The organism is Candidatus Pelagibacter sp. HIMB1623 (assembly GCF_052047695.1).
Taxonomy (GTDB): Bacteria; Pseudomonadota; Alphaproteobacteria; order Pelagibacterales; family Pelagibacteraceae; genus Pelagibacter.
Genome location: NZ_JBNAJN010000013.1, coordinates 346029 through 459846, shown reverse-complemented (window position 1 = coordinate 459846; position 113818 = coordinate 346029). Strand labels below are relative to the sequence as shown.

127 protein-coding genes and 1 tRNA gene (2 of these 128 only partly in view) are annotated in these 113818 nt (G+C 27.7%); 64 read left to right on the top strand and 64 right to left on the bottom strand.

What is annotated here, in order from left to right:
• Window positions 1–258: the 5' portion of a ubiquinol-cytochrome c reductase iron-sulfur subunit gene (gene petA / locus ACTTBN_RS06895; protein ID WP_440681667.1), read on the bottom strand. Its footprint begins 255 nt before the window's first position; the window shows 258 of its 513 coding nt (coding positions 1–258); it begins with the start codon at window positions 256–258; its stop codon lies off the left edge, out of view.
• A gap of 91 nt (window positions 259–349) precedes the next feature.
• Between petA and ACTTBN_RS06890 the strand changes: the two genes are divergently transcribed.
• From ACTTBN_RS06890 to greA, 3 genes are read left to right on the top strand one after another with little or no spacing between them, the layout of a single operon-like run.
• Entirely contained in the window at window positions 350–808 is a 459-nt protein-coding gene (locus ACTTBN_RS06890; protein ID WP_075506394.1) for a tRNA (cytidine(34)-2'-O)-methyltransferase, read from the top strand.
• A gap of 1 nt (window position 809) precedes the next feature.
• On the top strand, window positions 810–1637 hold the full coding sequence (gene hemF, locus ACTTBN_RS06885; RefSeq protein WP_440681666.1) for an oxygen-dependent coproporphyrinogen oxidase: 828 nt from the start codon (window positions 810–812) through the stop codon (window positions 1635–1637).
• 4 nt (window positions 1638–1641) lie between these two features.
• On the top strand, window positions 1642–2118 hold the full coding sequence (gene greA / locus ACTTBN_RS06880; protein ID WP_075506396.1) for a transcription elongation factor GreA: 477 nt from the start codon (window positions 1642–1644) through the stop codon (window positions 2116–2118).
• Here the strand turns inward: greA and ACTTBN_RS06875 are convergent.
• The 4 genes from ACTTBN_RS06875 to ACTTBN_RS06860 form a co-directional block, all read right to left on the bottom strand.
• The gene (locus ACTTBN_RS06875) at window positions 2115–3389 is read right to left on the bottom strand and encodes a CCA tRNA nucleotidyltransferase (protein ID WP_440681665.1); all 1275 of its coding nucleotides are present in this window, start codon (window positions 3387–3389) and stop codon (window positions 2115–2117) included. The genes greA and ACTTBN_RS06875 overlap by 4 nt on opposite strands.
• 5 nt (window positions 3390–3394) lie before the next feature.
• Window positions 3395–3468: transfer RNA gene (locus ACTTBN_RS06870), tRNA-Gln, on the bottom strand.
• A gap of 34 nt (window positions 3469–3502) precedes the next feature.
• Window positions 3503–4345, bottom strand: a complete 843-nt coding sequence (locus tag ACTTBN_RS06865; RefSeq protein WP_440681664.1) for a 4-(cytidine 5'-diphospho)-2-C-methyl-D-erythritol kinase — start codon at window positions 4343–4345, stop codon at window positions 3503–3505.
• The gene (locus ACTTBN_RS06860; RefSeq protein WP_440681663.1) at window positions 4342–6030 is read right to left on the bottom strand and encodes a tetratricopeptide repeat protein; all 1689 of its coding nucleotides are present in this window, start codon (window positions 6028–6030) and stop codon (window positions 4342–4344) included. Before ACTTBN_RS06860 ends, ACTTBN_RS06865 begins: the two co-directional genes overlap by 4 nt.
• Before the next feature lie 14 nt (window positions 6031–6044).
• Between ACTTBN_RS06860 and ACTTBN_RS06855 the strand changes: the two genes are divergently transcribed.
• From ACTTBN_RS06855 to ACTTBN_RS06845, 3 genes are all read left to right on the top strand, one after another.
• Window positions 6045–6761: a uracil-DNA glycosylase gene (locus ACTTBN_RS06855; RefSeq protein ID WP_440681662.1), complete on the top strand. Its 717-nt coding sequence runs from the start codon at window positions 6045–6047 to the stop codon at window positions 6759–6761.
• Window positions 6761–7321, top strand: a complete 561-nt coding sequence (locus ACTTBN_RS06850; protein ID WP_428080935.1) for a ribonuclease HII — start codon at window positions 6761–6763, stop codon at window positions 7319–7321. The genes ACTTBN_RS06855 and ACTTBN_RS06850 overlap by 1 nt, the downstream gene beginning before the upstream one ends.
• A 104-nt stretch (window positions 7322–7425) precedes the next feature.
• Window positions 7426–8496, top strand: coding sequence for a site-specific DNA-methyltransferase (locus ACTTBN_RS06845; protein ID WP_428080937.1), 1071 nt, complete (start codon window positions 7426–7428; stop codon window positions 8494–8496).
• Here the strand turns inward: ACTTBN_RS06845 and ACTTBN_RS06840 are convergent.
• Entirely contained in the window at window positions 8493–9638 is a 1146-nt protein-coding gene (locus tag ACTTBN_RS06840) for a salicylate 1-monooxygenase (protein WP_440681661.1), read from the bottom strand. The genes ACTTBN_RS06845 and ACTTBN_RS06840 overlap by 4 nt on opposite strands.
• Window positions 9635–10621 (bottom strand): A/G-specific adenine glycosylase, encoded by a 987-nt coding sequence (locus ACTTBN_RS06835; protein WP_440681660.1) that lies wholly within the window; start codon window positions 10619–10621, stop codon window positions 9635–9637. The genes ACTTBN_RS06840 and ACTTBN_RS06835 overlap by 4 nt, the downstream gene beginning before the upstream one ends.
• Between ACTTBN_RS06835 and ACTTBN_RS06830 the strand changes: the two genes are divergently transcribed.
• The 15 genes from ACTTBN_RS06830 to rnhA are packed head-to-tail and all read left to right on the top strand — an operon-like array spanning window position 10622 to window position 23291.
• A complete protein-coding gene (locus tag ACTTBN_RS06830) occupies window positions 10622–11110 on the top strand; it encodes a DUF721 domain-containing protein (protein WP_440681659.1) in 489 nt (162 codons plus the stop codon).
• Window positions 11107–11685 carry a thioredoxin domain-containing protein gene (locus tag ACTTBN_RS06825; RefSeq protein WP_428080944.1) on the top strand — a complete coding sequence of 193 codons (579 nt, stop codon included), beginning with the start codon at window positions 11107–11109 and terminating at the stop codon, window positions 11683–11685. Before ACTTBN_RS06830 ends, ACTTBN_RS06825 begins: the two co-directional genes overlap by 4 nt.
• Before the next feature lie 8 nt (window positions 11686–11693).
• Window positions 11694–14267 (top strand): chromosome segregation SMC family protein, encoded by a 2574-nt coding sequence (locus tag ACTTBN_RS06820; protein ID WP_440681657.1) that lies wholly within the window; start codon window positions 11694–11696, stop codon window positions 14265–14267.
• Between the two features lie 9 nt (window positions 14268–14276).
• Window positions 14277–14552: an AtpZ/AtpI family protein gene (locus ACTTBN_RS06815; RefSeq protein ID WP_075506407.1), complete on the top strand. Its 276-nt coding sequence runs from the start codon at window positions 14277–14279 to the stop codon at window positions 14550–14552.
• Between the two features lie 9 nt (window positions 14553–14561).
• Window positions 14562–15296 carry a F0F1 ATP synthase subunit A gene (locus tag ACTTBN_RS06810; RefSeq protein ID WP_075506408.1) on the top strand — a complete coding sequence of 245 codons (735 nt, stop codon included), beginning with the start codon at window positions 14562–14564 and terminating at the stop codon, window positions 15294–15296.
• Window positions 15297–15313: 17 nt separating this feature from the next.
• On the top strand, window positions 15314–15541 hold the full coding sequence (locus ACTTBN_RS06805; protein ID WP_006997791.1) for a F0F1 ATP synthase subunit C: 228 nt from the start codon (window positions 15314–15316) through the stop codon (window positions 15539–15541).
• 4 nt (window positions 15542–15545) lie between these two features.
• Window positions 15546–16136, top strand: coding sequence for a F0F1 ATP synthase subunit B family protein (locus ACTTBN_RS06800; protein ID WP_440681656.1), 591 nt, complete (start codon window positions 15546–15548; stop codon window positions 16134–16136).
• On the top strand, window positions 16111–16623 hold the full coding sequence (locus tag ACTTBN_RS06795; protein WP_440681655.1) for a F0F1 ATP synthase subunit B family protein: 513 nt from the start codon (window positions 16111–16113) through the stop codon (window positions 16621–16623). The genes ACTTBN_RS06800 and ACTTBN_RS06795 overlap by 26 nt, the downstream gene beginning before the upstream one ends.
• A gap of 39 nt (window positions 16624–16662) precedes the next feature.
• On the top strand, window positions 16663–18123 hold the full coding sequence (gene crtI, locus ACTTBN_RS06790; RefSeq protein ID WP_440681654.1) for a phytoene desaturase family protein: 1461 nt from the start codon (window positions 16663–16665) through the stop codon (window positions 18121–18123).
• 1 nt (window position 18124) lies between these two features.
• Window positions 18125–18976, top strand: coding sequence for a phytoene/squalene synthase family protein (locus ACTTBN_RS06785; RefSeq protein WP_440681653.1), 852 nt, complete (start codon window positions 18125–18127; stop codon window positions 18974–18976).
• Window positions 18963–20027 (top strand): lycopene cyclase family protein, encoded by a 1065-nt coding sequence (locus ACTTBN_RS06780; RefSeq protein ID WP_440681652.1) that lies wholly within the window; start codon window positions 18963–18965, stop codon window positions 20025–20027. The genes ACTTBN_RS06785 and ACTTBN_RS06780 overlap by 14 nt, the downstream gene beginning before the upstream one ends.
• Window positions 20028–20975, top strand: a complete 948-nt coding sequence (locus ACTTBN_RS06775; RefSeq protein ID WP_440681650.1) for a Brp/Blh family beta-carotene 15,15'-dioxygenase — start codon at window positions 20028–20030, stop codon at window positions 20973–20975.
• The gene (gene ispH, locus ACTTBN_RS06770) at window positions 20956–21900 is read left to right on the top strand and encodes a 4-hydroxy-3-methylbut-2-enyl diphosphate reductase (RefSeq protein WP_440681648.1); all 945 of its coding nucleotides are present in this window, start codon (window positions 20956–20958) and stop codon (window positions 21898–21900) included. Before ACTTBN_RS06775 ends, ispH begins: the two co-directional genes overlap by 20 nt.
• Window positions 21901–22866: a homoserine kinase gene (locus ACTTBN_RS06765; protein ID WP_440681647.1), complete on the top strand. Its 966-nt coding sequence runs from the start codon at window positions 21901–21903 to the stop codon at window positions 22864–22866. It abuts the gene before it with no gap.
• Window positions 22866–23291: a ribonuclease HI gene (gene rnhA / locus ACTTBN_RS06760; protein ID WP_440681646.1), complete on the top strand. Its 426-nt coding sequence runs from the start codon at window positions 22866–22868 to the stop codon at window positions 23289–23291. Before ACTTBN_RS06765 ends, rnhA begins: the two co-directional genes overlap by 1 nt.
• Here rnhA and ACTTBN_RS06755 read toward each other — a convergent pair.
• The 9 genes from ACTTBN_RS06755 to ACTTBN_RS06715 all read right to left on the bottom strand — a co-directional run bounded on the left by ACTTBN_RS06755 (window position 23283) and on the right by ACTTBN_RS06715 (window position 31419).
• Window positions 23283–23768, bottom strand: coding sequence for a peroxiredoxin (locus tag ACTTBN_RS06755; protein WP_440681644.1), 486 nt, complete (start codon window positions 23766–23768; stop codon window positions 23283–23285). The genes rnhA and ACTTBN_RS06755 overlap by 9 nt on opposite strands.
• On the bottom strand, window positions 23765–25147 hold the full coding sequence (gene thrC, locus ACTTBN_RS06750) for a threonine synthase (protein WP_440681643.1): 1383 nt from the start codon (window positions 25145–25147) through the stop codon (window positions 23765–23767). Before thrC ends, ACTTBN_RS06755 begins: the two co-directional genes overlap by 4 nt.
• A complete protein-coding gene (locus tag ACTTBN_RS06745) occupies window positions 25148–25750 on the bottom strand; it encodes an SURF1 family protein (protein ID WP_440681723.1) in 603 nt (200 codons plus the stop codon).
• Between the two features lie 61 nt (window positions 25751–25811).
• Window positions 25812–26600, bottom strand: coding sequence for a cytochrome c oxidase subunit 3 (locus ACTTBN_RS06740; RefSeq protein WP_075506420.1), 789 nt, complete (start codon window positions 26598–26600; stop codon window positions 25812–25814).
• A gap of 10 nt (window positions 26601–26610) precedes the next feature.
• Window positions 26611–27144 carry a cytochrome c oxidase assembly protein gene (locus ACTTBN_RS06735; protein WP_256998103.1) on the bottom strand — a complete coding sequence of 178 codons (534 nt, stop codon included), beginning with the start codon at window positions 27142–27144 and terminating at the stop codon, window positions 26611–26613.
• 118 nt (window positions 27145–27262) lie between these two features.
• Window positions 27263–28174, bottom strand: coding sequence for a heme o synthase (cyoE, locus tag ACTTBN_RS06730; protein ID WP_440681642.1), 912 nt, complete (start codon window positions 28172–28174; stop codon window positions 27263–27265).
• A 31-nt stretch (window positions 28175–28205) separates the two neighbouring features.
• Complete coding sequence (gene ctaD, locus ACTTBN_RS06725; RefSeq protein WP_075506423.1) at window positions 28206–29840, bottom strand: cytochrome c oxidase subunit I; 1635 nt, start codon at window positions 29838–29840, stop codon at window positions 28206–28208.
• 1 nt (window position 29841) lies between these two features.
• Entirely contained in the window at window positions 29842–30657 is an 816-nt protein-coding gene (coxB, locus tag ACTTBN_RS06720; RefSeq protein WP_440681641.1) for a cytochrome c oxidase subunit II, read from the bottom strand.
• 60 nt (window positions 30658–30717) lie between these two features.
• A complete protein-coding gene (locus tag ACTTBN_RS06715; protein ID WP_440681640.1) occupies window positions 30718–31419 on the bottom strand; it encodes an RsmE family RNA methyltransferase in 702 nt (233 codons plus the stop codon).
• Between the two features lie 16 nt (window positions 31420–31435).
• On the opposite strand from ACTTBN_RS06715, the gene ACTTBN_RS06710 reads away from it, so the two are divergent.
• Entirely contained in the window at window positions 31436–32098 is a 663-nt protein-coding gene (locus ACTTBN_RS06710) for a haloacid dehalogenase type II (protein ID WP_440681638.1), read from the top strand.
• Here the strand turns inward: ACTTBN_RS06710 and ACTTBN_RS06705 are convergent.
• Window positions 32091–32450, bottom strand: a complete 360-nt coding sequence (locus ACTTBN_RS06705; protein ID WP_440681637.1) for a winged helix-turn-helix transcriptional regulator — start codon at window positions 32448–32450, stop codon at window positions 32091–32093. The genes ACTTBN_RS06710 and ACTTBN_RS06705 overlap by 8 nt on opposite strands.
• A 129-nt stretch (window positions 32451–32579) precedes the next feature.
• Here ACTTBN_RS06705 and ACTTBN_RS06700 point away from each other — a divergent pair, with 129 nt between their 5' ends.
• The 5 genes from ACTTBN_RS06700 to ACTTBN_RS06680 all read left to right on the top strand — a co-directional run bounded on the left by ACTTBN_RS06700 (window position 32580) and on the right by ACTTBN_RS06680 (window position 36683).
• Window positions 32580–32816, top strand: coding sequence for a CDGSH iron-sulfur domain-containing protein (locus ACTTBN_RS06700; protein WP_440681636.1), 237 nt, complete (start codon window positions 32580–32582; stop codon window positions 32814–32816).
• Window positions 32816–33226, top strand: a complete 411-nt coding sequence (locus tag ACTTBN_RS06695; protein ID WP_440681635.1) for a DoxX family protein — start codon at window positions 32816–32818, stop codon at window positions 33224–33226. The genes ACTTBN_RS06700 and ACTTBN_RS06695 overlap by 1 nt, the downstream gene beginning before the upstream one ends.
• Window positions 33227–33323: 97 nt before the next feature.
• On the top strand, window positions 33324–34862 hold the full coding sequence (locus tag ACTTBN_RS06690) for a glutamate synthase-related protein (RefSeq protein WP_440681634.1): 1539 nt from the start codon (window positions 33324–33326) through the stop codon (window positions 34860–34862).
• Window positions 34863–34871: 9 nt separating this feature from the next.
• On the top strand, window positions 34872–35708 hold the full coding sequence (locus ACTTBN_RS06685; protein ID WP_440681633.1) for a pirin family protein: 837 nt from the start codon (window positions 34872–34874) through the stop codon (window positions 35706–35708).
• Window positions 35709–35711: 3 nt separating this feature from the next.
• Complete coding sequence (locus ACTTBN_RS06680) at window positions 35712–36683, top strand: quinone oxidoreductase family protein (protein WP_440681632.1); 972 nt, start codon at window positions 35712–35714, stop codon at window positions 36681–36683.
• Here ACTTBN_RS06680 and ACTTBN_RS06675 read toward each other — a convergent pair.
• A complete protein-coding gene (locus ACTTBN_RS06675; protein ID WP_075506429.1) occupies window positions 36680–37084 on the bottom strand; it encodes a DUF2721 domain-containing protein in 405 nt (134 codons plus the stop codon). The genes ACTTBN_RS06680 and ACTTBN_RS06675 overlap by 4 nt on opposite strands.
• A gap of 49 nt (window positions 37085–37133) precedes the next feature.
• Here ACTTBN_RS06675 and ubiA point away from each other — a divergent pair, with 49 nt between their 5' ends.
• Genes ubiA through ACTTBN_RS06650 form a run of 5 tightly spaced genes read left to right on the top strand, consistent with a single transcriptional unit; the run spans window position 37134 to window position 42752 of the window.
• Window positions 37134–38000 carry a 4-hydroxybenzoate octaprenyltransferase gene (ubiA, locus tag ACTTBN_RS06670; protein ID WP_440681631.1) on the top strand — a complete coding sequence of 289 codons (867 nt, stop codon included), beginning with the start codon at window positions 37134–37136 and terminating at the stop codon, window positions 37998–38000.
• Between the two features lies 1 nt (window position 38001).
• Window positions 38002–39741: an ABC transporter ATP-binding protein gene (locus ACTTBN_RS06665; protein WP_440681629.1), complete on the top strand. Its 1740-nt coding sequence runs from the start codon at window positions 38002–38004 to the stop codon at window positions 39739–39741.
• 2 nt (window positions 39742–39743) lie between these two features.
• Complete coding sequence (locus ACTTBN_RS06660; protein WP_440681628.1) at window positions 39744–40982, top strand: 3-deoxy-D-manno-octulosonic acid transferase; 1239 nt, start codon at window positions 39744–39746, stop codon at window positions 40980–40982.
• Window positions 40979–41911 (top strand): tetraacyldisaccharide 4'-kinase, encoded by a 933-nt coding sequence (lpxK, locus tag ACTTBN_RS06655; protein WP_440681627.1) that lies wholly within the window; start codon window positions 40979–40981, stop codon window positions 41909–41911. The genes ACTTBN_RS06660 and lpxK overlap by 4 nt, the downstream gene beginning before the upstream one ends.
• On the top strand, window positions 41898–42752 hold the full coding sequence (locus ACTTBN_RS06650) for a lysophospholipid acyltransferase family protein (RefSeq protein WP_440681626.1): 855 nt from the start codon (window positions 41898–41900) through the stop codon (window positions 42750–42752). Before lpxK ends, ACTTBN_RS06650 begins: the two co-directional genes overlap by 14 nt.
• 3 nt (window positions 42753–42755) lie before the next feature.
• On the opposite strand, the gene ACTTBN_RS06645 is transcribed toward ACTTBN_RS06650, so the two are convergent.
• Window positions 42756–42953 (bottom strand): DUF2093 domain-containing protein, encoded by a 198-nt coding sequence (locus ACTTBN_RS06645; protein ID WP_440681625.1) that lies wholly within the window; start codon window positions 42951–42953, stop codon window positions 42756–42758.
• A 23-nt stretch (window positions 42954–42976) separates the two neighbouring features.
• Between ACTTBN_RS06645 and purD the strand changes: the two genes are divergently transcribed.
• Window positions 42977–44242, top strand: a complete 1266-nt coding sequence (gene purD, locus ACTTBN_RS06640; protein WP_440681624.1) for a phosphoribosylamine--glycine ligase — start codon at window positions 42977–42979, stop codon at window positions 44240–44242.
• Window positions 44239–44802 (top strand): 16S rRNA (guanine(966)-N(2))-methyltransferase RsmD, encoded by a 564-nt coding sequence (rsmD, locus tag ACTTBN_RS06635; RefSeq protein ID WP_440681623.1) that lies wholly within the window; start codon window positions 44239–44241, stop codon window positions 44800–44802. Before purD ends, rsmD begins: the two co-directional genes overlap by 4 nt.
• Here rsmD and ACTTBN_RS06630 read toward each other — a convergent pair.
• The 6 genes from ACTTBN_RS06630 to ACTTBN_RS06605 are packed head-to-tail and all read right to left on the bottom strand — an operon-like array spanning window position 44799 to window position 51246.
• Window positions 44799–45965: a glucose-6-phosphate isomerase gene (locus tag ACTTBN_RS06630; protein WP_440681622.1), complete on the bottom strand. Its 1167-nt coding sequence runs from the start codon at window positions 45963–45965 to the stop codon at window positions 44799–44801. The genes rsmD and ACTTBN_RS06630 overlap by 4 nt on opposite strands.
• Window positions 45965–46294, bottom strand: a complete 330-nt coding sequence (locus ACTTBN_RS06625; RefSeq protein WP_440681621.1) for a DUF3035 domain-containing protein — start codon at window positions 46292–46294, stop codon at window positions 45965–45967. The genes ACTTBN_RS06630 and ACTTBN_RS06625 overlap by 1 nt, the downstream gene beginning before the upstream one ends.
• Window positions 46294–46785: a signal peptidase II gene (gene lspA, locus ACTTBN_RS06620; protein ID WP_440681620.1), complete on the bottom strand. Its 492-nt coding sequence runs from the start codon at window positions 46783–46785 to the stop codon at window positions 46294–46296. The genes ACTTBN_RS06625 and lspA overlap by 1 nt, the downstream gene beginning before the upstream one ends.
• Window positions 46785–49514, bottom strand: a complete 2730-nt coding sequence (gene ileS, locus ACTTBN_RS06615) for an isoleucine--tRNA ligase (protein WP_440681619.1) — start codon at window positions 49512–49514, stop codon at window positions 46785–46787. The genes lspA and ileS overlap by 1 nt, the downstream gene beginning before the upstream one ends.
• Window positions 49514–50434 (bottom strand): bifunctional riboflavin kinase/FAD synthetase, encoded by a 921-nt coding sequence (locus ACTTBN_RS06610; protein WP_440681618.1) that lies wholly within the window; start codon window positions 50432–50434, stop codon window positions 49514–49516. The genes ileS and ACTTBN_RS06610 overlap by 1 nt, the downstream gene beginning before the upstream one ends.
• Window positions 50428–51246, bottom strand: a complete 819-nt coding sequence (locus ACTTBN_RS06605; RefSeq protein WP_440681617.1) for a TIGR01459 family HAD-type hydrolase — start codon at window positions 51244–51246, stop codon at window positions 50428–50430. Before ACTTBN_RS06605 ends, ACTTBN_RS06610 begins: the two co-directional genes overlap by 7 nt.
• A 130-nt stretch (window positions 51247–51376) precedes the next feature.
• On the opposite strand from ACTTBN_RS06605, the gene groES reads away from it, so the two are divergent.
• The 3 genes from groES (at window position 51377) to ACTTBN_RS06590 (ending at window position 54609) form a co-directional block, all read left to right on the top strand.
• Window positions 51377–51667, top strand: coding sequence for a co-chaperone GroES (gene groES / locus ACTTBN_RS06600; protein ID WP_440681615.1), 291 nt, complete (start codon window positions 51377–51379; stop codon window positions 51665–51667).
• 23 nt (window positions 51668–51690) lie between these two features.
• On the top strand, window positions 51691–53355 hold the full coding sequence (gene groL / locus ACTTBN_RS06595) for a chaperonin GroEL (RefSeq protein ID WP_075506444.1): 1665 nt from the start codon (window positions 51691–51693) through the stop codon (window positions 53353–53355).
• Between the two features lie 135 nt (window positions 53356–53490).
• Entirely contained in the window at window positions 53491–54609 is a 1119-nt protein-coding gene (locus ACTTBN_RS06590) for a class I SAM-dependent methyltransferase (protein ID WP_440681614.1), read from the top strand.
• Window positions 54610–54654: 45 nt separating this feature from the next.
• Here ACTTBN_RS06590 and ACTTBN_RS06585 read toward each other — a convergent pair whose 3' ends face one another.
• On the bottom strand, window positions 54655–55194 hold the full coding sequence (locus ACTTBN_RS06585; RefSeq protein WP_440681613.1) for a hypothetical protein: 540 nt from the start codon (window positions 55192–55194) through the stop codon (window positions 54655–54657).
• Between the two features lie 5 nt (window positions 55195–55199).
• On the bottom strand, window positions 55200–55394 hold the full coding sequence (locus tag ACTTBN_RS06580; RefSeq protein ID WP_440681612.1) for a hypothetical protein: 195 nt from the start codon (window positions 55392–55394) through the stop codon (window positions 55200–55202).
• A gap of 73 nt (window positions 55395–55467) precedes the next feature.
• On the opposite strand from ACTTBN_RS06580, the gene ACTTBN_RS06575 reads away from it, so the two are divergent.
• The 3 genes from ACTTBN_RS06575 to ACTTBN_RS06565 all read left to right on the top strand — a co-directional run bounded on the left by ACTTBN_RS06575 (window position 55468) and on the right by ACTTBN_RS06565 (window position 57895).
• The gene (locus ACTTBN_RS06575) at window positions 55468–55845 is read left to right on the top strand and encodes a hypothetical protein (RefSeq protein WP_440681611.1); all 378 of its coding nucleotides are present in this window, start codon (window positions 55468–55470) and stop codon (window positions 55843–55845) included.
• Window positions 55846–55968: 123 nt separating this feature from the next.
• Window positions 55969–56760 carry a DNA-methyltransferase gene (locus tag ACTTBN_RS06570; RefSeq protein WP_440681610.1) on the top strand — a complete coding sequence of 264 codons (792 nt, stop codon included), beginning with the start codon at window positions 55969–55971 and terminating at the stop codon, window positions 56758–56760.
• Window positions 56747–57895, top strand: coding sequence for a DNA methyltransferase (locus ACTTBN_RS06565; RefSeq protein WP_440681609.1), 1149 nt, complete (start codon window positions 56747–56749; stop codon window positions 57893–57895). The genes ACTTBN_RS06570 and ACTTBN_RS06565 overlap by 14 nt, the downstream gene beginning before the upstream one ends.
• On the opposite strand, the gene ACTTBN_RS06560 is transcribed toward ACTTBN_RS06565, so the two are convergent.
• The 4 genes from ACTTBN_RS06560 to ACTTBN_RS06545 form a co-directional block, all read right to left on the bottom strand.
• Window positions 57885–59351, bottom strand: a complete 1467-nt coding sequence (locus tag ACTTBN_RS06560; RefSeq protein ID WP_440681608.1) for a hypothetical protein — start codon at window positions 59349–59351, stop codon at window positions 57885–57887. The two genes, ACTTBN_RS06565 and ACTTBN_RS06560, sit on opposite strands and share 11 nt — an antisense overlap.
• Complete coding sequence (locus ACTTBN_RS06555) at window positions 59351–60166, bottom strand: hypothetical protein (RefSeq protein WP_440681607.1); 816 nt, start codon at window positions 60164–60166, stop codon at window positions 59351–59353. The genes ACTTBN_RS06560 and ACTTBN_RS06555 overlap by 1 nt, the downstream gene beginning before the upstream one ends.
• Window positions 60147–60782: a hypothetical protein gene (locus ACTTBN_RS06550; RefSeq protein WP_440681606.1), complete on the bottom strand. Its 636-nt coding sequence runs from the start codon at window positions 60780–60782 to the stop codon at window positions 60147–60149. The genes ACTTBN_RS06555 and ACTTBN_RS06550 overlap by 20 nt, the downstream gene beginning before the upstream one ends.
• Window positions 60783–60850: 68 nt before the next feature.
• Window positions 60851–64216, bottom strand: a complete 3366-nt coding sequence (locus ACTTBN_RS06545) for a TM0106 family RecB-like putative nuclease (RefSeq protein WP_440681605.1) — start codon at window positions 64214–64216, stop codon at window positions 60851–60853.
• 870 nt (window positions 64217–65086) lie between these two features.
• On the opposite strand from ACTTBN_RS06545, the gene ACTTBN_RS06540 reads away from it, so the two are divergent.
• On the top strand, window positions 65087–65341 hold the full coding sequence (locus ACTTBN_RS06540; protein WP_440681603.1) for a hypothetical protein: 255 nt from the start codon (window positions 65087–65089) through the stop codon (window positions 65339–65341).
• Between the two features lie 254 nt (window positions 65342–65595).
• On the opposite strand, the gene ACTTBN_RS06535 is transcribed toward ACTTBN_RS06540, so the two are convergent.
• From ACTTBN_RS06535 to ACTTBN_RS06510, 6 genes are all read right to left on the bottom strand, one after another.
• Window positions 65596–65964 carry a hypothetical protein gene (locus ACTTBN_RS06535; RefSeq protein ID WP_440681602.1) on the bottom strand — a complete coding sequence of 123 codons (369 nt, stop codon included), beginning with the start codon at window positions 65962–65964 and terminating at the stop codon, window positions 65596–65598.
• A complete protein-coding gene (locus ACTTBN_RS06530; RefSeq protein ID WP_440681601.1) occupies window positions 65964–66230 on the bottom strand; it encodes a hypothetical protein in 267 nt (88 codons plus the stop codon). Before ACTTBN_RS06530 ends, ACTTBN_RS06535 begins: the two co-directional genes overlap by 1 nt.
• 8 nt (window positions 66231–66238) lie before the next feature.
• A complete protein-coding gene (locus ACTTBN_RS06525; RefSeq protein WP_440681600.1) occupies window positions 66239–66949 on the bottom strand; it encodes a hypothetical protein in 711 nt (236 codons plus the stop codon).
• Window positions 66950–67015: 66 nt separating this feature from the next.
• On the bottom strand, window positions 67016–67420 hold the full coding sequence (locus tag ACTTBN_RS06520) for a hypothetical protein (protein WP_440681599.1): 405 nt from the start codon (window positions 67418–67420) through the stop codon (window positions 67016–67018).
• A gap of 37 nt (window positions 67421–67457) precedes the next feature.
• Window positions 67458–67643, bottom strand: coding sequence for a hypothetical protein (locus tag ACTTBN_RS06515; protein WP_440681598.1), 186 nt, complete (start codon window positions 67641–67643; stop codon window positions 67458–67460).
• Window positions 67643–68326 carry a recombinase family protein gene (locus tag ACTTBN_RS06510; protein ID WP_440681597.1) on the bottom strand — a complete coding sequence of 228 codons (684 nt, stop codon included), beginning with the start codon at window positions 68324–68326 and terminating at the stop codon, window positions 67643–67645. Before ACTTBN_RS06510 ends, ACTTBN_RS06515 begins: the two co-directional genes overlap by 1 nt.
• A 103-nt stretch (window positions 68327–68429) precedes the next feature.
• On the opposite strand from ACTTBN_RS06510, the gene ACTTBN_RS06505 reads away from it, so the two are divergent.
• The 7 genes from ACTTBN_RS06505 (at window position 68430) to ACTTBN_RS06475 (ending at window position 72508) form a co-directional block, all read left to right on the top strand.
• Window positions 68430–69107 carry a hypothetical protein gene (locus ACTTBN_RS06505; protein WP_440681596.1) on the top strand — a complete coding sequence of 226 codons (678 nt, stop codon included), beginning with the start codon at window positions 68430–68432 and terminating at the stop codon, window positions 69105–69107.
• A gap of 96 nt (window positions 69108–69203) precedes the next feature.
• Window positions 69204–69596: a hypothetical protein gene (locus ACTTBN_RS06500; RefSeq protein ID WP_440681595.1), complete on the top strand. Its 393-nt coding sequence runs from the start codon at window positions 69204–69206 to the stop codon at window positions 69594–69596.
• Window positions 69596–69889 carry a hypothetical protein gene (locus ACTTBN_RS06495; RefSeq protein ID WP_440681594.1) on the top strand — a complete coding sequence of 98 codons (294 nt, stop codon included), beginning with the start codon at window positions 69596–69598 and terminating at the stop codon, window positions 69887–69889. Before ACTTBN_RS06500 ends, ACTTBN_RS06495 begins: the two co-directional genes overlap by 1 nt.
• Complete coding sequence (locus tag ACTTBN_RS06490; protein ID WP_440681593.1) at window positions 69889–70071, top strand: hypothetical protein; 183 nt, start codon at window positions 69889–69891, stop codon at window positions 70069–70071. Before ACTTBN_RS06495 ends, ACTTBN_RS06490 begins: the two co-directional genes overlap by 1 nt.
• Window positions 70072–70240: 169 nt before the next feature.
• On the top strand, window positions 70241–71338 hold the full coding sequence (locus tag ACTTBN_RS06485) for a phage integrase SAM-like domain-containing protein (protein WP_440681592.1): 1098 nt from the start codon (window positions 70241–70243) through the stop codon (window positions 71336–71338).
• Between the two features lie 38 nt (window positions 71339–71376).
• On the top strand, window positions 71377–71982 hold the full coding sequence (locus ACTTBN_RS06480) for a GIY-YIG nuclease family protein (protein ID WP_440681591.1): 606 nt from the start codon (window positions 71377–71379) through the stop codon (window positions 71980–71982).
• A gap of 4 nt (window positions 71983–71986) precedes the next feature.
• The gene (locus ACTTBN_RS06475) at window positions 71987–72508 is read left to right on the top strand and encodes a hypothetical protein (protein ID WP_440681590.1); all 522 of its coding nucleotides are present in this window, start codon (window positions 71987–71989) and stop codon (window positions 72506–72508) included.
• Between the two features lie 295 nt (window positions 72509–72803).
• Here ACTTBN_RS06475 and ACTTBN_RS06470 read toward each other — a convergent pair whose 3' ends face one another.
• A complete protein-coding gene (locus ACTTBN_RS06470; protein ID WP_440681589.1) occupies window positions 72804–73574 on the bottom strand; it encodes an FkbM family methyltransferase in 771 nt (256 codons plus the stop codon).
• A gap of 413 nt (window positions 73575–73987) precedes the next feature.
• On the opposite strand from ACTTBN_RS06470, the gene typA reads away from it, so the two are divergent.
• Entirely contained in the window at window positions 73988–75814 is a 1827-nt protein-coding gene (gene typA, locus ACTTBN_RS06465; RefSeq protein WP_440681588.1) for a translational GTPase TypA, read from the top strand.
• Here the strand turns inward: typA and yczE are convergent.
• A complete protein-coding gene (gene yczE / locus ACTTBN_RS06460; protein ID WP_440681587.1) occupies window positions 75811–76458 on the bottom strand; it encodes a membrane protein YczE in 648 nt (215 codons plus the stop codon). The genes typA and yczE overlap by 4 nt on opposite strands.
• 44 nt (window positions 76459–76502) lie before the next feature.
• Here yczE and ACTTBN_RS06455 point away from each other — a divergent pair, with 44 nt between their 5' ends.
• Window positions 76503–77183, top strand: a complete 681-nt coding sequence (locus ACTTBN_RS06455; RefSeq protein ID WP_440681586.1) for a DUF6134 family protein — start codon at window positions 76503–76505, stop codon at window positions 77181–77183.
• A 2-nt stretch (window positions 77184–77185) separates the two neighbouring features.
• Here the strand turns inward: ACTTBN_RS06455 and ACTTBN_RS06450 are convergent, their stop codons facing one another.
• From ACTTBN_RS06450 to tldD, 3 genes are read right to left on the bottom strand one after another with little or no spacing between them, the layout of a single operon-like run.
• Window positions 77186–78157, bottom strand: coding sequence for an NAD(P)-binding protein (locus ACTTBN_RS06450; RefSeq protein ID WP_440681585.1), 972 nt, complete (start codon window positions 78155–78157; stop codon window positions 77186–77188).
• Window positions 78154–79470, bottom strand: a complete 1317-nt coding sequence (locus ACTTBN_RS06445) for a TldD/PmbA family protein (RefSeq protein ID WP_075506449.1) — start codon at window positions 79468–79470, stop codon at window positions 78154–78156. The genes ACTTBN_RS06450 and ACTTBN_RS06445 overlap by 4 nt, the downstream gene beginning before the upstream one ends.
• 3 nt (window positions 79471–79473) lie before the next feature.
• The gene (tldD, locus tag ACTTBN_RS06440; RefSeq protein WP_440681584.1) at window positions 79474–80886 is read right to left on the bottom strand and encodes a metalloprotease TldD; all 1413 of its coding nucleotides are present in this window, start codon (window positions 80884–80886) and stop codon (window positions 79474–79476) included.
• A gap of 85 nt (window positions 80887–80971) precedes the next feature.
• Here tldD and ACTTBN_RS06435 point away from each other — a divergent pair, with 85 nt between their 5' ends.
• A complete protein-coding gene (locus ACTTBN_RS06435) occupies window positions 80972–81319 on the top strand; it encodes a DCC1-like thiol-disulfide oxidoreductase family protein (protein ID WP_440677667.1) in 348 nt (115 codons plus the stop codon).
• Here the strand turns inward: ACTTBN_RS06435 and ACTTBN_RS06430 are convergent.
• Genes ACTTBN_RS06430 through ACTTBN_RS06410 form a run of 5 tightly spaced genes read right to left on the bottom strand, consistent with a single transcriptional unit; the run spans window position 81316 to window position 85487 of the window.
• Window positions 81316–81609 (bottom strand): hypothetical protein, encoded by a 294-nt coding sequence (locus ACTTBN_RS06430; RefSeq protein ID WP_440681583.1) that lies wholly within the window; start codon window positions 81607–81609, stop codon window positions 81316–81318. The two genes, ACTTBN_RS06435 and ACTTBN_RS06430, sit on opposite strands and share 4 nt — an antisense overlap.
• Before the next feature lie 30 nt (window positions 81610–81639).
• Window positions 81640–82836: a hypothetical protein gene (locus ACTTBN_RS06425; RefSeq protein WP_440681582.1), complete on the bottom strand. Its 1197-nt coding sequence runs from the start codon at window positions 82834–82836 to the stop codon at window positions 81640–81642.
• 28 nt (window positions 82837–82864) lie between these two features.
• Window positions 82865–84055 (bottom strand): class I SAM-dependent methyltransferase, encoded by a 1191-nt coding sequence (locus ACTTBN_RS06420; protein WP_440681581.1) that lies wholly within the window; start codon window positions 84053–84055, stop codon window positions 82865–82867.
• A gap of 1 nt (window position 84056) precedes the next feature.
• Window positions 84057–84941: a dihydrodipicolinate synthase family protein gene (locus ACTTBN_RS06415; RefSeq protein WP_440681580.1), complete on the bottom strand. Its 885-nt coding sequence runs from the start codon at window positions 84939–84941 to the stop codon at window positions 84057–84059.
• A 45-nt stretch (window positions 84942–84986) separates the two neighbouring features.
• Entirely contained in the window at window positions 84987–85487 is a 501-nt protein-coding gene (locus ACTTBN_RS06410) for a J domain-containing protein (protein ID WP_440681579.1), read from the bottom strand.
• A gap of 16 nt (window positions 85488–85503) precedes the next feature.
• On the opposite strand from ACTTBN_RS06410, the gene ACTTBN_RS06405 reads away from it, so the two are divergent.
• Window positions 85504–87579 (top strand): S9 family peptidase, encoded by a 2076-nt coding sequence (locus ACTTBN_RS06405; protein WP_440681578.1) that lies wholly within the window; start codon window positions 85504–85506, stop codon window positions 87577–87579.
• A gap of 101 nt (window positions 87580–87680) precedes the next feature.
• Window positions 87681–88127 carry an Hsp20 family protein gene (locus ACTTBN_RS06400; RefSeq protein WP_440653084.1) on the top strand — a complete coding sequence of 149 codons (447 nt, stop codon included), beginning with the start codon at window positions 87681–87683 and terminating at the stop codon, window positions 88125–88127.
• A gap of 41 nt (window positions 88128–88168) precedes the next feature.
• On the opposite strand, the gene ACTTBN_RS06395 is transcribed toward ACTTBN_RS06400, so the two are convergent.
• Window positions 88169–88474, bottom strand: coding sequence for a hypothetical protein (locus ACTTBN_RS06395; RefSeq protein ID WP_440681577.1), 306 nt, complete (start codon window positions 88472–88474; stop codon window positions 88169–88171).
• Window positions 88475–88600: 126 nt separating this feature from the next.
• On the opposite strand from ACTTBN_RS06395, the gene ACTTBN_RS06390 reads away from it, so the two are divergent.
• Window positions 88601–89911, top strand: a complete 1311-nt coding sequence (locus ACTTBN_RS06390; RefSeq protein WP_440681576.1) for an NCS2 family permease — start codon at window positions 88601–88603, stop codon at window positions 89909–89911.
• A gap of 38 nt (window positions 89912–89949) precedes the next feature.
• On the opposite strand, the gene ACTTBN_RS06385 is transcribed toward ACTTBN_RS06390, so the two are convergent.
• Window positions 89950–90468, bottom strand: a complete 519-nt coding sequence (locus ACTTBN_RS06385) for a phosphoribosyltransferase (RefSeq protein WP_440681575.1) — start codon at window positions 90466–90468, stop codon at window positions 89950–89952.
• Window positions 90469–90511: 43 nt separating this feature from the next.
• On the opposite strand from ACTTBN_RS06385, the gene ACTTBN_RS06380 reads away from it, so the two are divergent.
• A complete protein-coding gene (locus tag ACTTBN_RS06380; protein ID WP_440681721.1) occupies window positions 90512–90808 on the top strand; it encodes a DUF1330 domain-containing protein in 297 nt (98 codons plus the stop codon).
• Here ACTTBN_RS06380 and ACTTBN_RS06375 read toward each other — a convergent pair.
• Together ACTTBN_RS06375 and ACTTBN_RS06370 are read right to left on the bottom strand one after the other, a co-directional pair.
• A complete protein-coding gene (locus tag ACTTBN_RS06375) occupies window positions 90795–91430 on the bottom strand; it encodes a DNA-3-methyladenine glycosylase family protein (RefSeq protein WP_440681574.1) in 636 nt (211 codons plus the stop codon). The genes ACTTBN_RS06380 and ACTTBN_RS06375 overlap by 14 nt on opposite strands.
• Entirely contained in the window at window positions 91423–92304 is an 882-nt protein-coding gene (locus ACTTBN_RS06370) for a DMT family transporter (protein ID WP_440681573.1), read from the bottom strand. Before ACTTBN_RS06370 ends, ACTTBN_RS06375 begins: the two co-directional genes overlap by 8 nt.
• Before the next feature lie 34 nt (window positions 92305–92338).
• Between ACTTBN_RS06370 and msrA the strand changes: the two genes are divergently transcribed.
• The 4 genes from msrA to ACTTBN_RS06350 are packed head-to-tail and all read left to right on the top strand — an operon-like array spanning window position 92339 to window position 97722.
• Entirely contained in the window at window positions 92339–92782 is a 444-nt protein-coding gene (gene msrA / locus ACTTBN_RS06365; protein WP_440681572.1) for a peptide-methionine (S)-S-oxide reductase MsrA, read from the top strand.
• 1 nt (window position 92783) lies between these two features.
• The gene (locus ACTTBN_RS06360) at window positions 92784–93596 is read left to right on the top strand and encodes a rhodanese-like domain-containing protein (RefSeq protein WP_440681571.1); all 813 of its coding nucleotides are present in this window, start codon (window positions 92784–92786) and stop codon (window positions 93594–93596) included.
• Window positions 93597–93599: 3 nt separating this feature from the next.
• A complete protein-coding gene (locus tag ACTTBN_RS06355; protein ID WP_440681570.1) occupies window positions 93600–94595 on the top strand; it encodes an efflux RND transporter periplasmic adaptor subunit in 996 nt (331 codons plus the stop codon).
• Between the two features lie 4 nt (window positions 94596–94599).
• Window positions 94600–97722, top strand: coding sequence for an efflux RND transporter permease subunit (locus tag ACTTBN_RS06350; RefSeq protein ID WP_440681568.1), 3123 nt, complete (start codon window positions 94600–94602; stop codon window positions 97720–97722).
• Here the strand turns inward: ACTTBN_RS06350 and ACTTBN_RS06345 are convergent.
• On the bottom strand, window positions 97719–98315 hold the full coding sequence (locus ACTTBN_RS06345; protein WP_440681567.1) for a transglycosylase SLT domain-containing protein: 597 nt from the start codon (window positions 98313–98315) through the stop codon (window positions 97719–97721). The two genes, ACTTBN_RS06350 and ACTTBN_RS06345, sit on opposite strands and share 4 nt — an antisense overlap.
• Entirely contained in the window at window positions 98315–98695 is a 381-nt protein-coding gene (locus ACTTBN_RS06340) for a hypothetical protein (RefSeq protein WP_440681566.1), read from the bottom strand. The genes ACTTBN_RS06345 and ACTTBN_RS06340 overlap by 1 nt, the downstream gene beginning before the upstream one ends.
• A gap of 45 nt (window positions 98696–98740) precedes the next feature.
• Here ACTTBN_RS06340 and ACTTBN_RS06335 point away from each other — a divergent pair, with 45 nt between their 5' ends.
• Window positions 98741–99451 (top strand): 2,3-bisphosphoglycerate-dependent phosphoglycerate mutase, encoded by a 711-nt coding sequence (locus ACTTBN_RS06335; protein WP_440681565.1) that lies wholly within the window; start codon window positions 98741–98743, stop codon window positions 99449–99451.
• On the opposite strand, the gene ACTTBN_RS06330 is transcribed toward ACTTBN_RS06335, so the two are convergent.
• From ACTTBN_RS06330 to polA, 7 genes are read right to left on the bottom strand one after another with little or no spacing between them, the layout of a single operon-like run.
• Window positions 99429–100118 (bottom strand): sugar phosphate nucleotidyltransferase, encoded by a 690-nt coding sequence (locus tag ACTTBN_RS06330; RefSeq protein ID WP_440681564.1) that lies wholly within the window; start codon window positions 100116–100118, stop codon window positions 99429–99431. The two genes, ACTTBN_RS06335 and ACTTBN_RS06330, sit on opposite strands and share 23 nt — an antisense overlap.
• 3 nt (window positions 100119–100121) lie before the next feature.
• The gene (locus ACTTBN_RS06325; protein ID WP_440681563.1) at window positions 100122–101063 is read right to left on the bottom strand and encodes a phosphotransferase; all 942 of its coding nucleotides are present in this window, start codon (window positions 101061–101063) and stop codon (window positions 100122–100124) included.
• A 10-nt stretch (window positions 101064–101073) separates the two neighbouring features.
• Window positions 101074–101526, bottom strand: a complete 453-nt coding sequence (gene tsaE, locus ACTTBN_RS06320; RefSeq protein WP_440681562.1) for a tRNA (adenosine(37)-N6)-threonylcarbamoyltransferase complex ATPase subunit type 1 TsaE — start codon at window positions 101524–101526, stop codon at window positions 101074–101076.
• Window positions 101510–102796, bottom strand: a complete 1287-nt coding sequence (gene ahcY / locus ACTTBN_RS06315) for an adenosylhomocysteinase (RefSeq protein WP_440681561.1) — start codon at window positions 102794–102796, stop codon at window positions 101510–101512. Before ahcY ends, tsaE begins: the two co-directional genes overlap by 17 nt.
• A gap of 42 nt (window positions 102797–102838) precedes the next feature.
• On the bottom strand, window positions 102839–104380 hold the full coding sequence (locus ACTTBN_RS06310) for a sensor histidine kinase (RefSeq protein ID WP_440681560.1): 1542 nt from the start codon (window positions 104378–104380) through the stop codon (window positions 102839–102841).
• Window positions 104380–105087, bottom strand: a complete 708-nt coding sequence (locus ACTTBN_RS06305; protein WP_440681559.1) for a response regulator transcription factor — start codon at window positions 105085–105087, stop codon at window positions 104380–104382. Before ACTTBN_RS06305 ends, ACTTBN_RS06310 begins: the two co-directional genes overlap by 1 nt.
• Window positions 105088–105142: 55 nt before the next feature.
• Window positions 105143–107917: a DNA polymerase I gene (polA, locus tag ACTTBN_RS06300; RefSeq protein WP_440681558.1), complete on the bottom strand. Its 2775-nt coding sequence runs from the start codon at window positions 107915–107917 to the stop codon at window positions 105143–105145.
• A gap of 111 nt (window positions 107918–108028) precedes the next feature.
• On the opposite strand from polA, the gene ACTTBN_RS06295 reads away from it, so the two are divergent.
• On the top strand, window positions 108029–108580 hold the full coding sequence (locus tag ACTTBN_RS06295; RefSeq protein ID WP_440681557.1) for a biotin transporter BioY: 552 nt from the start codon (window positions 108029–108031) through the stop codon (window positions 108578–108580).
• On the opposite strand, the gene ACTTBN_RS06290 is transcribed toward ACTTBN_RS06295, so the two are convergent.
• On the bottom strand, window positions 108573–109136 hold the full coding sequence (locus ACTTBN_RS06290; protein WP_440681556.1) for an ActR/PrrA/RegA family redox response regulator transcription factor: 564 nt from the start codon (window positions 109134–109136) through the stop codon (window positions 108573–108575). The two genes, ACTTBN_RS06295 and ACTTBN_RS06290, sit on opposite strands and share 8 nt — an antisense overlap.
• A 164-nt stretch (window positions 109137–109300) precedes the next feature.
• On the opposite strand from ACTTBN_RS06290, the gene ACTTBN_RS06285 reads away from it, so the two are divergent.
• From ACTTBN_RS06285 to speB, 3 genes are read left to right on the top strand one after another with little or no spacing between them, the layout of a single operon-like run.
• Entirely contained in the window at window positions 109301–110485 is a 1185-nt protein-coding gene (locus tag ACTTBN_RS06285) for a type III PLP-dependent enzyme (protein WP_440681555.1), read from the top strand.
• On the top strand, window positions 110485–111528 hold the full coding sequence (locus ACTTBN_RS06280; protein WP_440681554.1) for a 1,9-bis(guanidino)-5-aza-nonane synthase: 1044 nt from the start codon (window positions 110485–110487) through the stop codon (window positions 111526–111528). Before ACTTBN_RS06285 ends, ACTTBN_RS06280 begins: the two co-directional genes overlap by 1 nt.
• Before the next feature lie 2 nt (window positions 111529–111530).
• Entirely contained in the window at window positions 111531–112406 is an 876-nt protein-coding gene (gene speB / locus ACTTBN_RS06275) for an agmatinase (protein ID WP_440681553.1), read from the top strand.
• On the opposite strand, the gene ACTTBN_RS06270 is transcribed toward speB, so the two are convergent.
• The 3 genes in view from ACTTBN_RS06270 to ACTTBN_RS06260 are tightly spaced (at most 52 nt apart) and all read right to left on the bottom strand, a layout consistent with a single transcriptional unit that may run on beyond the window.
• Window positions 112403–112957, bottom strand: a complete 555-nt coding sequence (locus ACTTBN_RS06270) for a queuosine precursor transporter (protein WP_440681552.1) — start codon at window positions 112955–112957, stop codon at window positions 112403–112405. The genes speB and ACTTBN_RS06270 overlap by 4 nt on opposite strands.
• Entirely contained in the window at window positions 112957–113268 is a 312-nt protein-coding gene (gene rpmB, locus ACTTBN_RS06265; RefSeq protein WP_075506505.1) for a 50S ribosomal protein L28, read from the bottom strand. Before rpmB ends, ACTTBN_RS06270 begins: the two co-directional genes overlap by 1 nt.
• A 52-nt stretch (window positions 113269–113320) precedes the next feature.
• Window positions 113321–113818 carry the final stretch of a quinone-dependent dihydroorotate dehydrogenase gene (locus ACTTBN_RS06260; RefSeq protein WP_440681550.1) on the bottom strand. It continues 555 nt past the right edge of the window, so the window shows 498 of its 1053 coding nt (coding positions 556–1053); its start codon lies beyond the right edge, outside the window; it ends in the stop codon at window positions 113321–113323.

Here is a 113818-nt window from a genome sequence, read left to right as displayed (position 1 = left end):
AACAGATCTTGCTTCGTCGATCTCTTCTTGTGTTCTTCTTCTGATGAAAACTGGTTTTCCTCTCCATAGAACTGTAATTGTATTTCCAGGTTGGACTGAACTTATATCTACCTCAGTACTTGCTAATGCTTTAACTGAAGCATCTGGGTTCATTTGATCTACCATTGGCCACACTACTGCTGCTGCTCCAACGGCACCTACAGCTGTAGTCGCCGTAAATAAAAAATCTCTTCTTTTTTTTGGCTTTTTATCTGACATTTTAAATAGTTTTTTGTTAAAAAATTAATTTAATATACGATTTCTTATAAGATAACAGTAATTTTTCTACTGAAAGAATGACACATTACGGATGAAACCTAGACCTAAAATTTCACTATACGAGCCAGATATTCCACAGAATACAGCTGCAATTATACGAACGTGTGCCTGTTTAGGGGCGGAATTAGAAATTATTGAGCCTTGTGGATTTTTATTATCTGACAAAAGGTTTAAAAGAGTTGTCATGGACTACATGGACTATAGTAAAATTAAATTCTACCAAAGTGCGGAACATTTTTTTGAAGAAAAAAAGAATCAAAGAATTGTTTTAATGACAACAAAGGGTTCTATAAATTATACTAAATTTAATTTTAAAGCTGATGATACAATATTATTTGGAAGAGAGAGCGCTGGTGTTCCAGAGAAGGTTCATAAGCTGATTGGTGATCGTCTAAAAATTCCAATGAATGAAAATGCGAGATCTCTAAATATAGCATCCTCAGTTGCAATAGTTTTGGCTGAAAGTTTAAGGCAAAATAATTTAATGTAATATGGACAATTCAATTAAAAAAGACCTAGCTAGCAATTGGTTCAAATTATTACAAAATGCAATTTGTAATGACATACTTGAATTGGAAAATAAGAAAATTAAATTTGTATCAACTTCTTGGAAAAGAAACTCTAAAAAAGATGAGGGTGGTGGTGAATATAGAATTTTAAAAAATGGGAAAATTTTTGAAAAAGTTGGAGTAAATTTTTCAAAAGTATATGGAAAATTTCCTAAAAAATTTCAAAAAAATATACCAGGAGCTGAGAAAGATCCTAGATTTTGGGCTTCAGGAATTTCAATAGTTATGCATATGCAAAATCCACACATTCCAGCTATGCATTTTAATACAAGATATATCAGCACTCAAAAAAATTGGTTTGGAGGGGGAATGGATGTAACCCCGACCATCAAAGATGATAATGAAAAAAATAAATTTCATAAAACTTTAAAGTTAATGTGTGATCAACATAATAAAAATTATTATAAAAAATATAAAAAATGGTGCGATGAATATTTTTATTTACCCCACAGAAAAGAAGCTAGAGGAATTGGGGGAATTTTTTTTGATTATAAAGATGATAATTTCGAAAAAGATTTTAAATTTGTAAGAGATGTTGGTATTACTTTTCAAATGATCTTTAATGAAATTATTAGAAAAAAAATTAAGAAAAAATGGTCTTTAAAAGAAAAAGAGAAGCAGTATATTAAAAGAGGTCGTTACGCAGAATTTAATTTACTGTATGACAGGGGAACTAAATTTGGATTACAAACTGGTGGTAATGTAGAAGGAATTTTAATGTCTTTACCTCCTTTAGCTAAGTGGAAATAAAAAAATGGAAAAAGAACCTATTACTTTAAATGGTTTAAAAAAATTAGAGGAAGAACTTATTTTTTTAAAAGAAAAGAAAAGACCTGAGATAGTTGCCGCAATTGCTGAAGCAAGATCGCATGGAGATCTAAAAGAAAATGCCGAATATCATGCTGCAAAGGAAGAACAATCTCATAATGAGGGAAGGATTACTGAAATAAACGACATAATAGCCAGAGCTAATGTAATTGATGTAACTAAATTAAATAATGAGGGTAAAGTAATTTTTGGATCAACTGTATATCTAGAAGACTTAGATAGTGGGGAAAAAATAAATTATAAAATTGTTGGAAAAGATGAAGCTGACTTAAAACAAAAATTAATTTTCTTTCAGTCCCCAATTGGAAAAGGATTAATAGGTAAAAATAAAAGTGATCTTGTAGAAATAAGTACCCCTTCTGGGATAAAGAATTTTGAAATTAAAGACGTTAAATATATTTAACTCTTTGCAATTTTTTCAACCTGTTTATCTGAAATTTGAAATCCATTTTGAACCCAGGTTTCTTCTATAAGTTTTAACTTATTACCTAAAATTTTACCCTCAGGAATTTTATACTTAGACATTAAAATATTTGCTCCAATTTTTAATTCAGGCAATGTTTTATTTTCGTAAATTTTAAGTAGTTTTAATAATTTATTCTCTACCTTACTTGAATAGAACAATTTAAAATTAATTATATCAATTACAGTTTGTCTACCATTATAGTAAAATATTTTATTAAAGTTTTTTTCTGTAAAACTTTTAATACTCACCTTTTCTTTGAAAAAATAATGAATTAATTTAAGCCTCTTTTGATCTTTTTTTGAGATTTTAAATTTATAAATGAAATAGTCAGTATTGTCTGTTTCATCAATAATCAACAATGCAATTACAAAAATAAAGTCAAAGTTGCTAATAACTTTGGAACTAAATGAATTCAGCTTCTTAAAATGATTAATATTTTTAAATTGTGGAAATACTATTTCTAATATTTCTAAACTTTGTTGATCTTCAAATAATTTGAGAAAATTTTTTGATTTAACTGTCTTTTTAAATTCATCTAATAATCTTTCAGCAGATAAGTTCGAAATACCTTTGATATTTTTTTTAAATATTTTAATTATCTCTGTTTTATGATTTTCAGTTGAGTAATTAATATGAAAACGGAAATATCTTAATATTCTTAAATAATCCTCTTGAATTCTTTTTTCTGGATCTCCAATAAATTTTAAAACGCCTTTATTTAAATCTAGCTTACCATTTTGTGGATCAAATAAATTTCCTAAACTATCAGAGTAAATAGCATTAATTGTAAAATCTCTTCTTTTTGAATCTTCTTTCCAATCAGAAGTAAATTCAACTTTTGCATGTCTTCCGTCTGTAGCAACGTCTTTTCTAAGTGAAGTAATTTCATAGTTTTTTTCATTTATTACTGCAGTTATCGTGCCGTGTTCTTTACCTGACTCAAAAAATTTAATTTGATGTTTATTTAGTGCATCACAAACTTCATCTGGTGTAATGTTAGTTGCTAAATCAATGTCATCTACTTCTTCTCGATTTATAATTTTTCTAATACATCCTCCAACAAATCTTAATTCACTATTTTCAGAATAATTGTTAATTGCTTCAAAAATTTTTTTTGCAGGAGTGTTCTGGGATATGTTTTTTATATTTTTACTTATATAATTAAGATTTTTGGACCTTAAAAAAATTTTATCTAAAAATTTATCCATATATATGGCTGGGGCGCTAGGATTCGAACCTAGGATGCAGGTACCAAAAACCCGTGCCTTACCGCTTGGCTACGCCCCAATATTATAGTTCCTATAACACAAAAAAAATAAATTTATATAGTTTTTGATACATTCAACCAACAATTATTAAATTTCCTCTTAAATTGTGCTTTTGCCAAATTACAGTCTTTGACTGATTGATAGAATGCAATAACTGTAGATCCAGACCCAGTCATTCTTACAAATTCAGGATTATTAGTCTTTTCTAAAAATAACTTAATCTTTTTTATTTGTGGGTATTTTGAAATAGCAATATCTTCTAAGGCATTAGTTTGATTTTTTAAAAATTTATAACCAAACATATTCTTTTTGGGATTATTAAATTTTGGTTTTGTAAAATTTCTAACATTAGAATAAATTTTTTTTGTCGCACAACCAAAATTAGGTTTTATTAAAAGCATATTTAAAATTGGACAATTAAAAAATTTTTTAATTTTATTGTTTGAAAGTAAAACTGAGCTAGATGGGTCTATACCCAAAATAACATCGGAACCTATTTCAGAACAAACCTCCAAAATTTTTTTTTTACTGATTTTAATTAGCTTTTTTTTATTTAAAAAATTTAAAATACTCGCAGCATTTAATGAACCTCCACCAAGTCCTGCTTTTTGAGGAATATTCTTTGTTATAGAAACTCTATATTTTTGATTTAGTAGCAACCTTTCTCGATCTAGAATTTCAAAGAGTTTTTGAACAGTATTTTTTTTTCCAATACCTTTTGCAAATTTCCCTTGAAAAGAAATATTATGTTTTTCACCTCCTGTTTTTTTTATTGAAATAACATCATGCAAATCAATAAAACTAATGATACTTTCAATTTTATGTAATGAATTATTTTTTCCTGTTACATTGAGTGCTAAATTGATTTTGGCATGAGATTTTAAATTTAATTTCATTGAATAGATTTTAAGCCGGTAATCAACTTTTTGTTTATATTTTCTCTCATATCATCGTCAGTATCATCAAAACTCAACACGCTATTCCAAAAATATCTTGCCTGAATTTTTTGGTTTAGCTTCCACAATATATCTCCGTAATGATCATTTACTATTGGGTCATCAGGCATTAATTCTACAGCTCTTTTTAAATATTTTTCTGCTTCCCCATATTCATCTATCAAGAAATATGCCCAACCAATTGAGTCAATGATATAAGGATCATTACTTTTTGAATTATATGCTATTTTTAACATTTCCATCGCTTCATCTATTTTGTAATCACGTTCTAACCAAGAATAAGCAAGATAATTTAGGACATATGCATCATCAGGTCTTATCCTTAGTGCATGAAGTAAATCTTCATCTGACTTCTCATAATTACCTAATCTTTCGTAACTCCCACCTCTTCGATATAAAATATCTGATTTAATTACAGAACTATCCTCTAGAGAGGAGATTAATTTTGAATAATAATCAATTGCAAGTTCATAATTTTTAGAGTTTTTGTAAAAATTCGCTAAATCAAAAATCATCTTTGGGTTAGGTTTTTCAATATTTTTAAACTTAGACTCAATATAGCTTGTTGCCTTTTCATAATTTTTTTCTTTCACTATTATTTGCGCTTCTTTTTTAACTCTAAACCAATAATAAAACTCATCAGTCTCTTTAAATTTTCTTACTATTTTTTTTACCTTGTTGTATTCACCATCTGCAAAGAAATTTTCAGCAACGAGTGATAAATTAAATTCAAATTTAGGGTTTAAATATATTGATAAATTTAAATAAAAATTTGATTTTTCAAAATTATCTTGTGACGAATAAAGGTTTGATATCAAAAATAAAAATTCACTAATTATATCATTGTGATTTCTACATGAGAAAATTTTTTCAAAACTTTTAAACTTATTATTATCTATCCAGCTTTTTGTTTGTGTTAGCAAAAGTGTTGAACCAATATAATCAATTTGATCAATTACTGACTTTGCCTGATCAAACTCTTTATTCTGAATAAGATAATTTATATAAAAAAATATATATCTTGAATAATCACCTTGTTGACTATTTATTAAATTTAAAAAGAAAGAGCTGGTTCTTTGATCATTATAATAACATCTTTGAAATGCCTCAGCTATTAATGATAAGTTTCCAAAATTTTTCTTATTAGGTAAAAGTTTTTTATTTTTAAAAGTGTAAATATACTGCTTTAAAGTTTCAAAAATTACTAAATTAATTCTATTTTCTTCCTGAAATCTCAAACTTTGATCTAAGTAAATATTAGCTTTATCAAAATCATTTTTTTTTAAACTATCAATTATTAGTAAAATATATGCATCAAAAAAATCTGTGTTACTTTTTTTTGAGTTATTTTTTACAACATTTATTGCTTGCGCTACTTTGTTTTCCAATACAAGAGAATTAACATATCTTTTTAAATAACTGTCGTGGTTATTCAGTAAAACTTTGCTTAAGTTGAAATATTTTAAAGCTTCTGAATTGTCTCTATTTTCATAAGCTATAATACCTGAAAAATAATTAGATAAATCTCTTGAGTTGAAATCATTAAAACTTGTACTTTTAGAATAAACAGGTGTCTGATAGGATAACGCTAATAATAATATGATTTTAAATATTTTAGATATCATTTAATCCTTGTAAGGTGAAAAAATTGATAAATCAAAACGACAAATTAAACGAAGAATTGATAAATACAATAGAAGCCAATTTTGTATTTGATAAAAAACCTATTAATAGGTTTTCTGAGGTAAAAAAAGAAAGTGATATCAATCAAAGGAATAAACAAGATTTATTAGAAAATCTAAAAAAACAATTAAATTCAATTGAAAATTGTAAACTAAGAAATAATTCCAAAAATATTGTTCTTGGAGAAGGAAATATTGACAGTCCTATAATGTTAATCGGAGAAGCTCCAGGTGAAATTGAAGACAAAGTTGGGAACCCTTTTAAAGGAGAAGGTGGAGAGCTTTTAGGCAAAATGTTGTTAGCAATAAATATTAAGAGAAAAAATATTTATACAACTTATGCAATAAATTTTAGACCACCAGAAGATAGAAAACCGACTTCGCCTGAAATTAAACGTTACTCAAACTTTTTAAAAGAACATATAGCTATTATTGATCCCAAAATTATAATTTTAATGGGTAGCACAGCTATGGAAGCTGTTACTGGGATTAATGAAAAAATATCTTCAGAAAGAGGTAAATGGAAGGAAATAATTTTAAATAATAATACTTATCCTTTAATGATAACTTTTAACCCTTCTTATTTAATTAGATATCCAGATAATAAAAAACATTCATGGGAAGATTTAAAAAAAATAAGAGAAAAAGTTAAAGAGTTAAAATTAACAATTTAATGAAATTAATAGCTGGTGTTGATGAGGTCGGCAGAGGTAGTTTAATAGGTCCTGTTTATGCTGCTGCTGTCATTCTAAAGAAATCTGTGGATCCAAAAATTTTAAAAGATTCAAAACTGTTGAGTAAAAAAAAGAGAGAATACCTTTTTAATTATATTAAAAAAAATTCAATTTGGTCATTAGGTAAAGCCTCTGTTAGTGAGATTGAAAAACTCAACATACTAAATGCAAGTTTACTAGCTATGAAAAGAGCTATATTAAAATTAACAAAAAAACCAACTCTTGTATTAATAGATGGAAACAAAATTCCACAATTAAAAAATTATAAATTGAAATCAATCATAAAGGGCGATAAAAAAATTCCTTCAATTTCAGCAGCCTCTATAATAGCTAAGGTATCAAGAGATAGATTTGTTGCTACTTTATCAAAAAAAAACAAAGGTTATCATTGGGATAAAAATTTTGGTTATGGCACCAAACAACACTTACAAGCATTAAAGAAACTAGGCATAACTAAACATCATAGAAAAACTTTCTCTCCTATATCTAGGTTAACTTAATACTACATCTAGTTATCATTAAAATTCGATACACAAATCGAATCCAATTTTTTCAATCACAGGTTGACCGAAGAATCCATTTGGAGTCTAATTAATTTTTACAAATGAAATCTGATTTTAAAAATAAAATAATTAACGGAGACAGTCTCGAAGAATTAAAAAAAATTCCAAGTGAAACCTTTGATTTAATTTTTGCTGACCCTCCATATAATTTACAATTAAAAGGTGAATTGATTAGACCCGATAGATCAAAAGTCAGCGCTGTAAACGACAAGTGGGATCAATTTAAAAATTTTAAAAAATATGATGAGTTTACTTATGAATGGCTTAATGAATGCAAAAGGATTTTGAAAAAAGATGGAGCTATTTGGGTTATAGGTAGTTACCATAATATTTTTAGAGTAGGAACTGCAATACAAAATCTAGGTTTCTGGATACTAAATGATGTCATCTGGAATAAAAATAATCCAATGCCTAACTTTAGAGGTACAAGGTTCACAAATGCTCATGAGACTTTAATATGGGCTTCTAAGAGTGAAAAATCAAAATACACATTTAATTATCAGTCTTTAAAATGTTTAAATGATGATCTTCAGATGAGATCTAATTGGAATCTTCCTATTTGCAATGGTTCTGAAAGACTTAAAAAAAATGGAAAAAAAATTCACTCTACTCAAAAACCAGAATCACTTTTACACAGAATTTTACTAGCTACATCAAATAAAAATGATCTAATTCTTGATCCTTTTTTAGGTTCTGGAACTTCTGCTGCAGTTGCAAAAAAACTAGGGAGAAATTATTTTGGTATAGAAAAAGAAAAGAATTATTTTAAAGCTGCTGAGGAACGTATAAAGACCACCAAACCAATTGAAGATGATTTGTTAGATACACTTAAAAATAATAGATCAAAACCAAGAATTCCGTTTGGATCATTGGTAGAACTTGGAATAATTAAGCCTGGAACTAATATTTTTGATAATAAGAAAAAAATAACCGCAAGAATAATGGCTGATGGTAGTATCAAACACAACCAAGCAGAAGGTTCTATTCATAAAGTTGCAGCTACTATTTTAGGAGCTGAAAGCTGCAATGGTTGGACATTTTGGCATTGTGATATTAATGGCCGAACCTACCCAATCGATTACTTGAGACAAAGATTAATTTCTAAAAATTAATTTTTATAAATTTTACCTAAATAACTTTCCAGAAATTTTTTATTTTTAGTCAAAAGCTTTAAAAAAATATTTCTAAAAAAGATCATAATCGGATTTGATAAATGAAAAGCAAATTGATTAAAATTAGATCTTCTATTAATCATTTTTACTCTCTCTAATCTAGAATTATAAAAATCATTTTTTTGGTTTATTATAATTTCATATAATTGATTGGCTCCTTCTATTGATTGTGAGGCTCCCTGAGCAAAAGAAGGTGAGAATGCAAAAAAAGCATCTCCAACTAAATAAATATTTTTGGGAGGAATAAATGGATTTTTACTTACAAATACTGGAAACAATTTAATATCTTCAAGACTCTGAAATACTTTTGATGAAATTTTTTTGGATAATTTTTGTTTAATGCTCTCAATAAATGTACTTTCATTACAAAGATTGTGATTTTTTTGCTGTTCAGAATTTAACTTATTCTTCAATATCCCAATAAAATTAAATTTTTTATCATTATTAAGTGGATATAATACATAATGAAAATCTGATCCTAAAAATAAAGAAATATTTTCCTCATTTATATTATCAAGAAGTTCTTTGGATACACTGGCTCTAACAGCGATAGTGTTATTGTAAATTGGTTCTGAATTATTATTCGAAATTAATGACTTTCCTTTTGAAAATACACCATCTGAAATAATTAAATGATCACAAGTTATTTTATCTTGATCAAAATTTAAATTTATTGAGTCATTACTGTATGCTATCTTATCTAAACTGCATTTAAACTTGATTGAATTTTTATCTAATCCATTTATTAAAAAGTGAAGTAATTTTGATCTTTTCAACGTTGTGTACTTACAATCATCAGAATTAAATTTTGAAATATTTAAATCACAAATTTTCTTTGAATTTTTAATTTCATAAAAATCAATTTTTTTTGGATTAAATTTCTCTTTGTCCGACAAGGAAGAGAAGCCTAATTTGTTTAATAGCTTTACGCTATTTACAGATAATTGAATACCATAACCTTCCTCTATTTCTAATGAAGTTTTTTTTTCATAAATTGTGACCTGATAATCTTTATTTCCTTTAAATAAATTAGCTATAAACAGACCCGAAATCCCTGCGCCAATAATTGCTATTTTTTTCATTTTTGACTTTCTAAAAATTTTATTATCTTTTTGGTAAATGTCGGGAGTACATAATTTTGAAGTTTTGTAGGATTTATCCAATTAATATTTTTCTCAAAGTTGTGCTTCTTCTTATATTCAATTTTGATATTCATATTCATATTAGATATTTTAAAATTTAAATCTTTACTAAAATTTTTAGGATTATTTAATTGATCCATTGGAAAAATATTTAAATTTTTCAAAAAATTAAATTTATTATTTTTGATTAATAAATATTGATTATTTTTTTTATAAACATTCAATTTATAATATGTTTCCTTGTTAATTTTCTTGAATTTCACTAAATCAAAATTTTTATTTTTAAATGCTTTGCAATTATTAGATAATGGACATTTGTTACAAGTAGGATTTGTAGGTTTGCAAATTAATGCACCCAGTTCCATCAAAGCTTGCGCATAATCGCTTGATCTTTTTGTTGATATACCAAAAATTTTTTTTTGATCTTGTAAGAATTCTTTTTTAATTTGACTTTGTTTTTTTAAATATAAGTATCTTTTTAATACTCTCTCAATGTTTCCATCCAAAGGAATTATTGGTTTATTAAATGCAATTGCTGAAATTGCACTTGCTGTATAATCGCCAATGCCTGGTAATGATTTTAATTCATAAAAATCTTCAGGTATTTTTTTGTTAAATTTTTTAATAATTATTTGAGCAGTTTTTTTTAAATTTCTAACTCTTGAATAATATCCAAGACCTTCCCAAAGTTTGATTAATTTTTTATCATTGTATTTTGATAACTTTTCAATATTAGGAATATTATTAATAAATCTATTAAAATATGGTATCACAATAGCAACCTGCGTCTGTTGCAACATGAACTCGCTAACCAATGTAAAATATTGTTTCTTTTCTTGTGAAACCTTATTTCTCCAAGGTAAAGATCTCTTATTTATATCGTACCAATTGAGAATTTTATTTGTTATTATTAGATCTTTCATATGCAATTTAAAAATAATACTAAGCAGAGAAATACTAGCATTCAAGGGTTAAGATCTTTTAAAGACACTTTGCCAAAAAATTTAAAAAAAATTATTCATAAAAAAGGTCATATATATTCAGAAACACTCAGTAATTGGAAATATTTAGTAGGGAATGAATTGTTTAAAGTCTGTTTTCCAAAAACATTCAAAAACTCAAATCGATTTGGTGTGAGTACTTTAGTTGTAATGGTTAAAAGAGGCCATGAAGTGGATGTAGAATATTCAAAAAAAAATATTTTAGATAAAATGAATAATTTTTTCGGCTACGATGTTGTTGAAAAGCTCAAATTTATTAGCTTTGATGACGAACAAAAAAACAGCAGTTTGAATGAAGCTAAATCAAATAATGTGGCAATTAGTAAATATCAAGATAAAATTAAAGATGTTAAAAACGAAAAAATTAAAAAATCATTAACAGAATTAACAAAAGTTTATAAAGAAAAATGAGAAAAATTATATTACTTGCTATAATTATTTTGGGAAGCTTTTCAAATTTAAATGCTGAAGAAATAAAAAGAATTATCGTTGGAAATAAAGACGCAAAAATAACTATAATTGCGTTTGAATCATTAACTTGTAGCTATTGTGCTAATTTTCATAAAAACGTTTATCCAGAACTTAAAAAAGAATATTTGGATACAGGGATTGCTAAAATAGAGTTTAGAAACTTTCCTTTAGATATTGCCGCCTTCAATGCTGCAAAAGTTGCTCAGTGTAAAAATGATGGGAATGCTGATATTTTGGAAAGTTTATATGCTAACCAGCAAAAATGGGTGAAGGGAAGCTCTATTGAGGAAGCAAATAAAAATCTTCAAATATTTTTAAAAAACGAGGGTTTCTCTATAGATTTTGAATCTTGTGTGAACAACAAAAATATTGAGGATTTTGTGTTAAATGACCGAATAGAGGGTGCAAAAAATTTCAAAGTAAACGCAACCCCTACGATAATAATCAACAACAAAAAATTCGAGAAAAAACTTAATTATAAAAATTTGAAAAAAGCACTAGAAAAAATGATATAAGTTAGTGCATGGAGTTTAAAAAAATCCAATTAAATGGATTTAAATCATTTGCTGAAAAAACAAATTTCTTAATAGAAGAAGGTCTTACTGGAATAGTTGGTCCTAACGGCTGTGGAAAATCAAACATAGTAGAATCTTTAAGATGGGTAATGGGAGAGACCTCTGCAAAAAGTATGAGAGGTTCAGGAATGGAAGATGTAATTTTTTCAGGGACATCTAATAAGGCATCAAAAAATATTGCTGAAGTTTCCATAGAAGTAGAGAACAAAGAAAAAGAAGGTCCTATTCAATATCGTGAATTAGAAAATATACAAGTTAGAAGAAAAATTGAAAAAGATAAGGGTTCTAAATTTTATATTAATGACAAAGAGGTAAGAGCAAGAGATGCACAAATGTTTTTTGCAGATCTTTCAACAGGCGCACATTCTCCTTCTATGATTAGTCAGGGAAGAATTGGAGCCTTAGTGACAGCAAAGCCTACTGACAGAAGAGCAATACTTGAGGAGGCTGCTGGAATTTCTGGTTTACATGTAAGAAGACATGAGGCTGAACTTAGACTTGGTGCAGCAGAAAATAATTTAAAAAGAGCTGATGAGTTGCGACGTCAACAGGAAAAGCAATTAGCAAATCTTCAAAAGCAAGCTGAAGAAGCCACCAAATATAAATTAATTTCAGAAGAAATAAAAAAAATAGAAGCAGGATTATATTATTTGAGATTATTGGAAATTGAAAAGGAAATTAAAATTGAGAACGAAATTAATGCTGAAGCAGAAGGTGAAGTAGAAGGTTTTAATAACCAGATATCTGAGCTTGAAAACTTAATAAAGATCTCAACAGACAAAGTTGCTCCACTAAGAGAAAAAAATATTGAGAATTTATCTAGGATACAAAGGCTAAATTTAGAACTTCAAAGCCTAGATGAGGAAAATACTAGAATTCAGGACGAAATTGAAGGTATTAAAAAATCAATCCAAACTTTGGATGAGGACATAGCAAGAGAAAAAGGAATTATTATTGATGCTAACTCTAATGAGAAAAGGTTAAAAGAGGAAAAATCCGATTTAATTGAAGTAGATTCAAAATATTTTGAAACTGAAAAAATGTCTAACGAAGATTTAGAAAATGCTAAGAATGAACTCGAAAGAGAACAAAATGCAGTTGATGAAGTTGTTAATAATTTAGCAGAAGATACAATTAAAATAAGTATTGGCCCCATAAAAAATGTAAAAAACTCTATTTCTAGAGTTAAAGAATTAATAGATGCGAATGAAATCAACCAAGCATTTGCTCTTTTAGATAGATGTTCAATGGAATTAGACAATTTTATTAGTGATTTAAAAAATGAAAAATCAAGAACTGAACTATTAAATGTCAATGAAAAATCAAAGACAATAAAAGTTCTTCAAGAAAAATATGCTGATGCATATAGTAAAAATCAATCAATAAAAAATGAATCAGTCAAAAGAAATGAAAGAATAAAAACTATAGAGACCGAAATATCAAGCTGGAAAAATCTTTTATCTAATTCAGAAAAAATGGTTAATGAATTAACTGAAAGAAAAAATAAATTGTCTAAACAATTAAATGATTTAGAAAATCAACCAAGAGTACAAGCAGAAAGAAAAGGTCAAATTTCTGAAAATTTAAGAATTTCTGATGAAGAAAAAATTGATAATGAAAAAATTATAGAAGAAACTGATAAAAAAATTGAAACGCTAAGAGCACAATTAAATGAAATCCAAGAACAATCTATTCAAATTAGAGAAAGAAAAGCAAGCTCAGGTGCAACTGTTGAAGGTTTACAAAAAAGAAAAAATGATTTGCTTGATAGAATTAATACAGAATTAAATTTAACTGAAGATAATATATTAGAAAATTCAAATTTATTTGGAATTGAAGAGCTTCCAAATCATATTGATCAAGAAGATGCTTTAGATAAAAAGAAACAACAAAGAGATCAATTAGGTTCAGTTAATTTAAAAGCAGATGAAGAAACTAGTAAGTATGAAGAAGAAATTAAAAAAATGGAACAAGATCGTAGTGACATAGTTACCGCAATTGTTAAACTTAAAGATAGTATTGATGAACTAAATCAAAAAGGAAGAGAAAGACTGGTTGAAGCATTTGAAAAAGTTAACAGAAAATTTAATGAGGTTTACACAAAACTTTTTAATGGAGGAAATGCAAAACTTGAATTAGTAGATTCTGACGATCCATTAGAAGCTGGTTTAGAAATGTTAGTCAGTCCTCCAGGAAAACGACTTCAATCTATAACTTTATTATCTGGAGGTGAACAGGCCTTAACCGCCCTATCTTTAATATTTGCAGTATTTTTAACAAACCCTTCTCCAATTTGTGTTTTGGATGAGGTAGACGCTCCCCTTGATGATGCTAACGTAACAAGATTTTGTAACTTGCTAGAGGAGTTAATTAAAATTACTAACACTAAATTTATAATTGTTACTCACCACGCCTTAACAATGTCTAAAATGAACAGGCTATATGGAGTAACAATGCCACAAAAAGGGATAAGCCAACTGGTAGCTGTAGACCTTCAAAAAGCAGAAAGTATGGTTGCTTAACCAAAATAAATGGCAAAAGACCCTTTTAAAACTCGCTTAGAGATTGCAAAAAGCAAGATTTCTAAGAAAAATCTTTATAACAAGAAGGATAATCCCTCGCCTATTGGAACTGCATTCAAATTGAGCACAGAACTTGTTTCTGCAGTGGCCGTCGGGACAATTATTGGGTTTATTTTTGACAAGACCTTTGGTACTAAACCCTGGTTTATATTAATATTTTTTTTTGTTGGGGTGATCGCTGGAATAACAAACGTGATTAGATCAGCAAAAAAAATGCAAAAATAAGTTAGTACTATGGCAGCAAACCCGATGTCCCAATTCGATGTTTATAGAATTGGACCTGAAATAAAAGTTGGAGCATTTGATATATCTTTTACAAACGCAAGTTTGTTTATGATTATAAGTACAGTTTCTATTTTATTAATTTTTAATTTAGGATCTAAGAAAAATTCAATCTTACCAAATAAAATTCAATTATTAGCGGAACTTAGCTACACCTTTGTTGCTAAAATGATTAGTGATACAGCTGGTTCTAAAGCAAAACCATATTTTGCATTTATTTTTTCATTGTTCATGTTTGTTTTATTTTGCAACATGTTTGGAATGATACCGTACACATTCACTGTAACTAGTCATATTATCGTTACATTTGTTCTTGCTGCATTTATCTTTATTGGCGTAACAGTAATTGGATTTATTAAACATGGTTTTGGATATTTAAAATTGTTTGTACCAAGTGGAGTACCAGCGGTATTACTTCCTTTAATAGTAGTTATTGAAATTATTTCTTATTTAAGTAGACCAATAAGTCTATCAGTTAGATTATTTGCAAATATGATGGCTGGTCATACAATGATGAAAGTTTTCGGAGGCTTTGTAATTAGTCTTGGAATAGTTGGTGGATGGCTTCCACTAAGTTTTTCGGTTGCATTAACTGGTTTGGAGATATTAGTTGCTTTTCTTCAAGCATATGTTTTTGCAATTTTAACCTGCATCTATTTAAATGATGCATTAAATTTACACCATTAATAACAGAGGAGGATATAATGGAATTAGAAGCAGCAAAAATGATCGGAGCAGGTTTAGCAGCAATAGCTTTAGCTGGTGCCGGTGTTGGTATTGGAATAATTTTTGGAAATTATTTATCAGGTGCTATGAGAAACCCATCAGCAGCTCAGAAACAATTTCCTAACCTACTTTTAGGTTTTGCACTTGCAGAAGCAACAGGATTATTTGGATTAGTTGTTGCATTGATTATTTTATTTGCATTTTAAGTTAATGGTCAAAAAAATATATCTTCATCTAATATTTTTAAGCTTCTTTTTTATTAAAGAAGCTTTTGCCGCTGAAAGTGGAGGTATGCCTCAATTAAATCCAGAGTTTTGGGTTTCTCAGATTTTCTGGTTAGTACTTACTTTTGGGATAATGTATTTGGTTTTATCTAAATTAATTCTTCCAAAAATTAGTAACAACTTAGAGTCTAGAAAATCTCAAATTCTAGAAAACATTGAGGCAGCTGAAAAACAAAGAGAAGATAGTGAGACCAAACTTAAAGAATATGATCAAATAATTTTAAAAAGCAAAACTGATGCTAATGCTATGTTTAATCAAGCAAGAGAAAAGGCAGTTAAAGATATAAATGCTAAAAGAGACGTTCTTGATAAACAAATAGATGACGAAATAGCTAAAGCGGAAAAAGAAATCCAAGCTTTAAGAGATAATGCGCCTGATAAAATAAATAAAATTGCTATCGAAACGTCATCCGAGTTACTTCAAAAACTTATTGGTGCTGAAGTAAATAATAGCAGTATATCAGCAATTGTTGACGACCTATCTAGAAGAAATGGAGATAAATACTATGGCAATTGATGCAACTTTCTGGGTAGCAATTTCATTTGTAATCTTCATCGGGGTTTTAGTTTACTTTAAAATTCCACAAAAAGTTTCTCAAATGCTTGATGGTATGATTTCTGATATCAAAAATGAGATAGATGAAAGTGAAAAATTGAGAACAGAGGCAAAAACTTTACTCGATAATGCTCAAAAAAAATTAGATACAGCTAGTTCTGTAAGTAATGAAATTTTGGAAAATGCAAAAAAAGAGTCGGATAAATTAATAATAGACTTAAATGATAAATTTCATAAATCATCAGAAATTAAAAAAAGTTTAGCAGAAAATAAAATTAGCCAAATGAAAGAGGCTGCATTGAAAGAAATAAAAGATGCTTCAATCAAAATAGCAGTAGACTCAGTAAAAAAAATCATAACTACATCAGTTGATAAATCTAAACTAGATGCTGTATTTCAAAAAAATTTAGAAGAAACTAAAGAACAGCTAAAAAAAATAAACTCATAATACGGTTACAATTTCCTGAAAAAACTATAAGTTACAGCAATGAATTCTATAGTTATTGGATCTGGATTTGGTGGTATTGCTGCAGCAATAAGACTAAGAGCCAAAGGACATAAAGTAAAATTAATAGAAAAACATTCAGACCTAGGTGGAAGAGCTAGAGTTTTCAAAAAAGATGGTTTTACCTATGATGCTGGGCCAACAGTAATAACAGCTCCATATTTAATTAACGAACTATTCAGTTTATTTAATAAAAATCCTGAGGACTACATAAAACTAACACCACTTAAAATTTGGTATCAATTTGTTTTTGAGGACCAAACTAAATTTAATTACTCAGGTGATGAAATAGAAATGAAAAAACAAATTGAAAATTTAAATCAAGAAGATGTTAAGGGGTATGAAGATTTAGTAAATTTTACCAAAAAAATTTTTGAGAAGGGATTTTTAGAACTTGCAGATGTTCCATTTGATAAACCCTTTTTTATGATGAAACAGCTGCCAGCATTATTAAAACTTAAGAGTTATAAATCAGTTTATTCATTAGTATCGTCTTATGTAAAAAATGAAAAATTAAGAAGGATGCTTAGTATGCATCCACTTTTGGTTGGTGGTAATCCGTTCACAACTACCTCAATTTATGGGCTAATTCTTTATTTAGAAAAAAAATGGGGCATTCATTATTCAATGGGTGGTACGGGAAATATAATTAAAGGATTTGAAAAGTTAATGGAGGAAATAGAAATCAAAATAATAAAAAATACTGAGGTAAAAGAAATTATTACTAAGAATAATAAAATTACCGGTGTTGTAGTTGACAATGAAGAGATTATCGAAGCTGATAATGTCATTTGTAATGCTGACCCTCCTGCTTTTTATGAAAAGATGACTAGTAAAAACTTAAAAAATTCAATGCTGTTTGATTGGAAACAAAAGAGGATGGATTACTCAATGGGTTTATTTGTTTATTATTTTGGAACCAAAAAAGTCTATGAAAACGTTGAGCATCACACAATTAAATTTGGAAACAAATATAAAGAACATCTAGATGATATTTTTGATTATAAAAAATTAAATAACGATATTAGCTATTATCTCCATAGACCCTCTGCAACAGATAAGAGTATGGCTCCTGAGGGAAGTGATTGTTTTTATGTATTAGTGCCAGTTCCAAACAATCAATCAAATATAGATTGGCAAATAGAAGGAGAAAAAATGAAAAATCTTGTGGTTGATAAAATGGAAAATGATTTAATGCCAAATCTTAGAAATAATATTGTATCTGATTTTTATCTTACACCTGATTATTTTGAGAAAGAACTAAATACAAAATATGGATCGGGTTTTTCAATTCAGCCTAAATTCACTCAATCAGCTTATTTTAGATTTCATAATAAATCAGAAATTTATGACGGTTTATATTTTGTTGGTGCCGGAACACACCCGGGTGCGGGTGTACCAGGAGTACTTTCATCTGCAAAAGTATTAGATAAATTGATTTAGAATGTTAACTAAAAATTATTTAGCAACCTATGCAAAATCATTTAATTGGGCTGGTTTTTTTTTGCCAAAAAAAACTTATGATAAATGTTCTGCGCTTTATGATTTTTGTAGAGAAGCAGATAATATTGCAGACGATCCAGGAAAATTAGAAGACAAAATAATTAAATTTGAAAACTTTAAGAAAGATTTTTTAAATAAAAACTTTCAAAACATTGTCATTAAAAATATTTGGGAACTTATAGATGAATTTAACATTTCAACAAAAGTAATTAATGATTTATTTGATGGGATTAATTCAGATATTAAAGAAAGAGTAGAATTAAAATCAAAAAAAGAATTATTAATATACTCTTATAGAGTAGCAGGTACAGTTGGTTTAATGATGGCAAAAATTTTAAAAGTTAATAAGACAAATTCTTTAAAATCAGCTATCGATCTTGGAATAGCAATGCAGCTTACCAATATTTCAAGAGACGTAATTGAAGATAAAAATAATAAAAGAATTTATATCAATGAAAATTTCAACGACATCGTATCTACCATTTCTTTGTCTGAAAAATTTTATGAAAATTCTTTTTACTCAATTAAAGAAATACCTTTAAGTTTCAGATTCTCTATTTTAGTTGCAAGACGAGTCTACAGAAAAATTGGACACAAAATAATTAATAAAAATAATTTAGAAAATTATAAAAATTCTGGAAAAATTTATGTAACAAAAATTGAAAAAATCATTGAAACTTTTTTATCAATTTTTGATTTAATAATTTTAACATTTACAAATAAAAATGATAATAACATTGAACATGATCATTCATTAATTAATGAAGAGATAAATTTAAATGAAAGATTTTGATTACATAATTATCGGTGGTGGTTGCGCAGGTTTGTCTTTGGCTTATGAACTTGAAATTTCTGATAAATTAAAAAATAAATCTTTAGCTATAATTGAGCCTAGAAAGGAATATAAAAGAGACAAAACTTGGTCATTTTGGAAAGTATTTCCACACAATTATGATGATTGTGTCAAAAAAAGTTGGGATAATTTTTCCATAAACATTTCTAATGATACAAAGTTTATTGATTGTAAGCTAACACCTTATCAATCTATAGATAGTGGAAAATTTTATGACAAAATTCTTTCAAAACTTAAATTAAATGAAAATATAAAATTTTTTAAAAATATTAATGATGTTGAATTATCAAATTCAATAATTTTTAATAGCATTCCAAACTTTGAAAATAAGCCAAATAATTTGTGGCAACATTTTTGTGGTGTGGAAATAGAAACTGAAAAAGATTTTTTTGATGACCAAATATTTAACTTAATGGACTTTGCGTGTGATCAAAAAAATGAGGTTCATTTTTTTTACACTCTGCCTTTTTCAAAAAAAAGTGCACTTGTAGAAACTACCTGGATATCAAATTTAAGTAATGAAAATATAAAAGATTATGATAATCAAATAGATCAATATTTAAAAAACCATTTAAATATCAGAAATTATAAAATCAATTTTAAAGAAGAAGGCTCTATACCTTTATTTAGAAATAAAAATCTAAAAAAATTAAACGAAATATATATTGGATCAGCCGGCGATATGACGAGATTAAGCACGGGTTATACCTTTTTAAATATTCAAGAACACAGCAAATATATAGCGGAAAACATTGATAATATTTCTAAAGCTAAATTGTTTAAAATTAAAAAAAAATATGATTTTTTGGATAATATTTTTTTGAAAGTTTTAAGAAATAACTCTTCAGATATGGGGGAAATTTTCTTTAAAATGTTCAATAGTTCACCTAAGACTGCTATTAATTTCTTATCTAATAAAAGTAATTTTTTTGAAGATTTAGAAATAATTTTAAAAATGCCTAAATGGAAATTTTTAAAAGAATTATTTTAAATGACTAATCAATTAATTAAAAAAATTAACCTTAATCATTCATTTATATTTTTTTTACTAATTAATCTATTTTCTGTCGTGATGTTTAGATTAAATTATTTAGATATTTCATCATCAATATGCTTATTTTTAATTTTAACTATTGGAGTTTCACACGGTGCATTAGATAATATTAAAGGTAAAAAACTTCTTAAATTATTTAATTTTGAAAGAATATATATTTTCTATATCTTTTATATTTTTATAGCAGTTTGCATCATTATTATTTGGTCACTCTTACCAGCAACCACACTGTTAGTTTTTCTTATAGTGGCAGCATTTCATTTTGGTAAAGAAGATACACAATTTTTAATAAACAAAAAATCGTACTTAATTCAATTATTATACCTTTTAAAAGGATCGCTCATAATTCTTGCCCCGCTTTTTTTTCATTTTGATGATACTGTGAAAATATTTAAATCATTACTTGTTGTTAATGAAAATTTTTATTTATTCTTAGAATTTTTAGAAGAAAATAAGATAATCGAGATATCAATTATTTTGAGTTCATTATCAAGTATATTTTTATTTATTGATAAGTTTGAATTAAAAAAATTCACTATTTTTTTTGATTATTTCTCAATTATAATTTTAAATTACTACTTTACTCCTTTAACAGCTTTTACAATTTATTTTTGTTTTTTACATTCTGTGAGGCACTCTATTTCACTTGCGATAGACCTGGATGAAAACAATCTCCAAAATGGACTAAAATTATTTATTTTAAAGGCTTTACCACTTACTCTTTTAACAATCTTTATTTCAATAATTGTATTATTTTTATTAAATGACGTTAATTATTTAGATGATGCAATCTTAAAACTAATTTTTATTGGTTTGGCGTCTTTAACCTTTCCACATATATTGCTGGAATATTTTTTAGAGAAAAATGAAAAACAAACAAATTAAAATTTTACTTTCTGCTCCAAGAGGTTTTTGTGCTGGTGTTGAGAGAGCTATAGAGATTGTAGAAAAATCTATTCAAAAATATGGATCGCCAGTTTATGTTAGACACGAAATTGTTCACAACAAGCATGTTGTTGATAATTTAAAAAATAAAGGTGCTATCTTTGTTGAAGAATTAGAGGAAATTAATGACAAATCTAGACCTGTTATTTTTTCTGCGCACGGTGTTCCGAAAAAAATACCAGAAGATGCTGAAAATTATAAAATGACTTATGTAGATGCTACTTGTCCACTAGTTTCTAAAGTTCATAGAGAAGCGGAAAACTTAAATAAAGCTGGTTATCATATTATTTTGATTGGACACGAGAACCATCCAGAAGTAATAGGCACTATGGGCCAATTACCTAAAGGATCTATTGATTTGGTTCAAAATGAAGCTGAAGCAATGGAGTATAAAACCAATTATAAAAAAAAATTGGCTTATATAACTCAAACAACACTATCTGTTGACGACACTAAAGAAATAATAAAAATTTTGAAAGATAGATATACAAACATTAAAGAGCCAGCAAAAGAGGATATTTGTTACGCAACAACTAATAGACAAATGGCAGTAAAAAATATTGCAAAAAAGTGTGATATGTTTTTTGTAATAGGTAGTAGAAACTCTTCAAATTCAGTTAGACTTGTTGAAGTAGCAAAAAAATCAGGTTGTCAAAATTCACAGCTTTTTCATTCTGAAAGTGAAATTCCTTTTGATCAAATACAGAATTCAAATACTATTGGTATATCATCAGGAGCATCAGCGCCCGAAATTCTTGTAGAAGATTTTATTAATGAATTAAAAAAAAAATTTTCTATAAATGTTGAGGAAGTAGAAATTATAAAAGAAAATGTAGTCTTTAAAGTTCCTAATAAATTAAATTAAATGGCTGTATATACAAAAATAAATCAGAGTGATATCGATATAATAAACAACAAGTTTAATATTGAAAAAATTTTAAGTTTCCAGGGAATTGCTAAAGGAATTGAAAATACAAATTACATTTTAAAATCCAAAAATAAAAAGTTTATTCTCACAATTTTTGAGAAGAGAGTTCTTCCAAAAGAGATACCTTTTTTTATGAAATTAATGGATCATTTAAATGATTCAAAAATTAATTGCCCAAGACCACTTAAAACTAAAGACAAAAATTATTTAATTAAACTAAAAAATAAAACAGCCTGTATTGTCACTTTCTTAAGTGGAAAAGATAAAAAGAAAGTTAATGAAAGTGACTGCTATGCTATTGGAAAAGCAATAGCTAAAATGCATATGGTTACTAAGAAGATAAAATTTACTAGAAAAAATTCAATGGGTGTAAAATATTTAAAACCTTTGCTCCAGAGTATTAAATTTAAATCAAATAAAGGATCAAATTTGAAAAAATTTTTATTTAATAATTTTAATGATATTAAAAAAAATTGGCCAAAAAAACTTCCTTCTGGAATAATACATGGTGATTTATTTGTAGATAATATTTTTTTTAATAAAAATAAGCTGTCAGGAATTATAGACTTTTACTTTGCTGCTAACGATTACTATATGTATGAAATAGCAATCTGCATTAATGCTCTATGTTTTGATGAAAAAAATAAAAAATTTATAATTAATAAAAAGAAAGTTGATAAATTGATCAAGGGATACAACAGCATTAAAAAAATTAAATTAAATGAAAAAAATAATTTAAATATCTTGTGTAGAGGTGCTGCTCTTAGATATCTGTTAACTAGACTATATGATTATACAAATACTCCAAAAACAGCATTAATCAAAATTAAGGATCCAAACGAATATTATCAAAAACTTATTACCCATAACAATTTGAATAGTTTTAAAGATTATCTGATTTAATGATTAAAATTTATACTGATGGCTCATGTTTAAAAAATCCAGGAAATGGTGGATGGGCAGCAATAATATGCACTGATAATGAAGTGAAAAAAATAAGTGGAAATGAAAAAGATACAACAAATAATAGAATGGAATTAATGGCGACAATCAATGCATTAAAAGAAGTAAATTCTGAAGATTTGATAGAAATCTACACAGATTCTAAATATGTTAAAAATGGAATTACTGATTGGATCCACAATTGGATTAAAAATAATTGGAAAACATCTAATAAAGAGGATGTTAAAAATAAAGATTTATGGGTTCAATTGCATGATTTGAATAATAATTCTAAAATTAAGTGGAACTGGGTTAAAGCTCATGCTGGAAATCCACTAAATGAAGAAGTTGATTTATTAGCTAAAAAAGCTGCAAGTCTAGATTAATTTTAAGAAATTTTCTGCTGCTGAGATTTCACAAGATCCTGTATCTGCTTCTTCCTGAAGTTTAATAACCTTCATGTTATCAACAAACATCGTGTATCTATTAGATCTAATTCCTAAACCTCTGCCACTTTTATCAACATCTGCACCAATTTCTTTTGTAAAATTAAGAAATGGGTCACCCATCATAACAATTTTTTCACCTACATCATTTTGTTTACCCCAAGCATTCATCACAAAGGGATCATTTACTGAAATACAAATTATATGATCAATACCTTTTTCTTTAAATTGATCATGCATCTTAATATATCCTGGCAAATGTTTAGCAGAACATACAGAAGTATATGCCCCAGGTAGTCCAAATATTACAACTTTTTTGTCTTTAAAAAAATCTTCTATATTTTTTTTTACAGGCTCTCCATCTTGAAGAACAAAAATTTCTGAATTTGGTAGGTTATCGTTTTCTTTTATTTTCATTTGGATCTATCTTTAATATGTTCTTTTACTTTTTCAATATCATTTTCAAGAATAACATAATTTTCTTTCTCATTTAATATAAATTGAAGTTCATTTGGTAACTCAGCTTTAATATTTATAGCACTTTGAATTGCATCAGGAAACTTACATGGATGTGCTGTTGCCAGCACAATATTATTACCATTGAGATTGTGTTTATCAAAAGCTCCATAACCAATTGCAGTATGAGGGTCTAAAACAATATTAAATTCTTGATAAACAGACTTAATAATATCAAGTGTTTCAGTCTCGCTCATTCTTGCTGATAAGAAATCTTGATTAATTAAATTTAACTTTTCTTTATCAATTGAATATTTTCCTTCTTCTTTAATTTTCATCATGTCTTTTGATGTTTGTTCTGAATTCTTATCATTCAAGTCAAAAATAAGTCTCTCAAAGTTACTTGCAATCTGTATATCCATACTAGGAGAAATAGTTTCGGAAACAGTTTCAGCCTCGTAATTACCGTTTGAAATAGCTCTATGGAGAATGTCATTTTGATTTGTTGCAACAATCAATTTATTAATAGGCAAACCCATTTTTTTGGCTAAATAACCTGCGTATACATCTCCAAAATTCCCTGTGGGAACAGAAAAATTAGTGGGTTTAGTGTGATCTTCAATGAGATAATAGCTGTAAAAGTAATAAACACATTGAGCAATAATTCTTGCCCAGTTGATTGAATTTACACCTGACATATTAATATCTTGAGAAAATTTTGTATCAGAAAACATTGATTTAACTAAGTTCTGGCAGTCATCAAAATTTCCTTTAATAGCGATATTAAATACATTTTCATGTTTTCCAGTGGTCATGATTTTTCGCTGAACAGAAGAAACTCGATTATCAGGATGTAGTACAAAAATATTTAAATTTTCTTTTCCTTTTATTGCATCTATAGCTGCTGCTCCTGTATCTCCAGATGTGGCAACTACAATATTAATTTTTTCTTTTTGCTTGCTTAAATAAAATTCATAAAAATTTCCAAGAAGTTGCATAGCAACATCCTTAAAGGCTAGTGTTGGGCCATGAAATAACTCTAAGACTGATCGATCTCCTATTTTTATGAAATCAATTACATTTTCTCTCCTAAAAACAGAATAAGATTTATCAATTATATTAGACAATTCATCTTTATCCATAAAATTTCCTATAAAAGGAAAAATAATTTTTTTTGCTAAATCTGAATAATTAAGTGATCTCAATTCTTGAATTTCTTTTTCACTATAGTTTGGAAGTGAGCTGGGAATGAACAATCCCCCATCATCAGCAAGACCTTTGATAAAAACATCTTTAAATTCGTAAGTTTTAGAAGTATTTCTAGTGCTGACGTATCTCATTTAATAATTTTTTTTTCTAAAATATAGATATATTAAAAGGATTGAAATCGCCATCGAAAACCAAGTAATTGCGTACTTTTTGTGATTGTTTGAAATTTTAGCAGTGATCACTCTTGGTCTTGGGTTTTCGTAGTTACCGTTTAAATAAATAATATATTTTGAAAAGTTTTTTCCTGTAAATTTTAAAATATCTTCCCGATCTAGTGTAAACCAATAATTTTTATCTACATCATTCTTGGGTTTGAATGAGCTTGATTTTGATTGAAGCATTAAAGTACCAATAATATTTTTTTGATCAACAATATTAATCTCTCGTTTGTTTTTTTGGTCAAAAGATATCCAGCCTCTATTAATTAAATAATCTTCATTTCCTATTTTAATTGGGTTAATAACTTCAAATCCAGGTTTACCAGTTTCGTTAAGATTATAGAGATAAATTTGTTTTTCAAAATCAATTTGTCCTGATGTTTTTATTCTTAAATAATTTTTTTTTTCTACATTTTGAAGTTCAACAGGATCAATCTTTAAAGAATTTTCAATTTGATTGATTAGATCTAATTTCCAACTCAATCTATACAATTGCCAAAAGCCTAATGACAACAAAACTAAAATTATAAAATAAACAAAAACTGAAAATAGAAGCTTATTCTTCAAGGATTAAATACTAACTTCCCCAAACGTATATAGCTGCAAACAAGAATAACCAAACAACATCAACAAAGTGCCAGTACCAAGCAGCTGCCTCAAAACCAAAGTGGTGTTCTTTCGTAAAGTGACCCAATCTTCCTCTCCATAAACAAACAGCAAGAAAGATTGTTCCAACAATTACGTGGAAACCGTGAAAACCTGTTGCCATATAAAATACTGCACCATAAATATGTCCCGAATAATCAAATGTAGCATGATGATATTCGTAAGCCTGTAATAAAGTAAAAAAGAAGCCTAGTGCAACAGTTGCTGTTAATCCTTGAATAAATCCCTTTCTATCGTCTTCTAATAAAGAGTGGTGAGCCCAAGTTACTGTAGTTCCTGATAATAATAAAACTAATGTATTGATTAATGGAATGTCCCATGGATCAAAAGTTTCTATGTCTTGTGGAGGCCAAACATTTCCAACAAACTCATTTGGGAATAAACTTATATCAAAATAAGCCCAAAACCATGCAACAAAAAACATAACTTCAGAAGCAATAAATAACGTCATTCCATATCTGTGATGGATTTGAACAACTGGAGTATGGTGACCTTGATGTTCAGCTTCAATCACAACATCTCTGAACCACATATAGGCTGCATAAATTACAAGTGCTAATCCTAAATACATTCCCCAAGATACATCATTGTGCATATAAAAAATTGCTCCAATAGCTAGCACCAAGCATGCAAAAGATGTAAATATAGGCCAAGGACTTGGGTCTACTAAGTGATAATCATGTTTTTTTTCAGCTGACATATTTTTTTAATTATGATTGTTTATAATAATCTGTCGAGAAAAAAGTATACGACATAGTTACATCCTGTAAGTTTTTAACTGTTGGATCATTTACCAGTTCTGGGTCCAAATAAAAAGTCATAATATAAGTTGCCTTCTCACCTGCCTTAAGTTCCTGTTTTTCAAAGCAAAAACAGCCTAATTTACTATAATATTTTCCAAAACTTGCGGGCGAAACATTGAAACTAGCAACTCCATAGGTTGTTTCGTCTCCATAGTTCTCAACCTCAAACTCAATTCTATTTACCTGACCAACCTTAACATCAATGACATTTGATTTTGCCTTAAAATCCCAAGTGAGATTGTTTACATTCGTATCAAATCTTACACTTACAACTTTATCTAAAACTATTTTCGGGGCTTCTTTAGATACTTGGGTTGTTCCACCAAAGCCAGTTACTCGACAAAAAAGATCATATAAGGGCACTGCCGCAAAAGATAAACCTAACATTAAACAAAAAATACCTGCTAGAAGTAATGGAGTTAATGTTTTGCTCTTAATCATATCTGCCTATCAAATACGCCAACGTTATATAATGTAAAAACAAACAAAAAAACCATAAAAGCTAAAATTGCTAAAGCGGTAATAATATTTTTTTTCTTTGTTTTTTTATCGGGTGTTATCATAAAATTTTATCTATTAAGAAAAATACAAAAACTAAAAACAAATATAATATCGAGTATCCAAAAATTGTTTTTGCTTTTTTTGCATCAAACTTGTTCTTCTTAAATTTGTAAAGTTCAAAACATAAGTAATTATAATAAATTGTCAAAATTAATGATGGAATTAAAAATACTAGACCAACAAAACTAATTGCATATGGGAAAACAATAACTGGCAACATTATTAACGAATAAACAAATATATTTAATTTTGTGCTTTCAACACCATTAGTCAATGGAAGCATTGGAATATTTGCTTTTTTATAATCATCAGATTTATACAAACTTAACGCCCAGAAATGTGATGGTGTCCAAAAAAAGATAATTAAAAAGAAAGTTAATGGCTCAAGTGAAAGCGAGTTAGTAGCTATAGTCCAACCAATTACAGGAGGTAATGCTCCTGCAGCGCCTCCAATAACAATATTTTGAGGCGTTTTTCTTTTAAGCCAAACAGTATAAACCAGCACATAAAACAAAATTGTAAATAACAATAAAGCTGCTGAAATTGTATTTGCAAAATAATCCAAAGCAACAACAGAAAATATTGATAAAGCAATACCAAAAATCAAAGCTTGATTTTTATTAACCTTCCCAGTTGGTATAGGTCTTAAACAAGTCCTTGTCATTAATGCATCTAAATCAGACTCATACCACATGTTTAAAGCTCCAGCGGCACCAGCTCCAATAGAAACTAAAATAATTCCAATTATTGCATCTTTTGTTGGAATAATATTTGGCGCCATTAACAATCCAACCGCACATGTAAAAATTACAAGAGACATTACTCTTGGCTTCATGAGTTTAAATAACTCAGAGAAATTGAATACGTCTTCTTGACTTAAATTTCTATTTTTTAATTTAGACTTAATCATTTAATTTTAGACAGAAAACCTAAATACTTTTTTAGGTAGTAGATTTTTCTGCACTCTCTTCATCTTCAAACTTTGGTAATTCATCAAAAGTATGAAAATTTGGAGGAGACGGTACTGTCCACTCTAAAGTTGTTGCCCCCTCACCCCAAGGGTTTTGTGCAGCAGCTTTTTTCTTATAAAATGCATAAATTAGATTTGCGAAAAATACTCCTAAACCAATTACAGAAATATATGATCCAATTGAAGATATATAATTCCAACCAGCAAATGCATCTGGATAATCTGCATATCTTCTAGGCATCCCCGCTAAACCTAAGAAGTGTTGAGGGAAGAAAATTAAGTTTACTCCAATAAATGTTAACCAGAAGTGTAATTGACCTAACCATTCTGAATACTCGTAACCACTCATTTTTCCAAACCAGTAATAAAAGCCTGCAAAGATTGCGAACACCGCACCTAGAGATAACACATAGTGGAAATGAGCTACTACATAGTAAGTATCATGCATTGCTGTATCTACACCTGCATTTGCAAGAACAACACCTGTAACTCCACCTACTGTAAATAAAAATATAAACCCTAAAGCCCAGACCATAGGTGTCTTAAATGATATTGAACCACCCCACATAGTTGCTATCCAAGAAAATATTTTAATTCCTGTCGGAACAGCAATGATCATCGTCGCTGCTAAGAAATAAGCTTTGGTATCTGTACTTAAACCAACTGTATACATGTGGTGAGCCCATACAACGAAACCAACTATTCCAATTGCTACCATTGCATATGCCATTCCTAAATATCCGAATACTGGTTTTCTAGAGAATGTTGAAACAATATGACTAATCATTCCAAAACCTGGTAAAATTAAAATGTATACTTCAGGATGACCAAAGAACCAGAATAGGTGTTGAAATAATACTGGGTCTCCACCTGTTTGAGCATCAAAGAATGCAGTTCCAAAATTTCTATCCGTTAATAGCATTGTGATTGCACCTGCTAATACCGGAAGTGATAAAAGTAATAAGAACGCTGTAACTAAAATTGACCAAGCAAATAAAGGCATTTTATGCAGTGTCATGCCTGGAGTTCTCATATTTAAAATTGTAGTGATAAAGTTTACTGCTCCTAAAATTGAAGACGCTCCTGCTAAGTGTAAACTTAAAATTGCAAAGTCCATTGCTGGACCAGGCTGTCCCGCTGTAGATGATAAAGGAGGATAGATTGTCCATCCACCACCAACACCAGTTTGACCTGGAGGGCCATCCATAAATATAGACATAATTAATAAAATGAATGAAGTTGGTAACAACCAAAATGAAATGTTATTCATTCTTGGGAATGCCATGTCAGGCGCACCAATCATAATTGGTACAAACCAATTTCCAAAACCACCAATCATTGCTGGCATAACCATAAAGAAGATCATGATTAAACCATGACCTGTTACTAAGACGTTGTATAAATGATAGTTTCCACCTAAAATTCCATCACCTGGATGCATCAATTCCATTCTCATTAAAACTGAGAATGCAGTTCCGATTACACCTGCAACAATTGCAAATATAAGGTACATTGTACCTATATCTTTGTGATTGGTTGAATACGCCCAACGTTTCCAACCAGTTGGTGTATGATGATCGTCGTGTGATGCAGTTTGTGTATACATATTATTTACTCGCTAGTTTTTTAAATTGATCTTCTTCATTAATTTCTTTTGCAAATTTTATTTTAGCCCCAGTAAGCCACTCTTGATATTCTTGTTCAGAAACTACTCTTACTGTAATCGGCATAAAAGCATGTTTAATTCCACAAAGCTCAGAGCATTGTCCATAATAAGTTCCAACTTCTTCTGCTTTAAACCATGTTTCATTTATTCTTCCAGGAACCGCATCTCTTTTAACTCCAAAAGATGGTAATGCCCAAGCGTGCAAAACATCATTTGCAGTAATTAAAACTTTTACTACTTTGTTAACTGGAACAACTAATTCATTATCTACGGCTAATAATCTTGGCTGATTTTCTTTTAAGTCTTTGTCTTCAATCATATAAGAGTCGAAAATAATATTTTCGTCTGGATACTCGTATCCCCAGTACCACTGATAACCAATTGCCTTAACTGTTACATCTGCTTTTGGTATTGAATCTTGTTTATATAAAATTTTGAATGATGGAACCGCCATGACGATTAAAATCAAACATGGAATTAATGTCCATAAAACTTCTACAGCAACATTGTGGGTTCTTTTAGAAGGAACTGGATTCGCTGATGCTCTAAATCTGATACATGCATAGACCATCAAAAATAAAACGAAGACACTTATCGCGATTATGATTGGTAGCAACAATTTGTCATGAAAATTAACTATATCTCGCATAGACTCTGATGCTGCTTTTTGAAAACCTAATTGCCAATCTTTTGGCTGGTTAGCAAACGCAACTGCAGGAGTTAAAATTGAAAGAATTGTTATTAAAATTTTTTTCATTTTTTTATCCTATATAGAACGTCTTCAAAAAAATTACACTTTAGTTTTCGCGACAAAATATCAATTTATGGCGTATTTTATGATCGATATAGCTGAAATTACAGCTGTTTCAGATCTCAATATATTCTCATTAATTTTCAATGGTTGAACACCGCTAAATTTTAGAATCTTAGCTCTTTCCTCTTCAGAAAAATCTCCTTCTGGACCTATAATTACACATGTAGGTTTATCTGTAACCTTCTTTAAATCTACTTTGGTATTTTCAGAATTTAGATCAGTAAAAATTAAATCAACTTTATTGTTATTTAAAAAATCATCTAATGATTTTGGGTCTTCAATATCTGGAACATTAATTCTATTCGATTGCTCTGCTGCTTCAATAATTACTTTCTCTAATCGCTCTTTATTAATTTTACGAACAATCGTTCTATCAAATATTATTGGAATAAATTTTGTAACTCCTAACTCAGTTGCTTTTTGAATCATAAAGTTAAAATAATTTGATTTAATTGGAGAAAATGCCAACCACAATTCTTTTGGATTTTCTTTCTGTCTTAATTGTTTTGTAACATTAAATTCAACAATACCTTTTGAGATATTTAAAATTTTTGCTTCCCATTCACCACTGCTGTTAAATAATGAGAAAGTTTCATTTTCTTTAACTCTCATTACTTTGTTTACGTAATGCGATTGAGATTTATCAAGTGTACCAGTTAAATTATTAGATAAACTTTTAGAAAAATATAATCTAATGTTACTCATATTATTAAATTAGTTTATGAAAAATATTAAAGCAATAATTTTTGACGCTTACGGCACTTTATTCGATGTAAATTCAGCAGCAGAAAAATGCAAAGATAAAATTGGTGATAAGTGGGAGGCTTTTGCAAATTATTGGAGAACCACACAATTAGAATACACTTGGCTTAGAAGTTTAATGAAAAGGCATAAAGATTTTTGGCAAATCACTGAAGACAGTTTGGATAAATCAATGAGTGTATTTGAAATAGATAATCCAACGAGAGATGAATTATTAGACCTCTATAAAATTCTCTCACCTTTTGAAGAAGTTCCAAAAGTATTAAAATCTTTAAAAGAAAAAAATTTTAAACTAGCAATACTTTCTAACGGTACACCTTCTTTGTTAAATGAATTGGTGCAAAGTAATAAATTAGACAATTTATTTGATGATATTTTTTCTATCGAAGAAGTTGGTATTTTTAAGCCTGACTCTAAAGTTTATGATATGCCAATAAAAAAATATAAAATTGAAAAAAATGAAGTTGCTTTTTTAAGTGCAAATACTTGGGATGTATCTGGAGGAGGAAACTATGGATATAATTCTATATGGGTAAATAGAAATAATAATACATTTGATAAACTTGATTATTCACCACAACATGAAATTAAAAATCTAAAAGAGTTACTGAATATTATCTAATTCTATTTTCTTCAAAGTTTTTATTTAATTTTAATGAAATAGTTCTTGTGTTTTTTCTATTCCAATCAGAAAAAGATTTTAAAATAGGAATTACTGATAAGCCAAATTCCGTAAGTGAATACTCTACTTTTGGAGGTACTACTTGATAAACTTTTCGGTTCACAATACCATCAGTTTCTAACTCTCTAAGTTGTTTAGATAACATTTGTTGAGTTATAGTTTTTAATGCCTTTTTTAGTTCGTTAAATCTTATTTTCTTATTATTAAACAATGTAAAAAGAATTCTTATTTTCCATTTGCCACCTAAAAAATAAATAGCTCTTTCAGCTGGACAATTAATTAAATTTTTCATGAATAATTAAATAACTATTTTATTTTAATTATCAAGGTATGATTTTGTATACTAGTATGAAAATATTGCGTTCTTGCATACTTCATAACAAACTATTAGTTATGCTCTAAACTAATTGAAAGGGTAATTATGACTAAAGGACAAAGAGCTGGAGATGGACCAATAGCAGTAGAGGTTGAGAAAGATAAATCTTATTATTGGTGTAGATGTGGGAAGAGTTCAAAACAACCATTTTGTGATGGATCTCATCAAGGTTCAAAATTTACTCCAGTTGCATACAAAGCTGAAGAAACAAAAAAAGTATTTTTTTGTGCTTGTAAACAAACTAACAACCAACCACTTTGCGATGGTTCACACAGTAAGTAATGATTAAAGCAAGTAAAAGAACTAAAAATATGAACAACATCTTAGATCTAACTGGTAGAGTGCTTATTTCTCTAATTTTTTTGTTAAGTGGAATTAACAAAATTGGAAACTATGAAGGAACAGTTGGCTGGATGGAGTCTTTAGGTGTGCCTGGCATTTTTTTAATACCAGCAATCATACTTGAGATAGGTGCACCAATATTAATTATGATTGGATATAAAGTAAAAGTTTCAGCAGCTTTATTAAGTATATTTTGCATCGCTACAGCAGTTATTTTTCATAATAATTTTTCTGATCAAATGCAGTTTATATCTTTTATGAAAAATATTGCTCTTGCTGGGGGTTTTTTATTCTTAGTTGTTAATGAAACAAAAGATTTCAGTCTAGATAAAAAACTAAATAGTCGTTAATTAACTAAATAAATAAGTGTCTTAATGCTTTAAATTAAGACACTTATAAAAAATTACATATTATTTTAAGATTTAATTTATTAGATTAAGAGTATTAATGGACAAGCCAACTATAGCAGATAACAAACCTAAAAAAGTAGAATTAGTACAAAATGAAGAATACATGTTTTGTACTTGTGGAAAATCTAAAAACCAACCATTTTGTGATTGGTCTCATGCTGGTACTTCGTTTAAGCCTATAAATTTTAAAGCAGAAGAAACTGGTAGTGCTTATCTTTGTATGTGTAAACATAGTAGCAACAAACCTTATTGTGACGGTACACATAAAAATTTTACCTCTGATCAAATTAATAAATCAGAAGAAGTTTCAAACACTAATGAAATAACGAGTACAGAAGAAGAGCCACATCTTGCATACATCCATGAGCTTGCAAAAAATGGCTTAACAAAACTTGGTCATCATGGAGAAATGGGAGCTATGGGTGTTCCCTCGAGAGACTTGCCAAAGTGGGAAGATATTCAAATACTTACTGCTCAACTAGCAAAAAAACCTCTCCTAGATAACGATAAAGTTGGAACAGATATAATTATAGGTAAAAACTCAAAAAAACCTCTAACTTTAAATATTCCAATTTTTGTATCAGATATGAGTTTTGGTGCGCTATCAGAAGAGGCAAAAATTGCTTTAGCAAAAGGTGCAGAGAGAGCTGGTACAGGAATTTGTTCGGGAGAGGGTGGAATGCTTTTAGAAGAGCAAAAAAATAATTCAAAGTATTTTTATGAGCTTGCCTCAGCTAAATTTGGTTATTCAGAAGATAAATTAAAAAATATTCAAGCATTTCATTTTAAAGGTGGTCAAGCTGCAAAAACTGGGATAGGTGGGCATTTACCAGGGAACAAAGTTAAAGGTAAAATATCTGAGGTAAGACAAATTCCAGAAGGTGAAGATGCTATCTCCCCTTCTACTTTCAAAGATCTAACAACTGTTGATGATTTTTTAAATTTCTCAAACAGAGTTAGAGAGTTAACTGGTGGTATTCCGATAGGATTTAAGTTGTCTGCTCAACATATAGAAGATGACATTGAATTTGCAGTAAGTGCTAGTGCTGATTATATTATTCTTGATGGGCGTGGTGGTGGAACTGGGGCTGCTCCTTTAATATTTAGAAATAATATTTCTATTCCTACGATTCCAGCCTTAGCAAGAGCTAGAAATTATTTAGATAAAAAAGGTTATGACCATGTATCATTAATTGTAACAGGTGGATTAAGAACTTCTGCAGATTTTGTAAAAGCACTTGCTCTTGGAGCAGACGGTATTGCAATCTCCAACTCAGCTATGCAAGCAATAGGATGTGTTGGTGCTAGAATGTGTAATACAAATAATTGCCCCGCTGGTATTGCCACTCAAAAACCAGAACTTAGAAAAAAATTAAATATTGAAGAATCCTCTGCAAGATTAACTAGATTTTTTAATGCATCTGTAGATCTAATGAAGATATTAGCAAGAGCGTGCGGACATGATCATCTTAATAAACTTTCTATAAATGACTTAACAACGTGGAAAAAGGAAATGAGCGAGCTATCTGGTGTGTCATTTGGTGGAGTTATAAATAATAAGCAAAACAATAAATAAAGGACAGAAATGAAAAATATTGAAGTAAGTAAAATTATTGACCCTATTCCAGCATCGGATGGTGCAGGAGTGAAATTAAAAAGAAGTATTGGTGTTGAGCCAAATTACTTTGATCCTTTCTTAATGCTAGACGAATTTGGATCTGAAAATAGCGAGGATTATATTGCTGGTTTCCCCCCTCACCCACATCGAGGCATTGAAACCGTTACATATATGTTGGCAGGAGATTTTGAACATAAAGATAGCACTGGTGGTGAAGGAAGAATGACCACAGGTGATGTTCAGTGGATGAAAACAGGAAGTGGAATTATTCATTCAGAAATGCCAGCTATGAAAGAAGGAAGACTTCATGGCTTTCAACTATGGATTAACATGCCTGCTAAATTAAAAATGAGTAAGCCTGAATATATTTATATTGATGCAGATAAAATGAGTATTCATAAAGATGATGAGAAACAAGTAAAAGTTATTGCTGGTAAATTTGAAAACGCTGAAGGACCTGTAAAAGGTCATAATGTAGAACCAGTTTACTTTGATGTAGAATTAAAGAAAGATAAAGAGTTTAATTTTAATATTCCATCAACTCACAATACATTTATTTATCTAATAAATGGTGAAATAGAAATTGGTAGTGAGAAACATGATAATGTTAAAGATAGTACTTTAATATTATTAACAAAAGGTGAAGAGCTTAAAGTAAAAGCAAAAACAAATGCTAAATTTCTTGTAATATCTGGAAAACCGATAAATGAAGAAATTGCAAGAGGTGGTCCTTTTGTGATGAATACTAAAGCAGAAATCTTGCAAGCAGTTCAAGATTATCATAATGGTACATTTGTAAAATAAATTATGAATTTAGTTATAATATCAAAAGCAGGTGGACCAGAAGTTTTAGAATATAAAGAACTTAAACTTGAAGATCCAAAAGCTGATGAAGTAACAATTAAAAATCATGCAATTGGTTTAAATTATATTGATACTTATCACAGATCAGGACTTTATCCATTAACTCTACCCTCTCCAATTGGTTTAGAAGGAGCAGGAGAGATAACTAAAATTGGATCAAACGTTAAGGATTTTAAAGTTGGAGATAAAGTTGCATACTGTGCAGCTCCCCTTGGTGCTTATTCAACTCATAGAAATTATCCGACTAAAAACTTGGTAAAAGTTCCTGACAGTGTTGATCTAGAAACTGCAGCAACATTAATGACAAAAGGAATAACTACTTTTTATCTTTTACATAAAACTTATCCTGTAAAATCAGGAGAAGATATTTTATTCCATGCAGCAGCTGGTGGTGTTGGTCAAATTTTTGGACAATGGGCTAAAAGTCTAGGATGCAATGTTATTGGTACTGTCGGTTCAGATGAAAAAATAGAAAATGCAAAACAAAATGGTTACGATCATGTAATAAATTACAATAAAGATAATTTTGCTGAGAAAGTAAAAGAGATCACAGATGGTAAAGGATTATCAGTTGTTTATGATGGTGTTGGAAAAAATACTTTTGATGGTTCAATTGAATGTTTAAAATTAAGAGGAATGTTAGTTTCTTTTGGAAATGCATCAGGCCCTTTAGATCCAGTTAATGTTGCAAAATCAATTCAACCAAAGGGACTTTATTTAACTAGACCTAGTATTATGCAGTACACAACCACAAGAGAAGAGCTTGATGAAGCAGCTAATAAAGTTTTTGAAATGGCTTCAAGTGGAAAAGTAAAAGTAAAAATTTCAAAAAAATATTCTCTTAAAGATATTGCACAAGCACATAAAGATTTAGAGTCTAGGGTTCTAACTGGACCAGCAGTAATACTTCCCTAGTTTACATCTACATCCATATCAGACATATGGAGTTTTAGTGCATTTGTTGAAATTTGAATTTCTCTAATAAAAAAAATAATTGATATAATCATGGATAAACAGCAAGAACCAAATATTACCCTCGCTGCAAATACTTCATCTAAGTAAAGTGCAAAAACAGTAAGCATATTAAATAGGAAGCCAAATGAGGCAAATAAAATTGTCCATCTAAGAAGTGTTATCCTGCCACTTAAATTAATAAACTGCTTCTTCCATTCAGGTGGTATATGCTTTTCATAAACATGCTCATCATGAAGTTGGCGAATTAAGATACTAAGAGAATGAAATCTGTTGCTGTACACACTCATTAGCAATGGAATAGCTGGAAACATTAATGCTGTAACGGTGTAATCTATATTCATGCGAATCAATTTGATTATGAAACTAGCCTTTGTTATTTACAAGTAAATTATGAGCCAATTAAACTTATTTATAGAATTAACAAGATTAAAAAAACCAATTGGTTTTATGCTTTTGTTTTGGCCATGTATTTGGGGTTTAACATTAGTTTATGACTTTAGTGGCGATTTAAATAAATATTTTTTTTATAGTTTTCTTTTTTTAGCAGGTGCAATTTTAATGAGGTCTGCTGGTTGCATCGTAAATGATATTGTTGATAGAAATTTTGATAAAAAAGTTGAGAGAACTAAAAATAGACCAATTGCTTCAGGAAAAATATCAGTAAAGCTTGCATCAATTTATGCATCAAGTCTATGCGTAATTGCTTTTCTTGTTCTTATAAATTTTAATAATTTTACAATAATAATGGCAATGCTTTCAATGCCTTTAGCATTTACTTATCCACTAATGAAAAGAATTACTTATTGGCCACAACTATTCCTTGGAATTACATTTAACTATGGGTTGGTACTTGCATGGATTTCAATTTCTGATCAAATTTCAATAATACCAATAATTTTTTACTTGGGAGCCATATTTTGGACACTAGGGTACGACACAATTTATGGATACCAAGATATTAAAGATGATGAAATTATAGGAGTAAAATCAACCTCAATAAAATTCAAAAATAGTCCAAAAATATTTTTATTGGTTTCATATTTAATTTTTATAATTGCATTGATTTTAATTGGAATACTAATGAATTTTAAAAATTTTTATTTTATGTTTTTGATAGTACCAATATTTCAACTTTTTATATTCCAGGTAAAAAATTTAAAAATAAATGACACAAATGATTGTTTAAAAAAATTTAAAAGCAATAATTTTTTAGGGTCAATTATCCTAATCAATGTCCTAATCGGTAAATTAATTTAAAATGAATAAGAAATTAACTTTTGAAAGACTTTTTAAAGATTATACCAAAAAATATATCAGTAAAATTATTTTAGCAGGAATTTTTTCAGTTTTAGTTGCATCAAGCACTTCTGCAACCGCTTGGTTGTTAGATCCAGCAATTGACAAAATATTCATAAATAAAGATCAAACTTTGATATTATTAATACCTTTAGCTATTATTATAGCTTTTAGTGTTAAAGGCATATCTCTGTATATTGCAAAACTTTTAATGATAAATGTATCTGAAGAGGTTAAGAAATTAATTCAAATTGATATGCTTAAATCATTTATCAAAGCTGACACTGAAATTATAGAGACCAAACATTCTGGAAATTATATATCAAACCTTAATTTTGATGTTAATCAAATCACTAGGATGTTGTCTGAGGCATTTTTAAGTATTTTTAAAGATGGTCTTACTTTACTAGGCTTATTAATAGTTATGTTTGTGCAAAATTGGAAATTATCTTTAATTGCAATTATCATGATTCCTCTTGCATCAATAACTGCAAAAATTCTTGGGAAAAGAATGAATAAAGTTTCAACTGAGGCACAAGAAAAATCAGGAGATCTAAATAGATATCTTATTGATTTATTTAAAAATCATAAAATTATTAAAATTTTTCAAAGAGAAGATTATGAAAAAAATAGATCAGAAAAATTTGTAAACAATCTTAAAGAAAAATCTGAAAAAATTGCAGCCGTTTATATCAGATCAGCGCCAATTATGGAGATACTAACTGGTATAATGATTGCTATTTTAATTTTTTATTCAGGTAAATTGATTTTAAGTGAAGAAATTGGAATTAATAACTTTTTCTCTTTTTTAGCTGCTATGATGTTAGCCTACCAACCAGTAAAAACTCTTACAAAAGTAAATGTTGCAATTGAACAAGGTCTAGCAGCTGCTAAAAGAATTTTGCCAATTATAGACTCAAAAAACTTAATTAATGAAAATGCTGATGGTAAAAATTTAGTTTTTTCGGATGGGAATATCGTATTTGAAAAGGTTAATTTTTCTTACAAATCAAATGCAGACAATCAGGTACTTAAAAATATTTCTTTAAAGTTTTCAGGAGGAAAAATGACTGCATTGGTTGGTCATAGTGGTTCAGGAAAATCAACCATTTTAAATATGATACCAAGAATATATCTTCCAGATGATGGAAATATAAAGATAGATGGACACGATATTTCTGAAATTAATTTGGCATCTTTAAGAAAAGAAATTTCTATAGTAGATCAAAATACCACTCTCTTTGATGATACTGTAATGAACAATATTAAGTACGCAAAACCAGAAGCTACAGATGAAGAAGTTTTTAAAGCTGCTGATCTAGCTATGTGTAAAGAGTTTATAGATAATCTAGATGAGGGATATAATACCATGATAGGAGAAAATGGAGTAAAATTATCTGGAGGTGAAAAACAAAGACTTTCTATTGCTAGAGCTTTCTTAAAAAAAAGCAAAATAATACTCCTCGATGAAGCAACAGCTTCTTTAGACTCTGAAACAGAAGATAAAATTCAAAAAGCTCTAAATGAACTAACAAATAATAAAACAACTATAGTTATAGCTCATAGATTATCTACAATTCTTAATTCTGATAATATTTACGTAGTTGATGATGGTAAAATTACAGACTCTGGTAATCATGAAAATTTATTAATAAACTCAAATGCTTATAAAAATTTTTATGAAAGACAGATAAAAAAATAATAATGTATTTTGTTTATAATTTTTTTTTATATATAGTCTTTTTACTCTCCCCCATTATCTTATTAGTAAGAATCTTAAAAGGTAAAGAAGATCCAAAAAGATTTAAAGAAAAGTTATGCATTTACTCTAAAAAAAATAATTTAAAATCTATTTGGTTTCATGCGGTCAGTGTTGGTGAACTAATGAGCATCATACCTGTACTAAAAATTTTAGAAAAAGATAAAAAAATTGATCAAATTATTGTTACAACTTCTACAATAAGTTCAGCAACAATATTCGAAAAATATAAATTTAAAAAAATAGTTCATAAATATTTTCCAATAGATACTAATTTTCTCAATAAAAAGTTTATTAAATATTGGAAACCTAAAGCTACTTTTTTTGTAGATTCTGAAATATGGCCAAATATGTTTAAAAATCTAAAAAAAAACAACATTCCAGTCATATTATTAAATGGTAGAATTACAAATAGAAGTTTCAAAAGATGGTCCTTAGTTAAAAACTTTTCTAAATCAGTTTTTAAAAATATATCACTTGCCCTTCCCTCTAATTTAGAAACAAAAAATTTCCTCAAAAAACTTGGTGTAAATAAAATTAAATTTATTGGAAACTTAAAATATTATGGTTTAAGCAAAGTTAAAAACAAAGATAAAAAATTTTTAAAAAATAAATTTAAAAATTTTAAAGTTTGGTGTGCTGCAAGTACACATGAAGGAGAAGAAATTATAATTTCTAAATTGCATAAAAATATTAAAAGAAAACAAAAAAATTTACTTACTGTAATAATTCCTCGACATATAAATAGAGTCACAAAAATAATAGAACAAATAAAAACTGATGAACTAAAGATTATTAAACATTCCTCAAATACAGATATAAAAAAAAATACAGATATCTATATAGTGGATACTTATGGAGAAGCATCGAAATTTTATAATTTAAGCAACGTCTGCTTTATGGGTGGTTCGATTATTAATCATGGAGGACAAAACCCATTGGAACCATCAAGATTAGGAAACTACATTATAAATGGTCCAAATATTAGAAATTTTAAAGAAATATACGAATTTTTGTCTAAAAATAATATGTCTACTACCACATCAAATATTAGTAAAATCCAAAAAATTATTGAAAAAAAATTAAACAAAAAAATTTCAAATCTAAATAAAACTAAAATAATTAAAATTGGTGAAAAAATACTAAATGGAAATATGATTTACATAAATAAATATATAAAATGAAATTAAATGAACCAAAATTTTGGCAGGATAAAAATTTTATTTCCTTTCTTCTTTCACCCTTATCTTTAGTTGCTTATTTTTTTAACTTTTTAAAAAAAATTCTTCCAAAAAAAAAATTCAAAATTAAAACTATTTGTATTGGAAATATATATGTTGGTGGAACAGGAAAAACTTCTTTGGCAATTGAAATACACAATATTTTAAAAAAAAAATATAAAACAGTTTTTATTAAAAAAAATTATTTAGATCAAAAAGATGAAATAAAACTTTTAGAAAATTCAGGCAAAATAATTTCAACTGATAGTAGATCAAATTCTTTAAATATTGCTGAAAAAAAAAGATTTGAAATAGCGATACTAGATGATGGTTTTCAGCAAAAAAATATTTATTATGACTTAAAAATATTATGCTTTAATTCAAAAAAGGGAATTGGAAATGGAATGGTTCTACCATCCGGTCCCTTAAGAGAGAGTTTTAATGAAATTAATAATTGTGATTTAATATTTATTAATGGAGAAAATAAGAACAATAAGCTAATTAAAAAATTAAAATTTATAAATAAAAATATAAATATTTTTGAAGGAAAATACTTTCCAACAAATTTAAAAAAAATTAATACAAAAAAAAATTTTCTTATTTTTTGTGGTATTGGAAACCCACATGAATTTGAAAGCACTTTGTCTAAACTTAAGTTCATTGTTAAAAGAAAATTTATCTATCCTGATCATTATCAAATATTAGATAAAGACATTAATGAAATGAAAAAATTAGCAAAAAAGGAAGGATTAAGTATTATTACAACTGAAAAAGATTATTTAAGGTTACATAAAAAGCAGAAAAAAAATATTACTTTTTTAAAAACAAGACTTAAAATAAATAACTTAAATAAATTAAAGAAAATTTTACTTAATATAGATGAAAAAATTTAATCATTTCCTTCAATATTTCTTTATTAGTATTTTTTTTTTCATTTTCAAAATTTTAGGATTTAAAAAGTCTTCAGATTTAGGAAATATTATTGGCAAGTATTTAGGTCCTGTTTTTAGATCTAAAAAATTAATAATCAGTAATCTAGAAAAAGCTGGTATTAATAAAAATCAAAATAAAATAGCTTCTAATGTTCTTGGTAATTATGGAAGAATACTTGCAGAATATGTTCATCTTAAAGACTTTAAAAATAATAAATTAAAAAAATATATTTCTATTGAAGGTGCTGAACATCTTGAAAACATTAAAAAAAATAAGAAAACAGTAGTCTTTGTGTCTGGTCATTTCAATAATTTTGAACTTATGGCAATGCAAATTGAAAATTCTGGTATTGAATGTGCCGCTTTATATAGACCTTTAAATAATCCATTTTTAAATAAGTTAATGGAAAAAATCAGAACTAGGGATATTTGCAAAACTCAAATTAAAAAGGGAAGAGCTGGAACAAGAGAGATAATTAAAAACTTAAAACAAGGAAAATCAATTGCCCTAATGATTGATCAAAGAGTAAGAGAAGGAGAAAAAATAAATTTTTTTAATAATTTAGCTACAACAACTACAATACCCGCTCAATTAATTAAAAAATATAATTGTGATGTTGTGCCCATTTATATTGAAAGAAATAAAAATAACTATTTTAAGATGTATGTGTCTCAGCCAATTAAAATTAAAAAAACTAAATCAATTAAAGAAATAACTTTATTTTTAAATGTTGTTTTAGAAAAAATGATTCTTAAAAATGTAGATCAGTGGATATGGTCGCATGACAGATGGAAAGAATAATAGTTATTTTGTATTGTCTCTTTCTCTTTTAATAGAAGCTTCTTTATAAGAAAAGTATGGCTCTTGAGCATCAACATTCCAATAATTTAAATTTTCTAGTAAAATTTTTTTTCCTGAGATGGCGCAAATAACATGATCACCTTCCTCAATTATACTAAAATTATTTGGTAAATATTTTAATTTAGCTAATTTATTTTTCATTTATAAGATATATAAATAAATATATGAAAATTGCAATTTTAGGAAGTGGTGGAAGAGAACATGCAATAGCGCATTCGATATCTAAATCAAAAAAAATTAAAAAAATTTATTGTTTACCTGGAAATGCTGGTACCTCAGATTTTGCAAAAAATTTAAGTATAAACATAAATAATTTTCAGCAAGTTTATGAATTTATAAAACAAGAAGGCATCAATTTAGTAATAGTTGGTCCTGAACAACCCTTAGTAGATGGTATAGTAGATTTTTTAGAGGAGCGTTTTATAAAAGTATTTGGTCCAAATAAAATTGCTTCACAATTAGAAGGATCAAAAATATTTACAAAAAATCTTTGTAAAAAATTTAATATACCTACTGCAAATTTTGGAGTTTTTGAAAATATTGAGGATGCAAAAAATTTCCTAAAAAATGTTAATTTTCCTATTGTTATTAAGGCTGACAATCTTGCTGCTGGAAAAGGTGTTTACATATCCAAAAATTTAAAAGAAGCAAATATTGCTGTTGATGAAATATTTGATGGAAAATTTGGTAAAGCTAAAAATATATTAATTGAGGAGTTTTTAGATGGTGAAGAGATGAGCTACTTCATTATAAGTGATGGAAAAACTATAAAAAACTTTGGTACAGCTCAAGATCATAAACGTGTAGGTGAAGGTGATACTGGCAAAAATACAGGGGGTATGGGGGCATATTCTCCATCAAGATTAATAAATAAGGAATTGGAGAATAAAATATTAAACAAAATTATTAAACCTACTTTAAAAGGTCTTGATGAATTAGGCACAAATTATAAAGGTTTTTTATATGCTGGGCTGATGATTGTAAATAACGAACCATATCTTATCGAATACAATGTAAGAATGGGTGATCCAGAGTGTCAGACAATACTACCTATGTTGAACGCAGATTTATTAGATATCGTTGAGGCATGTGTTGAACAAAAATTAGAGCAAACAATAATTGATTGGAAAAAAAAACAAAGCTTATGCGTAGTTTTGTGCTCTAAAGGGTATCCAGATAATTATGAAAAAAATATTAAAATTAATAATTTTGAGAAACTAATTTTAAATGAAAATAATTATTTATTTCATGCTGGAACTGAAAAAAAAGAAAACAATATTTTAGCTGTAGGAGGAAGGGTATTGAATTTTATTTCACTTTCAGATGATTTAACAGACGCAAGAAAAAATATACATGAAAACTTGAAAAAACTTGATTGGAATAAAGGTTTTTATAGAAAAGATATTGCATTTAAAGTAATTGATAAATGAGAATTATCTCAGGAAAATTTAAAGGAAAAAAAATTTTAGAGCCAAATGATTTAAATACTCGACCCTTAAAAGATTTAACCAAAGAATCAATTTTTAACATCATTAAACACTCAAATAAATTTACAATAAATCTTGAAAATTCAGAGATACTAGATCTTTTTTCAGGCACAGGTTCTTTTGGCATCGAGTGCATATCAAGAGGAGCAAAATTTGTAACTTTTGTAGAAAATTATGATGGAATATTACCCATATTAAAAAAAAATCTAGCAAACTTAAAATCGGTTTCAAATTATTTTATAATTGAAAAAAATATTTTTAATAATTTAAATCTAAAAGAATTAAAGAAACAATTTGATATTATTTTTTTAGATCCACCTTATAAAGAAAAAGAATTAAATGAGTTATTGTCATTTTTAACAAATGAAAAAATTTTAAAACAAAATGGAATAATTATAATTCACAGACATAAAAAACAGATAGATAGTTTACCAAATCAAATTAATATTTTAGAAGAAAAAAAATATGGGATTTCAAAAATATTATTTTGTAATATTTCTTAAATTAAAATTTTTTTTGTTTCTTTTTTAATAAGCTCAACTGCTGGTTGATCAAAAGGATTTATATTTAAACATTTGCCAATTAAAATTGTTTCAAGAATAAAGAAACAAAAAAGCTCTCCTAAACTTATTTCATCTCGTTTATTGATTTCAAAACTTCTAAAAGGAATATTTTTTTTTCTAAATACATTTTCTGTTGCATTCTTTTGGGCATACATAATTTTATTTAAATCTTTATTTTTTAAATATTCGTAATCTGATAAAATTGTATTATTTCTTATTTTTATAGAATTTTTTTCTTTCACAAAAAAAAATGTAAAAAAATTGTTTTGAAATCCGTCTAAATAAAGCTGCATAACACTATGATTATCTTTAGGCATATTTGATACTATTGGCAAAATACCTAGCTTTTTTTTACCTAAACTCTCAGCCACTAATTGTTGGTACCAGTTAAATAGATTAGTAGAAGACTCGTCATAATTTATTATCACGGAGTTAAATTTCTTAATTTTTAAATAAAAAATAACACTGGATACATTAGTTATTAAAGCATCTATAAACTTTTTATTTTTTATTAAATTATTTAATTGTCTAAACTTTTCTGGCTTTAAACCCATCAATTCTGATGGAAGCATCCCTACCTCTGATAATACCGAATATCTTCCACCAATATAATTATTATGATTAACCACTTCACATTTGAGCTGATTAGCAAGTTGTTTCAAATAACTATTTTTATTTTCTGTAATTATTAGATTTTTGTCTTTTTTTTTTATTAGAGTATTAAAATTAACAATAGTTTCAATTGTGTTACCTGATTTAGATATTACTAAGTTATTAAATGGTTTATTTGATAATGTTTTTGGTTTTGATTGAAGATTATCAACAAAAAAAAATTTTTTATTAATTTTTTGTCTTAAAAAATCGTATATTGCCTGAGCACCTAAAGTAGATCCGCCCATACCTATGATTCTATAATCAAAGTTTTTTTTTAAAGATCTAAGATTTTTAAAACTATAATTGTCTTTATAAGTTTTTCTTAAGGATTGAATTACTCCATCATTATTTTTTAAAATTGATTTTAATTTTAAATGAATTTTTTTATTATTTTTTTTATTAATTTTTTTAATTTTAAAATTAATAAAATTAATATTTCTACTTAACATTAATTGTTTTTAATTTTCTCTATTAATGATTTTTCAAAATTTCCAACACTTTCCTCACTGTCGCTAGAAATATCAGAATTATTGGTTTGATTGTTAACAATTAATTTTTTTAAATTATTTTCTTCATTTTCGTTTTCAACTACCTTTTCACTTTTGGGTATTGGTAAATTTTCAAAATCAGGTGGCATTGAAAGTGGTGATTTTTTTTCTACTAAAAATTCATCAGTATTATTTTTTCTTTGGGGATCCATTGCATCTTTAACTGATCCACAATTATTTAAAATTATCGTAGCAAGTATAAGGAAAAGATAAATTTTAATTTTTTTCATCAATTTTGTTTTTTATTTGTAGCTAGTTCTAAAAGAATCATTCCAATTACACCCACAGTTATAAATATATCTGATACATTAAAAATAAACCAATGAAAATTTCCTACATGAAAATCTATAAAATCTAATACTCCATTATATCGTATACGATCGTATAAATTTCCAAGAGCACCTCCTATAATTATCAATAGTAACAACCTTTTAAATCCTTGATTTTTGATCGCCATGATTATCAAGATTAAAATTATAACTGAGATAAAAAAACTTAAAAAATGATACAAATTCATCTTATCAAAAGATAATAGGCCAAATGATATACCTCTGTTCCAAATTGGAAAAATGTTAAGATATTTAGATGAAAATATCTCACTTCCAAAATTATTTTGAGTCAAATGAAGTATATAAATCTTTGTAATGCGATCTAAGATATAAACAAAGAAAACAATTGATAAATTTAAGTAAAACTTTTTGTTGTTTTGTATTAATTTCATCAAGAACTTTGGGGACAAACAGATCTGCCACAACCAGTTTCATTTATTTTCCAGCAAATTGAACACTTGGTACCTTTAGCTTTAAAGGTTTCAACAATTATCTCTGAATTCTCCTTAAAAGAAATCTCAGCATTTGATGTTATACATATTTCAGAAAAATCAATATCATTGGTTACATTTTTTAATTTTTGATCTAATTGAATTTTAAGATCTGCTTCTAAGCTAGATCCAATTTCTTTACTGGCTCTTTTTTCTTCAATACTGATGTTGCAAATATTTCTAATATTTATTAACTCATTCCATTTTTTCTCTAATTCCTCATTTTGGAAATGATCAGGAAAAGTTAAAAATTTTTCTAAATGAATACTTTTTTTATCTTTAAACAAAAGTCTGTAAATTTCTTCTGTAGTAAAAGATAATATAGGAGCAAACCATCTTAAAAGTGAATTTAAGATTATGTTTAATAGCAAAATTGTAGATCTTCTTTTAGCTGAATCCTTATTATCACAATACAAAGTGTCTTTTCTAATATCAAAATAAAATGCAGAAAGGTCAACTGTACAAAAATTTAAAAGTTCTTTGTATAAATTATGGAAATCATAATTTTGAAAATATTTTTTAAATTTTAAGTTTAAATTATAAATTTTATGAAGCATGTATTTTTCTAATTCTGGCAATGCATTCAAGTCTATTTTTTCAAAATCAATTGTTTCAAAATTGTCATTTATATTTCCTAATAAATATCTAAATGTATTTCGGATTTTTCTGTAAGAGTCAGCATGTTGATCAAGGATTGAGTAATCAATTCGTAAATCTTCAGAATAATTAGATGAAGCTACCCAAATTCTTAAAATATCAGCACCATATTTTTTTAGAATATCTTCTGGAGCTATTACATTCCCCAAAGATTTTGACATTTTTAAACCTTTACCATCTACGACAAAACCATGAGATAAAATAGATTCGAAAGGAGCTCTACCTCTTGTCCCACAAGATTCTAGTAAAGATGAATGAAACCATCCTCGATGCTGATCAGAACCTTCAAGGTACATTGATGCTGGCCATTTTAAATCTTCTCTTTTTTCTAAAACAAAGGAATGCGTTGAACCACTATCAAACCAGACTTCTACAATATCACTTAATTTTTTATAATCTTCTGCTTTATATTTATTTCCTAAAAATCTTTGAGGATCGTCTGAAAACCAACAATCAGAACCCTCTTTTTCATAAATAGAGGCAATATTCTCATTTACCTCATCATCTATTAGAATTTCATTTGTTTTTTTATGAATAAAAATTGGAAGCGGAACACCCCAAACCCTTTGTCTCGACACACACCAGTCAGGCCTAGTTTCTATCATTGATTTTAATCTTTCTTTACCTTTGCTTGGATAAAAATTTGTTTCATCAATAGCTTTTAATGCTTTATCTCTTAGATTGTGACTTTCCATAGATATAAACCATTGTGGGGTGGCTCTATGAACTAAAGGTGCTTTTGATCTCCACGAATGAGGATAAGAATGAACTAATTCTCCATTAGCTAAAAGATTTTTTTGCTCTTTTAATTTTTCTATTACAATAGGATTTGCCTTAAAAATATGAATTCCCTCAAATAATTTAACATTATCAGTATATTTTCCATCACCATCAACTGTCTCTATTGCTTTCATTCCATTATTTAAACATAAATTAAAATCATCAGGGCCATGACTAGGTGCGCAGTGAACTATACCTGTGCCTTGCTCTGTAGTAACAAATCTTGCCTCCAACATTGGAATATCATAATCATATCCAAGTTGAATAAATGGATGATTACAGATAGTGTTTTTAAATTCTTTTCCTTTAAATGATTTAATTTTTTTGTAATTTTTTATTTCACATTCTTTAATTACATTTTCTAATAAAGCATCAGCTATTACTATTTTTCTATTTTGAAAATCACCATCATCATTAATTTCAATTAAAATATAATCTAACGACTCATTATAAGCTAAAGCTTTATTGGCAGGAATTGTCCAAGGGGTTGTTGTCCAAATGACAACATCTGATCCAATTAAATCTTCTATCTCTGAATGTTTAACTTGAAATGATGTATAAATTGTATCAGATTTGTGATCTTGATATTCAACCTCAGCATCTGCTAAAGCAGTTTTTTCAACTGTTGACCAAAGAACAGGTTTAAATCCTTTATATAAACTTCCCTCTTTTAAAAACTTACCTAGTTCTCTAACTATTTGTGCCTCAGCATCAAAACTCATTGTTGAATAATAATTTTCCCAATCACCAACAACACCTAATCGCCTAAATTGACTTTTGTGTATTTCAATCCATTTTTCAGCAAATGACCTGCACTCTTTTCTAAATTCTACTATTGGAACTTCATTTTTATTTTTTTTATTTTTTTTATATTGCTCCTCAATTTTCCATTCAATTGGTAAACCATGACAATCCCATCCCGGCACATAAATTGAGTCTTTTCCATCCATTTGGTGAAATTTTACAATTATGTCTTTTAAAATCTTATTAAGAGCAGTTCCCATGTGAATATTTCCATTCGCATATGGTGGACCATCATGCAGAATAAATTTTTCATTACCTTTGCTAGATTTTCTTAATTCATCATATAGTTGAATTTTGTTCCAATAATCTAATATTTCTGGCTCTCTTGTCGGGAGATTTGCCTTCATCGAAAATGCTGTTTTTGGAAGATTAATTTCGGTTTTGCTCATTATGTTTCTTTTGCAATTTTTAGATCAGATTTAATTTGGTTTCTAAGTTGAATAACATTTTTAAATTTTTTCTCTTTTCTTATAAACTTTAAAAATTGCACTGATAAGTGCTTATTATATAGATTTCCAGAAAAATTAAATAAATGTACCTCTAATAAGATCTTTCTTTGATTAAATGTTGGTCTGTAACCTAAATTTGCTATCCCTTTTAATTGTTTGTTATTATTTTTTCTTAAAACTCTTACAGCATAAACACCCGGTTGAGCTAAAACGTAGTCTTTAATATCTATATTACATGTCGGAAAACCAATTTTTTTTCCAATTTGCCTCCCCTTTTGAACTATTCCATCAACTGTCCATGATCTTCCTAAAAAACTATTTGCTTTATCTAAGTTTCCTTTCTCTAAAAAAGTTCTAATCAATGTTGATGATACAGTTTTTTTATTTTTTATAAGAGGTGTGGGTTTAATAACTTTATAATCATAATTTTTTTCATTATTGATTAATAAATTAACATCTCCCTCTCTTTTAAAACCAAATCTAAAATTATTGCTTACAAATATAAATTTACAATTAAGTTTTTTAAATAAAATTTCTTTAATAAAATTAATTGATTTAACTTTAGAAAAATTCTTATTAAATTTTTTAGTTATAATAAAATCTACTTTTAGCCCTTTTAGTAATTTTAATTTTTGATCTACAGAAGTTATTTTAAAATTTTTTAGAGATTTATTGAAATACATCTTAGGCATCGGATTAAAATTAATTACACCAATTTTTAATTTATATTTTTTTTTATATGATTGTGCTAATTTAAATAATTTCTGGTGTCCCAAATGAACACCATCAAAGTTACCAATTAAAATAATAGATTTTCTATGTAGATTTTTTATATTAAAATTTTTATATATTTTTACCATTTTAATTCAGATTGAGTAAAATTCACAATACTCTCATATTCTCTTGAAACTTCTGCTATTCCACTATTTCTTATTTCTTCTCTGTGTATGCCATTACAGATTAATAGAGAGTCGTAATTTAATAAGTTGGCGCCTCTAATGTCAGTATTTAAATTATCACCAATTGCCAAAACTTTCTTACCGACATTATTAATAGATTGATTGTATACTTCAGGGTGAGGCTTTCCAAAATAAATTACCTCTCCTCCCATTTTTTCAAAAACCATAGCAACTGACCCAGCGCATAATTCTCTAATATTTCCACGATCAACAATTAAATCAGGATTGGTACAAATCATTTTTTTATCAATATGTTCTTCAAATAAGTTTTTGTAGTAATTTAAATCATTTTCATTTTCTTCAAATAGCCCAGTACAGAGTAAATATTCACTTTCTTTCAGTTCAGTGGATTTGTTGTTTTTAAACTCATTAAATAAATCAAAATCTCGAGGTGGTCCTATGTGATAAAAATTCTTTGACTTAAATGATTTCTTTAAAAAGTTTAGCGCAGCCTCTCCTGAAGTAAAAACATGCTCTGTTAAATCTTCTTTCATTCCCATTTTTTCCAAGAATTTATTTACTGTATCATTGGGTCTAGGAGCGTTAGTTAAAAGTACAAAATCTTTACTCTTTTTCTTTAATTCGTACAAAACTTCAATCGCCTCTTTATGTAATGAGATTCCATTGTGAATGACGCCCCACAAATCTATGTAAAAAAGCTCATAATTATCTACGATAGATTTTAGGCCCTCTAAGTCTAAATTTTTAGTCATTATTGTACCTATAAACCATAATATTTAGATTTTCCTAGCTTAATTAGCATTAATGAATTCTCCTATCTTGAAATAGTTTATGAAATATCTATATGAGGGTCATATTTATATAGAAATTTTAAGGAGATTTATGAAATTTAAACCGTTACATGACAGAGTTTTAATCGAAGTATTAGACAGCAGCGAAAAAACTGCTGGTGGAATAATTATACCTGATACAGCACAAGAAAAACCTCAAGAAGGAAAAGTTGTTGCCGTTGGTGGTGGAGCAAAAACTGAGGATGGAAAAGTGATCCCAATGGATGTTAAAGTTGGTGACAAAGTTTTATTTGGCAAATGGTCAGGAACTGAAGTCAAAATAGATGGCAAAGAATATAGCATAATGAAAGAGTCTGACATTATGGGTATTTCAAGTAAGTAATTTAATTTAAAGGAGAAAACAAAATGGCAAAAGTTGTTAAATTTGATGCTGAAGCAAGAGCAGCTATGATTAGAGGAGTAAATATCTTGGCTGACACTGTTAAAGTAACTTTAGGTCCAAAAGGAAGAAACGTAGTAATGGATAAATCTTATGGTGCACCTAGAATTACTAAAGATGGTGTTTCTGTTGCTAAAGAAATTGATCTTGAAGATAAGTTCGAAAACATGGGTGCGCAGATGGTTAAAGAAGTAGCTAGCAAAACGAATGATGAAGCTGGTGACGGTACAACTACTGCAACTATATTAGCTCAAGCTATTGTTAGAGAAGGTGTAAAATATGTGACTGCTGGAATGAATCCTATGGATGTTAAAAGAGGAATTGATGCAGCAGTTGAAGTTGTAAAAGAAAACTTAGTAGCATCTGCTAAAAAAGTGAAAGATAGTGATGAAATAGCACAAGTTGGAACTATTTCTGCAAATGGTGATAAAGAAATTGGTACAATGATTGCAAAAGCAATGCAAAAAGTTGGAAACGAAGGTGTTATCACAGTTGAAGAAAATAAAGGGATTGAAACTGAACTAGATGTTGTTGAAGGTATGCAGTTCGACAGAGGATATTTATCACCTTACTTTATTACTAATAGTGATAAAATGACTACTGAGTTAGATAACCCATTCATTCTTTTACATGAAAAAAAATTAACAAACCTACAACCAATGGTTCCTCTTTTAGAAGCTGTTGTTCAAGCAGGTAGACCATTAATGATTATTTCTGAAGATGTTGAAGGAGAAGCTTTAGCAACTTTAGTTGTAAACAAATTAAGAGGTGGTTTAAAAGTTGTTGCTGTAAAAGCACCTGGTTTTGGTGATAGAAGAAAAGCAATGCTTGAGGACATTGCTATCTTAACTGGAGGTCAGGTTATTTCTGAAGATTTAGGAATTAAACTTGAGAATGTTAAACTTGATGATCTAGGTTCTTGTAAGAAAGTTAAAGTAGATAAAGATAACAGTACCATTGTTAATGGAAGTGGAAAAAAATCTGATATCGAAGGAAGATGTGCTTCAATTAAACAACAAATTGATGAAACAACTTCTGACTATGACAGAGAGAAACTTCAAGAAAGACTTGCAAAACTAGCTGGCGGAGTTGCTGTAATTAAAGTTGGTGGTGCAACTGAAGTTGAAGTTAAAGAAAGAAAAGATAGAGTTGAAGATGCTTTGAACGCAACTAGAGCCGCAGTTGAAGAAGGTATTGTAACTGGTGGTGGTTGTGCATTACTTTATGCTGCTCAAGACCTTAATAAGGTTAAAGCAAAAGGTGATGATCAAAAAGCCGGGGTAGAGCTTGTTAGAAAAGCACTTGAAGCTCCAATCAGACAAATTACTAAAAATGCTGGTGTAGATGGTTCAGTAGTTGTTGGTAAATTGTTAGAGCAAAATAAAAAAACACATGGATATGATGCACAAAGCGAGGAATATTGCGATATGTTCGCTAAAGGAATTATAGATCCTGTTAAAGTTGTAAGAACTGCTCTACAAGATGCTGCTTCAATATCTGGATTATTAGTAACTACAGAAGCGATGATTGCTGACAAACCTGAGGAGAAAGATGCTGCTGGTGGCGGAATGCCTGGTGGTATGCCTGGTGGTATGGGCGGCATGGGTGGAATGGGTGGAATGGGAATGTAATCCCAAAACTCATTCTAAAAGTTTTAGAAACGCCAGAGAAATCAACCTCTCTGGCGTTTTTTTTTGTAAAAAAGTTCAACGAAGGCTTCAACGAAGGTTCAACGAAGGTTTGAATTAGTTTAGACTGATTTATTAATGAACTTAAGAAAATCTTATAAAAAATATTGTAATGAAAATTTCATTAGATTTAATCTAGATCATGAACAAATTTGGAAATATTTTGAAAAAGAATTTGGGATTGAAAGAACAGAACGATTAAGCCAAATATTTGAAGATAGATATGAAAATCCTGAAAAGAAAATCAGCGTATATGATTTTTGTGAAAATTTTAAAGAAACTTCTGTTCTTATGTTTTTTCAATCTGATTTTTTTTTGGAAAATTCTCTTAAAGTCATAGAATTTATTGAAAATACAAAGCCAAAAAATGTTTTAGAACTTGGTAGTTATAATGGAATTTTATTGAATTATCTTTCTAATAAAAATAATGAAATTAATTTTACTGGAATTGATATAGAAGAAAAAATCATAAACTTTGCTAAAGAAAAGTTTGTAAAAAACAACTTAGAATTTATACCAATTAGCTATGAAAAATTATCTAAACATGAAAAAAAGTATGATGCCATATTTTCAATATTTGGTGTTGAAAATATACCTAGTGATATAAAATATGACAAATTTGATATAAGAGACAATAAAAATTATTTTACAAAATTAGATTTCTTCAAGGAATTTTTTAATAATATTAAAGATGTGTGTCAGGACAAAACAACGTTTCTTCCTTTATTAAGATTACCTAACTTGGTTACATTGCTTGCTTTTCTAGACGCAAGTTATGAGAATAATTGGAGACTAAAAGGAAATGAAATAGAAGTTATTAAATCAAGAAACTTTCATAATGAAATTGAAAATATTCCAGCATTTGAATTAGAATATAAATTAGAAAATACCATTAATAATAAAATAGATATTGATCATTTTTTAGAAATTACAAAAAACTGTAGACCGAAAGATGATATGAGAGATGTTAACTTATATATGAAAAATAAAGATAAATTTAACGAGACTTTAAAAGAAGATAACATTTTTTATGAGGATGATCAAAATACACTACATTACATAATCAATAAAAATTTAGGTAACTACATGATGTTTTTGTGGGCAACAAATGGTTTTTCAAATTATGAAGAATATAACAATCTTGAAGATTTAAAAAATTCTTTTAATGAATTAACAAATAAATCACTAGAATTATAACTTATGTTCTACTCGATAAGTCAATTAGAATAGTTTTTTGTTATCTTAACTTTGTACTCCAAAACATAATTTTTCTGTTTTATCCAAAGAACTACCTACTTCTTTCAAGATCCAATTATTTTTTCTAATGTCAAAATATTTTGAAGATTGAAATTTTTCATTATCAATCAGTTCAATTTCGTATTTTGAAAATTCATTAAAAAACTCAACAATGAATTTTTTATAATCTATAAAATTATAACTACCCAAACTTAAAATGTACCTATGTCCCATTAGAAAAGGTTTTATATCAACTATTTTTGCCTCAAGATCTAATCCATTCAGCTGAATTGGAATATTTTTATTAACTAATTCAGATAAATTTTCAGGACTTAGATAAGTATATACAGAAAATGTAGTCCAAACTGTTTTACAGTCATCATTTTTTAAAAGAAAAAAACTTAGATTATCCCCATATGTAATCTCACCATTGACGGCGGAATATGCTAATTTATCATTATTTACAAATTTCCATTCTTCAGCTTTTAAATGATTAAATTTTAATAATAGAAATATAATTACAAAAAAAACGATATTCTTTTTCATATATTTTAAAATTTGATCAATTTTTGATTTAATAAATCATTTTTCTTTTTTTCTTTTTTCCAAAGAATAAAAAATACTAAAATTAATAAAGGTTGAATAATTACAAATATTACAATATTTGCTAATTCGTACCCTATACCTGTAACATTCCCAATTACTTCCAGAACATAAACGCACCAGTTAAAGAAATTATTTATCATTGTAATATTATGTAAGATTATTTTGGTAAGAATATGTCTAGATAACTTAAAATTTATTCCTATATGAATAGTATTGTTAAATACTGAATATTCAAAAGATCTCCACGATTTAAACACAGTTAAGTGTGCTCTAAATGAATGTATCGATATAAGGATACTTAAACATCAAGATGATTTTGTAAATATGATTATCGAAACAAATGATGCTTACTATTATGCTGAAAAAAATTATAAAAATAGAATTGTTGATTCAACTTTAAATATAAAAATTTTTAAACAACAAAGAGATAGAATTGTTCACTTACATTACGTATTTTATAAAGTTCTATACTTCTTAGTAAATAGAGTTTCAATTGATTATAAAAATTTTATGATTTCTTTAAGAAAAGATAGAATAAAATTTTATAAATGGTTTGAAAAAAATGGAATCATAAACACATCCACTTATTAAATTAAAAATAAAATATAAATCTCTAATTTATGGATAAAGTTAAATTTATATAAAATAGTAGTAGTAGTAATTTCTTTATCAGAATATAATACTTATAAGTACGAGTTAATTCACAAAATAAAAATGATTTTAAAGCAGAAATATAATTCTAAAGACCATAAAATTTATCTTGGATCTATTTTGAATCTTTATAAAGAAATACAAAACAAGTCTATTGATCTGGTTTTTGCTGACCCACCATACAATATGGGTAAAAATTTTGGGAATAATAAGGATAAATGGAAAACTTTGGATGATTATGTTCAATGGTCTAAAGAATGGATAAACATTATAAAATCTAAGTTAAAAGATAATGGATCTTTCATAATGATGGGCCATCCACATTACTCAGCTTATTTAGTTCCTTATTTAGATTCACAATTTACCTACGTTAATCAAATTATATATCATTATACAGATGGCATGCCTGAAAAAAAAAATTTTGAAAAGAGGTATGAGGTAATTCTTTATTATAGAAACAATCCAACTAAATATCATTTTGATATTGAAGATGTAAGATCTCCATTGGTTAGATATGAAAAATATAGCAACACTAAAGGTAAAAATCCTGGTGATGTATGGCAAATTAATAGATTAAGATGGAACTCCAAAGAAAGAGTTAAAGATAATAATAAAATATTTCATGCTTCTCAAAAACCATTAAGATTATTAAGAAGAATAATATTAGCAACAACCAAAAAAAACTCTATTGTACTAGATCCATTTCTAGGAACAGGAACAACTTCAGTAGCTTGTAAAGAACTTGGAAGAAAAAGCATAGGAATTGAGATAAATAATGAATACATCTTAAAAGCAATTAATCGTTTAAAAGAAACAGAATTTAAAAAAGAAAAATTTTCATATGAACAAAGATAAGATTTTTAAAGAAATAAAATTAAGTAATAAACAAATTGAAAAAAAACATAAACTAATTGATGAATGGTCAATACCCAGAGATAGAACACAATTTTATTTAACTAATGATTTTCATCCTTACTTTGCTGCCTACCCTCCAATTATAGTTAAAAAAATTATTGATAAATATGGGAATAAAAAAAAACCTGGAACACTACTAGATCCTTTTATGGGTGGTGGATCAACAATTGTAGAAGGTTATATGAATGGATACGATTGTATAGGATCAGATATAAGTGAATTCTCAACTTTTATTACTTCTGCGAAAGTCACTCCTGTAAAGATTAATAATGATGATTGCCTAAATGTTTTAAATAAAATCAAAAAAAATCTTCTTAAAAAAAAACTAAAAATTAAATTACCTAATATTACAAATATTAATAAATGGTTTAGAGAAGACAAAATTATAGAATTAGTAATAATTAAAGATGTAGTAAATTCTATAGAAAATAAAAATAAAAGAAATTTTTTTCTATTGGCACTATCTAGTATTTTAAGATCTTGCTCAAACGCAAAAAATGCTCAACAACATTTAAATATACAAAAAGATAAAAAATTACCGGATACAATTAGTCTATTTGAAAAAAAAATTTTTTTAATGAAAAATCAAATGGATAAATATTTTGATTATATAAAAATAAAAAAAATTAAAAATAAGGTAAAACTATTAAGCACAGATATAAGAGAATTAAAAAGTAAAATTAAAGATAATTCAATTGATTTAGTTATAACTTCACCGCCCTATGGTACTGGATCCAGATATACAGACATTTATCGATTACACTTTGAATTCTTTGATTTAGAAAAACCAAAGTTCAAAAGTTCCCTAGAAAAAAATAAGGATTTTAATGAAGAATTAAAAAAAGGATTTGAGAATGTTTATAAAATTTTAAAAAAAAACTCTTATTTTATTTGTGTATATGGTGACCCATCAACTGAAGAAAGTATAACAGATATAGCAATAAAAAATTGTCGAGAAATAGGATTCAAATTTGAGGGATTAATATCCTGTCCAATAGAAAAAAAAATATTTAAACACCATACTTCTTATATTAGATTTATACCCAAAGATTTTATTTTAGTTTTTAAGAAGTAGAAAAGTATTTATCAACTAACTGCTTACTAACATATTTTGAAGAAATCATCAGATTTTTAAAAATTTGCTTAAAACTCATATGATCTTTATATTTTTTCAAATAATCAATATTTTCATAATCAATTAATGTCACGTTATGATTAATTTCATTTCTAAAAACTTCAAACTTCTTATCAATATTTTTTTCAAATGTATTAGCGACAATTAATTGTCCTATACTGCTTATTTTAAGTACTTTTGTAGAATGATTTATAAATTTAGCTGTATCTTTTTTTAATTTAGAAAAAGAATATTCACCAATAGTAGTCTCTACCATTAATTTTTCTTTATCAGCATTTCTTAAATATTCTAAAACATTTTCTTGATTTACATCATCTGACAAATCTAAAATCGCATCGGGTCTATCAGATTTACCTGACAAATGAAGACATTCAAAATTTAAATCTTTGAATACTTCACAAATTTTTAATTCCCATTCGTGATCATCTGTCAAAATTCTTAATTTAGGCAATTCTATTAAAATCTTATCACTTTCTGTACTAAGCTCCAAAGAACCCAATAAAGTTAGGATATTACTATCTGTGTAATCTCTGCTACTAAATAAAGATTTAAGTTTTAGATATAAAATTTCTTCTTTAATTTCAATATTATCAACATCAAATAAAAAATTAAAATTACTAAATAGATTTATTTGAATTTTATTTTTAGAATTAATTTTTGTATCTAAAATTTTAAATGAAATTTCTAGTATTTCTCCCTCAATAAAACTTTTTTTTATATTTTCTTCAGTTATCAATTCTAATTTCTCTTGGGTATCATCAAAAAGAAAATTGTTTATTTTTAATTGATTAATCCATAAATAATTAAGATAAAAACAACTATCTTTACGGTAAAAAATTCCAGTGCTTTCAAGTAAACCAAATTTTATACTTTTTCCAGCGTGCTCCTCTACATATAAATTCAACTCTTTACTAATAGCTACATGTTCTGTGCTACTTACTGGAAAATATCCTTTAGTCTTTGTTATATCTAAAATTTTTTTTAATTGAGGAAATATTCCTTTTTCTAATGCCTCGAATAAAGCTCTCGCAACATTAATTGTAAATTTTCCTGAACCTTCATTTATAACTCTTTTTCCAATTTCTGAAATTCTATATCTAAATCCAGAACCTGTTTTCCAACTTTTTTCGTTTAACTGAATTTTTCTATTTTGATTATCTAGTTTTTCAATAAAACCAAATCTCCAAAGTTCCTTTAACGTTCCTCTACAAGTTTCTGTTTTACTATCATCCCAATAAGCAAATTTTTTGTTCAATTCATTTAACACTTCAGTTATTTGAAATAATTTTTCAGTTTCTTGATGAAGTAAATTTAAAGTTTCAAAAAAATATTCTAAACCCATTGCCTTGCTAACGGCATATTTATCACTTGGTACTCGCGCTCCACCTTTTGGCATTATTGTATCTGGACTATATTATTGGAAACATCTAAGGTTATATTTCCATCTCTCTGTTTTGTTTTTGGATAATCTTTTTTTATCACATCATGATAAAAAATCTCTTTACACTTTGTTAACTTAAAATCAAAAATTAAAAAGAAAACACGTACTTGAAAAAAATTATTTTTATCTAGATATTCTTTGTAATCACGCTCATTAATAATGAATAATCTTTTCTTCTTAGATTTTACTTCAAAAAAAAGTGTTCTTTTATCTTCAAAAAAAATACCATCTGGAAGTTTATTAAATTTTCTCCAATTTTCAGGTTCTGAGCAAGTATCACACGGAGCATTAAAATTTAGATTAAAATACTCTTTATTCGTCTTTTTAAAATAATCTTCTAATTTTTCTTCACCCAACTTTCCCATTAACCTAGTTTCAGCAAATTTATCATTAATAGACTTGTATGTTTTAAGTGAAGAATTAAATTGTTTAAAAGATGGATTGAGCTCTTTTGATACTAAAGAAAATTCATCCCCAATTTGTTCATAAAAGGAATGATCCTCGTATAAAAAAATTTTATAATTATCAATTTTAGAATTTTTTTTAATAAATTCCTCACATTTTGATAATGTATCTTTAGAAAATATTACAAAACATAAAATTAATTTTTCATTTTTCTTTAAAAGAATATCTGGAAAAAATTCAAAATGATCCCATTTTTCAACTGTCATACAAGAGTTACATGGCATCTTGTAAAATAAATCTAAAACTTCAAAATTTTGTTTTCTAAAATAATCTGAAATTTCTTGTTTAGCTGCCTGGATTAACATTTTTAATCATGGTTTCTTTATTATAGATATGCCTTTTGAGTTTTAAATAAAGCAACTCAAAAGAAAATTCTTCACTAATATACTGCTCTATTTTTTCAAATTCTTTATTTTTGTAAAATTTAGTAACATCTTTTCCTGTTCCTTTTTTTATTGGTAGATCAAAAAAGCCATTTGTTGTTTTTTGGTTGATATTTAAAATTTCTTTAAATCTATTATTTGATAAAATTTGTGCTAATTGTCCCAAATCAATAATATGCGGAGCCGTAAATAAATGATAATAAATATTTTCAGGAGTATCTATCTCTAATGCTATTAATCTTCCCATCAAATAAGAAAGATCAAATTTTATACAATTAAAACCAAGATACTTAAAATGTTTATCATCTGGGATTTTTAATTTTATAAAAGTATAAAAATCTTCTAAAATTTTTCTCTCTCCAACTTCCCATTCTTTTAAAACTGTAGGTTTTCTTATAATTTTTTCGTTAATTTTAAATTCGTTATAATAATTATAAGCAATTGCTATTACTTTCGATTTTGATGTAAATGGGTTTAATGCTGAATTTTGAACTTCATCATCAATAAAGGTTTCTATATCTAAAAAAAAATAACCCACATATCTAACATTTCATAAAAATATGAAAAAAGAAAGCGATTAAATTAAAAATTATTTAGTAAAATAATTTAAGTTTTAAAATTTAAAATTTTAAAAAAATTATTCATAAGTTTTATATAATCTAAATTTTTTGGTGAACTATCCAATAAATTACGATTGAATAATATGATAGAAGCAACTTGAGCTCTAGAAATAGCAACATTTAACCTATTTCTACTAAAGAAAAATTCTTTGTTTCTAGGTAATGAGTCACTATCGGAAGAGGTCATTGAAATAATAGTAACAGGCGCTTCTTGTCCTTGAAATTTATCAATAGTTCCAACTCTTGGGTTCTCAATATTAGATTCTTCTAATTTTGAAATAAGTAAATTTACTTGTGTATTAAAAGGACTAATTATCAAGAAATCATCAACATTTAATTTTTTTGTTTTACCTTTATCTTCAAACTCAAGTCCAATCATTTCTTTCATAAGATCCCTAATAACCTCAAACTCTTCAATACTTGTTTGAATATTATTTTTATGATTCATTTCTATATAATGAATACCTGCGTCTTGAATTTTAGACTTTTTATTAAATTTTATTAATCGTTTATTTGTACTTTCGTCACACACTAATCTTTCTTCATAAAAGTTAGATGAAATAAAATTATTTAACTTCGAATTTAATCTATAAGTTTTATTTAAAAAAATTCCTCTTTCTTCAGGAATTGTATCTTTGCCTTCTAACAAATAATCTAAAATTGATTGACCTGACTCATTAGGATGAGATCCTTTAATTGGTTGTCCAAGTTGATTTTGATCACCAATAAGCACTATATTTTTTGCTACATTTCCTATACTAATCAAATCAGCTACACTTACTTGCCCAGCTTCATCAATAAATAGATAGTCAATTTTTTCATCATAAAAAGAACTTGCGAAATGAAATTTAGTTCCAGCAAATATATTTCCAGTATTTTCATCAGTTATAGCATTCATAAAGACAGGATCTTTTTCATATGTTTTTATAAAGTCTCCCTCAAATACTGTTTCTTCATCACTCAAGGTTCCTCTTTTATAGCCAGAAAAAGCAAATTGTTTTTCTTTTGATAAACTTTCTATTCTTGCTAACAAATTATGAATTACCTTATGTGATAAGCCAGTTATTCCTATTTTTTTCTTTTGTTTTAATAATTCAATAATTGTATTTGCTGCTTGATAAGTTTTTCCAGTCCCTGGGGGTCCCTGAATATAAATATAACTATTTTTTAGATTTGAAATAATTTTTGGAATTTCTTTTAAGAAATCATCTGATTGAATAATTTTTTCTCCACTTTTAACTCCAGTAATTTCAGGTATCTTTTTTTCTAAGAAACTTATTAGTGCTTTATATTTATTTTCTTTATTTAAAAGGCTATCTATAAACTTATAAGTATTCGAAATTAATTTAGAGTTTGGACGAGGTTTTTCTGGACCTATAGATAAAATTGAGGGCAACATACCAGAAGCAACTCCTCTTCTTAAAAGCACCTCATTTTTTTGATAATCTATATCTACAATAGTACCAGCATTATCTTTTTGCTCTAAATCATCATTATTAGCTATTATTACTCTTTTAGTTCTTTTTAATTTAAAATCTTGATCTTCGAATTTATAAGAATAGATCAAAGATTTTTTGTCAGGAGTTGGTTTTCCATTAAGCTTCATATTTCCTATACACTCTGGGTCTTCTATAAGTTCTTCATCTGATTTAGTTTTTCTTACAAAAAATTCTCTCCAGGATGGTTTGTTCTCTCTATTATAAAAACCAATAATATCAAAAATGAGCTGTTTTATTTTAGGATTTTCAAAGTTACTTTTTTCTACTTTTTTTTGATATTCAATAATATCATTTTCCCAATCTTTTAATTCGACTTCTTCTTTTTCATTATCTTCAATTTTAAACCATGAGGTCTCTTCTGGTTTAATTTTTAAAAGCCATTTATGAAGTTCGTATGTGGATTGACAGTCCTGCTTATTATAACTTTCAATCTCATCTAAATATTTTTGATCTTGTGTTTCAATCCATTCGCTATAATATTCTTGAGAAACATCACCTTTTTGAACATCTCCTTCTCTTTTAAAATCATAAAATTTTTCAACATTTTTTAATGAGTAGCTATTTTCTGATAAAAAAAGACCTTGTTTATTTACATTCAGTAAATTTACAAACTTTTCTAATCGTAGAAAATTATCATAATCTATTCCATTAGTTGAATGAAGAGATGTCAGTTTTAACAAAGCTGTGATTTCATAAGAGCCATAATGATAAATTTTAGAGGAAGGATATTTCTTAAAATGTGATTTAGTAAATTCAAAAAAATTAATAACATTTTGTTTTTCCTCTGTTTTGTTATGTGCCCAAAATGCTTCGAATTTTTCTTTTTCATCTTCTACATAATAAATTCCAAACAAATACTCTAATCCACCAGGATAAACGTGATCTTCAACACTCTCTATATCGAAATATAAGTCGCATGCTGATGGTTCTGGCAAAGAATTAAATCCTTTTTTTCCATGTAAATTTATAGGGTTATTCTCAAAAATTGGTTTATTTGTTTTTTGATATTCTTTTTGAAGTCTCGCTTGAGTAATTAATTTATATGAAATCTCACTCTTAAAACCTTTAATATTTTTATTTGGATCAAGTTTGGATAGCTTTGTGGCAGTATCGATCTTTAAATCAATTAATTTTTTTAAATGAACTTTAGTTAAACCACCAACTTGATTTAAATTATCTTCCTTAATCCATATTTTTTCACACTCTTCTTGCCATGAACAAATTTGACAGAAACTACATTTTTCTGGTTTAGTTTTATCAATTCCATTAGATACAAATTTTTCATAATTTTCTCTATGAGTTTTAAAAAATTCATTTACCTGATTAACTTGTACATTTTCTTCAATCATGTCTTTAAGTACAATTGTAAATCTTTTGGGTAACACCCCTTGAGTTTCTTCCAACATGTATGTGTACATACCTAGTTGAATAATATGATCAGGTTTAGGTTTATTAGAGTTCTTTGTGTCTATTACTTCATAACTGTAATCACCAAACTTTGATTTAAGATCTTTATTAATAATCAAAAAATCAAATTCTCCACGCCACTTATCTCTTTGTAAATAACCGCCATGAATAACCTCCCAACCCTCTTTCATAGCCTGTATTGTTTTAGGAACTTTTTCCTCTTTTGAGAGTTTAGTATTCTTTAAATCTATTACTTTTTTATATTTTTTCTTAAGTTCTTTAAGATAGTTTTTCTCGTGTATATTTCCTTTTTCTAATCTTAATTGATCATTCTTAGATAATTCTATTTTCTTTAGATTTAACTTCTTTTCATTTACTTCATTAAAAATAGTGTATTTACAGCTTAAATAACTCTTAAGCATTGATGGAGAGTAAAGATTCTTCATAAACTTACTAATCATCATATCAAAATAATATGGCGCTGGAGTAAATTATTTTTGATTTAGAGATAAACCCCTTAAATTTCAGAATAAGTAAAAATAAGTACTATTAGCGTTAGATTATCAATTAGAATTCTCTAGATCTAAGATCAAATATTACCTTTGATAAGAAATTATCAAAAATTTTTAAAATCAAGCGATCTCTACGTATAAATAATTAACGATAAGTACGATCATTTAAATGATCATTTATATCGTATAGCGAAGTGATTAAACGCTTCAATATATCGATTTAAAAAAATCGTATTAAGAATTTAATCGGAATTCATTCTTATTACAATACACGAGGCCGTAAACTCATGATTACGGAAAAACGAGGGTGAGACGCTGACTGTCAAATCCCATAGAACTTAATATTGAACTTACCAAGATATTAAGTCTAGCGTTGGTAGTTTGAAGACTACAAAGTGGTAAGTATCTGGTCTAACCAGCAGATTGAAGCGCCGACCGTTTGTCTGTGAATGCCGATTTTCAATACTCCAAGGTAAGTGTCTATTTGGGCATTGTACTCAAGGACAAGACTTTTCCAACTTCTAATATTTTTTTAAGTATTAGTTGATGGCAAAGTTTTGTCTAAATGAACATTACCTCAAGGATATGGTTATAAATGAGATCAAGACGAAGTCTTGGTTGCGAAGCAACTACTTTAAGAACAACATGAATAAATACTAGTATGGAAAATAAAATAACAAGTCTCTGGAACAAGATAAAGATCACTAGAGATACATTTAGTAAAATAGCGTTAATTAAAGAATTTGATGATCTAGTTACAAAATACAAAGAAGAACTCATCAAGAAATATCAAAGAGAAAATAAATGAATCTAGTTCAACAAAGTGTCAAACAAATACATAAAGAAAGTCTTAAAAATTATTATGATGTCACAAGAGCGGAAGATGAATTATTTGATATGTTACAATCTAATCGGCTCTATAGTGAGGCTCAATTAGTTCTAGATTTTATTAAAGATATCACTGGCAATAACAATGATAGTTTTAAAGTAAGAAAGATGGGTAAATTATTATCACATCTATTTAACAAAATTAAAGTCAAATACGACATTAAGGAGTAATCAATGTGGACAGCTCAATCAGAGAAAATATTAAAACAAAAAATTAAAAAAGAACGTGTCAATTTTCTAATCTCAAAAGAATATCGAGATCGATTTAAACTCTTATGTCAAAAGAATGGATTGATAATGTCGGTGTTTATTGAAAATGCGATTAGACGTTTTGTGGATGGAAGATAAAAATCTAGTCCATCATAGAAGACACAATTTTGTAAGTTAAGTAAGATAATTCAATAATTAATAGTGCTTCTAACATATTACCTGTCTATCTCATCATCCTCTAAAAATTGATCTAAAGATGACACTCTTTCTTTATCGTCAGTTTTATTCTCTTTTATTATAGTTTCTTTTGTTTCTTTAATAGAAACTTTAGTTTGATTAATCTTTCTATAAAAATAAATGTAACCAAAAACAATTGCCAATATTAAAGTATTTTTAATTATAAAAGAAACACCAATATAGCTTCCTTCATTGTTAGATTTAAATTCAATATAATTTAAATACTGGCTGTGAATATATGAAACTAAAATCAATAAGATTATTGCTAACAATAAACCACTTAATCTTTCTTTTGCCCAAAGGTAAATTCTTCCATAGGCAAACTGTTTTCCTAGCCACTTAAACATTACAATTTAGGAATTCCCAACATAGTTAGAACAACACCAATTCCAACTGTAGCAGTTAAAGTAGAGATAACCTCTTTTTCTTCTTTCTCTATTAATTTTCTCATTTCTTCTTTTGTATAATCTTCAGGTTTTTTTTGAGCATATGCCATCAGTTTCTCAACTCTTTTAAGTGCTCTTTTTCTAATAAACTTTTTCCATTTTTTTATAGTGAAGTCTTTTGCCGACTTTGTTCCTTCTATCGTTTCTCTTGTAATCTTATCTAACATAAATAGACTTAATAATTTTCATCTTCATCATCGGGTTCATAATCTATCGAAAAATCCCAATCATCTTCACTACCATAGATTTCTTCTTCTAAATTTTCAATTTCACTTTCTCTATCTGACTGTTCTAATTTTGAATGGTCTGCTTGTTCTTTTTTAATATTTTCTAACTTATCTTTAATTTTATCATCTAATTTAATATTTAAATAATATGGAAAGTTACTTGATCTCTCAAAAACATAATCATCTAATATAGTCTTTTTACCGTCTTTTTTAATTTTTTCATATTTTATATAATTTAAATAAAATCTAATTTTTAGAAGACCTGCTTTAAATAACTCTCTTTTTTTCTCAATATCTAATTTATTAAATTCTTTTTTTAGGTAACTTGAAAATTCAGTTTTATATCTTTTTAAAAAGACTATTCCGTTATCAAATTTAAATTGTTCCTCACCACTTGTAGAAAAATTTTGATCAAAACGTTCCCTTCGATCTTGATCATTTTTAACTGGCAAAGCAATATCGTTTAATGTGCCCTCAAGTTCATCTTTTTGTGATTTAAGTTTATAAATGTCTGATCTTATTTGTTTTAATTGAATGTATTTTTGATCAATTTCAATTCTTTTTGATAAATACTCATTAATTTTATCCTCTAAGTCTTTTTGTATGACACTTAACTTATTCTCTTGAATTGATATTACTTTTTCATCTTCATCATTCATATTCTAATTTATTGGATTATTATATAACGATAGAAGTATTGCTGCCAACTCAATTGGTATCGATTTTCAAATATTTTTTTTTAAAATTTTTGGAGAATTTAAATAATAATACACTTTTTTACAAAAATGAGGACTTTCAATAAGAATAGTGTTTTCACCAATATTTTCTAAACATTTTTCCATTTCATTATTAAAATTTTCACTGTGATAGTAATTGATATAAGCAATCCAGTAGACAGTTATTAAATAATATTTACCCAAATTATCAACATTCTTTGGAAGATTATTTAATAATTCTTTATGACTTTTTTTCTTTTTAAAATAATCAATAAATATTTTAGTAGTTTTTTTATCTTCACTATTAATATTACTGTAGTGAGCAAGACCTCTAAGGTCATCTAATTCAATTTTGATCTCAGGTTTTTCTCTAAATTTTTCTAAGTGATTATTAAGATAAATTACTTTTGACACATCTCATATTAAAATTAGTTAATGATTGTGTCTATAATCAATTTTTCTTAAAATCATAAATATCTAAACTATCAGCAATTGATTTTGAAAGTTTTTTAATTATTTCTTTCTCGTGTTTTTTTTGACAAGTTTCGCAGTAGAGTTTGCCAACTGGATAAAGAGTATTCAACTCAATTTCAAATTTAGTTAATTGATTAGAACATTTCGAACAAAGATATTTCATTACGCAACTTTTTGTTCGGTTGTTTCTCTTTTAAGAATATTAAACACCCAAGATTGAACAAACTTTTTTCTAGTAGATTTTGTAACTATCTCAGAAATTTGTTTATAAGATTTTCCTTTTTTTCTTAATAACTTCATCAATCGAATAATTGATTGTTCTTTCTCACAAGGAATTAGATAACCATTATCATCAACATCATAACCAAACTTAGGTCTAAAACCTCCAGTGTACTTGTTTTCTTTAATCATTCTTTGTTTAGTCGCTTTTGATTTTTCACTTTGTTGTTTCGAATAGAATTCCGCAAAGACAGATAACATTTTGATAAAAACAGAAGAGATTGAATCTGATCCAGTAACCTCCCCTCCTACATCAACAAAATGTAATTTGATTTTCTTTCGTTTAAATTCTTCAACTAGAGTTAATAAATCTAGAGTATTTCGACTAAAACGATCTAAGTGAGAACAAATAATTTGATCATTATTTTTTAAAGATTTCCATAATTCATAACCTTGTGGCCTTCTTTTAAAAGGAACTGTTCCTGATACTTGTTCTGTGATTTCAATATCAACTTTAAGGTTTTTGATATTACAATATGATTTTACTTTTGATAATTGAGTATCAATTGAACTTCCTTTTTCATAACTTTCAACATCACTATTTCTTCCATAAAAATATGTTGTCATATTTCCTCCTATTCTTTGTTAATTCACGCTAACAGGAAGTGGAAATACCTCAATATTTTCCATTAACATTTGAAGAAAGTATTACAAATGTTAATATTCTTTAATGAAACAAGGAGAGGTTCAGCCTTATAGAGTTTGGTTTGATTATCTTAAGACATGTCTTTTAGATAAAAATTTAAATCAAAAGATAGATAAAAATTTATATAAATCTTGGGATCTCAAACAAATAGAAAATCTAACTTTTAATAATTGGTTTAAAACACACTCACATTTATTTGAATCTAAAGGTAATATAAAAGTAATTAATAAAATATCTAACACTCAATCAATAACTCTTGAAATTCCCTTAAACTTTAAGATTAAAGAAATTCAAAAAGAAATACCTAAAATTCTTAAGGGTAAAGTTAATAAACCAACTTCAAGATTCATACTAACTCATGAACGAAAACACATCAAAACACCAGCATTAGACAGTTTTTTAATCACTTGGAAGTTAAAACAAAAATTTAAGACATATTCTAATGAAGAAATATGGGATCTGACTGATGAAGAAATTGAAAAAAGACAACAAAGGGTTTCTAAATTAGTCAAAGAAGGAAAATTAAGAAGAAGAAAACTTCAAGGTGTTGGCTGGGGTAAAAGTAATTCTAAATTAAATACTAAATCAACAACCACAATAAACAATAAGTCTATTATTATTTCTCGTAACATTAATAAAGCATCAAAAATTTTATTAAATGTTTGTAAGGGAAAATTTCCAGGCGAATATTCTGATAATTAATTACCTTTGAAAAGTTATTATCAGCGGTAAATGAAGTAAACTCCAATTCTGATATTATGTATTCATAGTTAAATTAACAAAGAAAGGTAAAAAACTATGAATAAAAAGAAAACAGTTAGATACAGTAGTCATTGGTATCATGTCGCTTCTAATAAAAACGATAGTAGAAATAACGAGACTTTTAAAAAAAGTTGTGAGTTAATAAACGTTGATGATATCACATTTGGTGATTTGGTTAGATTGAAAGAATACAACAAAAGTCTATACAAACTTTACGAATTCTTAAACCTAGATGAAAATAAACACATCATTAGAACTTTATCAAAAGATGATGGAGATTTTTATTCTCATGATTTAATAGGTTTATATTTTCATGTTAACACTCTGTGTAGAAATAGTCTTCAAGATCAAGAAAACGTTGATGATTGGACGGTATTCTCTGGTGGAAACATTGGTAAAAAATCAAATCAAGATAAGGAGTGGAAGTAATGAGTAAAGTTAATTTTAATTTCAATTATCCTATTAATTTAGAGATAAAAACAACTCCACCTTCGTTTTTAAACAAAAAAAGAAAAACAAAAGTGATAATTAATGTCCATCCAGATGACCAAGATGATTACAATAATTTCGTTAACACCGAAATAGGTCAAAAACTTTTAAATAAAGTTTGGAAAAAACATTATTCAGAAATGAAAGAAAAAAACATTTTAGAAAGTGTCGCTCAAATTGTGATTTCAAATGCTTTAGTTAGATTATTTAAAGAACAGGAAAGGTTGAACTAATGAAAATATTTAGAATTGCTTATTCAGAATTTGTTCCAGTTTACGATATTGAAGTTGAAGCAGAGAATGAAAGTGAAGCATACGACAAAGCAAAAGAAATACTTACCGAAAGTTTAGATGAAGAACCTGATTTTTGGAATTGTGAAGAGGTAATTAAAGTAAAAAGTAAAGACAAAAGGTAATCCATTTGATTACCTCGAAAGTCCATTTAAGATTATCTAAATAATATGAAATGATGAAAATACATTAATGGCTAAGATAGTTAAACAATCAGTCAAGAAGTTCCCGCATAGTAGTTCTCTCAAAATATTTAAATTTGAGACGAGTAAATACTATTACTACTCTTTCTATGTGGGAACACACATCACTAAAAGTGGAAATAAAGAAGGAAGTCTAAGAACTTCAAATGTTAAAATCGCTATGAAAAAAGCAAAAGAAATTTTTAATGATTGGTTCATTAATCATCAATCAGAAACTAAAAGAGATAAATTTGAAACATTTACATCAAAGATCGCAGAACCTTATTTTAAATATAGAATTAGAAGATACGCAGATCCTAATAAAAAAGAAAATCAAGGCGAAAGAGATAAACAAAAATACTTTAACTATATGATCAAGTTCTTTGATCATCTTGACTATCGAAATAATGATCTAATGACAACTGCGGTTGAAGACTTAGTTGAAAATCTAAGACAAGATCAAAAGACAGAAAACACAATATCAAAGTACTTAAATGTAGTCTCAAATATGTTTAATTATGCGATTAAAAATAATGTTGTTAAATCAAAACCAGATTTTCCAAGATTAAAAATAGTTAATCAATTAAGACCTTCTTATTTTAATCATGAACTCAATCAAATCTCTAAAAAACTTTATGATGAATACAAAAGAACTGAAGATCAATTTTATCTAGAGACTAAAGATTATATCAATTTAATTAGAAGCGCTGGTTTTAGACCGGGAATTGAACCTTTGAGAATAAAGAGATTTCAATATCGATTAATCAGTGACAAGAAACTTCCTAAAGAAAAGATATTAGTATTTTCAATTTTTAATACAAAAACTAAACCAAAACACCAGTTAGTGTGTCATCCTTATTTTACTAAGAATATCTTTCCTGAAATTGAAAATAGACATCCTAATTTAAGTTCAGAAGATTATTTGTTGTTTCCTTTTCAAAAAAATAGAGAGAAACTTTATAATAAGATCGCAAAGACATTTACGAGAATATCTAAAGAACTAGGTCTTTATTATAGAAATGGCTCATCAAGACCAATCTATAGTATTCGACATACATTTATTAAGAATAGATACGCTGAAAATCCTCAATCATTAGAAGTGATCGCTAGACAATCAAATACTTCAACTAAGATGATCCACAGAAATTATCTAGATGAAGATGATGTTATGATGATTGAAGAGTATCAAAAGATGTATTCAAAAAAATAATTGTTAAAATATATTAACCTTGATAGGCTAAGTAGATTATGGCTATAGTTTATATTCTGACCAACCAATCAATGCCTGATACCATAAAAGTAGGTATCACTGAAAATTTAGATAGAAGAATTAGAGAACTAGATAATACTAGCACACCTTTACCTTTTGAATGTTATTACGCTGTTGAAGTCGAAAATGCTTCAGTAATTGAAAAAAAAATACATGAGGGATTGGATGACAAAAGAATAAGACAAAATAGAGAATTTTTTAATGCCTCACCAGAACAGGCAAAAGCAATTCTTGAAATTGCTGAGGTTATGGGTGGAAAAAATGTAACTCCTACAGAAGATATTGTGGAAACTCCTCAAGATAAACAAGCTTTAGATACTGCTCGTAAAAAAAGAAGTAAATTTAATTTCGGAATGGTTAATATAGAGCCTGGAACTATACTTGAGTTCTCTAAAGACAAAACAATAACTTGTGAAGTGGTTGATGATACTAAAGTAAAATTTAGAGGTGAGACTACTTCATTATCTGGTTCAGCAATTACAATCCTTCATGAACTTGGTTATGACTGGGAACAAGCTCACGGACCAGCTTATTGGACATATCAAGGAAAATCATTGAGAGATTTAAGACACGAAAGTGAATAATTAAGTGTCTCAAGGAAAAAATTCTCAATCTGTTGGTCGTATTGGTGAGCTTTCTGTTGAATTAGAACTAACGGGTAGAAACTGGTTAGTTGGAAACTTTAATTCAAATATTCAAAATGCTGCTGTTTACGATTTGTTTGCCGTTAAAAAAAATAAAAAAAGACTTTTGAGAGTCAAATCTTATAGTTTATTCAATAATGATTTTGGTACAATTCAGTACACAGCAAAAAAAAGTGGTGAGATATTTTTAGATTTAGATGAAAAAAATAAAGATGATTTCGTAATACTTTGTGGTGTTAAGGATGGAAAGGTTAAGGAATATTTTATAATTCCAACCAAAGTTGTTGATAAAGAACTCAAACAATCAAATAAAATTTATCATCAAGGAAAAAAACGTGATGGCTCCAAAAGAAAAATAACTTCTCATAGGGCTCTATTTTTACAAGAAAGTAAAGATCATTACTGGTGCGGCTGGAGACGTAAATGGAAAAAATATTATAATAATTGGCAACTACTTGAAAAATAAATAAAACTATTAAATATCGAGTTCCAAAGTCCTTCCAAAATTTCAGATTTTCTCAACGAAGTTTTCAACGAAGGTAATCAAAAAGATAAGTAATTACTTAATAATTTCTAGAAAGTAGAAGAATGTAACACCCCAAACACTCAAACAAAATTTAAAAAGGGCAGTTTTTACTGCCCTTTTTTTTACACTGAACAAAATTTTGTTATGAAGTTTTTGTGAATAAAACTTTATAACAAATTTAGAATTTATGTTTTGGTAAAGAGTATTCTTAAAAATTATAAATTCATATAACTTCTTATATTTGATAACAAATATAATTTCGGTCATTTGTTTTTATTTTTTTATATCCAAAAGATAGAATTAATTTCTCATGTTCTAATCTATCTTCATTAGTAACAATATGCATATGATAATCAATTAATAATGTATTAATTTTTTTTTCTTTTAATAAATTTTTCATGCCCTTGATTGCGTTAATTTCATATCCTTCGATGTCAATCTTAACTAAATCTATTTGATCATATAATTTTTCTTCAAACACAAACTGGTCTAAGGATTTTACTTTAATCTTTGTTTTCTTGGTATTAAAAAAATGTTTTTTTAAAATAGATGATGAACCAGTATTTGTATCTTGAAATACATTTAAATTTATAAAATACTCACTTTCTCCTATTCCAAAATCAAGTAAAAAAAAATTTTTAAAATTATTTTTTAGTAAATTTTTTTCTATAATTTTTAAAAGATTTTTTTGAGGTTCAAAACAATAAATTTTACCGGTGATAATTTTTTTTGATGCAAGTACAGAGAAAAAACCCTCATTTGCACCTATATCAAAAAAAATCGAGTCCTTTTCAATATATTTATTAATTAAATAGCATGTATCTTTTTCGTATAACTCATTATTTGTTAATATATTTCCTAAATGACTTAAAGGGTCTAGGAACATATAAAAATCATACTTATTTAAAAAATAAAATTTTCTTCTTTCTATAGAATTTCCATAAAAAAAATTGGCCAGAATACTTTGCAAAATAGCAGGTCTAAGGTTAAGAATAAATTTTTTCATTAAAAAATATTAAATTAAATTTAAAATTAAATCATCTTTTGAGTTCCTTTGAAATTTGACCTTAAAAATGATGAATAGTGATGAACAATTTTAAGAAAAGTTAAATAAGTCAGTATTGGCGCAATTTATAGGTAAATGTGATCCCACTACTTTTAAACTAAAATTTAAAAGGCCATCACATGATGGCCTTTTTTTTATGTAAATTTAAATCATGTCAAAAAGATACAGTGGAAAGTCATTTAAAGACTCTAGTGTAAAAAAGAAACCTAAATTAAGTTTTAAAGAAAAAAGAAAACTTAAAAAAGATAAACAAAAAAAGCTTAATTAATCATAGGTTATTTAAATTAATCAAGCCAGTCATGAGTTTTTTTAAGTTTTAATATCAAATTAAATATGTATAAGAGCCACAATTTATGAGCAACATTATAAGAAACATCACAATCATAGCCCATGTAGACCATGGCAAAACTACTTTGATTGATAATTTAATGAAACAAAGTGGATCATTTAGAGAAAATGAGGTTGTTGATGAGAGACTAATGGACTCTGGAGAACTTGAGAAAGAAAGAGGAATTACAATTCTTGCAAAACCAGCATCTATAAACTGGAATAATTCAAGAATAAATATCATTGATACACCCGGCCACAGAGATTTTGCAGCAGAAGTTGAAAGAGTTTTAAGTATGGCTGATGGGGCTCTTTTATTAATTGACTCTGCAGAAGGAGTAATGCCTCAAACAAAATTTGTTTTATCGAAAGCATTAAAACAAGGTTTAAAACCGATTGTAGTAATCAATAAATTAGATAAAGCAGATCAAAGAGCTAATGATGTCTTGGACGAAACGTTTGATCTATTTGTAAGTTTAGATGCTAATGAAGAACAATTAGATTTTCCTGTTTTATATGCAAGTGGAAGATCTGGATGGGCAGATCATGAGGTAGATGGACCAAGAAAAAATTTAAATCCCTTATTAGACTTAATAGTGGAGCACGTTAAACCAGCTGAATTAGATAAGACTAAACCTTTTGCAATGTTATCTACATTGCTTTATTCAGACAGTTTTTTAGGAAGAAGCTTGGTGGGTAGAATTACACAGGGGACAGCAAGAGCAAATCAGCCAATCAAAGCTATTAATTTAAATGGTGAAAAAGTTGATGAAGGAAAATTAACAAAGATTTTTAGATATGAAGGAACTAAAAAAGTTCCAATTGATGTTGGAGAAGCAGGAGATATTGTCGTTGTAGCAGGATTAGAAAAAGCAAATGTTGCTGATACAATTTGTAATTTGGAAGTTAATGATCCTATACCAGCGACTCCAATTGATCCTCCAACAATGTCGATTACAATAACTGTTAATACTTCTCCATTAGCAGGTACGGAAGGTAAAAAACTCACAAGCACTCAAATTAGAGAAAGATTAGTTCAAGAAGCACAAAACAATGTAGGAATTACTTTTTCAGAAAATGATGGAAAAGATTCATTCGTTGTAAGTGGAAGAGGTGAATTAATGCTGGAAATACTTCTTACTCAAATGCGAAGAGAAGGTTTTGAAATGACGGTAAGTCCACCAAAAGTTTTATATAAAACTGATGATCAAGGGAACAAACTTGAACCAATTGAAGAAATTACTATGGATTTAGATGAAGAACACTCTTCGAAAGTAATCGACTCAATGAATAGAAGAAAAGGTAAATTAATTGAACTAAAAGATACCGGTACAAATAAGAAAAGATTGATATTTCATGCACCTACGAGAGGTTTGATGGGATACACAAGTAGATTTCTAACTCTTACTAAAGGTGAAGGTGTAATTAATAGAATTTTTCATGACTACGGTCCTTTTGAAGGTGAAATGGAAGGTAGAAGAAATGGTGCATTAATTGCAATGGAACAAGGAAAAGCAGTAGCTTTTGCAATCTTTAACCTTCAAGCAAGAGGAGAAATGTTTGTTACTCATAATGATCCTGTTTATCCAGGTATGATTGTTGGATTATCACCAAAACCAGGGGACATGATTATAAATGTCATGAAAGGAAAAAAATTAACAAATATGAGAACACAAGGAACAGATGAGAACGTCGTTCTTACTCCTGTTAGAAAAATGTCAATAGCTGAACAACTAAGTATGCTTAACAGTGATGAAGCATTAGAAATTACACCTGAGTCTTGTAGATTGAGAAAAGCAATTCTTGATCCCCATGAAAGAAAAAGAAGTGAAAAAACTAGCGCAGCTGCTTAGTTAAATATTTTTCCAACTAAAAATAATCCTAAAGCTACACAGGGTCCAATTCCAAAAGCAAAAATTAATGTACCTACTCCAACAGTCCCACCTAAATACCAGCCAATAATTACAACAGTAATTTCTAAAAAAGCTCTTACCAATGCTATAGGTAAATTTGTTGTTTTTGTTAGTCCTGTCATTAAACCATCTCGTGGACCTGGACCAAGATTAGCTACTAAATAAATACCACTACCAAGTCCTACTAAAATTACTGAAAGAACTGCTAATAAGTATTTTGTAAAAAGAGATGAAGGTGGTTGAAAATAATTTAGAGTGAAATCAATCATTGCAGCTATCACGATGATATTAAATATTGTTCCAAGACCTGGTTTTTGTTTTAAAAAAATCCATAAAAAAAGTACTCCTACACTTACAAAAAAAGTTGCTGCGCCAATGGATAAATTGGAGTTGAGTGAAATTCCTTCAGCTAATACTGACCAGGGTGAGTTTCCAGTTGTTGACAAAATTAACAAACCTTCTCCCAAACCAAAAATTGTTAAACCAAAAATTAAAAAAAATGATGTTGAAAATTTTGGCTTGAAGTTCAAACTTTTGTTTGAGCTCCAATTTACTTTTGGAATATTTTTTATAGATAGGAACATTAAATATTGATACTTTTAAATTAATTTTTATTTATATTATTGTCATGAAAAAAATTTACACCATTATTATATTTTTTTTATTTACTTTTAACTCAAACGCACATGTTGGTCATTATAATAACTTCAAAAAAATTGAACTTGAAATCTTAAGAAATAATGAAGTTATAGGATACAACAATTACTCTTTTTCTAGGAGAGACAATCAAACAACTGTAAATAATGAATATAAATTTACAGTAAAACTACTTGGAGCAACTATTTTTGAAGTAGAAGGTTTTGGAGAAGAAAAGTATTTAGGAGATAATTTAATTTCCTTTAAATCTAAAACACGTCAAAATAAAAAAGAAAAATTTGTAAATTTAATATTAAATAATCAAACTAATAAATTTGATATTCAAGGATCTTCTTTTTCTGGTGAAGCTTCTTTAAAAAATACAATTGGAAATTGGTGGAGCCATAAATTGTTACAGGCAGAGAGCCAAATTAGCCCTATCTCTGGAAGTATAAAAGAACAACTGGTTACATTTATCGGTAAAGAAAAAATCACAATCAATGGGAAGAAATTTGAAACTGATCATTTTAAACTCACTTCTAAAGATATGACGCTCCCAGAAGATAAAAGATTAAATTTTGATATATGGCTTGATAAAAAAACTTCAGTGATAGTTAAAGTTACCTATGAAAGAATGGGAAGTTGGGAATATAGAATTAAAAATATTGAATAATTTTATCTGTTTATTTTATAAAAAAGATCATTAGCACTTATCCATCCTGCCTCTAATCTGGGTCCAACAAACCAATCAGCACAAACTCCTAAATTATTTTTTGAATTCCAATAACTTTTAATTTTTAAAGGTTTTGAATTAAATGAATACATCCATCCATGATTTAAAGAAAAAAGAACGTTGCTTTTTTTAATACCAGTAAGATCAAAAAATTTATTAATTAATATTTTTGAATTCAAATCTTTATTTTCTTTATTTTTCAAAATTTTTTTATTTGCCCACGTTGCCGTACTTTGAAGTGTCCAAAATTCATAAATACTTTTAAATCTTAACTTACTATTTTCTCTAGCAGCCCAACCTAAAATTTGATCATCAAACAAAAAACTACTTATTTTTTTATTTGTTTTTTTTATTTTTATCATGACTGTAATATTTGCATCCATTTTCAATTTTTTTTTAATAAATGAATGATTAATAAATTTTTTTGCTAATTTAAGTAATTGAGGATGTGGGCACGTTAAAATAAGATTATCATAAATTTTATTGTCACCATCAGCAAAAGTAAGTTTCCATTTGTTTTTATTATAATCAATTTTTTTTAATTCTTTTTGAAAATTACAATTAATTTTTTTTAATAAATACTTGCTAATATCGTTATTACCTTGCCTGCCAATTATTTTTTGATGATTTTTATTTTCTTTTATTTTTTTATTTTGAAAAATATGCTGACCCTTCCAATTTTTTAATATTTTTTTTGCTATGAGTTTTTTTGTGAATTTTTTAAATTCACTAGTCTTAGGGGAAATATATTGAACGCCATGATCAAAGCCTATTTTTTTATCTAACCTTTTAAATGACGATCTCCCACCTGGACCTCTTGCTTTGTCATAGAGGTCTACAGAGTGTTTTTTATTTAATAGATTTGAAATTGTAGCACCAGATATTCCAGATCCAATTACACAGTAAGTGCTCATTTACCTGCAACTGTCATTCCTTCTATCATCATAGTTGGTGAGTTAATGGAATATTCAAAATCTAAATCACTGGCTAAAGTTATATTTTTAAACATATCTTTGAAATTTCCTGCAATTGTTATCTCATTTACTGGAAATTTAAATTCGCCATTTTCAATTAGGAAGCCTGTTGCACCCACTGAATAATCTCCTGTAACCAAATTACTTCCATGGCCTATTGTTTCGGTTACATAAATATGTTTTGAATTACTTTTTAATAAATCTTCAAAACTAATATTTCCATTATCGAAATATAAATTTGTTGTACCACCAGATCTTCCATTTGATTTTAAGTTAAGTTTTTTTCCATTGTAAGTATCGACTAAATAATTTTTTAAAACACCATTTTGTACAAGATTTAAAGTATCTGATTTTACTCCCTCTGAATCAAAAATTTGAGACCCAACACCTTTATTTATATCTGGTTTATCAATGACGTTTATTGTTTCTGTAAATATTTGTTCATTGATTTTATCCTTAAGAAAAGATGTTCCTCTAGAAATCGCAGATGACGATATGGCTCCAGCAAAAGCTCCCAACATGCCTTTTGCAATTCTTTTATCGAATATAATGCTTATTTTTTCACTTCCAATTTTATTTGGGCTTAATTTTTTTATAGTTTGTTCAGAAGCTTTTTGACCAAGTTCTTTTGCGCCCTTAATGTCAGATAAATGACGTTTGCTTGTAAATTCATAGTCTCTTTCCATACTATTTTCATCTTTAGCAACAGTAACACAAGATGCACTAAATGAAGATGATTTATATCCATCACAAAATCCATCACTATTTGCTAAAATAAAGTTAGATTTATTTTCAGTAAAACTAGACTCTGTATTTATGATTTTTTCTTCTGAAGATGCAACGCTCTCAAGTTCTTTTAAATATTCAATTTTTTTTTCATTATCAAAGTGTGTTTCATCATATAAATTTAAATTTTTAATTTCTTTAGCTAAAAGATCTTTATCTGGTAAAGAATTAAATTCATCTTCAGGGGTATTTTTAGTTGTTTCAAAACATTTTTCTATTAGGGTTTTAATGTTATCATCTAATAAGTTTGATGAAGAAATTGAAGATCTTTTTTTTCCCAAATAAGTCTCTATACTTATTGCTAATCCATCTGATCTATTAGACTCGTCTAAAGTATTATTTCTAAAATTTACAGTTTCAGAAATTGAATGACCTACTGTTACACTTGATCCAGTTGCACCTAATTTTTTAGCTAAATCTAAGCAAAATGATGCTTTTGATCTTAAATATTCTTGATCCTTAACCATAATTTAAAGTTTTGTTCCACCAACTGTCATTTTATCAATTAGAATTGAAGGTTGGGCAACTCCAACAGGTACACCTTGTCCAGCTTTACCACAAGTTCCTATACCAGGATCTAACATCATATCGTTTCCAACCATAGAAACTTCTTTTAAAATTGAAGGACCATCTCCGATTAGTGTCGCTCCCTTTATCGGTGAACCAATCTTTCCGTTATTAATTTCATATGCCTCAGTACAATTAAATACAAATTTTCCAGATGTAATGTCAACTTGTCCTCCTCCAAAACTTACTGCAAAAATTCCTTTGTCTACTGATTTGATCATTTCTTCTTGAGTTTGGTTTCCACTCAACATCATTGTATTTCTCATTCTTGGCAAAACAACGTGTCTATAATTTTCTCTTCTTCCTGAGCCAGTAGATTTGGTATTCATCAGTCTAGCATTTAATCTATCTTGCATAAAATTCTTTAATATCCCATTTTCAATCAATACTGTTTTTTCTGTTGGTGTACCTTCATCATCAATAGTTAAGCTACCTCTTCTATTATCAATTGTTCCATCATCAACAATCGTAACTCCCTCACTGGCAACTTTTTGGCCCATAAGATCATGAAATGCAGAAGTTTTTTTTCTATTAAAGTCTCCCTCTAAACCATGTCCAATAGCTTCATGTATTAAAATTGCTGGCCATCCAGGTCCTAAAACAACTTTCATTTCTCCTGCTGGAGCAGGTTTACTTTCTAAATTTACTGACGCAATTCTAAATGCTTCCTCACATACAGTTTTCCAATTGTCATTTTTGAGATATTCATCATAAGATTGTCTTCCACCTATTCCATAAACGCCAGTTTCTTTTCTTCCATTTTTTTCTAACATTACAGATACATTAAATCTAATTAATGGTCTGACATCAGTTAATACCTCACCACCTGATCGTATAATCTCGATAGATTTTTGTTCACCTGCAAAACTTGTGGTAACTTGTTTTACAGATTGATCTTTTTTTCTTAGATACTCATTTACTTTATTTAGTACTTCTAATTTCGAATTTAATGTTTTTTGCTCTATGGGATTAATATCCTGATAAAATTTTTTATTAGATCTTGAAATATCTTGATTATAAGTACCTTTCATAGACTTCAGTGTAGATTTTAAATTTTCAGAAGATTTTTTTAATGAATCTTTTGATATTTCATTAGAGTGAGAATATGCAACAACCTCTCCCGTAATTGCTCTAAATCCAAAACCTAAATCTGAACTATAGCTTGAGCTTTTAATTTTATTATCATCTAATAAAATAGATTCGGATTTAGTATCCTCCAAATATAGCTCACCATCATCACAATTTTGTAATGTATCGGATACTATTGCATCAGCATCTTTTCTTGTTAAATCAGATTTGTCAAAAAAATTACTCACTCACTTTAGATAGTGCTTTATTATTAATTTTCAACTAATCATTTGGCGCATTTACATGCCTAATTTTAAAGTTAATATAATTTTTATGAAAGTTTATTTTAATAATTCTTGCAAAATTTGTAGATCAGAAATCAATATGTATAAAAAAGAAAATATTGAAGATATTGATTGGATAGATATTACGAATAACAAAGAAGCAGAAAAAGAAACTTCCAAAAATGACAAAGAACTTTTAAGAAGATTGCACATTAAAGAAAACGATCAATTAATTGAAGGTGCAGAAGCTTTCCTTTATGTTTGGAAGAGAATACCAAAATATAAATTTTTATATAGTTTTTTCAAACTTCCTATCATCTTTACAATTTTTAAATATGGATATGAAATAGTTGCGTATTTTTTGTATTTGAAAAATAAAAAACAATTAAAAAATTAATTAAGAAAAAATATCAAAATTTGACTCAATAAAGACATTGAGAGAATAAACATAATTAAAGCTACTGAATACATGAGAGTGATAATTTTATTTCTTTTTCTTCTTAATCTTACAAAATTTTTGTCATCCAAATCCGATATGTCTCTTTCTCCATCAACTTCATAATCGTAACTCCATCTCCAAGTTGATTGTCCTAACCTTTCGTCTTGACTATTAAAATATCTGATCCAAGCAAGAATATAACTTAACAGGGCATATAAAACTGCCATCGCAATTATTCCATAAAACATAACTAATAATACTTAAATTAAACGTAATAATTAATTGTTATTTTTGGCTCTTTTTCTTGCAATTAATTGAGTTAAAGAATCCACCATCGTGTCTGAAGCTTTAAATATTTCATTATTTTTAAATTCATGAGAGATGTTTTTCTCAGGATTAGTTTTGTCTTCAATAACTATACCTTCATCAGGAGAATTATTTTTAATATAAATTAATAATAACCATTCTTCGTCAGGAGCTTCATCCCACTTAACAAATATCTCACCTGTTTCAAATCTTCTATCGATACATCGAAAAATAGACATATGTCTTGTAATGTGTCTTTTGTTTAATTGGAAAACCAAACTACTGGCACTCCTATAAAAGCTTTCAAGAGCAAACTCAATTTTTTGCCTTGCTAAAGTATATTCTTTTTCTTTCCTTAATAATGTTTCTCTATCTTCATCACCTTGAATTTTTACTCCTAAAGCCTCTACTCTCTCTCTTATTTTTTGATCTCTTATTATTCGATATTTCTCTTTTAACTTTTCAATTCTTTGTTGTAGCCCCGCATAGTCTTCTCTTTTTTCTTTTAATGAAATTTTTTCTAATTTTTCTAATTCCTTAACTTCTCTTACTCTAAATTTTTCAATCTGTTTTTCTAATTTTAATTGTTGTAAAAATTTCTTCTGCTTTTCAGCCTGTTCAATTCTTAACAACGCCTGTTCTTTTCTTAAAAACAACTTAATTTCTTTTGTTCTTTGTTTCTCTAGCCTAATTTCTTCTTTCAATACCTGTTCATTTAGTTTTATTTTTAATTCTTGTTCTTTCTGCTTCTCTTGCTGTAAGGCTAATTTTTCCTTTCTTTCTTGTTCCTGTTTTTCAAGTTTAATTCTTCTCTGCTCATCTTTTTTAAGAAGTTTATAATTATTAATTGTTTCAGATATTTTATCGAAAAATGCTTGGATATACTTTTCTATATTAATATTTATTCTGAATTTAAATTCAGGTTTAAGTGAATTTTGAAAATTAATTATTTTTAAAAGGAAACTTTTTTCTTTGGGTTTTGTGATAATTATTTTTTTTGTTCTAACTTTTAAATTATTTTTTTTTTTAGTTTTAATTTTATTGCTTTTGTTAATTTTAGTTTTTGTTTTTTTTACTCTAGAAATTATTTTAGATTTTTTTGATTTTAAGTGAGTTTTTTTTTTACTTTTTTTAATAGATTTTTTTTGTTTTTTTTTTATTTTTTTCATTTAAGGGAATTTATTATTTACCAATAAATTATTGATAAATATAGTCTCTTGTAACCGGTGTGGAAGTATAGTTTTTAGTAAGCTGAAACTGATATACAACTTGATCTCCCCATTTAAAAGCCATTTCACAACCTGCTAAATAAAATTCCCACATTCTAAAAAAACGCTCATCAAACATGCTAATAATTTTATCTTTATTTTTAAGGCAATTTTCTTTCCAATGTCTTAATGTATGAGAATAATGCATTCTTAATACCTCAATATCAGCAACGATTAATCCAGCTTTTTCAATTGGAGTAGTTACTTCACTTAAGCTGGGTGTATAACCGCCAGGAAATATATATTTTGTTATCCATGGATGAGGGTCTCTTGGAGGATTTACTGATCCAATTGTATGAATTAAAGAAACTCCATCATCTTTAAGAAGTTTTTCAACCTGCGAGAAAAATTTTTTATAAAATTTTCTTCCCACGTGTTCAAACATTCCAACACTTACAATCCTGTCAAATTTTTCATCGAGTTCTCTGTAATCCATTAACCTAAATCTTAATTGATTTTCTAAATTAAGTTCTTTAGCTTTTTGTTTACAATATTTTAATTGATTTTCTGATAATGTGATCCCAGTTACTTCACAATTAGCTGATTTTGCAATATCAACTGCCAAAGATCCCCAACCACATCCTATATCAAGGACTTTTTGATTTGGCTTTATATTTAATTTCTTAATTATGTGTTGAATTTTATTATTTTGGGCATCCTCTAAAGTATCATTTTCATTTTTGAAATAAGCACATGAGTATTGTCTTTTAGGGTCTAAAAATAAATCATAAAGTTCATCTTTGATATCATAGTGATGTGAGACATTCATTTTGGATTTTTTGATAAAATTGAAATTTGTTAGATATCTATATGAACCCCTCAGTCTATTAATTAAATAACTAAAAAAATTTAATTCTCCTCTTCCAAAATTCATTAAAGATAAATCTAAAAAATCTGTAAGACTTCCGTTCTCAATTACTAACTCTCCATCCGTGTAAGCTTCCCCAAAGTAAAGATCAGGATGAAATAAAAGTTTATAATGAAGTTTTTTATTTAATATTTTAACTTTAATGGGATTTTCCTTCTCTGGATTTCCAATAATATAACTTTTAGAATTTGCATCGACCAATATAAATCCATCTTTCTTAAAAACACTATTTAAGAACCTTGCTAACTGCATTTTATGCTGCCATTGATGATTTTAGTGAAAAACTAAATTTTTCTAAATTATTTAAAAGATCAATCTCTTCTTCTTTATTCAGAATTCTTAAAGGTGGTAGTAAATTTTCATAAAAACTATCTTTATTCTTATAAAAAGTGTGTAAGCCAGAAATAAGGTTATATTTTTCAAATGTCCCTCTTACATCACATAATTGGGTATTAACTTCTTGCTCTCTTCCATCTTTAAAGTCATCATATACTTTTCTAGCAAGTTTAGATGTTGCATTGCATGTTGCTGTAATTATTCCTGAACAACCTAATTCAAGTCCCTTCAATAATTTTGATTCAGATCCTGGCATAACTGAAAAATTATCTAATTTTAAATTTTCAAAAAGATTATATGAGCTATCTTTTACACCGACTATTTGTTCTGGAAAATTTTTTACCAATTTTTCAACGCAATCGATACTAAATTTATATCCACAAAGCTTTTCAAAATTATATAAAATAATTTTAGCTTTTGGTGCTGCTTCTACTAATTTAGTATAAAAATTAATAACATCATCATCGGTATATTTATAAAATGCAGGTGGCATTATTAAAAATTTTTCTAAATTTAATGACATTGCAACTCTCATTAAATTTATTGTTTCTCCTAAAGAATTTAATCCTGTTCCAATAATAAATTTATCTTTGTATTTGCTAGTTGATATTTTATTTAGCAATTTAATTTTTTCTGCAACAGGAATTAATTGAGCTTGGCCAGTGCTCCCAAATATTGCAACACCGTGACAACCGTTCTCAATCACCATCTCTGCATGTGTAATGGTTTTATCTATGTTTAAAGTTAAATCTTTATTCAAGATAGATAATGATGCTGCATATATTCCATTGATATTACTCATAAATAAAATTTATATAAAAAAAAAATATAGTAAAGTTTAAATTATCTAAGCTAAATCTTTCAAAACTATTTCTTTAGCTTCATTTACTAATGTAGATAGCCTAGAAGTTTCAGGTGAAATATCTGGATGAATTTTTTTTTGTATTTTAATATAGGCTTTATTTACATCCTCTTTAGTTAAATTTTTAGAAGGATTTAAATTAAGAATACGATAAGCTTCTTCAGTAGACATTGTGTTTAAATTTGATGCAGTGTTATTAAATGAAAATCTCCCTGAATTTCTTAAAGTTTGTATTAATCTGTACAATGAAATTAATTGAAAAATAGACATACCTTTCAGTTTTAAAAGAGCAAGACTTGCAAGAGTAAAAGGTAAAGTAAGTAAAAATTTACCTCCTATTGCAAACAAAACTGCAAAGATGATTAAAACTATGAACAAGAATAATCTCAAACCTTTGGATATTTTTTTTGACGCAACTTGAGTAAAAAGTCTTAATAAAAAATATAAACCAACTACAATTAATAATGTATAAATTATAAAATTCATATATTTCCAGTTAAAAATGAAAGTACCATATCTAAAAAAAAAACCAGAGCTAAAATCTTGTCACAATATAGAGTGGGAAGATAACTATAGCTGGATACATCAAGAAAATATTTTAGAAGTCTTGCAAGACAAAACTAAGCTTCTTCCAGAAGTAAAAAAATATTTAGAGGATGAAAATGAATATACTGAGTATCATCTAAAAAATACGAAAAATGCTCAAAAAATATTATTTGATGAAATTAAAGGTAGAATAAAATTAGATGATGAAAGCTTACCTTTTAAAGATCATTCATATGAATATTGGACAAAGACTACTGCCAAAGGAAATTACTCTATAAAATTAAGAAAAAAAATTGGTTCATCTGAAATTGAAGAAATTTGGAATGGAGATAAAGAAAAAGAAAAATTAAATGTTGAATATTTCGGTGTTGGAGATTTAGAGGTTAGTAACAATGATCAATATCTTGGGTACTCACTAGATACCAAAGGTTCTGAATATTATACAATTTATATAAGAAATATTAAAAATAATAAAATAATTTCAAAAGAAATCAAAGAAACATCAGGAAGTATAATTTTTAGCTTAGATGATAAGTATCTTTTTTATTCAAAGTTAGATGAAAATCATAGAGCTAGAAAAATTTATAGACATAAAATCGGAGACTTTGAAAGTGAAGATGAACTAATCTTTGATGAAAAAAGTAAGGCTTTCACTGTTAGTATTGGATTAAGTTCTGATGAGAAATATTATTTCATAAACACTTCTGATCACAATACTTCGGAGCAATATTACTTTCATGTGAACGAAGTAAAACCAAATCCAAAATTAATAATTAAACGAGAAAAGGGAATTCTTTATTCTGTAAATTCATGGAATGGAAAATTTTATAATCATACAAATAAAGATGCAGAGGATTTTAAAATAGATATTTCAGAAACTTTAGAAAATCAGAATTGGGAAACATTTATTCCTCCTAAAAAAGAAGTGTTAATTGGCGGACTTTCATTTTTAAATAACTGGATAATTAGATCCGAAACATCAGAAGCTTTGGACAAGCTGTTTGTTATTGATGCTTCAACATATAATGAAGAGGAATTAATTTTTTCTGACGAAAAAGTATGTGTTCCTGGTATTTCATTAACACAAAGAGATAGAAATACAGATGAGGTTTATGTTTCATATTCTTCTCCTAAAACACCATCAAGAGTTTACAAATACAATTTAAAAACCAAATCCAAAACACTTGTAAAAGAACAAGAAATACCATCAGGCCACAATACAGATGATTATATAGTTGAAAGAATAGAGTTTAAATCCCATGACGGAAGAATGGTTCCGCTTACAATTACAAGACATAAAAATACAAAAATAGACGGAACAGCGAATTTATTATTATATGGATATGGATCGTATGGTAGTTCGATGAGTCCAAGTTTTTCCTCAACAAGACTTAGCTTAATAAATAGAAATATTATTTGGGCTACTGCACACATTAGAGGTGGAATGGAAAAAGGAATGAAATGGTGGAAAGAAGGAAAACTAACAAATAAAAAAAATACATTTGAAGATTATATTTATGCTGCAAAATATTTGATTGAAAATAACTACACCTCAAAGGGAAAAATTATTGGAATGGGTGGATCTGCAGGAGGTTTATTAATGGGCGCTGTTGTTAATCAAGCGCCTGAATTATTTTTAGGTATAATTATGGCTGTCCCTTTTGTGGACTCATTAACAACAAATCTCGATCACTCTTTACCACTTACAGTTGGTGAATTTGATGAATTTGGTAATGCTAAAGAAAACAAAGAGCACTTTAATTATATTTTCTCCTATGCTCCATATAATAATATAAAAAAAATGGATTATCCTCATATGCTAATAACAACTAGTTTAAGTGATAATAGGGTTTTGTTTGATGAACCTGCAAAATTTACAGCTAAACTTAGAGACTATAAAACTGATAATAATTTATTACTTCTCAAAACAGAAATGAATGCAGGTCATGGAGGTAAATCTGGAAGAGATGGAGCAATAGAAGAAATTGCTCTCGACTACGCATTTGCATTAAAAATTTCAGAAAAAATTTAAGTTTTCAGATATTGAAATTTTATTAATCATACCTAAATATAAAACGTAAGTCGCCTCATGGGGCTTGCATAAAATAAACTTGCTTAAAAAAGGAGGATATTATGACAAGTAAGGATCTATCTATATTTAACTCACTAAGACCTTTTTCAATTGGTTTTGACGATATGTTTGACCAATTTGAAAACATGTTGGGTAACGGAAGTTTGACTATGCAATCAAACTACCCTCCATACAACATCAGAAAAACTGGTAAGGATAATTATGCAATTGAAGTTGCATTGGCTGGTTTTAATAAAAATGATGTTGAGGTAGAGTTTGAAGATAATTTATTAACGGTAAGAACAAAACAAGTTGATAAATCTGAGAACAACGATGTTAATGGAGAAATAATTCACAAAGGTATTTCTCAAAGACAATTTGCTAGATCATTTACCATTGCTGATGATGTAAAAGTTAATGGTGCTGAACTTAAGGATGGTCTTTTAACAATATCTTGTGAAAGAATTATACCTGAACATAAAAAGAAAAAACTTATTGAAATAAAATAAGTTAAACCTTACTTGCGAGGAGAAATCCTCGCAGGTTAACATTAAAAACATCCATTAGAAGCAAAACCAACTACTATTCTCTCTGGATTTATTTCAAATCTTCTTTCACAAGGAAAACCATATTTTTTTGTATTGTATATCATCACGAAGTTTCCTTTTTCATTTTCGAAATCCTCATCTGGTTTTCCTAATTCCATTTGCAACTTAGTTGCAGATTCACCTATATACTCACTTAACTTATTATTCTCTTTTTCAATGATTGCATCAGTTTTTTGTTTAACTGTTTGACAACCGGTGATTAATGAAAACATTACAAGTATTGCAAATATAGTTCTAAAAATTTTCATAGAATTATTTTATCATCAGAAATATGGCATAAATATAAACTTATGGGTTGAATAATGTGAATAAAACACAGTTATTATAAGAAATTTAAGAAAGAATCGCATAATTATCACTAATTAGGAGGACAAATGCTTGACAATTATTTTAATTATAAAAAACACAAAACAGATTTTAAAACAGAAGTCATAGCAGGAACTACAACTTTCCTGACAATGGCCTACATAATGTTTTTAAATCCATTTATCTTATCGGGAGAATTTGCCGGACCCGAAAAAGGTTTCTTTGATTTCGGCGCAGTCTATACAGCTACAATATTAGCAACAGCTCTCGCATGTTTCATAATGGCTTTTTATGGAAAAACTTGGCCAATTGGACTAGCACCAGGTATGGGTATAAACGCATTCGTGGCTTTTGGGGTATGTGCAGGAATGGGATATTCACCTCAAGAAGCACTAGGTGCAGTATTAGTTGCTGGGGTATTATTCTTAATAATTTCCTTAACACCAATTAGAGCATGGTTAATCAATTCAATTCCAAAAAGTCTTAAATTAGGAATAGGAGCTGGTATTGGATTATTTTTAGCGATTATAGGTTTACAAATTATGGAAGTTGTTGTTGATAATCCTGTAACATTAGTGCAGCTTGGAAACTTGAGTGATCCATTAGTTCTTTTAGGCTGTGCAACTTTCATTGCTATAATTGTTTTAGAAAAAATGAATGTTAAAGGAAATATAATTATTGGTATTTTAGTTTTTAGTATAATTGCATGGGTTACAGGGTTAGCTAAATTCAATGGCTTAGCAAGTTCACCGCCACCAATGACATATTTGTTTGAATTCGATCTGTCTGCGGCGATGACTGCTGGTATGTCTACAGTAATTTTTACTTTATTATTTATAGACTTTTTTGACACTGCAGGAACTTTAACTTCAGTAGCAAACGTGGCAGGTAAAGTAGGTAAAGATGGAAAAGTTCAGGATATCAATAAAGCAATGTTATCAGACAGTGTTGGGACTGTTGCAGGTGCAATGATGGGAACAACAACTGTAACTAGTTATGTTGAGTCTGGTGCGGGTGTAAAAGCAGGTGGTAAAACTGGTATGACTTCATTAGTTATAGGAATATTATTTTTAGCATGTATCTTTTTTGCTCCATTAGCGACTAGTTTGCCTAAACAAATTGATGGTGCGGCTCTACTTTTTGTATCTGTTTTGTTTATAAGAAATATTACAGATATCGAATGGAATGATATTTCAGAGTCTGCTCCTGCAATTCTAGCAATGATAGCAATGCCATTAACTTATAGTATTAGTAATGGAATCGCCCTAGCATTCGTCTCTTATGCATTAATTAAAATATTTACTGGAAAGTTTTCAAGCACTTCTCCAGCAATATGGGTAATTGCAATTCTAAGTGTTATAAGTTTTGCTGTAAGTTAAATAAAATTAAACAGGGCTAGTTAAACTAGCCCTGTTGATTAATTTCTCTTCTCTAATTCTTTAATTGATAATTCTTCATAATGTTCAGTTGGCTGAACAATCCATGGATCTGAATCTAATCTTACTGGACAGAAATCTGGTTCGAATGTTGAAGATTTTTTCTTCCAAAGACAAGCTGTCTTTACCTCTTTAATAAAATTTTTTGTTTGAGGATAATTTTTAAGCCATTCAATACTTTTGTTTAAAGTTAAGCCAGTATCTGAAAGATCATCAATAAGTAGAACTTTACTAAAATCCTCGTTATTTGCTAAAGAACTTATCTCTCTAGCAAACATAAGTTCTCCTTGTTTATCTTCCATTCCTTCGCCTGAATAACTTTGAATTACAATATAAGCTATAGGTAATTTTAAAATTCTAGATAAAATATCAAGAATAGGTGCAGCACCTCTCATTATTCCAATAAGAACTGTAGGCTTGTATTCTTTATGAATTTGTATTGCTAGTTTCTCAACTATTTTTGTATATTGATCGAAAGTGATTATAAGTTTATCGGCCATGAAGCTTAGTATCATAAGTAAAAAAATTTAAAAAGGAGAAATGATGAAAGTTTACTGGATAGCTTTATATAAAAAGATAGATAGCCAAGAAAATATTAAAAAATATGGAGCTAAAGTTACAGATGTTATTAAAAGTTATGGGGGCATACCTATAATTAGAGGTGGAAAATATAATACCCTAGAAGGTGAAACATACCCAAGGACAGTTATTTGGGAGTTTCCAAGTTATGAAAAAGCCATAGCGTGTCATGACTCTAAAGAATATCAGGATGGTTGGGCGCTTGCTAAAGACACCACTGAGAGAAATTTACAAATAGTGGAAGCATTTAATATTGAATAGGCTCTGGATCTATACTTCTCCATAAATACCAAGTTGCCACTGAACAATATGGGGAAAATCTTTTTTGCAATAAACTTACATAACTTTCTGGAGGAAGATATTTTTTTTTATAATTTTTTGAAATAGCTCTTAATAACCCTATATCTTGAATAGGCCATATATTGGGACGATTATAAGTAAATAATAATATCATTTCTGCAGACCATCTTCCAATTTGTCTAAGCTGAGATAAATAAATGATTGCTTCCTCATCAGACATATTTGGAATAATCTTTGGATTAAAAGTTTTATTTAACACTTGTTCTGCCAAACTTTTTATACCCTTTACTTTTTGTCTACTCAATCCACAGCTCTTCAATTGAGAACTAGATAATTTATTCACTGTTTTTGCATTAATTTTGTTTTTACATTTTTTTTTAAACTTTAAAAAAACTGAGTTTGCAGCAGCAACGCTAATCTGTTGACCAATAATACTTTTACAAAGAGAGAAGAAAACATCTTGCCTTGATGTTAGAACAGTTTCAGATGGTGACTTGTATTTCTTAATCAAAGAAGACATTGTTTTATCTTTTTTTGATAAGTATTTTTTGGCCTTATTCCAGTATGAAGGTATTTTACTCATGACGTGACACAGAAAGCTTTTTTTTCAAATACATCTCTCTCCTAAATATAATAATTGATGAAACAATAACCAATAAAGCACCTAATAAAGTTTTAGAAGTTGGTATTTCATTCCAAATAAAATATCCAAATATTATTGCAAAAACTAATCCAAGATATTTTAAAGGAGAAACCAGACTAACTTCTGAATATTTATAAGATTGTGATAGCCATAAATTTGCAAGGCCACCTAATATACCAACCATTGATAGCAAAAATAAATCAAGTAAACTTGGCAAAATCCATCCCTGATAAAAAGATAAAAAACTTAGAAGCATAATCGAGAATGAAAAGAAAAAACTAATTAACCAAGCAGGCTCAGTTGATGATAATTTCCTTATAGCAATAGCAACATAAGATAGACCTAAGCAAAAAATAATTGGGTAAATATAAAATAAATTTAAAGAGCTAAAACCTGGTTCAGTTATAAAAATTATACCAATAAATCCAACTAACACTGCCATCCATCTGTATAAACCAACTTTTTCTTTTAATAAGAAAATTGAAAATATTGTTATAAATATTGGTGCTGCAAAAGAAATACTTACAACTGTTGCTAAAGGTAAATTTCTTAATGCCACAAATATAGAAACCAAAGCAATTAATCCTGCTAAACATCTTTTAAAATGAAGAAATGGTCTAGTTGTTTTATAAAAATCTAAATATCTGTCATTAGGAATGAGAAATAAAATAGGAATTATTCCACAAAATCCTCTAAAGAATAATACTTGTCCAACAGGATAATCATCAGACCATTTAACAATCACATCCATAAGTGAAAATGCACATACAGATATGAACATGTAAAAAAAGCCTAATTGATTTTTTGATAGCATATGATTAACTCTAGATTAATTAAGTTAATAATCAATGGAAATAGCAATTTTAGGATTAGGATGTTTTTGGGGACCTGAAATTAAGTTTAGTAAACTTGATGGAGTTATAAAAACAGAAGTGGGTTATTGTGGAGGTAACAATGCTGAAACAAATTACAAAGAAGTATGCACAGGTACAACAAATCATGCTGAAGTAGTTAAGTTAGAATTTGATCCAAGTATAATTTCTTACGAAAATATTCTTGAACATTTTTTTAAATTTCATGACCCTACTACATTAAATTCTCAAGGACCTGACTTTGGAACTCAGTATAGAAGTGAAATTTTTTATACAAACGATAATCAAAAAACTATTGCACAAAAGATGGTAGAAAAAGAAAATATCAAACTATCTGGCAAGGTGGTAACAAAAATCTCATTAACTAAAAACTATTGTACAGCAGAAGAGTATCACCAAAAGTATTTAGAAAAAAGATAGCATGTCATTAGTTGATACAGATTGGTTAGAAAAAAATCTCGACAAAGTAAAGATAATTGATTGTTCTTGGCATATGCCTGCTGAAAATAGAAATGCTAAAGAAGAATTTGATAAAGAACATATTCCAAATGCTATTTTTTTTGATTTAGATAAAAACTCAAGACAAGATACTGACCTTCCTCATATGCTTCCAACCTTAGGGGCTTGGAACGAAATAATCTCAAACTTAGGAATCTCAAATGATGATCATGTCGTAATTTATGATGATTCAAATGTCATAAGTTCATGCAGAGGTTGGTATAATTTCATTTATTTTGGTCATGATCCAAAATTGGTCTGTGTACTTGATGGTGGTTTTAAAAAATGGAAAAGTGAAAATAAAAAGACATCAAATGCTTCGTCAAGTTTCAATAAATCTGTTTATGAGGGACATGAATTATCAAAACTTGTAAAAAATAAAGTCTTAATTGATCAAAACATTTCTCAAAGAGAATTCACAGTAGTAGATGCGCGAAGTAGAGAAAGATTTGAAGGTAAAGCTCCCGACCCAAGAAAAAATGTAAGAAGTGGCTCTATACCAAATTCAATTTGCTTACCTTTTGTAGAAGTAATAAATGAAAATAAAACTTTTAAAAATAAAGAGGATTTAAATAAATTATTTCAAGAAATATCCAAAAATTACGATGAAAATTTAGTTTTTTCTTGTGGATCTGGTGTTACCGCTTGTGTTTTAGCGCTTGCATATTCTCTAGTTAATACTAAATATCTTCCGACCATTTATGATGGATCTTGGTCGGAGTACGGAAAAATTTAAATTATGAAAACATCAACTAAAATAACAAGTATAATAGTTATCTTCTTTTTAATTATTGCCATAGTTATTATTGGCAGGACAATGATTGGAAATCATTTCAAGAAAAAATTTAGTAAAAGACCTCCTCCTGGAATAATAGTAACCACAACACAAGAAAGAACTTTTGAAAATGTCATAAGTACATACGGAACAGCAGCTCCAATTAAAACTCAGTCATTTAAGGTTGAAAAGTATGAGATACTTAAACCGATAGATTTTAATAAAAAAGTTAAAAAAGGCGATGTTGTTGCTAATCTTAAGAATAGAAAAATTATTGCTCAATTTGATGGGGTTATTGGGAAAAGAGAATTTTCTGAGGATTTAGAAGTATCAAAATCTTCTTTATTAATTAATTTAGAGGATACTAGCTCACTATATTGCGACGTAGATATTCCAGAAATTTTTGTTCCATTTATAAAAGTTGGTTTACCAGTTGATATAAAGTTTTCTGGATACAAAAATAAAATTTATAAAGGTGAAGTTGACTCTTTTGCAAGCAGAATAAGTCAAGATACAAGGTCTTTAGCTACAAGAATAAAGATGGATAATAAATCTGGAGAAATATTACCAGGTTCATTTTTAGAAATTTCAATTAAATACAATGTGAGGGATGGTTTAAGTGCACCTGATACAAGCACAATAGTCGAAGGTGAGAATATTTTTATATATAAAGTGGATGAGAAAAATAAAGTAATGAAAACAAATGTTACTGTGGGTGATAGATATTTAGGATTTGTAGAAATTTTAGACGGATTAAATAAAGGCGATAAAATTGTAGCCGAGGGAACAAAAAAAGTTAGACCAAATTTAACCATCAGACCTATAGAAAAAGGTGCAAAGGAAAAACAAGGAAATTCTGGTTGGGGCAAAAAAAAGGAAACTAAAAAAGCTGAAGAAAAAAAAGGTAAATTTGATTGGTTAAAAAATATTTTTAAAAAATCCGAAAAAGAAAAAAAATAATTAAATGTATATAACTGAAGTTAGTATTAAAAGACCTGTTGTGGCTTGGGTAATGTCTTTAATACTAATTATCTTTGGGATATTTGTTTTTGCAGAGCTACCTGTTCGAGAGCTTCCAGATGGAATACAGCCTCCAGTAGTTCAAGTTCAAACAGATTATAAATCAGCGTCAGCAGAAATTGTTGATGAAGAAATAACTCAAAAACTTGAAGATGTTATAGGCGGTGCAGAAGGTATTAAAAACATCGACTCTAGCTCTTTAAATGGACGAAGCAGAATTAATATACAATTTAATACAGATATTGATTTAGACGATGCAGCGAATGATATTAGAGAAAGAGTTGCTCGTGTTGTTGACAATTTACCTAGCGAGTCTAATCCACCCCAAATTCTTAAACAAGCAGCAGGTTTCACAACTACGATGTGGATAGCACTGACATCTCCTACATGGGATGATCTTGATCTTGGAGATTATGCTGAGAGATATCTGATAGATGCTTTTTCAAGTGTTCCAAATGTTGGAAGAATTTTAGTTGGTGGACTAAGAGAGCTTAGTGTAAGAGTTTGGATAGACCCTATCAAATTAGCAGCTAATAACCTTACAATTCAAGAAGTTGAAAGAGCTTTGAGAAATGAAAATCTTAATATTCCAGCTGGCACATTAGAAGCAAATAATAAAGATTTAACTTTGAATATAGATAAGTCTTATTCAAATATAGAAACTATAAAGCAACTTCCTCTTAGAAAAAATAAAGACAAAGTAGTAATTCTTTCTGATGTAGCAAATATTGAATTTGGACCAGTTTCAGAAAAAACTTTATTTAAGGCACAAAGCAAAAATGCACTAAACCTAAAAACTGTTGGAATTGGTATTTATGCTAAAAGTGGTGCTTCAACAGTAGAGTTATCAAACCAAATTAAAGCCAAAATAAAAGAACTAAATAAATCACTTCCAGATGGACTAAGTTTAGAGATAGCATTTAATAGAGCAACCTATATTGGGGCTGCAATCGAAGAAGTTTATAAAAGTTTAATTATTGCTTTTGTTTTAGTGGTTTTAATCATTTATCTTTTTCTTGGAAATCTTAAAGCGGTAATTGTACCAGCTGTAGCTCTTCCAGTTAGTTTAATTGGTTCATTTCTTGGATTGTACATTTTTGATCTCTCAATAAATATTTTTGTATTATTAAGTTTTATTTTAGCAATAGGAATAATTACTGATGACTCTGTAATTATGACAGATGCTATTTATACTAGAATAGAAAATGGTGAAACACCACTAGTTGCTGCTTATAAAGGTTCTAAGCAAATTACTTTTGCTATTATTGCAACTACTTTAATTTTAATTGCAGTGTTCTTGCCGCTTATATTTATTAAAGGGATATCTGGAACTTTATTTAAAGAGACTGCAATAGCGCTATCATTTTCAATTGTAGTATCATCCTTTGTTGCATTAACTCTATCTCCAATGCTTGGAAGTAAGTTTTTAAATAAAAAAGAAAAAGTTAATTTCTTAGTTAAAAAATTTAATAATAAATTTAAATCTTTTACTGAATTTTATATTGATTCACTTAAGTACTGGATAAATAGACAAAAAACTATTTCGATATTTATAATTTTTATCGTTGCAGCATCTGCTTATCTTTTTAATTTTTCAAAAAAAGAATTGCTGCCTATGGAGGATAGAGGTTCTTATTTAATAATAGGTTCAACAGATGAAGGTAGCTCATTTGAATATACTCAAGAAAAGGCTCAGATAATCGAAGGGAGAATATTAAGATTATTGCAAGCAGAAGATAGCCCATATGAAAGACTAATTATGAGAGTTCCTGGATTTGGAAGATCTGCAACATCTTATAACACTTTTATAATCATTGCTTTACTTGATGAATGGAAAAACAGAGAAAAAAATAGTCAAACTGTATTAAGAGAAGCTATTGGACAAGTTGTTTCAGTTCCAGAAACTTTTGCTTTTCCAATATCCCCACAAGGAATAAGAGTTTCAAACTATAACAAACCAGTACAGATGGTTATTTATGGGACAAGCTATGAAGAATTGGAAGATATTCAAAATAGTGTTCTAAGAGAATTGAGAAGAAATAGAAATATGTTCAGAATTGAAAGTGATTACACAAAAAACAAACCTGAAGTAAAATTAATCACAAACAAAAATCGAGCTAATGACCTAGGTGTATCTACAGAAAATATAGGTAGAACTCTTGAGACACTATACGGAGGCAAAAGAGTTACTTCTTTTAGCAAAGAAGGAAGAGAATACCCAATAATTTTACAACAATATTTGGCTGATAGACGTGATCAAGATGGGTTATCAAAAATATTCGTTAGATCTGAAACAACTGGTAAATTAGTTTCAATAGCTAGTCTTGTTGAATTTGAGGAAAAAGGGACTGCAGAGGCATTACCAAGATACAATAGACAAAGAGCTGTTACAATTTCAGCTGCACTATCAGAAAATTATACTCTAACTGAAGCTGTTAAATATTTAGAAGAGACAATGATAAAGGTTGCACCTCAAAATCAAATTACTTGGAAAGGAAAATCAGAAGAATTGAAAGAAACTACAAATGAAATTTATTTAATTTTTGCTTTAGCTTTGTTGACTGCTTATTTAGTAATGGCAGCAACATTTAACTCTTTTGTACACCCTTTTATAATTATTTTGACAGTTCCTTTGGCTGTGTTTGGTGGTTTAGTATTTATTTTATTTTTAAATAGTTCAGTAAATATATTCTCACAAATTGCCTTGATTATTCTAATTGGTATTTCAACAAAGAATAGTATTTTAATTGTTGATTATGCTAATCAAATAAGAACGACGGGTGTTAAGATTCAAGAGGCAGTGTTGAAAGCCTGCCAGCTAAGAATTAGACCTATTATAATGACATCATTAAGTACTATGATTGCAATGATACCTTTGGTTATTGGAAATATAGGTCCTGGTGCTGGAGAAGGGTCAAGATTAGCAGTTGGTGCAACTATTTTAGGTGGAATGATTATATCAACATTCTTTACTCTATATGTAACTCCTACAATGTATTTAGCATTAGCGAAAAATACTAAGCGGATTGATGCTGTAGATATAGAGCTGAAAAAACAATTAAATTAAAAAATAATATACTTACTTGTAGTTAATTGATTTTTACAATCTAATAATTGTTTTTTATAAATATTAGACTGTTTCTCAACTCTTTTAGCTAAGTTGATAACCTTGTTATTTTTTTTATAATTTTTGTAGTTCCCCCACCCCTCATGGTATGCAATATATTGCTTAAAGGCATCTTTCTTTGAAACCTTTAAAATTTTTTCAGTTTTGTTTGTGTACCAACCAATAAAATCAACACTATCTTTAAATCTTGTTCTTGTAGCAAACTTATTTCCAGTTTCATCTTTATATTGTTTCCATGTGCCTTTCACTGCTTGCGAGTATCCAAATGAACTTGAAGGTCTTTTGTAAGGAATAACTTTAAATATTTTTTGTCTTGGAGGTTTTGCCAACCAATCAAAACTCGACTCCATTTTGATTATTGCAAGTTGTAAATAAACTGGGGTACCCCACTTTTGCTCAGTTTTTTTAGCATGCTTGTACCATAAATATCTTTCATTAAATATTGAACAACCGTCTGATGTATTTTTAGGAATTGATGAGCATCCAGAAAGGACAAATAAAACTATAAGAAAATATTTTATATTTGAACTCATTAAGTTTTTTTCAAAAAATATTTTATAATAACTACTATAATAACACCTATAAGATTGCCAAATAAATCTGAAAACTCAAAACTTCTTATTGGAATGATGAAGTGAGCTAATTCAAGTAAAATTGATAATAAAATTAAGTAAATACTCAAAGGAAAAAATTGATTCCATTTCTTAAAAGTAAAAAAACCAATAATAGAAAGTAATAAAAATGCATATAAATGATTTGTAGAAACTATAAAGTCTGGAGTAATTTGAGGCTGCAAACTGCAATCATCATATAAAAAACAACCAAAAATACTTCCTGGAAATAAATATAAAATAACTAAAAAAAAATTTGATAAATAAAAAATAAATTTATATTTAGAAAAGAAATTTACCATTAATATTATAGTTTTATTTATCAAATTGAATATAAAGATAAAGAGATGAGTTATTTAATTTTAGTAAGACATGGACAAAGTGTGTGGAATCTTGAAAATAGATTTACTGGTTGGGTTGATGTTGATTTATCTGAAAAAGGAAAGTCAGAAGCAAAAAAATCAGCTGAATTGATTAACAAAGAAAACCTTATTATTGATCTTTATTTCTCCTCTGTTCAATTAAGAGCTAAAAATACATTAAAGATTATTCAGGAAGAATTGAAAGATAACAAATTACCTAGTGAAGCGTGGGAATTAAATGAGAGACATTATGGGGCACTTACTGGACTTAACAAGGATGAAATGAAGATAAAATTAGGAGAAGATAAGGTTCATCAGTTTAGAAGATCGTGGGATTTGAGACCTGATCCTCTCAATAAAGAAAACCCTTACCACCCTTCAAATATAGATATTTATAAAAATATACCTCAAGATAAAATACCTAGTACAGAGTCTCTTAAAGACACCTATGAGAGAGTTATAAATTTTTACAAAGAGAAAATTGAAATCATAAATGATAAAAATATTTTAATATCAGCACATGGAAATTCTATTAGAGCACTTTGCAAATATTTATTTAACCTAAATAATAATGAAATCTCAAAATTAGAAATACCAACAGGTAATCCTTTAGTGATTGAAATGAATAATGAGAAAAAAATTTTAAGTGCTAAATATTTAGATTCTAATAGAGCTAAAGACCTTTTAGTTTTTTAAAAATTTCTAAATTAGTTAAATGATAAAAATTTTGTTTACTTTCGTAACCATATAGGTCTCTACTATCAATTAATTCGTGCCATATTTTAGAAATTGAAAATTTTTTAATAGTTTCATTTAAAAAGAGCTTTTTACTTAGTATTTGACATCCAGTGTAAACATAATTTTTATCTAATTCTTTATCAATTAAATTATTTTCTAAATTAAAGTCACCTTTTAAATTTTTATCAAAACTTAAGTTCTTGTTAACTAATAAAAGAATATTATTTAAATTTTTACTAAAATAAAATTCTTCCATTTCTTCAATTTCAATAAGGTGTTCCTTTGCCCATAAAGTATCAGGATTAAAAATAATAAAATTATTTTCATTTGAATGATTAATTAAATTTAAGATACCACCACCAGTATCTAAAATTTCTTTTCCATCCTCTATTATTTCAATATTAATATCAAAATTTTTATTTTTTAAAAATTTTGGAAAATGATCTTTTAAATAAAATGTATTTATTAAAATTTTCTTAATTCCCAAATCTTTTATTAATTGGATACATTTTTCTAACATTGTTACATTGTTAATTTCAAGCAAAGGTTTTGGCACATCTAATGTTATTGGATTAAGTCTTTTTCCGTATCCTGCACATAAAATTAATGCTGTATTTATTTTCATAATTTAATTAATGAATTCTGGAAAATTATTTTTTAATAACAATTTCAAATCTTTAAAAATCTTATTCTGTTTTAATCTGTAATCTATCATTTCCCAAGCATAAGGAATTAATTTAGTATATTTTTTTTTATTTTCTCTGTAAGCAAGCCTTGTAAAAATTCCAATAATTTTCAAATTTCTTAGTATTGATAGAATTTCAAAGTCTTTTTTAAAATTAATTAAATTAATTTTTTTATTTGTTCTAATATAGTAAGTAAAAATCTTATCTTTTAATCTGTTATTAGTTTTTAATCTGACATCATCAATTAATGATGCTAAATCATAAGCTTTGTTACCAATCAAAGCATCTTGATTATCAATCAAAGCAATTTGATTATTAAAATACATTAAATTTGAAACATGAAAATCTCTATGCACAAAAGTAATATTTTTATTATTTAGTTTAGATAATAATTTATTTATCTCATTTCGAAATTCTTTTTTAAATAAAGATTTTTTTTTATTTAATTTTTTTTCAACATACCAGTCGCTAAAAAGTTTAGCTTCATCATATAAGATTTTATTTTTATATGTTTCTAGTTTGTAATTTTTATCTAAAAAGTTTTTTATCTTTTTAGTTTTAATACTTTGTATACTATTGAGTAGATTAATAATTTTTTTAAAAAAAAAATATTTTTTATTTTTTTTGTTTTTTAAAACTTTAAATAGTGAAACATTCCCAAAATCCTCAATTTCAATAAAGTTTTTTTTATAATTATGACTAATTAGATTAGGTGCTAAAATTTTATTTTTTATTAAGATTTTGTTAACCGCATCATAAGCTAGTAAATGTTTATTTTTCTCTTCTTTAGCATAAACAAAGATAGAGTTATTTTTCTTGTTTCGATAAAATGTTCTAATTGATGCATCACCTTTAATTTTAATCAAATTTTTTGAATTTTTCATTTAGGATATTTTAATCAATGCCCGTGATTTCAACACTTCTATTATTTAACTCATTTTCATAATTAAATCTTAATTCAATAACCTTTTCCTGATAATCTTCTATTAATTGTGGCCATTCAACAAGAGTAATCAAATTATTATCTTTTTCAAATATGTTTAAATCGTTTGTATCAACTTTATTTTTAATTCTAAATAAATCATAATGTTTTATTTTTTTAGAACCTACTTCATATTCATTTAATAAATTAAATGTAGGGCTTGCTACTTCTGAAATTGGAAGACTTGAACTTTTCTGAAATTGATTAATCAAATATTTTATAAATGTAGTTTTACCTACACCCATTTCACCATATAAAAATATTATTTCTCCACCTTGTAAAAAATTTTGAAAACTTTCTGCTAAAACTTTTGTTGTTTCTTCTGAACTTATATCAATCTTGCTATTTTTAATAGCGATAGGCATCTGGTTTAAATGGGCCTTCTGTTCCAACACTTATATAATCAGCTTGTTCTTTTGATAATTTTGTTAATTTTGCTCCAACTTTTTTCAAATGTAATGTTGCTACTTTTTCATCTAAATGTTTTGGTAAAACATATACTTTATTTTCATAATTCTTATGGTTATGCCAAAGTTCTATTTGGGCAATTACCTGGTTAGTGAAAGATGCGCTCATTACAAAGCTTGGGTGACCAGTTGCACAACCTAAATTAACTAATCTTCCTTCAGCTAATAGAATAATTCTTTTTCCACTTGGTAATTCAATTTCATGAACCTGGGGTTTAACTTCAGTCCATTTATAATTTCTTAAAGCCTCAACCTGAATTTCATTATCAAAATGTCCAATATTACATAAAATTGCTCTATCTTTCATGTCTCTCATGTGATCAGCAGTAACAATATCTTTATTACCTGTTGCTGTAACTACAATGTCTGCTCTACTAATAGCTTCTTCCATTAAAACTACTTCATAACCTTCCATAGCTGCCTGAAGTGCACAAATGGGATCTGCTTCAGTAACAAGAACTCTAGCTCCACTTTGTCTTAAAGATGCAGCACTTCCTTTTCCAACGTCACCAAAACCAGCAACTATTGCAATTTTACCCGACATCATAACATCGGTAGCTCTTCTGATACCGTCAACTAAACTTTCTCTACATCCATATAAGTTATCAAATTTAGATTTAGTGACCGAGTCATTAACGTTTATTGCAGGAACTAACAGAGAATTGTCTTTCTCCATTTTATTTAAAGCTTTAATTCCAGTTGTAGTCTCCTCGGAAACACCTTTTATATCTTTCATTAAATCTTTGTATTCATTGTGCATGATAGCGGTTAAGTCTCCCCCATCATCTAACAACATGTTGGGTTTCCAATCAGGTTTTCCAACTATCGTTTGTTTAATACACCACAAGTACTCTTCTTCGGTTTCACCTTTCCATGCATAAACAGGAATACCAGCTTTTGCTATTGCTGCAGCTGCATGATCTTGTGTGGAAAATATATTACAAGATGACCATCTTACTTCTGCTCCAAGATCTACTAATGTTTCAATTAGCACTGCTGTTTGGATTGTCATATGAAGACATCCAATAATTCTAGCACCTTTTAAAGGTTTTTCTTTAGAATACTCTTCTCTCAATGCCATTAAACCAGGCATTTCGCTCTCTGCAATAGAAATTTCTTTTCTTCCAAATTCAGCCTGAGAAATATCTTTTACTTTAAAATCATCCATAACGGGCTTTATATAGCTAAGTTATATTTTATCAACTAAAGTTTATATACTGGGAAATTGTATTTCTATCAATGCTCCTTGTTTGTCTGGTCTGTTGGATGCTTCAATATTCCCATCATGCAGCTCAACTAAATTTTTAACAATATTAAGACCTAATCCTGAATGCTCTCCAAAATTTTCTGGTCTATTACTGTAAAAACGATTAAAAATTTTTGAAGTATCTTTCTCTTTAAATCCTTGCCCCTCATCTAAAATTTTAACTATAACCTTTTTTTCTAATCCATTTGATACGTTTACAATTACCTCGCTGCCCTCATTGCTAAATGAAATAGAATTATCTAATAAATTTGCAATGATTTGCTCAATCCTATTTTCTATTCCATTAATCATGTAGTCTGACTTTCCATCATTTTGATAGTTTATACTTACATTTTTTTTAAATTTATAAATATTATTGTAATCATCAACTACAGATTGGATAATTGGTTGTATATCTAATTTTTTCATTTGCTCTTTGCTTAAAGCAACTTCATCTTTCAACATTTGTGAATAATCTGTAATTAATCTTTCAATTCTTTGCACATCATGTGTAAGAATGTCCAAAAGTTTAGTTCTTTGATTTATATCTTTTGTATCTTTTAAAATTTCTGATGCACTTTTTAAAGAAGCTAGTGGATTTCGTATTTCATGTACTAAATCTGTTGAAAAATTTTCTGCATGAGAAATTCGTTTTTGTAATTCGTTAGTCATATCCTCCATTGAGTTAGATAGTAGTCCTAATTCATCATTTCTATTCTTCAAATTTTCAATTCCTGTTTTACCAGGATTTTTTTCTTTAACTTTTATTGTGTATCCAACTAGGTTTTGAATTGGTTTGATAAAATATCTGCTAAGTACAAAAGAAAAAACCAATATTACAAAACCAACAGATATGGCTGTTCTAATTACAAAAGCTCTTCTCTCATCTATTGCTGTTTTAATTTCATTTGCATTTTCTGAGATAACTATAAAGCCTAAATTCTTATCATCACTTTTTACATTTTTAACTGTTAAAACTTTAAATTGATTTAGATTATCTTCTGTAAAAGTATAATAATTTCCATAATTATTTGAATTAGAATAATTTTCTAATAAAGTTTTAAATGAAGATTTTTTTTCATTATTTTTTATAGATTTATTTTCCTCATTTTTATCATCTGTAACTTCTTTATTTAAACTTTCAAATTCAATTTTATCTAAACGTGTTGAAAAAGATCTTGGATCAAGATCTAAAGTGTCAGTATCACCAATTAATTCTAATTGGTTGTTAAAAAAAATAACTCTATCTAAATTTTGAAAAATAAATCTTGTAGAAAATAAAAATTTTCTTATATCATTTTCCTGAAATTTTATACTTAACCTTTTAATATTATCAGTCGTGTTGTTAATAATATTAATATGATCTTCAGATTTTTTTTTTAATAAACTTGGTTCAATGTTAGTAAGATAAATAAGTGTGAATAAACCTATAATCGTAAATATTACAAAGTTTATAAATAGAAATTTTTTAAGTATAGAAAGTGTCTTTAAGTATTTACTAAACATCAGCTAACATTCCATCTATATCCACTACCATATCTAGTTTCAATAGCTGAAAAATCAGGATCTACTTTTTTGAATTTCTTTCTTATTCTTTTGACGTGACTATCAATAGTTCGGTCCTCAATATCGGTATCTTCCCTATAAGCAATATCCATCAACTGAGCTCTTTCTTTAATTATTCCAGGTCTTTTGGCAAGTTCTTTTACAATTAAAAACTCAGTAGTTGTTAATTTATCTGGTAATTGTTTTCCATTCCACTCACATTCAAGTTGGGATGGATCTAATTTTAATCTTCCATGAGAAATTAAACTTTTACTTTCTTCTAAAGCATTATTTGAATCTTTTTTTCTTAGTTGAACTCTTATTCTCTCAATTAAAACTTTAATTGAAAAACCTCCTGATTTTTTTACAAAATCATCCGCACCTAATTTTAATCCTAGTAATTCATCAATTTCATCATCTTTGGACGTCAAAAATATTACAGGAAGTGAAGTTTTTTTTCTTAATTTTTTAAGTAATTCTTCTCCATCCATTTTTGGCATTTTGATATCAACAACTGCCAAGTCAGGTGGCATTCTAGTAAGACCGATTAATGCACTCTCTCCATCAATATATGTTTGAACCTTGAAACCCTCTTTTTCTAAAGCAATACTAAGACTAGTTAGTATATTTCTGTCGTCATCAATTAGAGCTATAGTTTGTTTTTGCATTTTTATAATTTATATAAAAATATTAAATTGTTCTAAATTAGGCAATTGAATATAATTAGTGAAGCATTCCCCAATTATCACCAACATTAACATCAACTGTTAAAGGTGTAGAAAAAGAGTGATAATCGCTTTGAGTAACACTAGTCATCTCATTCTGAATTAACTTGACCATTACCTTTTCTTCTTTTTTTGGGACTTCAAAAATAAGTTCATCATGAATCTGGAGAAGCATTTTTGATTTCAAATTTTTTTGTTCATTTAATTTTTTGTCTAATCTAATCATTGCTAATCTCATGACTTCTGATGCTGATCCCTGAATTGGAGCATTGATTGCTGCCCTTTCTTGAAAATTTCTAACATTAAAATTTTTATCATTGATTCCATTAAAATGAGATCTTCTCCCAAATATATTGTTTACATAGCCACTTTTTCTACAAAACTTAATTGTGCTATCCATATAAACTTTAATTTCAGGAAATTTAGCAAAATAAGAATTAAGAAATTCTTCAGCTTCATAATTTGAAACATTTATTTGTTTAGCTAATCCATATTGAGAAATACCATAAATTATTCCAAAGTTTATTGCTTTTGCTTTTCTTCTATGATCTTGATTTACTTTTTTGATATCAATATTAAATATCTGACTAGCTGTTAATGAATGAATATCTTCATCATTTTTAAATGCTTTTTTTAATTCCTTTACATCAGCAAGATCTGCTAAAATTCTCATTTCAATTTGATTATAATCTGCAGATATTAACAAATGATCTTTTTTAGCCTTAAATGCCTTTCTTATATCCTTTCCATCCTCAGATTTAATTGGAATATTTTGTAAATTTGGATCACTTGATGCTAATCTACCTGTTGTTGTTGCTGCCAATAAAAAAGATGTGTGAACCCTTTTTGTATTGGGATTAATATGCTCTGGTAAAGCATCTGAATAAGTATTTTTTAATTTGGAAACCTGTCTCCAATCTAATACTAGTTTTGGAAACTCATGACCTTTAAATGCTAAATCCTCTAAAACACTTGCGCTTGTTGCAAAACTTCCCTTTTTTGTTTTTTTGGTTCCCGCAATCTTAAGATCGTTATATATGATTTCTCCTAATTGTTTTGGTGAAGCAATATTAAATTCTTTCTTTGAAATTTTAAAAACTTCTTTTTCAATCTTTTTTATTTTTTTATCAAATTTAGAAGAAAGAGAATTTAAAAATTTACTATCTACCTCAACGCCCTGTATTTCCATAAATGCGAGTATTTTAATTAGTGGTTTTTCAAAAATCTCATAAATATTAAACAATTTTTCGGATTTTAAGCTTTTGATAAATTTTTTATATAATCTAAAAGTAACATCAGCGTCTTCCGCAGCATAATTTTTTGCTGTTTCTAATTCTACTTCACTAAAATTTATTTCTTTTTTGCCAGTACCAACAATTTCTTTAAACGAAATTGTTTTATGCCCTAGATGAATATCTGAAAGAGTATCCATGTTGTGTCTATTTTTTCCTGCATCTAAAACATAAGACATAAGCATAGTATCTTCCATCGATGAAAGTGAAATGCCAAGTTTATAAAAAACTATAAAATCAAATTTAATATTTTGACCAATTTTTTTAACACTTGGATCCTCTAATAAATTTTTCAATTTATTGATAACACTCTCTTTATTTAAACATTCCTGAGATTTATGACCAACTGGGATATAACAAGCTTTTCCAATTTTTGAACAAAGCGAAATTCCAACTAAATCAGCCTGATGTGGATCTAACGAGCTCGTTTCTGTATCAACTGCAACTTCTCCTACTTCCTCAGCTTCTTCTATCCACTTATCAATTTCATCAATATCAGTAATTAGATGATAATCTTTATTATTTATTGGTTTTTGTTTTTCAGTAGATTTTAAATTGTTTTCAGACCCAGATAATTTTGGTTCCCCGTAAGCTGAAATTGCAGAACTTAACAATCTATTAAATTCCATTTCTCTTAAAAATTTATACAGTTTATCTTTATCAACCTCTTTTAGTTTGAATTCTGTTAAATTTTTATTTACGGGAGATTTATTATCTAAAGTTACAAGTTTTTTACTAATTAAAGCTTTATCTTTATTCTCTATTAAAGTTTCTCTTCTTTTATTCTGTTTAATCTCATGGGCAGAGTCTAATAATTTTTCTAGAGTTCCATATTTATTAATTAGTTCTGCAGCTGTTTTCACTCCTATTCCTGGAACACCTGGTACGTTGTCACTACTATCTCCTGCTAAAGATTGAACATCTATAACTTTTGAAGCGTCAACACCAAACTTTTTAATCACATCATCCTCTGTGATAAATTTATTTTTCATAGGGTCAAAAATTCGAACACCTTTTTTATAAAGTTGCATTAAATCTTTATCTGATGAAACGATCGTAACTTTAGCCCCTTTTTTAAGAATTTGATCAACATATGTGGCTATGAGATCGTCAGCTTCATAATTTGGTAAATCCACAGATGGTAAGTTAAATGCTAAAACTGATTTTCTAATATACTCAAACTGAGGTGCCAAATCATCAGGGGCTTCTGAACGATTGGCTTTATAATCGCTATAAATTTCATTTCTAAAAGTCTTTCTGGCAGAATCAAAAATTACCGCAAAATGGGTTGGTTTTTGTAGGTTTTGATCAGATTTTGAATCTTCTAATAATTTAAACAACATGCTGCAAAAACCACTTACAGCACCTGTAGGCAATCCATCACTTTTTCTAGTTAATGGTGGTAAGGCATAATAAGCTCTAAAAATATAACCAGATCCATCAATTAAATAAAAATGATCTGTTTTTTGTATTTTATTCATGAGGATTAATAAATATTACATTGCAAACAATTTCTGTATACAAAAAAATAAATTTAAATCTTAAAGCTAATATAGCTAGATTATTTTTTATATTTTGAGTATTATTTTGATATGGAACTTACAAAAAACTTAACACAAACAAAAATCATAAAATCTTTGTTAGCCGTGATCCTGGGCTCAATTGCCTTAACTATATCTGCAAAAATTAAAATTCCATTTTATCCAGTTCCAATGACAATGCAGACATTTGTTGTATTATTCTTGGGTGTAAGTTTAGGTTATAAAATTGGTTTAGCTTCTGTAGGTTTATATTTATTAGAAGGTATTGCAGGATTACCTGTATTTTCAAATTCTCCAGAAAAAGGAATTGGTATAGTTTATTTCACAGGACCTACCATGGGTTATTTAATTGGTTTTTTGACTGCTTGTTATTTAGCTTCAAAAATTAGTGCAAAAGATAATTTTATAAATATTTTAACTAAATTAGTTATTGCAACTTCTACTATCTATATTTTGGGTTTAATTTGGCTGGGTACTCTAATTGGTTGGGATAAACCAATATTTTCACTAGGTGCAAAACCATTTTTATTAGCAGAATTATTTAAAATTATTATTTTAACTTTAGTTACTAAACAAATAATTAAAATTAGAAATATTATCTAGGAGATCTTTTAGAAAGAATTCTTTGAAGAGTTCTTCTATGCATTTTCAATCTTCGAGCTGTTTCAGAAACGTTCCTATTACATAATTCAAAAACTCTGTGAATATGTTCCCATTTTACTCTATCTGCTGACATTGGATTTTCTGGTGGCGCAGCTTTTTTAGCTGGATCTGCCAACAATGCTTTTTCTACATCCTCTGCATCTGCTGGTTTAGCTAAGTAATCTATTGCACCTTCTTTAATAGCTGCAACTGCTGTAGGAATATTTCCATAGCCAGTTAGCATTATAATTCGACTATCATTATTTGAAGATTGGATTTCTTTTACAACCTCAAGACCATTACCGTCACCAAGTCTCAAGTCTACAACTGCAAAACCTGGTTTTTTATTTTTAACAGATTCAACTCCTTTTTGTACACTCTCAGCTTGAAAAACTTCAAATCCCTTTTTTTCCATAGCTCGTGCCAATCTTTCTCTAAAAGGATTGTCATCATCTACTATTAAAAGTGACTTATTTTCGAAATCACTTAGATTTTGTAATTTGGCTTCGTTTTTCATAAACCTTATATGGGGTCATAATCTAATATTACAATATATGAAAATAGTGCAAATCAGCCTTGAATTATTTGCTTTACATTGCCTGTGTTTACATTATATGGCTCAAAATATTAAAGTTTTATTAAAAACTTTTTTTTATTAAATTTTTTTTGGAGGCATATGAAATGCAAAAATTTAAGTCAGTTGAAGAACTTATAAATCAACTGAAACCAGAAAAGCCTGTTTATTGTATTAGGAAGAAATCTATAGAGTCTTCAGTTAAATTTTTCTTAGATAAGTTCCCTGGAAAAATATTATATGCAGTCAAAACAAACCCACACCCTGAAGTTATTCAAACAATTTTAAATACTGGTGTAAACCAATTCGATGTAGCCTCAATTGAGGAGATTAAGGCTATAAGAAAACTAACTCAAAATGCAAAATGCTCTTACATGCATACTGTAAAAAGTAGAGAAAGTATAAAAGAAGCCTATTTTAATTATGGTGTAAAAACTTTCTCATTAGATACAAAAGAAGAGTTAATCAAAATTATTGAAAGCACTAATAACGCAAAAGATTTAGAATTATTTGTAAGAGTTGCTGTTTCAAATGAGCATGCTGAAATTGATTTATCTAAAAAATTTGGAGCACTAACATCTGAAGCTGTAGGATTGCTAAGATTAGTAAAACAATATGCAAAAAAAATTGGATTAAGTTTCCATGTTGGATCGCAGTGTATGCATCCTATTTCATACGCTAAAGGTATAAATGAGATTGGGAATATAATTAAAAAAACAAAAATAATACCTGATACAATAAATGTTGGTGGAGGATTTCCAACTATTTATCCAGATTTAATTCCTCAATCACTAGATGAATACTTCGGTGAAATTAAAAAAAGTTTGTCTAATTTAAAATTAGAGAAGTTGCCAGAAATAATTTGTGAACCAGGAAGAGCATTGGTTGCAGAAAGTGGCTCAACAATTGTTAAAGTTAATCTGAGAAAGAAACAAAAACTTTATATAAACGATGGAACATATGGAACCCTATTTGATGCAGGGACTCCTAACATAGTTTATCCATCTAAAATGATTAAAGAAAATTCTAATAAAATAATTTCAAAAAAATTGACTGCTTTTGATTTCTTTGGTCCTACTTGCGATAGCATGGATTATATGAAAGGACCTTTTATATTACCAAATAATATTAAGGAAAATGATTACATTGAGCTTGGTCAACTTGGAGCATATGGATTAACGTTTAGAACACAATTCAATGGTTACTATTCAGATGAAATTTATGAAGTTGAAGATAAACCAATAATGTCAATGTATGAAAAAGACGTTAACAGCGCTCATATGGTTGCTTAATGTCAGACCAAAAAAATCCAGGACATAACAGTAAAAGAGATTTTTTAAAAAATCCTGTTGAACATATAGATATTACTTCATTTGATTCTAGAACAATTATTTCCTCAATGGAAAAAATGTCATTTGTATCTAGAGAAACAGCAAATGCAGCAAACATTTATAATGAAATGCTTAAAGATAAGGAATGCACAATCTTTCTTACTTTAGCAGGATCAACATCTGCAGCGGGGTGTATGAATATTTATAAAGATCTAGTTAAATATAATATGGTTGATGCAATTGTAGCAACAGGAGCATCAATTGTAGATATGGATTTTTTTGAAGCGCTTGGATTTAAACATTATCAAGGATCTCAATTTCAAGATGATACTGAATTAAGAGATAATTATATAGATAGAATTTACGACACTTATATTGATGAAGAAGAGCTTCAAATGTGTGATAAAATTATTTGTGAGATAGCAGATACATTAGAACCAAGAAGTTATACATCAAGAGAATTTATTTTTGAAATGGGGAAATATTTAAAGAAAAATTCAAAAAAGAAAGACTCTTTAATTGAAACAGCTTTCGATAATAATGTTCCTATATTTTGTCCTGCTTTCACAGACTCAAGTGCAGGCTTTGGCCTTGTAATGCATCAAGAAAAAAATCCCAAAAAACATATGACTATAGACTCTGTTAGAGAATTTAGAGAACTTACAGAAATTAAAATCAAATCAAAAGGTTCTGGTTTATTTATGATTGGTGGAGGAGTTCCTAAAAATTTTATCCAAGACACTGTTATTTGTGCTGAGCTTCTTGGTAAAAATGTAGATATGCATAAGTATGCTGTACAGATTACAGTTGCTGATAGTAGAGATGGTGCGTGCAGTAGCTCTACTTTAAAAGAAGCAAGTTCTTGGGGTAAGGTAGATATTACTAAAGAACAAATGGTATTTGCTGAAGCAACAAGTGTATTGCCACTAATAGCTAGTGATGCTTACCATAAAGGTGAGTGGAAAAATAGAGAACGAAAAAACTTCTCAAAAATATTTATATAAAATTGAAATATTTATCAAACAAACATGGTTTTTTAGGAATTGATAATAAATTCAACTTTAAAGAAAAAGCAATAGTTGTTCCATTTGGACTTGAAAAAACAGTAAGTTATGGAGGTGGTACAAAAAATGGACCAAAAGAAATTATCAAAGCTTCTCACCAAGTTGAGCTTTATGATGAGGAACTAAATTGTGAACCTTACAAAAAAATAGGTATCAAGACATTAAAACCATTTAAAATAGATAAAAATATTAAAACAGCATTAAATAAAATTTCTAAAATTAATGGGGAAATTTTAGATAAAAGACTATTTCCAATGACTTTTGGTGGAGAACATTCAATCACGCCAGGATGTATTGTTCCTTTTACAAAAAAATTTAAGAATATTTGTCTTTTACATTTTGATGCTCACGCAGATTTACGTCAAAGTTATAATGGTGAAAAATTTTCACATGCATCAGCAATAAGAAGATGTTTGGATTATAAAAATGTGTCTTTAATTTCTTTTGGAATAAGGAATATATCAGAAAGTGAAATTCCATTTTTAAAAAAAAATTCAAATAGAATAGATATCTTCTGGGCAAAAGATAAAAAAAAATGGAATTTAAATAAATTTAAAAAATTAATAAAAAATAAGACTGTTTACTTAACATTTGATGTAGACGGATTAGATTCAAGTATTATGCCAGCAACTGGAACACCTGAACCAGGAGGATTGTTGTGGGATGAGACACTAGAGATAATTAGAATTGCTGCAAAAAATTCAAATATAGTTGGAGCTGATATTAATGAACTTTCTCCAATTAAAGGATTTAACTCCTATAATTTTCTTGTTGCTAAATTAGCTTATAAAATTTTATCTTATAAATTTTTATATTAAACTTTAATTGGCTTAAATATTTTTAATAACATTCTAAATGGTATTAACATTATTAATGCTACTAGTATTTTAACACCCAAATCACCTAAAGATAGGGTTACCCAAGGAACTCCTGTTCCATAAAATGATATTGAGAAAAATAAAAAAGTATCAATAGTTGAACCAATTAATGATGAAGTTAGAGGGGCGACAAACCACTGTTTTTTTCTTAAACGATCAAATATTTGAATATCTAGCAATTGGGCTGTAAGGAAAGCAATTCCAGATCCAACTGCAATTCTTATAGAGATTAAATCTTCGAAGTTTGTTGAGAAAAATAGAGTAAAAATAATTCCTATAAAAAAACCAAAATAAACTATTTTTCTCGCAATTATTTTTCCATAAGATCTATTTGCTAAATCAGTTATCAAAAAAGCTACAGGATAACTAAAAGCTCCATAAGTAAGAATTTCATTTAATCCATAATAATTTATTGGAAATTGAACAAGATAGTTTGAGGATAAAACAACCACACCCATCATTAAAGATAGGCCGATAAAAAATTTATTCATTAAGCAGATTTAGCTACTGGCTTTTTTTTATATGGTGATTTTAATAAAATAACTTTTTTAAGTTTTTTTAATCTTGGTGAAATATTTTTATTTTTTACAGTTTTTAAGAACTCGTCAAAACTTCCTTTTTTATCAACTGATCTTACTCCTGAATTACTAACAGTTAGTTTCAAACTTCTTCCAGCAAGCTCACTTGTAAATTTTACTTTTTTTAAATTAGGTAAAAATCTTCTTTTAGTCTTATTGTTAGCATGACTAACATTATGACCTTTCATAGGAATTTTACCAGTTAGTTCACATTTTTTTGACATAATTTCAGTGCCTATATAAGGGGAGATATTAAGGGCGTCAAGTTTATTAAAATTAAGAAAGAGTTTTATTTCCAACGATTTCTGAAATATTTTTCACCCCATCTCTAAGAAATAATTCTTTTAGCTCTTTTTTAATGTTTGCAGCAATGTTAGGTCCTTGAAATACCATTCCGGTATATAACTGAATATAATCTGCCCCTGACAAAAATTTATCATATGCAGACTTTCCTGAGTCTATACCTCCTACCCCAATTATTTTAATTCTACCATTTAACAATTTAAAGAATTGATTAATGAGTAAATTTGATTTTTGTTCAATCGGCTTTCCTGATAAGCCTCCTTTTTGATGACGTTGAATATTTTTTAAATCATCTCTAGTACTTTCTGATGTATTTGAAATAATTATTGCAGATATTTCATTTTCTAAAAGGATTTCTGATATTAATTCAATTTGGTTTAAATCAATGTCTGGAGAAATTTTAACTGCAATTGGAATATTAGTTTTCAATTCATTTTTCTTATCTTTAATTGATTTTAATAATTCATTTAA

What these genes read in the sequence shown, in the direction of transcription:
- ACTTBN_RS06890 (WP_075506394.1), top strand. Translation starts at nt 350, where the DNA reads ATGAAACCTAGACCTAAAATTTCACTATACGAGCCAGATATTCCACAG.
- hemF (WP_440681666.1), top strand. Translation starts at nt 810, where the DNA reads ATGGACAATTCAATTAAAAAAGACCTAGCTAGCAATTGGTTCAAATTA.
- greA (WP_075506396.1), top strand. Translation starts at nt 1,642, where the DNA reads ATGGAAAAAGAACCTATTACTTTAAATGGTTTAAAAAAATTAGAGGAA.
- ACTTBN_RS06875 (WP_440681665.1), bottom strand. Translation starts at nt 3,389, where the DNA reads ATGGATAAATTTTTAGATAAAATTTTTTTAAGGTCCAAAAATCTTAAT.
- ACTTBN_RS06865 (WP_440681664.1), bottom strand. Translation starts at nt 4,345, where the DNA reads ATGAAATTAAATTTAAAATCTCATGCCAAAATCAATTTAGCACTCAAT.
- ACTTBN_RS06860 (WP_440681663.1), bottom strand. Translation starts at nt 6,030, where the DNA reads ATGATATCTAAAATATTTAAAATCATATTATTATTAGCGTTATCCTAT.
- ACTTBN_RS06850 (WP_428080935.1), top strand. Translation starts at nt 6,761, where the DNA reads ATGAAATTAATAGCTGGTGTTGATGAGGTCGGCAGAGGTAGTTTAATA.
- ACTTBN_RS06845 (WP_428080937.1), top strand. Translation starts at nt 7,426, where the DNA reads ATGAAATCTGATTTTAAAAATAAAATAATTAACGGAGACAGTCTCGAA.
- ACTTBN_RS06840 (WP_440681661.1), bottom strand. Translation starts at nt 9,638, where the DNA reads ATGAAAAAAATAGCAATTATTGGCGCAGGGATTTCGGGTCTGTTTATA.
- ACTTBN_RS06835 (WP_440681660.1), bottom strand. Translation starts at nt 10,621, where the DNA reads ATGAAAGATCTAATAATAACAAATAAAATTCTCAATTGGTACGATATA.
- ACTTBN_RS06830 (WP_440681659.1), top strand. Translation starts at nt 10,622, where the DNA reads ATGCAATTTAAAAATAATACTAAGCAGAGAAATACTAGCATTCAAGGG.
- ACTTBN_RS06825 (WP_428080944.1), top strand. Translation starts at nt 11,107, where the DNA reads ATGAGAAAAATTATATTACTTGCTATAATTATTTTGGGAAGCTTTTCA.
- ACTTBN_RS06820 (WP_440681657.1), top strand. Translation starts at nt 11,694, where the DNA reads ATGGAGTTTAAAAAAATCCAATTAAATGGATTTAAATCATTTGCTGAA.
- ACTTBN_RS06815 (WP_075506407.1), top strand. Translation starts at nt 14,277, where the DNA reads ATGGCAAAAGACCCTTTTAAAACTCGCTTAGAGATTGCAAAAAGCAAG.
- ACTTBN_RS06810 (WP_075506408.1), top strand. Translation starts at nt 14,562, where the DNA reads ATGGCAGCAAACCCGATGTCCCAATTCGATGTTTATAGAATTGGACCT.
- ACTTBN_RS06805 (WP_006997791.1), top strand. Translation starts at nt 15,314, where the DNA reads ATGGAATTAGAAGCAGCAAAAATGATCGGAGCAGGTTTAGCAGCAATA.
- ACTTBN_RS06800 (WP_440681656.1), top strand. Translation starts at nt 15,546, where the DNA reads ATGGTCAAAAAAATATATCTTCATCTAATATTTTTAAGCTTCTTTTTT.
- ACTTBN_RS06795 (WP_440681655.1), top strand. Translation starts at nt 16,111, where the DNA reads ATGGAGATAAATACTATGGCAATTGATGCAACTTTCTGGGTAGCAATT.
- crtI (WP_440681654.1), top strand. Translation starts at nt 16,663, where the DNA reads ATGAATTCTATAGTTATTGGATCTGGATTTGGTGGTATTGCTGCAGCA.
- ACTTBN_RS06785 (WP_440681653.1), top strand. Translation starts at nt 18,125, where the DNA reads ATGTTAACTAAAAATTATTTAGCAACCTATGCAAAATCATTTAATTGG.
- ACTTBN_RS06780 (WP_440681652.1), top strand. Translation starts at nt 18,963, where the DNA reads ATGAAAGATTTTGATTACATAATTATCGGTGGTGGTTGCGCAGGTTTG.
- ACTTBN_RS06775 (WP_440681650.1), top strand. Translation starts at nt 20,028, where the DNA reads ATGACTAATCAATTAATTAAAAAAATTAACCTTAATCATTCATTTATA.
- ispH (WP_440681648.1), top strand. Translation starts at nt 20,956, where the DNA reads ATGAAAAACAAACAAATTAAAATTTTACTTTCTGCTCCAAGAGGTTTT.
- ACTTBN_RS06765 (WP_440681647.1), top strand. Translation starts at nt 21,901, where the DNA reads ATGGCTGTATATACAAAAATAAATCAGAGTGATATCGATATAATAAAC.
- rnhA (WP_440681646.1), top strand. Translation starts at nt 22,866, where the DNA reads ATGATTAAAATTTATACTGATGGCTCATGTTTAAAAAATCCAGGAAAT.
- ACTTBN_RS06755 (WP_440681644.1), bottom strand. Translation starts at nt 23,768, where the DNA reads ATGAAAATAAAAGAAAACGATAACCTACCAAATTCAGAAATTTTTGTT.
- thrC (WP_440681643.1), bottom strand. Translation starts at nt 25,147, where the DNA reads ATGAGATACGTCAGCACTAGAAATACTTCTAAAACTTACGAATTTAAA.
- ACTTBN_RS06740 (WP_075506420.1), bottom strand. Translation starts at nt 26,600, where the DNA reads ATGTCAGCTGAAAAAAAACATGATTATCACTTAGTAGACCCAAGTCCT.
- ACTTBN_RS06735 (WP_256998103.1), bottom strand. Translation starts at nt 27,144, where the DNA reads ATGATTAAGAGCAAAACATTAACTCCATTACTTCTAGCAGGTATTTTT.
- cyoE (WP_440681642.1), bottom strand. Translation starts at nt 28,174, where the DNA reads ATGATTAAGTCTAAATTAAAAAATAGAAATTTAAGTCAAGAAGACGTA.
- ctaD (WP_075506423.1), bottom strand. Translation starts at nt 29,840, where the DNA reads ATGTATACACAAACTGCATCACACGACGATCATCATACACCAACTGGT.
- coxB (WP_440681641.1), bottom strand. Translation starts at nt 30,657, where the DNA reads ATGAAAAAAATTTTAATAACAATTCTTTCAATTTTAACTCCTGCAGTT.
- ACTTBN_RS06715 (WP_440681640.1), bottom strand. Translation starts at nt 31,419, where the DNA reads ATGAGTAACATTAGATTATATTTTTCTAAAAGTTTATCTAATAATTTA.
- ACTTBN_RS06710 (WP_440681638.1), top strand. Translation starts at nt 31,436, where the DNA reads ATGAAAAATATTAAAGCAATAATTTTTGACGCTTACGGCACTTTATTC.
- ACTTBN_RS06705 (WP_440681637.1), bottom strand. Translation starts at nt 32,450, where the DNA reads ATGAAAAATTTAATTAATTGTCCAGCTGAAAGAGCTATTTATTTTTTA.
- ACTTBN_RS06700 (WP_440681636.1), top strand. Translation starts at nt 32,580, where the DNA reads ATGACTAAAGGACAAAGAGCTGGAGATGGACCAATAGCAGTAGAGGTT.
- ACTTBN_RS06695 (WP_440681635.1), top strand. Translation starts at nt 32,816, where the DNA reads ATGATTAAAGCAAGTAAAAGAACTAAAAATATGAACAACATCTTAGAT.
- ACTTBN_RS06690 (WP_440681634.1), top strand. Translation starts at nt 33,324, where the DNA reads ATGGACAAGCCAACTATAGCAGATAACAAACCTAAAAAAGTAGAATTA.
- ACTTBN_RS06685 (WP_440681633.1), top strand. Translation starts at nt 34,872, where the DNA reads ATGAAAAATATTGAAGTAAGTAAAATTATTGACCCTATTCCAGCATCG.
- ACTTBN_RS06680 (WP_440681632.1), top strand. Translation starts at nt 35,712, where the DNA reads ATGAATTTAGTTATAATATCAAAAGCAGGTGGACCAGAAGTTTTAGAA.
- ACTTBN_RS06675 (WP_075506429.1), bottom strand. Translation starts at nt 37,084, where the DNA reads ATGAATATAGATTACACCGTTACAGCATTAATGTTTCCAGCTATTCCA.
- ubiA (WP_440681631.1), top strand. Translation starts at nt 37,134, where the DNA reads ATGAGCCAATTAAACTTATTTATAGAATTAACAAGATTAAAAAAACCA.
- ACTTBN_RS06665 (WP_440681629.1), top strand. Translation starts at nt 38,002, where the DNA reads ATGAATAAGAAATTAACTTTTGAAAGACTTTTTAAAGATTATACCAAA.
- ACTTBN_RS06660 (WP_440681628.1), top strand. Translation starts at nt 39,744, where the DNA reads ATGTATTTTGTTTATAATTTTTTTTTATATATAGTCTTTTTACTCTCC.
- lpxK (WP_440681627.1), top strand. Translation starts at nt 40,979, where the DNA reads ATGAAATTAAATGAACCAAAATTTTGGCAGGATAAAAATTTTATTTCC.
- ACTTBN_RS06650 (WP_440681626.1), top strand. Translation starts at nt 41,898, where the DNA reads ATGAAAAAATTTAATCATTTCCTTCAATATTTCTTTATTAGTATTTTT.
- ACTTBN_RS06645 (WP_440681625.1), bottom strand. Translation starts at nt 42,953, where the DNA reads ATGAAAAATAAATTAGCTAAATTAAAATATTTACCAAATAATTTTAGT.
- purD (WP_440681624.1), top strand. Translation starts at nt 42,977, where the DNA reads ATGAAAATTGCAATTTTAGGAAGTGGTGGAAGAGAACATGCAATAGCG.
- rsmD (WP_440681623.1), top strand. Translation starts at nt 44,239, where the DNA reads ATGAGAATTATCTCAGGAAAATTTAAAGGAAAAAAAATTTTAGAGCCA.
- ACTTBN_RS06630 (WP_440681622.1), bottom strand. Translation starts at nt 45,965, where the DNA reads ATGTTAAGTAGAAATATTAATTTTATTAATTTTAAAATTAAAAAAATT.
- ACTTBN_RS06625 (WP_440681621.1), bottom strand. Translation starts at nt 46,294, where the DNA reads ATGAAAAAAATTAAAATTTATCTTTTCCTTATACTTGCTACGATAATT.
- lspA (WP_440681620.1), bottom strand. Translation starts at nt 46,785, where the DNA reads ATGAAATTAATACAAAACAACAAAAAGTTTTACTTAAATTTATCAATT.
- ileS (WP_440681619.1), bottom strand. Translation starts at nt 49,514, where the DNA reads ATGAGCAAAACCGAAATTAATCTTCCAAAAACAGCATTTTCGATGAAG.
- ACTTBN_RS06610 (WP_440681618.1), bottom strand. Translation starts at nt 50,434, where the DNA reads ATGGTAAAAATATATAAAAATTTTAATATAAAAAATCTACATAGAAAA.
- ACTTBN_RS06605 (WP_440681617.1), bottom strand. Translation starts at nt 51,246, where the DNA reads ATGACTAAAAATTTAGACTTAGAGGGCCTAAAATCTATCGTAGATAAT.
- groES (WP_440681615.1), top strand. Translation starts at nt 51,377, where the DNA reads ATGAAATTTAAACCGTTACATGACAGAGTTTTAATCGAAGTATTAGAC.
- groL (WP_075506444.1), top strand. Translation starts at nt 51,691, where the DNA reads ATGGCAAAAGTTGTTAAATTTGATGCTGAAGCAAGAGCAGCTATGATT.
- ACTTBN_RS06590 (WP_440681614.1), top strand. Translation starts at nt 53,491, where the DNA reads ATGAACTTAAGAAAATCTTATAAAAAATATTGTAATGAAAATTTCATT.
- ACTTBN_RS06585 (WP_440681613.1), bottom strand. Translation starts at nt 55,194, where the DNA reads ATGAAAAAGAATATCGTTTTTTTTGTAATTATATTTCTATTATTAAAA.
- ACTTBN_RS06580 (WP_440681612.1), bottom strand. Translation starts at nt 55,394, where the DNA reads ATGATAAATAATTTCTTTAACTGGTGCGTTTATGTTCTGGAAGTAATT.
- ACTTBN_RS06570 (WP_440681610.1), top strand. Translation starts at nt 55,969, where the DNA reads ATGATTTTAAAGCAGAAATATAATTCTAAAGACCATAAAATTTATCTT.
- ACTTBN_RS06565 (WP_440681609.1), top strand. Translation starts at nt 56,747, where the DNA reads ATGAACAAAGATAAGATTTTTAAAGAAATAAAATTAAGTAATAAACAA.
- ACTTBN_RS06560 (WP_440681608.1), bottom strand. Translation starts at nt 59,351, where the DNA reads ATGCCAAAAGGTGGAGCGCGAGTACCAAGTGATAAATATGCCGTTAGC.
- ACTTBN_RS06555 (WP_440681607.1), bottom strand. Translation starts at nt 60,166, where the DNA reads ATGTTAATCCAGGCAGCTAAACAAGAAATTTCAGATTATTTTAGAAAA.
- ACTTBN_RS06545 (WP_440681605.1), bottom strand. Translation starts at nt 64,216, where the DNA reads ATGAAGAATCTTTACTCTCCATCAATGCTTAAGAGTTATTTAAGCTGT.
- ACTTBN_RS06540 (WP_440681603.1), top strand. Translation starts at nt 65,087, where the DNA reads ATGAATCTAGTTCAACAAAGTGTCAAACAAATACATAAAGAAAGTCTT.
- ACTTBN_RS06535 (WP_440681602.1), bottom strand. Translation starts at nt 65,964, where the DNA reads ATGTTTAAGTGGCTAGGAAAACAGTTTGCCTATGGAAGAATTTACCTT.
- ACTTBN_RS06530 (WP_440681601.1), bottom strand. Translation starts at nt 66,230, where the DNA reads ATGTTAGATAAGATTACAAGAGAAACGATAGAAGGAACAAAGTCGGCA.
- ACTTBN_RS06525 (WP_440681600.1), bottom strand. Translation starts at nt 66,949, where the DNA reads ATGAATGATGAAGATGAAAAAGTAATATCAATTCAAGAGAATAAGTTA.
- ACTTBN_RS06515 (WP_440681598.1), bottom strand. Translation starts at nt 67,643, where the DNA reads ATGAAATATCTTTGTTCGAAATGTTCTAATCAATTAACTAAATTTGAA.
- ACTTBN_RS06510 (WP_440681597.1), bottom strand. Translation starts at nt 68,326, where the DNA reads ATGACAACATATTTTTATGGAAGAAATAGTGATGTTGAAAGTTATGAA.
- ACTTBN_RS06505 (WP_440681596.1), top strand. Translation starts at nt 68,430, where the DNA reads ATGAAACAAGGAGAGGTTCAGCCTTATAGAGTTTGGTTTGATTATCTT.
- ACTTBN_RS06500 (WP_440681595.1), top strand. Translation starts at nt 69,204, where the DNA reads ATGAATAAAAAGAAAACAGTTAGATACAGTAGTCATTGGTATCATGTC.
- ACTTBN_RS06495 (WP_440681594.1), top strand. Translation starts at nt 69,596, where the DNA reads ATGAGTAAAGTTAATTTTAATTTCAATTATCCTATTAATTTAGAGATA.
- ACTTBN_RS06490 (WP_440681593.1), top strand. Translation starts at nt 69,889, where the DNA reads ATGAAAATATTTAGAATTGCTTATTCAGAATTTGTTCCAGTTTACGAT.
- ACTTBN_RS06480 (WP_440681591.1), top strand. Translation starts at nt 71,377, where the DNA reads ATGGCTATAGTTTATATTCTGACCAACCAATCAATGCCTGATACCATA.
- ACTTBN_RS06470 (WP_440681589.1), bottom strand. Translation starts at nt 73,574, where the DNA reads ATGAAAAAATTTATTCTTAACCTTAGACCTGCTATTTTGCAAAGTATT.
- typA (WP_440681588.1), top strand. Translation starts at nt 73,988, where the DNA reads ATGAGCAACATTATAAGAAACATCACAATCATAGCCCATGTAGACCAT.
- yczE (WP_440681587.1), bottom strand. Translation starts at nt 76,458, where the DNA reads ATGTTCCTATCTATAAAAAATATTCCAAAAGTAAATTGGAGCTCAAAC.
- ACTTBN_RS06455 (WP_440681586.1), top strand. Translation starts at nt 76,503, where the DNA reads ATGAAAAAAATTTACACCATTATTATATTTTTTTTATTTACTTTTAAC.
- ACTTBN_RS06450 (WP_440681585.1), bottom strand. Translation starts at nt 78,157, where the DNA reads ATGAGCACTTACTGTGTAATTGGATCTGGAATATCTGGTGCTACAATT.
- ACTTBN_RS06445 (WP_075506449.1), bottom strand. Translation starts at nt 79,470, where the DNA reads ATGGTTAAGGATCAAGAATATTTAAGATCAAAAGCATCATTTTGCTTA.
- ACTTBN_RS06435 (WP_440677667.1), top strand. Translation starts at nt 80,972, where the DNA reads ATGAAAGTTTATTTTAATAATTCTTGCAAAATTTGTAGATCAGAAATC.
- ACTTBN_RS06430 (WP_440681583.1), bottom strand. Translation starts at nt 81,609, where the DNA reads ATGTTTTATGGAATAATTGCGATGGCAGTTTTATATGCCCTGTTAAGT.
- ACTTBN_RS06425 (WP_440681582.1), bottom strand. Translation starts at nt 82,836, where the DNA reads ATGAAAAAAATAAAAAAAAAACAAAAAAAATCTATTAAAAAAAGTAAA.
- ACTTBN_RS06420 (WP_440681581.1), bottom strand. Translation starts at nt 84,055, where the DNA reads ATGCAGTTAGCAAGGTTCTTAAATAGTGTTTTTAAGAAAGATGGATTT.
- ACTTBN_RS06415 (WP_440681580.1), bottom strand. Translation starts at nt 84,941, where the DNA reads ATGAGTAATATCAATGGAATATATGCAGCATCATTATCTATCTTGAAT.
- ACTTBN_RS06410 (WP_440681579.1), bottom strand. Translation starts at nt 85,487, where the DNA reads ATGAATTTTATAATTTATACATTATTAATTGTAGTTGGTTTATATTTT.
- ACTTBN_RS06405 (WP_440681578.1), top strand. Translation starts at nt 85,504, where the DNA reads ATGAAAGTACCATATCTAAAAAAAAAACCAGAGCTAAAATCTTGTCAC.
- ACTTBN_RS06400 (WP_440653084.1), top strand. Translation starts at nt 87,681, where the DNA reads ATGACAAGTAAGGATCTATCTATATTTAACTCACTAAGACCTTTTTCA.
- ACTTBN_RS06395 (WP_440681577.1), bottom strand. Translation starts at nt 88,474, where the DNA reads ATGAAAATTTTTAGAACTATATTTGCAATACTTGTAATGTTTTCATTA.
- ACTTBN_RS06390 (WP_440681576.1), top strand. Translation starts at nt 88,601, where the DNA reads ATGCTTGACAATTATTTTAATTATAAAAAACACAAAACAGATTTTAAA.
- ACTTBN_RS06385 (WP_440681575.1), bottom strand. Translation starts at nt 90,468, where the DNA reads ATGGCCGATAAACTTATAATCACTTTCGATCAATATACAAAAATAGTT.
- ACTTBN_RS06380 (WP_440681721.1), top strand. Translation starts at nt 90,512, where the DNA reads ATGAAAGTTTACTGGATAGCTTTATATAAAAAGATAGATAGCCAAGAA.
- ACTTBN_RS06375 (WP_440681574.1), bottom strand. Translation starts at nt 91,430, where the DNA reads ATGAGTAAAATACCTTCATACTGGAATAAGGCCAAAAAATACTTATCA.
- ACTTBN_RS06370 (WP_440681573.1), bottom strand. Translation starts at nt 92,304, where the DNA reads ATGCTATCAAAAAATCAATTAGGCTTTTTTTACATGTTCATATCTGTA.
- msrA (WP_440681572.1), top strand. Translation starts at nt 92,339, where the DNA reads ATGGAAATAGCAATTTTAGGATTAGGATGTTTTTGGGGACCTGAAATT.
- ACTTBN_RS06360 (WP_440681571.1), top strand. Translation starts at nt 92,784, where the DNA reads ATGTCATTAGTTGATACAGATTGGTTAGAAAAAAATCTCGACAAAGTA.
- ACTTBN_RS06355 (WP_440681570.1), top strand. Translation starts at nt 93,600, where the DNA reads ATGAAAACATCAACTAAAATAACAAGTATAATAGTTATCTTCTTTTTA.
- ACTTBN_RS06350 (WP_440681568.1), top strand. Translation starts at nt 94,600, where the DNA reads ATGTATATAACTGAAGTTAGTATTAAAAGACCTGTTGTGGCTTGGGTA.
- ACTTBN_RS06345 (WP_440681567.1), bottom strand. Translation starts at nt 98,315, where the DNA reads ATGAGTTCAAATATAAAATATTTTCTTATAGTTTTATTTGTCCTTTCT.
- ACTTBN_RS06340 (WP_440681566.1), bottom strand. Translation starts at nt 98,695, where the DNA reads ATGGTAAATTTCTTTTCTAAATATAAATTTATTTTTTATTTATCAAAT.
- ACTTBN_RS06335 (WP_440681565.1), top strand. Translation starts at nt 98,741, where the DNA reads ATGAGTTATTTAATTTTAGTAAGACATGGACAAAGTGTGTGGAATCTT.
- ACTTBN_RS06330 (WP_440681564.1), bottom strand. Translation starts at nt 100,118, where the DNA reads ATGAAAATAAATACAGCATTAATTTTATGTGCAGGATACGGAAAAAGA.
- ACTTBN_RS06325 (WP_440681563.1), bottom strand. Translation starts at nt 101,063, where the DNA reads ATGAAAAATTCAAAAAATTTGATTAAAATTAAAGGTGATGCATCAATT.
- tsaE (WP_440681562.1), bottom strand. Translation starts at nt 101,526, where the DNA reads ATGCCTATCGCTATTAAAAATAGCAAGATTGATATAAGTTCAGAAGAA.
- ahcY (WP_440681561.1), bottom strand. Translation starts at nt 102,796, where the DNA reads ATGGATGATTTTAAAGTAAAAGATATTTCTCAGGCTGAATTTGGAAGA.
- ACTTBN_RS06310 (WP_440681560.1), bottom strand. Translation starts at nt 104,380, where the DNA reads ATGTTTAGTAAATACTTAAAGACACTTTCTATACTTAAAAAATTTCTA.
- ACTTBN_RS06305 (WP_440681559.1), bottom strand. Translation starts at nt 105,087, where the DNA reads ATGCAAAAACAAACTATAGCTCTAATTGATGACGACAGAAATATACTA.
- polA (WP_440681558.1), bottom strand. Translation starts at nt 107,917, where the DNA reads ATGAATAAAATACAAAAAACAGATCATTTTTATTTAATTGATGGATCT.
- ACTTBN_RS06295 (WP_440681557.1), top strand. Translation starts at nt 108,029, where the DNA reads ATGGAACTTACAAAAAACTTAACACAAACAAAAATCATAAAATCTTTG.
- ACTTBN_RS06290 (WP_440681556.1), bottom strand. Translation starts at nt 109,136, where the DNA reads ATGAAAAACGAAGCCAAATTACAAAATCTAAGTGATTTCGAAAATAAG.
- ACTTBN_RS06285 (WP_440681555.1), top strand. Translation starts at nt 109,301, where the DNA reads ATGCAAAAATTTAAGTCAGTTGAAGAACTTATAAATCAACTGAAACCA.
- ACTTBN_RS06280 (WP_440681554.1), top strand. Translation starts at nt 110,485, where the DNA reads ATGTCAGACCAAAAAAATCCAGGACATAACAGTAAAAGAGATTTTTTA.
- ACTTBN_RS06270 (WP_440681552.1), bottom strand. Translation starts at nt 112,957, where the DNA reads ATGAATAAATTTTTTATCGGCCTATCTTTAATGATGGGTGTGGTTGTT.
- rpmB (WP_075506505.1), bottom strand. Translation starts at nt 113,268, where the DNA reads ATGTCAAAAAAATGTGAACTAACTGGTAAAATTCCTATGAAAGGTCAT.